We start from the raw sequence: 112,953 nt of genomic DNA, 5'->3' as shown, positions 1-112,953 counted from the left end.
GCGGCACCCTGAGCTACCGGGGCAAGGCGGTCACTGGCCTCCAGCCCAACCGCGTGGCTGCCCTGGGCCTGAGCCGCACCTTCCAGAACATCCGACTGTTCCGGGGTCTGAGCGCGCTGGAGAACGTGAAGATCGCGCAGCACCAGCGCACGCACACCGGGCTGTGGCGCGGCGTGTTCGGCGGCGCGCGGGCCGAGGAGGCGCAGGTGGAGCGCCGCGCGTGGGAACTGCTCGACCTGGTGGGCATGGGCGACCGGGCCGGGGAACTCGCCGCGAACTTCAGCTACGGCGACCAGCGCCGCCTGGAGATCGCCCGCGCCCTGGCGACCGGGCCGCGCGTGCTGCTGCTTGACGAGCCCGCCGCCGGCATGAACACCGCCGAGAAGGGGCAGCTGACCGGGTTCATAAGACAGGTGCGCGACCAGTTCGACCTGACGGTGCTGGTCATCGAGCACCACGTGCCGCTGGTCATGAACCTGTGCGACCGCGTGGCCGTGCTGAACTTCGGGCAGCTGATCGCGGTGGGCGACCCGGCCAGCGTGCAGCGCGATCCGAAGGTCATCGAAGCGTACCTGGGAGGTGAGTGACGTGCCGCTCCTCGAGATCGAGCACCTGAGCGTGAACTACGGCGCGATCCAGGCCGTGCGCGACCTGTCGCTGACTGTAGAGGAGGGCGAGGTGGTCACGCTGATCGGCGCGAACGGCGCGGGCAAGACCACCACCCTGCGCGCCGTGTCGCGGCTGCTGCGGCCCGTGTCGGGCAGCGTCCGCTTCGCCGGGCGCGACATCACCCGCGTGCCGGCCGACGAGGCGGTGAAGCTCGGCATCGCGCAGAGCCCGGAGGGCCGGCAGGTCCTCGCGCGCCAGAGCGTGCAGGACAACCTGGAACTCGGCGCGTACACCCGCTCCGGCCCCGAGGTGCGCTCGGACATCGCGCGCATGTACGAGCGCTTCCCGCGCCTGGGCGAACGCCGCGATCAGCTCGCCGGCACGCTGTCCGGCGGGGAGCAGCAGATGCTTGCCATCGCCCGCGCCCTGATGAGCCGTCCCCGGCTGCTGCTGCTGGACGAGCCGTCGCTGGGTCTCGCACCGATCATCGTCCGCGAGATCTTCGCGATCATCCGCGACCTGAACGCGCAGGGCGTGACCATCCTGCTGGTCGAGCAGAACGCCAAGCTCGCCATGAACGCCTCGCACCGGACCTACGTGCTCGAGGCCGGGCAGATGACCTTCCACGGCGACAGCGCGCAGCTCGTGAACGACGAGCGGGTGCTGCACGCCTACCTGGGCGGGTAGGGGCACAAGGGAGCGGCGCCGCCCTGCATCGGGTCGGCGCCGCGTTCAGCTCTCCCGAGACGTCAGCTCGCGCCGACGCGGTTCAGGCCGTCCTGCGCGGGCTTGTAGTTCGGGTTGAGTTTCAGCGCGCGCTGGTAGTTCTCGCGGGCCTTCACCCTGTCCGGCGCGATGGCGCCCGCGCCCCGCTCGTAGCTCAGGCCCAGGTAGTACGCGTACTCGGGCGTGCTGCTGCCCAGCGCGGCGGCGCGCGTCAGGTTCTCGCGGGCGGACTTCAGGTCGCCGCCGTCGAGGTTCAGGCGGCCCAGGTAGTAGTAGAACTCCGGGTAACGCAGCGGGTCGAGCTTCACGGCGGCGTTCAGCTGCGCGGTGGCAGTGCCGGTATCCTTGGCGAGATAGCTGACCACGCCGTACTGCCCGACCGCGTACGCGTTGGTCGGGGCGAGCTTCGCGGCCTGCGCCGCTTCCGGGCGCGCGGCCGTGAGGTTGCCGCTGAGGGCCAGCAGCTTGGCGTAGTACGCGCGGTTGTACGGATCGCGCGGGTCCGCGATCACGGCCTGCTGGAGGTAGTCGAGCGCGACCGGCAGGTTGCCCGTGGCGTAGTACATGTCGCCCAGGTTGTACAGGAAGATCGCGTTGTCGGGGTTCAGGGTGCTCGCCTGCTTGAACGCGTCGATTGCCTGCGGGCCGTCGCCCTGCAGGCGGTACACGTAGCCGCGCTCGTTCCACACCTTGCTCAGGCTCACGGCGCGGTCCGTGCCGGTCTGCGCCTGCGCGAGGGTCTCGGCGTCGGTCAGCACGCGCAGCGCCTCGGCGAGGTTCCCGGCCACGCTGGCGCGGTCGCCGGCCCCGATGTACTGCTGCTGGTACGCCTGCGACAGCGCGATGTACGCGCTCATGTTGCGGCTGTCCACGCCGATCAGCTTCTTCAGCGTCTCGATGGCGGCGCTGTACAGCCGCAGTTTCACCTGCGAGCGGCCCAGGCCCAGCAGGGCGTTGCTGTTGGTCGGCTCCAGTTCCGACGCGGCGCGGAACGACACGTACGCCTCGTCGTACTTGCCCTGCTCGTAGTAGAAGACGCCCAACGCCACGTAGTTCGCGGCGGGAATGGGCCGCGTCTGCGGAGCGGCCGGTACGGCCGGTGTGGTCTGGGTCTGGGCGGGCGGCGCGGCCGGTTGGGTCTGGGCGCGCGCGGCGCCCACAGACAGACCCAGCGCCAGCAGGCCGATGAGGGTGGGGCGTACTTTCACTCGGAAACCTCCGTGGGGCTCAGCCGTCCTGGGGGCGGTGAAACCCGGCCCCCGTGCTGTCCTGTTGGGACATGATCGCATGATATGGGAACCCGCTTCACGCACAGGTGAAGTGGCTGTGAGGAGAAGCGGGCGCGCAGCGGGCACCCAGCCAGTGTCCCCGCCCTCCTTGACGGCGATCTGATGTCGGTGCAACGCGGACGCCGCCCCCGAATGGCGGGGCGGCGCTTCCTGAAGCCGGGCGGCGTTACGCCAGCAGCGCACCGACCATTGCGGTGGCGCCCGTCATCTCCAGCATTTCCTCGGTGCCGACCAGCAGGACGCTCAGCACGCCCGGGGCATGGGGCCTGGTCAGCGGGACCGGCCGCCGATGAACGACAGATCGAGATGCAGATCCGGCAGTTGCCGGCGCAGGTAGTCCAGCAGCACGCCGATGAACAGCACGACGCTGCACATCTCGAGCGATTCTTCGATGGTGACGAGCGCGGCCATGGCCACGCTGAAAAAGTGGCCCTCGAAATCCAGCACGCCCTCAAAGACCTCCAGGCCCATCGCACCCAGCACGTACAGCGCGCCGGCCAGGATCATGCCGCCGGCCGTGCGCCGCGGCAGGTGGAGCAAGAAGGGCACAAAGGTCACGATGACGGCCAGCACCACGAGGGCATAGGGCGCCACCCAGGCGTAGTGGAGCACGGCCGAATCGGCCACGATCCGGCGGACGCCCGTGGCGACGCGCTCATGGATCTGCGCCACCTCGTCCACCGACAGGTACACGAACACGGCGCTGATGGCCAGCCAGGCGCGCTGGAACCGGTCGTTCACCTGCCGCTTGGTCCGGGCGATCACCCACGCGATGGCGGCCGCCATCGCCAGCAGGAAACTGGAATAGTACGTGGGCATATTGCCCTCACCGCTCAGCGCGAACATGTTCGCGAGCACATCACGGCCCACAAAGTCGGTTGTGGTGGTGGACGCGACGCGGCTGACGATCCCCATGACGATCATCACCCCCGTGAGGAGCGACAGCGCCCGCAGCACGCCACGCACATCGACCTGAACGGGAACCGGGGCAGCGTCTCCGGCTACCGGAGGAAGTGTCGGGCGCCGGGTGCGGAAGGACACTCCGGCCTCCGCGGCTAAGCCTGAACGACGGGTGGGGCGTATGGTCATCTCCGTTCAACCTCCCTCGATGCGGCCACGCGGCGTCCCTGAATCCCCAGGGCACCCGGACCCTCATGACATGGGCATGACGGAACGATGATAGGCGCTTCACCGCCAAAGACCTATCCGCCGGACGGCCCCACGGCAGGGGCACGGACGAATAACGTTCCTGACGCGCCCAGGAAGAGGCGCCTGCGCTCCGGCGGCGACGGGCTGCTACAGTCCGGCCATGACGACCCCCGCCGCGCCCCTCAGGCGCCTGGGCCTGACCGGCAGCATCGGCGCGGGCAAGAGCACCGTGGCGGCGCTGCTGCGCGCACGCGGCCTGACGGTGCTGGACGCTGACGAGCAGGCGCGGCACGTCACGCAGGAGCCGGAGACCCTGCGGGCCATCGGGAACGAGTTTCCCGGCACCGTGACGGGCGGCGTGCTGGACCGGGCCGCCCTGGCTGCCGCGGCCTTCCGTGATCCGCAGCGGACCGCGGCCCTGAACGCCATCGTGCATCCGCGCGTGCGGGCGCGCATGGCGGCGCTGGAGGCGCAGGCGGCGGCGCGCGGCGAGCCGTGGGTGGTGCAGGACGTGCCGCTGCTGTTCGAGGGCGGGCTGGACGAGCAGATGGACGCCGTGCTGGTCGTGGACGCGCCGCTGGAGGAGCGCGTGGCGCGCGTCATGGCGCGAAGCGGCCTGAGCCGCGAGGACGTGTTGGCCCGTGACGCCCGGCAACTCGGCGCCGCTGAGAAGCGCCAGCGGGCCACCGTGGTGATCGAGAACGCCGGCCCGCCGGACGAACTGGGAGCGCGGGTGGACGCCGCACTGCACGTGCTCGGCATCCACCCGCGCTCCCGGCAGGTCTGAGCGTTACACCTGTGCGGCGGTCTCCCCTGTCCGGGCGGGCACGTGTTCGCGCTGGGCCAGAGCGGCCTTCACGAAGCCGGCGAAGGGGGGGCTGGGCCGCATGGGACGGCTCTTGAACTCCGGGTGCGCCTGCAACGCCACGAAGAAGGGGTGCTCGGCGATCTCGATGCTCTCCACCAGGCCCGCGCCGCGGCCGTTCATGCCGGGCGTGACGCCGCTGATGGTCAGGCCGGCGTCCTGTAGCGCGCCGGTGTACGCGGGGTTCACCTCGAAGCGGTGGCGGTGGCGTTCGCGCACCGTGCCGCCCTGCGGGACCCCGTACAGCGCCGCGATGGTCGTCCCGCCGCGCAGTTCCATGGGCCAGTCGCCCAGGCGCATGGTGCCGCCCAGGCCCGCCACGTCGAGTTGCTCGGGCATCAGGTCGATTACGCGGTGCGGGGCGTACTCGTCGAATTCCGTGGAGTTCGCGCCGCCCAGCCCGGCGACGTTGCGGGCGTACTCGATCACCGCGATCTGCATGCCCAGGCAGATGCCCAGGTACGGGACGCCCCGCGTGCGGGCGTACTCGGCCGCACGGATCTTGCCCTCGATGCCGCGGATGCCGAAGCCCCCGGGCACCAGGATGCCGTCGGCGTCCCCGAGTTGCGCGGCGAGGTCGCCGGCCTCGGCGAGTTCCTCGGCGTTGACCCACTTGATCTTCACGCGGGCGTCGTTGGCGATCCCGGCGTGCGTGAGCGACTCCATCAGCGACAGGTACGCGTCGGGCATTGCCGTGTACTTCCCGGCGATGGCGATGGTGACGTCCTGCGTGGGCTGCTTGATGGTCCGCACGGCATTCGTCCACACGCCCAGGTTCGGCATGGTGCGCTCCAGGCCGAGCAGGTCCTCCACGGCCTTGCCGAGGCCCTGCTCCTCCAGCGCGAGCGGCACCTCGTACACGTGCGACACGTCGTAGCTGGAGAACACCCGGTTCTCGCGCACGGACGTGAACAGCGCGATCTTTCGGGTGATTTCCGGCGGCAGCTTGTCCTTGCTGCGGACCATCACGATGTCCGGGCTGATGCCCACCGAGCGCAGGGTCGCCACCGAGTGCTGCGTGGGCTTGGTCTTGAACTCGCTGCTGGTTCCCAGGTACGGCACCAGCGTCAGGTGCAGGAACAGCACGTTCTCGTCGCCCTCGTCAAAGCGGAACTGGCGGATCGCCTCCAGGAACGGCAGGGACTCGATGTCGCCCACCGTACCGCCCACCTCGATCAGCACGATCTCGGCCCCGGCGCTCTCGCCGGCCGCGCGGATGCGGCGCTTGATCTCGTCGGTGACGTGCGGGATGACCTGCACGGTCTGCGACAGGTAATCCCCGGCGCGCTCCTTGCGGATCACCTCCTGGTACACCTGCCCGGTGGTGATGTTGCTGCCCGGCGGGATGTCGAGGTCGAGGAAGCGCTCGTAGTTGCCGATGTCCAGGTCGGTCTCGGCGCCCGACGCGGTCACGAAGACCTCGCCGTGCTCGTAGGGCCGCATGGTGCCCGCGTCGATATTGATGTATGGGTCGATCTTCACGGCCGACACGCGGTAGCCGCGCGCCCGCAGCAGCGCGCCCAGACTGGCGCTGGCGACGCCCTTGCCGAGGCTGCTGACCACACCGCCGGTGACGAAAATGTACTTCATGTCCTTCCGAGCGCTCGGCCCCAAGGCGGGATGGGGGCCGCTGTATGTATACCCAAAGAAAAAACCGGGGCGCTCGGCCTCCGGGATTGCAGGATAGCACGCCCGCCGCGGGGCCTCCCCGCGTGGTCAGTTCGGCAGTTTGCCCAGGTTGCGCGGCACGGTGCCCACCGTGGTCACGGACCCGGCGGCGTCGGCGCCGCGGTTCGGCACGGTCACGTCCTGCCGCCCGATCCGGCGCGAGACCGCCAGGTTCACCGTCACGCTGATGTCGCCGGGCGTCTGCCGCCACGGGCCACCGTTCAGGTTGGTCACGGTGAACAGGGGCGGCGTGCCGGGCAGGGCCAGCGCCGGCGGCTGCACGTAGTCGAGCAGCAGCCGCGCCGCGCCGCCGGGCGGGGGCGTGTAGGCGCCGCCACTGCCGCCCGGCAGCAGCGACAGGGGCGGCGCGGCAGGGTAGGTGCTGCGGTACTCGACCAGCACCCAGCGTCCGCCGTTCGCGGCGTCCGGGCCGGGGTCGTCCGCGCCGCTCACGGCGCCCACCCAGGTGTCGCGCGGCAGCGGGTAGTACGCCAGGAACTGGTAGCACGCGTCGGGGTCGGTGACGCCGGACGGCAGCACGCACGGCGTGCCCACCCGCCGGGGCGGCCGCACGACCGCCACCACCGGCCACGTGTCGTCGCCCACGCGCCACGCGCTCTCGCCGGGCGGCGTGGTCGTGGCGCCGGCGCCCAGGGCCAGGGTGGTGCCCTCCGGGAAGACGTACGCGGCCTCGCGCAGCTGGGCGACCATGTAGTTCTGCGCGATCTGGCTTTCCTGCAGCAGATCGTTGCGGCCCTGCAGGTCGGACGCCGAGCGCGACGACGAGATCAGCAGGTCGCTCGCCACCAGCAGGATGACCAGCCCCAGCGCCAGAGCGACCAGCAGTTCGATCAGCGTGAAGCCCGCCGTCCGGGCGGTCATGGCCGGTCGACGAGCACGGTCAGCCGCGACAGCACGCGGCCGGTGTCGTCCGTGCGCGTCACCTGCACGCGCCGCAGCGGAGCGCGGTCGGCCGGGCTCAGGGGGTACGCGGGATCGCACGTGCCGCGCCACGGCACCTCGCCCAGACTCTGCAGGTCCGGGTCGAGGCTCGTGATGCGGACCTCCAGCGGCGGGAAGGTGGTGGGCAGGGGCGTCTTCACGCACAGCTGATCGTAGCGGGCCACGCTGAGCCACTCGCCCCGGATGGTCTCCAGGGCCCGCTGCGTGACCTGGGTGGCCGTCACCTGGTCGTTGCTGCGCCGGGTCAGGCCGAAAAAGCCCGTGAGCGGCGTGAGCACCACCAGCACGATCACGCTCAGCAGCGCGATGGTCACGATGATCTCGATGATCGTGAAGCCCGCCTGGGCCTCAGTCCTGCGCGGCACTGACCATCACCTTCCCCGTGATCCCCACGACCTTCACGTACAGCCGCAGGTCGTCCGCGGCGGGACTCTGCACTTCCCACACCGCCCCCTGCGCGCCGAGCGTGCCGAAGGGCGGATGGTACGTGACGCTCGCGCCGCCCTGGACCGGCGTGACGAGCACGCGGTGCGGCACTTCCACCACCCGCGGCGTGGCCGGGCCGGTGGTGACGCTGTACGTCGTCTTCGCGGCGGCGAGGGTCACGGTGCTGTCCTGGCCGGTGCGCTGGGCGTCCTCGCGGCTGCGGCGCAGGTCGCCGGCCAGCTGGGACGCGGCCTCGCGCAGTTCCTGCTGGCGCAGGCCGCGCAGCAGATTCCAGCCGAACAGGCCCATGATGATTCCCAGGATCGCCAGGACCACCAGCAGTTCGACCAGCGTGAACCCAGCCGTGCGCGTAGGCGCGCTCACGACCCGCCCTCGCCGACCGCGACCGTGTCGCCCTGCAGGCGGATGCCGCGCCCGTCGTCCGGGTCCGGGGCGGTGCCGGCGGGCTGTGCCCGGGACAGCGTGATCTGCCAGTCCTGCTGGGTGGGGAACGAGGGCGGAGCGATGCCGTCGGCAGTGCGCTGGTCGTACACGACGTTGCGGCTGTAGCCGTGGGTGGTGCCGGCGTTGTTGAACTGCCCGAAGGCCCCGTAGTAGTTCTCGATCACGCCGCCCAGCAGTTTCACGCGGCCCAGCGGCGGACCCTGGTTGTAGCCGCGCACCTGCACGGCGCCCTGGCTGGCCATCAGGACCGCGTCGATCTCGGGGTTGTCGGGCAGGCTGGGACAGCTGCCGGGATCGCCCTCGCAGCCGTGCGGGCTGATCAGGTCGACGTTGCCGGCGCTGGAATACACGCCCAGGATGTTCTTGGCGCCCAGGTTGTCGCACGGAGCCGGCGCGGTGGCGGTGTTCTCACCGCTGCACGGCGGAGTGGTGTACTTCAGGGACGACGTGACGTTCACGTCGCCGCTGGCCGCCACGGTCACGCCGGCGAAACTGGCGATGCTCGCCCCGGCCGGGACCGGCTGCTCGGCGTCCGGACCGCCGTTGAGGTTGCCGATGCCGCCGCCCTCGACCGAGATCACGCCGTTGAAGGACGCCTGCGGGCCGGTGGTCGTGAACTGACCGCTGGCGTCCCGGCTGGCCGCGACCCACGTGCCGCCGCTGAGCATCCACAGCTGGCCGTCCGCGCCGTACGACAGGTCGACGGTCTTGCCCGCCTGGACGTAGGTGATGCGCTGACGCTCCGCGCCGCCCTGCACCTCGCGGTACAGCCGCAGTTCCGCGACGTCGCCGGTCAGGTACAGGCCACCCTCGCGGGCCGCCTGGTTCTGGTTGTGGTTGTTCGACGGCAGCGGCACGAAATCCGAGTCCCACCGCACGGTGTTGCGGAACTGCGGGGCGGACGTCCCGGACACCGGCGCGTCCGGCGAGTCCGTCATGGTGGCGCTGCCGACGAACAGCTGCGCGGACGAGTCGAAATACGCGCCGGGCTGGGCCGCGGCCGTGCAGCCCTCGGCGGCAGTCCCGTCCGGCATGGCGACCTGGCCGATCGACCGGTCGGGGCAGCCGGCGCTGGTGACCGGGCCCCAGAACACCGGCTGACTGCTGCCGTTGCCGTTGAACAGGAAGTGCTGGTTGGTGTGCACGGGGCCGCTGAAGAGGGTCAGCGGCGTGAAGTTGATACGCTCGCCGTTGCCCTCCGCGTCGGCACTCTTGAAGTGGTGGTTGGTGAACAGCGCGTACTTCGCAAACGACGGCCGGCCGATCCACAGCGACCACGTCACGTCGCTGCCGTCGGTGGTGGCGCGCGCCCGGACGCGCTGCACGGCGAGCGGCGTGCTGCCCTGCGCGGTCAGGGACGGCACCGTGAAGGTCAGGCGGTAGGCCTCCGGATAGCGGCGAAGCTCGGTGGGTACTAGGCCGAAGGCCGTGCGGTAGGTGCTGCCGTCGTCGGTGCCGGTGTACTCCTGCTGGGCGGTGCCGGAGAACATGCTCATCCAGTAGCGCTCGCGGTCGGCAGCCGAGGTGTTCTGGAAGCCCTGCCGCGCGAAGTCCGCGCTGCCCACCGCCAGGTCGAACAGGCCCACCTGCGCGGCGCTGCCGGACAGCCCGGTCGCGGGGAAGGTGCACACGGGCGTGCCCGCAGGCGTGGCCGGCGGCAGCACCGGGACGCCGCACAGGTCGCGGATGCGCGCGTCCACCACAGAGTTGCCCACGCTGGCCGGAATGCTGGATTGGTCGAGCAGCGCCTTCATGCTGCGCAGCCGCGCCTGCACCTGCGCCACGCCGGACTCGGCGGCGTACCGGGCCGCGAGGATCCGCTGCTGGTCGGCGCTGGACCGGCGGGTCGAGAGCGTCACCTGGGCCGTGACGGCCATGATCACGGCCAGGATCAGCATGACGAACAGCAGCGAGACGATCAGCGTCGCGCCCTGCGTCCGGCGGGGGAACTCCATGCCCCGAGTATGGAGGATACGGAGCATGCTCCTCACCCCTACCTGGGGGTCGGGTCACCAGAAGCCCACATTAAGGTGCGTGCCCGTCAGGGTCCTGTGACGGCCGCCGTGCCAGCGCCCGGAGATTCAGCGGGCGCGGATGCGTTCGAGCAGCGCGGTGTTGCGGGCCTCGCGCGAGCGGCTCGCGGCGGTCTGCCACGCGCTGGCCGAACCCGCCGAGTAGAAGCGCTCGCGGGCGCGCGTCAGGGCGGTGTACGCCAGGTTGCGCGACAGCATGGGCATGTGCGCCTCGTGCAGCACGCCCAGCACCGTGCCCCACTCGCTGCCCTGCGCGCGGTGCACCGTCAGCGCGTAGCCGAGCTGCACGTTAAACAGTTCCGCGCCGGCGAGTTCCACGATGTTCCCGTCGAAATCCACCGTCAGGCGGCCGTTCTCGGCCTTGAGCACCGTGCCCAGCGTGCCGTTGAAAACCTCGTTGGTGTAGTCGTTCTTCGTCTGCACCACCGTGTCGCCGGCGCGCGCCTCGCCCTCACCGATGCGGACGCCGCCCTCACCGGGATTGAACAGGCCCTGCAGGTGGTAATTAAGGTGGTCCATGCCCAGCGGCCCCTTTCTCATCGGCGTGAGCACCTGCACCTGCGTGGGGCCGCCGAGTTCGCGCACCATCAGGGCCACGCGCCGCGCGCCGCCATCCGGGTCGGTTTCCGTGAGGTTCAGGCGGGCGTCGCCCCACTCGGGCGCGCGGCCCCGGAGCAGCCCGTGCGCGGCGCGGATGATGGGGTTCTCGGCCGCCTGCCGGTACACCTGCGTGAGGCGCACCGTGGGCGCGCTCTGGCTCAGGGCCAGCAGCGGCAGCCCGGCGTCCACCGGCGGGAGCTGGTCCGTGTCTCCGACGAGCAGCACCCGCGCGCCCGGCGGCACCGCCGCGAGCAGCGAGAGCATCAGGCCGTCGCCCATCATGGACACCTCGTCCACGATGAACAGGTCGTAGGGCGCGGGTTCCAGGTGGTTGTGCCGGAAGCCCGCCGGGCCGTAGCCGAGCAGGCGGTGCACGGTGCTGGCGCTGCGGCCCGTGACCTCGCCCAGGCGCCGCGCGGCCTTGCCGGTCGGGGCACACAGCGCGACTTCCAGGCCCAGCCGCTCCGCGAGGTCCGCCACGGCCCTGGTGGTCGTGCTCTTGCCAGTGCCGGGGCCGCCGGTGAGCACCACCAGCCGGTGGTCGGCCAGCTCCTCCAGCACGCCCGCCTGCTCGGCCGACAGCCCGGCCGCCGCGCCCGCCGGCACCGTCCACTCGTCGCCGGCGGGCGGTGTGGCGATCAGCGTGCGGATCAGCCCGGCGAGCTTCTTCTCGGCGCGCAGCACCTGCGGCAGGTAGATGCGGCCCTCGGCGCCCGTCTCTCCGTCGAAGAGGGGCAACTCGTCGGCGCTCAGGCGGCCGAGGTCCACCGCGGTCTCGACCGCCAGGCGCGCCTGCGGCAGCGACACGCGGGTGTAGTGCGCCGTGCCCCGCTCCGCTCGCTCGCGCGGCAGGAACGAGTGCCCGCCCTGCTGCCCGGCCTGCTGGAGGGCGTACACGGCGGCAGCCGTCAGGCGCCGGGGGTCGTCCATCGCGCCGCCCCGGACCTGCCACAGCTTGTCGGCGGTCAGGAAGCCGATGCCCTCGACCTCGGTCAGGGCGAACAGGTCGGCGGTCAGGCGTTCCAGCGCGGCCACGCCGAAGTGCTTCACGGCGCGCTGCGCCTGCGAGATGCTGAGCCCAAGGCCCTGGAGTCCCGCCAGCAGCCGCCGTTCCAGGCCCTGCTGCGACCAGCTGGACGTCATCTTGTGCAGCGTGGAGGCCGTCACGCCCGGCACCTGCAAGAGCTTGTCCGGTTCCTGCTCCAGGATGTCGAAGGTGCCCGGCCCGAAGGTCCTGGCGATGCGCCCGGCCAGCACCTTGCCCACGCCACCCACGCGGGCTTCGAGGTACGCGGCGATCCCGGCCTCCGTCAGGTCGACCGGCTGGGCTTCGAGCACCATGTTCAGCACGCGGTACTGGTAGCCGTACTCGCGGTGCTCCTCCATGATCACCTCGGCGCTGAAGGCGTCGCCGGCCTCCAGCGGCGGCATCACGCCGATCACGGTGGCGTCCGGGTCCTCGCCGTCGTTGTTGCGGATCTTGGCGGTCATGACCGTGAAGCCGGTGTCGGAGCGGAAACGCACGCGGTTCACGCCGCCCGACACGCGCAGGGGCTCGGTGGGCGGCGCGGCAGCGGGCATACGCTGTCAGGATAGCGGGCGGACGGCCAGCGGCGCAGGACCGCGGTTACACGCCGCGTCCGTCCCGGTCAGGACGTCACGACCGCGCCATCCCGCGCGACGTCCCGTGTTCACCCGTAGCCGTCCGGCAGCTGTTTCAGGCCCGCCCACTGCGCCGCGTCGTGCCCGAAGATGACCAGGGTGGCGGGCTCGCGCTCCACCAGATCAAGCAGCTTGGCCGTGCTGGCGCGCACCCCCTCGGCGTCCGGGGTCTGGCCGTCGTCCGGCACGTCACGGGTGAAGCCCTCGGCGAAGGGCACCGCGTCAATCGTCAACAGGACCGGCCCCGTGGTGGGCAGCCGCAGCAGCACGGACTGGTGCCCCGGCACGTGCCCGCTCGTCTCGATCAGCTCCAGCCCCGGCAGCAGTTCCGTGTCCCCGTCCACCAGCCGGATGCGCTCCGCCGGCTGATCCCACTCGGGCCGGGTGAGTGCGAAGCGCGGATTGCTCGCCGCGTCCAGATGGTGCGCGCGCTGGACGACATACTCCGCCTTCGTGAACGCCGCGTGCCGGCCGGCATGGTCGAAGTCGTAATGCGTCGAGATGACGGTATCGATGTCGTCCGGCGCGAGGCCGATGCTCGCCAGCTGCTGAATGACGTCCTGCCCGTTCTCGAACTCCGCTCCCTCTACCGGGATGACCTCCGGGAGGCCGGTGTCGATCAGGATGTTCCGGCCGTCCTCCGTCTGCACCAGGTAGCACACGAGGGGAATGCCGTACTCCGGCATGGATCCCACCTGCATCAGATAAAGGCGCTTCACGGCGTGCTGGTTCATACGCTCCTCCCCGGACTTCAGTGGACGTGTGAGGCCATGAGACCACGGCGCGCGGCGCCCGGCCAGTCCCGGTCGGCGGCGGGTCATGCTGTGCCCATGACAGACGCCGCCCGGCCCCCGGAGACCTTCACGGCGCGCACCCACCAGCAGGCGCGGCTGCTGATGGACGAGACCTGCCAGGAGGTGCTGGGGCCGCTGATGGGCTCGGCGCGGAGTGCGTCGGAGGTGGCCCACGCCACGCAGCGGCCGCTGAAGGCCGTGCATCACCGCCTCACGCGGCTGCTCGCGGCGGAGCTGATCGTCGTCACGGGGCAGCGGGCGCGGGGCGGGCGGCCCGTGAAGGTCTACCGCGCCGCCGCGCCGCGTTACCGGGTGCCCTTCGACGTGACCGACGCCGCCACGCTGGACGAACTGCTGGGCACCATCGCGCGGCCCTTCGTGTCGAGCTTCACGGCGCAGGTGGCCCAGCTGTTCACGCACGAGGACGGGCACGAGCTGATCTTGGTGGCCGACGCGCGGGGCCGGCCCAGCATGTCGCTGGCGCCCCGGTCCGTCCATGACCACCCGCGCGACAGCTACGGGGCGCTGGGCACCTTCGGCCGACCGCACCTGACCGCTGAAACGCGCGCGGAACTGGAACGCCGGCTTCAGGAGCTGAATGCCTGGGTCACGGCCCAGGACCGCGAGCAGCGCGGCCAGCCGGGCGCGGCGCCCTGCCTGGTGGGCCTGCTGTTCACGTCATTGCAACCGGAGGGCTGAAGGGCGCCGCCCGGCGCAGCAGCGCGTGCCACACGAAGGCCGCCAACACCGTCAGGGTGCCCGCCACGCCGAAAACCACCGTGACCGACACGCGGTCGGCCAGGGGTGCCAGGGCCAGCAGCGCCAGGGGCTGCCCGGCCATGCCCGTCATGCCGAGCAGGCTGCCCACCCGCCCGTAGTACTCCGGCGCGACCCGCTGCTGGAAGATCATGCTGATCGACAGGTTCAGCGCCGCGTTCGTCAGGCCCATCGCCACGGCCAGGACGTACATCTGCAGCGGCGTGCGCGACAGGCTCAGGCCGACCACGACCACGCCCATCGCCGCGAAGGCGGGCGCGCTGAGCCGCGGCGCGTCCACGCGGGGTCCCAGCCACGCCATCAGGAAACTGCCCCCCGCCAGCCCGGCGAGCAGCAGCCCGAAGAACAGCCCGAAGCCCGGCGCGCCCGCCCCCAGGGCCGTCATGCGGGCCGGCATCAGCATCTCCATGGGCGCGAACGCGGCGTTCAGGAAGAAGGCCAGCACCGGCAGGCCGAGGGTCAGCGGCGAGCGGCGCGCGTAGTCGATGCCCGCGCGGAAGGACGCCCAGAAGCGCTCCCCTGCCGGCGGGCCACTCCGCGCCGGCAGGGCCACCAGGGGGAGCAGCGCCGCGAACAGCAGGAAGCTCGCGCCGTCGATGAGCAGGGCGGGCGCGCTGCCCAGCGTGCCGACCAGCACGCCGCCGCCCACCGTGCCCACGAGCTGCATGGTCTGCGCGGCGCCCTGCATCAGCCCCGTGGCCCGCTGGAGCTGCGCGGCGGGCACCAGGCGCGGCGTCACGCCCATGCTGGCCGGCCCGTAGAACGCGCCCACCAGCCCCGTCAGGAATGACGCCACGTAGATGAGTTCCAGTGGCACCGGTCCGCGCAGGGCCATCAGTCCGATCCCGAGTTGCAGGGCGCCGCGCATCAAGTTGCCCAGCACCAGTGGCCGCCGCAGCGGCCAGCGGTCGACCAGCGTCCCGAACAGCGGCGAGAGCAGCGCGGGGAGCATCGCCAGCGCGAGGTTCACGCCCATCCTGCCCGCGCTGCCGGTCTGGTGCAGGATCAGGAAACTCGTGGCGATCCCCGCCAGCGCCGTGCCCAGCGCGCTCTGCGCGGAACCCAACCACCACAGCACAAAGGAGCGGGTCCACAGGCGGTCCGGAGTGGCGGTCATGCCCGCAGCGTGACGGGCAAGCTACTCCACGCGGCAGGGGTCAGCGTGGAGTAGGTCTCGGCCCCGGCGCATGGCGTGCGCCGTCCTTGGCGTACAGGCCTGGGACGATCGTGCCCATATGGTACGGAAAAGCGCAGACTGCGTGCTATTTTTTCTGTGATGCGCGTACTTCATACCGCCGATTTCCACGCGGGGCGGCTCCTGCGCGGGTACGACCGCACGCCCGAGATCCACGACGCCCTGACCGAGATCGCCGGGCTCGCGAAGACCGAACGGGCCGACGCGGTGCTCGTGTCCGGCGACCTGTTCGACACCGGCAACCCGTCGGCGGACGCCGAGCGCGCCGTGTTCGAGTTCTTCCTGCGGCTGCGCGACGCGGGCATCCCGGGCATCGTGATCGCCGGCAACCACGACTCCGCCGCGCGCCTCGCGTCGGTGGCGGGCCTGCTCGGGTGGGTGGGCATCCAGGCGGTGGCGCAGCCCAGCGCGAACCCGCACGACATGGTGCGTTCCGTGCCCACGCGCGGCGGCGAGACCCTGACGGTGGGCGCGCTGCCCTTCCTGTCCGAGCGGCGGCTGGTCAAGGCCGCGGACCTGCTGGGGGGCGACACCGGCGCGTGGCGGCAGAAGTACCGCGAGGGCATGGGCTTTTTCCTGCGCCGCCTGGGCGAGGGCTTCGTGCCGGGGCACGTGAATATGCTCATGGCCCATGCCACCATGGACGGCGCGGTGCCCAGCGGCTCGGAACGCACCATGCAGTTCGACCTGACCAACAGTTACACGCTCTCGGGCCTGCAACTGCCGCCCGGCGCGCAGTACGTGGCGCTGGGGCACGTGCACAAGCCGCAGCAGGTCTCGGACGCGCCGCCCGCGTACTATCCCGGCTCGGTCATCCAGCTCGACTTCGGTGAGGCGGGCGAGAAGAAACAGGTGAACCTCGTGGAGGTCGAGCCCGGCCGCCCGGCCCGCGTCCACCCGCTGCCCCTGGCGAGCGGGCGGGAACTGCGGACCCTGCGCGTGGATCTGGAGCACGTGGAGGCCCGGCTGGCCCGCGAGACCGGCTTCACGGGGCTGCTGAAGGTGATCGTGAAGGCCCCCGCCGGCACCGCCATGCCGGGCCTGAAAGACCGCGTGCTGAAGCTCATGCCGAACACCCTGGCGGTGGAACTCGACGCGCAGCAGGACGACCTCGTGGTGCCGGAACTCCGGCGCGAGGGCCTGTCGCTGATGGAACTGTACGAGCGCTACCACCGGGAACGCCGCGGCGAACTGCCGGACGACCTGCGCGCCGCCTTCAAGGAAGCCGACGACACGGCGCGCACGGAGGACGTGGCGTGAGGGGGAGGATGGAGGAGAGAGGATGGAAGATGGAAAAAGATGGGCTCGTTCCCATCCTCCAGCACCCATCACCCATCCGCGCTGCGGAGGAGCCCCAATGCGGCCGCTGAAGCTGGAGGTCCAGGGCTTCACGGCCTTCCGGCAGTTCACGACGCTGGATTTTGCCGATCTGGAGCTGTTCGCGCTGGTCGGACCGACCGGGAGCGGCAAGTCCAGCCTGCTGGACGCGATGACGTTCGCGCTGTACGGGCAGACGGCGCGGCTGGGCGGCGCGGGCCTGGACGCGCTGATCTCGCAGGGCGAGCGGGGACTGTCGGCCAGCCTGACCTTCGAGGTGAGCGGCGTGACGTACCGCGCGTCGCGCACCAAGGGCCGCAAGCAGGCCGAGAACGAGGTGCGTTTCGAGCATCTGGATGACCAGGGCCGCTGGACGAACCTCTCGGAGGGCAGCGGGGGCGTCAAGGGCATCTCGGAGCGCATCCGCAGGGCCGTGGGCCTGGATTTCGACACCTTCCGCCGCAGCGTGATGCTGCCGCAGGGCGAGTTCTCGCGGCTGCTGCTGGGCAAGCCCGCCGACCGGCAGGCGCTGCTGGGCGAACTGACCGGCCTGGAGCACGTCCAGGTGATGCAGCGCGTCGCGTCAGACCGGGCCAAGGAGCTGAAGTCTGAGTCGGCCAGCCTGAACGCCGTGCTGCTCAGCGAGTACGCGGATGTCACGGCGCAGGCGCTGGCCGAGCTGCGCGGGGAGCGCGAGGCGCTGAGCGGCGAGGCCGAGCGCCTGACCGACGAGCGTGAGCGCCTCCAGACGGCCCTGACACGCCTGCGCGACCTGGAGAAGATCTGGCGGCAGCGCGAGGACACGGCCCGCCGCCTGAACGCCCTGCACGCGCGGGCGCTCAGCGTGCAGGACGGCGCGCAGCGGGCCGTGCGCGCCCGGCGCGTGGCGGGGGTGCTGCCGCTGCTGGACGCCGCCGAGCGCGCCCGTATCGCGCAGGACCGCGAGGCCCGCGAGCTGGCCCGCGCGCAGGCGCAGGCGGACGCGGCCGCTCAGGCCGTCCGCCGCGCCGAGGGTGCCCTGAGCGCTGCCCACACGGCCGAGGCGCAGATCCCGGAGCTGGAGGCGCGCGCCGAGACCCTCAAGGACGCCGAGGCCGACGCGGCCCGCCTGCGGCGCGGGGGCGGCACCCCGCAGACCACGCACCCGCAACCCCTGCCGTGGGACGAGGACGCCTTCTTCGCGGCGCGCGAGGCGGCCCAAAAGCTGGAGAAGGTCAAGCAGGACCGCGTGAAGCTGACGGCCCGCCGCGTGGGCTTCACGGCCCTGAAGGAAACCCAGGCCGCTGAACTGGCCCGCCTGACCGAGCTGGAACACGCCCAGGCGCGGGTGCAGCAGGAGGGCCGATCGGCGCGCGCCGCCTACCAGCACGCCGAGGACGCGCAGCGCGCCGCCCGGACGCACGCGGGCATCGCCGCTTACCGCGCGCACCTGCACGCCGGGGAACCGTGCCCCCTGTGCGAGCAGATCGTGCGCGATGTCCCCCCGGGCGAGACCGTGAACATGGCCGCCCTGGAACGCGCCGCCGAGACCGCCAAGGCGGAACTCGAGGGCCGCCTGCTGCTGTACAAGGAGAACACCCTCCAGATCGACCACCTGAAGAAGGTCACGGCCGAACGCGCCCTGACCGTGGCCGACACCGAGGAGCAGCTGACGGCCGAGGAAGAGGACAACCGGGCCGCCGAGGCCCGCATCCAAGGCGACCCGTCCACGGACGCGCTGCGCCTGCTGGCGTCGCTGGCCGCCCGGGTACGTGCCGCGGGCAGCGACCCCGCCGGGCAGCGCCGCGAGGCCCTGGAGCGCATCCGGGCGGTCCGTCAGGGCGTGCAGGACGCGCAGGCCCAGCTGGCGCGCACGCAGGGCGACGTCGCCGCCGCGAACGCCACCCTGGCCGCCGCACAGACGAACGCCGCCGCCCGCCAGAGCGAGGCCATGCACGCGCAGGCCGCGCTCGACACGGCCCTGGCCGCGCTGACCCTGGACGCCGCGCAGGCCCGCGCCGCCGCCCTCCCGGAAAACGAGATCGCCGCACTGGAGGAAGCGGCCCGCACGTACAGCGCGCAGGTCGCGCAGCAGCAGGCCGCGCTCGCCGACCTCGACCGGCAGCTAGGCGCCGCGCCCTTCGACCCGGCGCAGCTCGACCAGGTCAGCCGCGACCTGATCGCCACGGACGCCGCCCTGAGCGCCACCCGCGAGCGTTCCGGCGTTCTGGCCGAACAGGAACGGCAGATGAAGGGGCGCCTGGAGCGCAAGGCCGACATCGAGGTGCGCGCCGCCGCCGCCTCGCGGCACTACGACACGTGGCAGACGCTGACCACCACCCTGAAGACCAACGAGTTCCAGCAGTTCCTCCTCGCCGAGGTCGAGGCGCAGCTCCTGACCCGCGCCGGCATCCTGCTGCACGAGATCAGCGACGGCCGCTACCGCCTCGCCCTGGCAGGCGGCGACTACGTGGTGCAGGACCTGTGGAACGCCGGCGAGGTGCGCGGCGTCAAGACCCTCTCCGGCGGCGAGACCTTCCTCGCGTCGCTGTCCCTGGCCATCGCCCTGAGCGACTACCTCGCCGGGAACCGCGTGCTGGGCGCCCTGTTCCTCGACGAGGGCTTCGGCACCCTCGACCCGCAGGCCCTGGAAGCCGTGGCCGGCGCGCTGGAAAACCTGCGCACGCAGGGCCGCATGGTCGGCGTCGTCACCCACGTCGAGAGCCTGTCCGAACGCCTGCCCAGCCGCCTGCTCGTCACCAAGAGCATCGCCGGCAGCAGCGTCCACCGGATCGACGGGTAAGGGAGCAAGGCGGGCCGGACGATCTGGCCCGGCAGAAAACCATCCACCCAGCACGGAAGGGTCGAAAGCCGGAGCGTCCCACGCTGCGCCTGACCGAAAGCCGTCGCCAGTGGTCCCATCCGCTCGGGGACGGCCCCTCGCTCCTTGTGCTCGGATGACGTCGGCCCACTCGCTCATGGGCGCGAAGCGCGCGGGCGCTGGCGGCGTGACTGCACGAGGCAGACACGCGGCCACACGCCAACGAGACCTCGTGTCAGGCCGGTCAGAACAAGATGGCGACCACGTACCAAGCGCAGCGCCCCCGGCCTCTTGATGGATAGGGAGCTAGGAGGTGGAGCCACCCGCGACGACCCCCCCTCCTAGACCGCCGCTTCCTCCCGGTCCACCCGCGCGAAGATCATCCGCCCCACGCTGGTCTGCACGTTGTTCACGACCTGCACCCGCACGGCCTTGCCGCGGTGCTTGAGGCCGTCCTCAACGACGACCATGGTGCCGTCGTCGAGGTAGCCGACGCCCTGTCCGGCCTGCTGGCCGCTCTTGCTGATGGTGATGGTGAGAGGGTCGCCGGCCTGCACCTGGGGGCGCAGGGCCACGGCGATCTCGTGGATGTTGATGGTCTGGACGTCGTGCAGGCGGGCGATCTTGCCGAGGTTGCCGTCGTTGGTGAGGATGCGGGCGCCGGTTTCACGCGCCAGGCGGATGAGTTTGTCGTCCGCGCCAGGCAGGCTGGGGTCGTCCCAGTCCTCGACGCGCAGGGGGCCGAGGTCGCGCATCTCCTCGAGGATGCTCAGGCCGCGTTTGCCGCGGGTGCGTTTCTGGGGGTCGGCGCTGTCGCTCAGCGCCTGGAGTTCGCGCAGGATAAACGCCGGGGCGACGAGTTCGCCTTCGAGCAGGCCGCTGCGGGCGAGGTCGAGGATGCGGCCGTCGATGATGACGCTGGAGTCCAGCAGTTTGCTGCCGGGTTTGCGGCGCAGCTGCGGGAAGGCGAGCAGGCCGAAGGCGTCGGCGTGGCTGGTAGCGTAGTTGACGAAAAATACGCTGAGCAGCGCGGTCACGGCCAGGCTCCACACCCAGGTGTAGAAGGGCAGGCTTTGCAGCAGGCTGCCGAGCAGCACGCTGAGGAGCAGGGCGACGACCATGCCGACGGTGGCGGCGGCGACCGTGCGGGGCGAGAGCGCGGCGTACCAGCGGCCCAGGCGGGTGGTGTAGTGCAGGCCGAAGCGTTCGGCGCGGGGCGCGAAGAGCAGCGCGGTGAGCAGGCCGGCGAGCATCAGGCTCAGGGTGTTGACATAGCCGAGTTCCTGGGGTTGGATGGCGGCCAGGGCGCGTCCAGCTCCGAGACCGACGAGCAGGCCGAGGAGCATGGTCAGGAGGCGGATGACGAGCACGTCCCTGAGTTTACGCGTGAAGCGCGAGCCATTCGTGATGGGCTGTGGACCGGCGGCGCCGGAGCGCTCACGTGGTCGCGGGGTCCGGCGGGATGGAGGGCGCGGGCGCGTCGAGGGACCGCAGGGCGGGGTTGAAGAGCTGCGCGGCGGCGAGGACGGTCACGCCCAGGCCGGCCCAGTGCAGCGCGGCGCCGCTGGAGAGGTGGGCAGCGACGAGGCCGGCGGCGGCGGTGCTCAGGGGGCTGGTGAACTGGGCCAGCAGACGGCGGACGCTGAACACGCGGCCCTGCACCTCCAGCGGCACGCGGGATTGCCAGATGCTCATGGAGTGGGCGGCGATGGCGGGCACCATCAGGCCGGAGAGGCCCAGGGCGGCGCAGGCGAGGAGCACGCTGCCGGCGGCGCCACTGAGCGCCTGGGCGAGGCCGGCGACGGCCATGGGCAGCAGGATGCCGAGCGTGCGGCGCTGTCTCAGGCCGCCCCATGTGCTGATGATCACGCCGCCGAGCACGCTGCCGAGACTGAGGGTGGTGAGCATGGCCGCCAGGGCGCTGCTGGGGGTCCAGTGGGCGCCCACGTCGCCGGCAAGGGTGGAGCCGAGCAGCAGGGGCCGCAGGACGCTGGCGCCGACGGTGAGGAAGTTGAACAGCGTGAAGGTGAGCAGCAGGTTCAGCAGGGCGGGCTGCGCGAGGATGAACGTCCAGCCGTAGGTCATGTCCCGCGCCAGGCTGGGGCGGCCAGGTCCGGCGTCGCGGCGCAGTGGCGTGGGAATGTGCAGATGCCGCAGCACCAGCGCGGCCACGGCGAAGGTCACGGCGTCGAGGTACAGCGCCAGCGGCACGCCGTCGGCCTGCGCCGCGAGCCACGCGGGGCCGCCCCCGTCACGCGCCAGGGCGGGCAGGCCGATGACCAGGGCGCCCAGACCGGGGCCGATCACGCCAGCGCCGCTGCTGAGGGTCTGCATCATGCCATTCGCGCGGGGCAGGTGTTCGCGGGGCACCAGGGTGGCGTAGCTGGTATCGAAGGCGGCCGAGTGCAGGGCGGCCAGGGCGCCCTCGGCGGCGGTGAACAGCACGAGCAGCCACACGGGCGGCGTGATCGCCGTGAGCATCAGGACGCCCAGCAGCATCAGGACGGCGTTCAGGGCGTTGGCGGTGAGCATCATGCGGCGCCGGTCCCAGCGGTCGGCGAGGGCGCCGGCCAGCGGCGCGCCGAGGATGGTGGTCAGGCCCCACGCGAGCAGGATCAGGGACAGCGCCGCGGCGAGTTCGGCGTGCTGGCCGGGCAGCGCGAAGCGCGTCTGCACGAGGTAGATGTTGATGGCGAAGCCGCTGAGGGCGCCGCCGAGCACACTCAGGGCCTGCGAGCCCCACAGCCACTGGAAGGTGCGCCAGCCGCCGTCGAGGCGCCCGGGTGCGGGAGACGGAACGGTCATTGCCGTCCAGGCTATGTCACAACCGGCGTGGTCGGGAGCCCACGTGCGTCCGTGAACGCCCGCTAGGACGTGGGAGCGGGCGCGTCGCCCAGTGGGCGCAGGCTGGGGTTGAGGAGTTGCAGGGCGGCCACCGCGGCGTACAGCGCGCCGGCCGCGACCAGCACGCCGCCGGGCGGGTACTGGGCGGCCAGCAGCCCGGCCAGGGCGGCGCTGGCGGGCGTGGTGAACTGCGCGATCAGGCGCCGGACGCTGAACACGCGGCCCTGCATGTGCGTGGGCACCTGCGACTGCCAGATGCTCTGCGAGTGCGCGTTCATGGCGGGCAGCATCACGCCGCTCACGAAGAGCGCGAGGCTGGCCGCGAGCACGGTGCCGCTCAGGCCCAGGGCGATCAGGGCGACGCCCGAGACCACCATCGGCACCAACACGCCCAGCACGCGCACGCGCCGCAGGCCGCCCCACGTGCTGATGATCACGCCGCCCAGGACGCCGCCCACGCTCTGAACGATGCCCAGCGTGGCCAGCGCCGCCTGGAAGGAACTGCCGCGCGCGGTCCAGTCGTCCGCGAGGCTGAACTTCACCAGCAGGGGTTCGAGCACCCCCAGGCCGCTGCCGCACAGGTTGGCGACCGCAAAGGTGAGCAGCAGGGCCAGCAGGGGCCGCCGCGCCCCGATGAAGCGCCAGCCGAAGGTCATGTCCTGCCGGAAGCTGCGGTCCCCGGTGTCCGCCGGCCGGGCGGGCGAGGGCACATGCAGCCGCGACAGCACCAGCGCGGCCAGCAGGAAACTCGCGCCGTCCACGGCGTACGCGAAGGGCACGCCGTCACGCAGCCCCGCGATCCACGGGGGGCCGCCGTGGTCCCGCAGCACGGCGGGCACCCCGATCAGCAGCGCGGCGGCGGCCGGGCCGACCAGCCCTGACGCGCTCCAGATGGTCTGCATCAGGCCGTTGGCGCGGGGCAGTCTCGCGCGCGGCACCAGGCTGGTGTAGCTCGCGTCGAAGGCCGAGCCGTGGAACGTGGACACCACGCCCATCAGCCCGGACGTGAGCACCAGCACCCACAGGGGCGTGTCGGCGCGCAGCAGCAGCGCCATCAGCAGCAGCGTGAGGCCCGCGCCCAGCACGTCGCACATGAGCATGATCCGCCGCCGGTCGTGCCGGTCGGTCCACGTGCCCGCCAGCGGCGCCGTGACGGTCGCGGCGAGCGTCCACGCCAGGGCGGTCAGCGACAGCGCGGCGGCCAGCTGGGGTTTCTGGGCGGCCAGCGGAAAGCGCGTCTGCGTGAGGTAGATGGTGAACGCAAAGCCCGCCACGGCGGACCCCAGCACGCTGATGGCCTGGGAACTCCACAGCCACAGGAACGTGCGCCAGCCGTCGGCCGGAGCGGAGTCGGAACGCGGCGTCGTCACGGGTCCCCAGCGTAGGAGAGCGGGGGGCCGCGCACGATACGCCGAATGGCGCAGCGCGGCGCGGCCGCACCAACCTCCCCTCAACCACACCGTCCGTAGACTGCCGGTGGTCCAGCGCCCTGCACTTCAGTCCGCCCGTGCCGGGGCCGCCTGGTCCGCCTGCCCCCCGCAGTCGCCCGCCGCTTCCGCCCCGTTCCCAGTCCGCAGACCCGCTGCCCGCGCCGCTCCTGCGCCCACCCGGCCAGAGCACGGCGCGGGCCTGGCGTGGAGGGGGCCGGCTGGGCATGGTCCGGCTGGCGACCTTCGCGGCCGCCAGAGCTACGGCCTGAGCGGCGCACAGATCTTCGACGTGGCCGCCGCCGCGAGCGCCTACCCTGAACGGCCCGGCCCGGCGGGGGTGATGCCGAACGCGGCCCACGCCGCCCGCAGGTCCGGGTGCGGGAGGAGCAGGTGCGCGGCTGGCGTCGCCATCCACGCCAGCATGGAACGGGCCCCGGCCTCCAGGCCGCCGTCCAGCGCCGCGCTCAGGGCCGCGTGGTACGGGGGCACGCCGCCCTGGTCCCACTCCAGCTTGTCCGCCAGGAACACGACCAGATCGAGCGGGGTCGGCCGCGCGTGCAGCGTCGTGTGATACCGGATGGCCTGGAGCGCCGCCGGATCGGTCACGCCGTAGCGCTCACGGGCCAGCACCACGCTCAGTTTGGCGTGCAGCAGCATGGGCACCTGCTCCTCCTCGGCCTCGACTGGCAGGGCCAGCGCACGGCACAGGGCCACCATGTCCGCACGGCGCACGATGCCGCCCACGTCGTGCAGCAGGGCGGCCGTCCGGGCCGCCCCGACATCGACCCCGAAGCGACGGGCCAGGCGCACGGCCTCGCGCGCCACCCGCGGCACGTGTTCCCGCGTAACGTCACGGCCGTGCGCGGCCAGCAGCGCGTCCACGTCGGCGGCCAGGTCGCCGGCGAAGGCAGGCCGGCGCGTCAGGGCGTCCGGCCAGCCCTCCGCATTCAGGCCAGACGTCATCCGCCGGCGCGGAGCTTCTTGCGTTCCTGCACCGCCAGGACGTCCACCCGCTCGTTCTCGCCGTGACCCGCGTGGCCCTTGACCCACAGGAACGTCAGGGCGTGCGTGTGCGCCAGCGCGATCAGATCCTCCCACAGGTCGCGGTTTTTCACGGGTTCACCCCCGGCGGTCTTCCAGCCGTTGCGCTGCCACTTCAGGATCCAGCCGTCCGTGAAGGCCTTGCGCAGGTACTGACTGTCCGTGACCACCCGCACCTGACACGGGCGCTTGAGGGTCCGCAGGCCCTCCAGCAGGCCGCGCAGCTCCATGCGGTTGTTGGTGGTGCCCTCCTCGTTGCCGCTCAGCACGAGTTCCTTGTCGCCGTAGCGCAGGATGGTGGCCCAGCCGCCGTGCCCCTGGGTGGTGTCGCACGCGCCGTCCGAATAGAGCGTCACGACCAGCCCGGTCACCGGCTGCTCGGGCTGGATACCGGCCCGGATCGGCAGGCGGTCGCGCGCGGCGTCCTGCGCCCGCTGCGCGGCGCTTCTGGAGCCGGAAGGCGGGCGGCCGGGACGGGTCATCCGGGAACTGTAGGCAGCAGGCGCCCGTAGTGTCAAGCATGGAGCCCGCCACCCACCTGCGCCCCCTGACCGCGCTTCCCGAGGCCGACCGCACGCCGGGCATCGTGCTGCACCTGTCGCCGCTGGCCGACCTGCTGCTGCCCACGCTGGGCGGCGTGCTGGGCCCGCTGGTCGCGTGGCTCGCGTACCGCGACCGCAGCCCCGCCCTGGACGCGCAGGGCAAGGCGGTCCTGAACTTCCGCCTGAGCGTGTGGCTGTACGGCGTGATCGTCGGCGTGCTCACCTTCTTGCTGTTCAGCGTGGGCATGATCGGCGGAGCGGTCGGCGCGGCGGCCGGCAGCGAGGAACTCGGCGCGCTGGCGTTCCTGGGGTCGCTCGCGCCGTTTGTCCTGGTGCTGCTGCCGGTCATGGTGGTGCTGGGCCTGGTGCCGTTCATCTTCATGATCGTGGGCGTGATCCGCGCCAGCAGCGGTCAGCCGTACACCTACCCGCTCACCATCCGCTTCCTGCGCTGAGGGCGCCCATGGACGAGAGCCGCCCCACACGTGTGGGCGGCTCTCTGAGATACTCCCTGCTTATTTGGGGAAGCGCTCGAACCGGTTCAGGGCGTCCGCCTCGTACGGCGCGAGGGCGCGGGTGTAGAAGCGCAGGTCGTCGAAGCCGCCGTAGTACAGGGCGTCACCGGAGTTGTTGTTGGAGCCGGCCGATCCGCCCGCGACGAACCACACGTTGTTGGTCGACAGGACGTAGGTCTGTGCCTTGCTGGCGGTATTCACGGCCACGCCGTTGCGGTAGAGCGTGACTGTGGTGCTGGCACTGGCATTGACCACAGCCACGTAGTGCGTCCACGCGGAGGTGGAGACCTCCTGCGGGTCCGTGACCCGGAGGTCTCCGCCGCTGCCACTGATCGCAAAGCTGACCTTGCGGGAGGCGCCGGTGTGGCCGTGCACGGAGCCCAGGTACGCGACTGCCGCGTCGCCCTGCTGCCCGACCAGCCAGCTGTCCTGCCCGGCGTGATCGGCGTCCGGCTTGACCCAGAAGCTCACCGAGAACGGCGTCCGCAGCGCGAGATTGGGGGTGGTCATGCCGCCGGAGGCGTCGCCGCCGCACCCGGCGGTGGTGTTGAGGTTGAACAGCGTGGCCTGCGCGCCCACACTCCAGCGGTCCATGGTGGTCGCCACGCACGCCGAGCCGGTCATGGCGGCGTTCAGGCCGGCGCCGCTCGCGTCGGTGCCGCGCGCCTCCATGGGGTAGAACGCCTTCAGGCCGGTCTTGAAGTTGGTCACGTTCACGGTCTGCGTCCTGGGGGCGCTGGTCAGGCCGGCCGAATCCCTGGCCGTGACGGTCACCGTGTAGCTGCCGCTGGCGGCGTAGTCGTGGGCGGCCGTGTAGGACGCGGGAGCGCTGGTGACCATGCTGACCGGTGAGCTGTCGCCCCAGTCGACGGTCACGCTGGACAGGTTGTTGTTCACGTCGCTGGCCATGCCGCTCAGCGTGACGCGTTCGGGCGTACCGACCGTCCCGATGGCGGCGGTGGCCGAGTTCACAACCGGCGCGGCGTTGGACGTCACGCCCAGATCGAGCGGCTTGGGATCGGTCGCGTCGCCGTCGCCGTCGCGGTCGGTGTCAGGGTTCAGGGGATCGGTGCCCTTCGCCTTCTCCTGCGCGTCATTCAGGCTGTCTCCATCGCTGTCCGCCGCGGCCGGGTTGGCGTACACGTGCCGCGGGTAGCCCTTGACCAGGGCGGCGGTGGTCACGTCCCAGCCGACGCGGGCCTCGTCGTAATCGCTCAGGCCGTCGCCATCGGTGTCGGCCTTGGTGTCGGAGCTGCCGTAGACGTACTCCTCGTTGGCGAGCAGCTTGTCCTGATCCTTGTCCTGCACGCGCAGCACACGGATCTCGCTGTTCTGCGTCAGCGTGATGTCGTCGAAGTTGGTGTTCGGCGCGACGTTCAGGTCGTTCGAGCCCACGACCGCCCACACCGAGTGGTCGGACACGCCGCTGGACACGTCGCCCTTGAAGTTGGCGCCGGTGTCCTGCAGCGACTTGAGCACCTGCACGCCGCCCGGCGTGGTCGAGGTGGCGTAGCGCAGCTTGAGGATGTCTTTCAGCACCTTGCTGAGCTTGACGCCGACGATGCGTCCGCCCTGGCGCTCGACATTGGTCGCCACCCGCTCGCGCACCACGTCGCCGTTGCCGTAGTCGATGACCACCAGGGCGGTCTGGGCGTTGGTGGTCTCCTTCAGGAACTGGAAGTCGCGGTCCTGGTCGTCCTTGAGGTTATAGGTGCTGAACTGGAACAGCAGGTCCTGCGGCCGCTCCATCAGGGCGACCGCCAGGTCGGAGTTCAGGTCCACGGTCGCGGGCAGGATGCCGGTCGACTGGGCGCTGGCGAGCACCGCCTGATTCGCGCTGGTGGTCAGACCGCCCACCACCAGGTACTTGCCGGGGTTGGCCGGGTCGCGCCGCAGGGCGGTGATCTGCAGGTTGTCGAGCTTGAACGAGATGTCGCCGGTGTTCTTCACCGTGAAGCCCACCTTCAGCTTGCCGCCCGACAGCGCGGTGCCGGCGGCGCTGCTCTCCGACAGGGCGTCCTCGGCAGTCTGCTGGGCGCTGCGCACCGAGTCGGTGGTGTAGCTGGCGGTCTTCTCGTACCCGTAGCCGGCGGTGGCCGTGACGGACGCGCTGACCTTGGCGTTGAAGCCGTCGGTGCCGCCGCTGACCTCGGCGCCCAGGGTGGCGCTCAGTTCCGCTGTGACCTGCTGCGACTGGGTATCGGTCACGCTGCGGCTGTCCTGCGTGCCCAGCGACAGCGTGGCGGTGTGGGACTTCACCAGCGAGTTGTCGGTGGTCCGCGTGACGTTCAAATCGATGCTGGGCGCCGTGGCGACCGACAGCTCCAGCCGGGGCGTGTTGGCGACCAGCGGGTTGTACACCCCGCCGCGCACGATGATCTCCTCGTAGTCGCTGTACTTGTCGCCGTCCGAGTCCCTGAGGGTGGGCGAGGTGCCGTAGGTGTTGACCTCCTGGCCGTCGAACAGCGCGGGGTTGCCCTGGGCGTCGCCGTCGGTGTCGCGGTCGTTGGGGTCGCTGGCCAAGGTGTTGATCTCCTGCGGGTCGCTCAGGCCGTCGTCGTCGGTGTCGGCCTTGCCCGGGTCGGTGAACAGGGCGCGCTCCTGTCCGTCGGTCAGGCCATCGCCGTCGGTGTCCTTCTTCGCCGGGTCGGAGGTCACGTGGTACGTCTTCTTCTCGACGCCGGCCTCCTTGACGGTGACGTCGTAGCCGGCCACCTCGTCCGCGTCGGAGATGCCGTCGCCGTCGGTGTCCACGCCGGCCGCGCTGGGCAACGCCGACAGGTCGGAGGTAAAGGCGCTCTCGCCGGCCGCGGTCTTCACCTTCAGGCGGTACACGTAGGTGGTGCCGGCGCTCAGGCCGCTATCCACGTAGGAGGTCGCGTCGGCGGCGGGAGCGGCGATCTGCTGGAAGGACCCGCTGCCAGCCTTGCGCTCCAGGACGTACCCGGTGGCGCCGGACACGGCCGACCACGACAGGGTGACGCTGGTCGCGCTGCTGGCGCTGACCTTGAAGCCGCCGGGCGCCGTGGGCGCGCCGGGCTGCGGGGTGGGCGTGGTGGTGCTGGGCGACGAGCCGCAGCCCACGAGCATGCCCGTCCCGAGGGCGACGCTCAGGGTGATGCCGGCGTGGAGGTGGGGACGGCGGGGACGGATCAGGTCGGCGGCAAGCAGGCAGGTGAGCACGTGTCGGTTCATGGCAGTCTCCGGGACTCGGGGTGCAGGGGGCGGCGTGGCATCAGAAGCGGGGGACCCGCCAGGACGGGACCGGCTGGTCGTGACCGGGGGGTGGGTACCACGCGCTGGGGCCTGCACGCGCCGCGCTGCGCCGTGCGGCCCGCGGCTCAGAACGGCCCGGGCAGGAAGGGAACGAAGACGTGTCGGTGTCCGGCGGTGTGGTCATCAGCAGCGCTCCTCACCCGGACCTGCTGCGGCAGCGGATCTCGAGGTGAGGAGAGCGTAGAAGGGGGCCGTTAGCTGCCGTTACGTGGCGGTGAGCGTCGTCCTGGACGGCGTTATGGCCTGCTGGATTGCCTCGGCCAGGGGCAGCAGCTGGCCCCGCAGGTACACGGCGTCCGCGTCGGCGCCGCAGCGCTGCCGCGCGTGCTCGAGCACCGTGCTGATGTTCACGCCCTGCACGGTCACGCCGGCCGCCCGCGCCAGGGCGTCCGCGGCGCCGGCCAGCAGCACGCACTGCCGGTCATCGCCCTCGGCGGCGGTGAGCTTGGCGAATTCCATCAGGGCGGCCACGGTGCCGCGGTGGCGGCCGATCTGCGCGAACAGCTGCAGCGCCTCGGTGAGCTGCGTGCGGGCCACCTCCAGTTCACCGGCGTTGACGTGCAGGTCCGCGAGGTTGAACAGCGAATTCGCCACGCCCTGGCGGTCGCCGAGGTCGCGCTTGATCTCCAGGCTCTGCTCGGTCAGGCGCTGGAAGTCGGCCAGGGTGTCGGAGACGTTCCCGAGGTTCGCCAGCGCGTACGCCACGCCCTGCCGGTCCCCGATGCGCTGCTTGAGGTCCAGGCTCTCCTGGAAGAGCGCGCCCGCCCGGGTCATCTCGCCCTGCAGGGCCCACGCGACCCCGAGGTCGTTGAGGGTGGTCGCCAGGCCCCACACGTCCTGGCCGGCGCGTTGCAGCGCCTCGGCCGCCGCGAGGTGCGCCCGCGCGTTGTTCAGCTGGCCGAGTTCCCGGTCCAGCAGCGCCAGGCCGTGGTGCGCGTGGGCCTCCAGCGTGCCCAGCCCCAGCGTCCGGGCGAGCGCGAGCGCGCCGTCCAGGTGGGCGCGGGCGTCCTCGTACTGGCCCAGATCGCGCGCCAGGCCGCCGGCCGCGCTGAGCGCCCGCACCCGCAGCGGCCCGGGACCGCCCGGCAGCGCGAGGGCCGCGGTGAGGTTCGCGTAGCCCTCGCGGTGGTGGCCGCGGACATACCAGAACCACTGCAGGTCGGCGGCCAGCCCCAGCGCCCCGGCCGCGTCGCCGGCGGTGAGCAGGTGCGCCATGGCCGCACGCAGGTTGTCGTGCTCGAGTTGCAGGCGCGACAGCCACGCCTGCTGCTCGGGACCGTGGAGTTGCGGCGCCGCGTCGCGCGCGAGGCCGGCGTAGTAGGCGGCGTGCGCGGCCGTGGCGGCCGCGAGCTCGGCCGGCAGGGCGCGCAGCCGCGCGGCCGCGAATTCCCGGATCGCCGCGTGCAGCGCGTAGCGGCCGCTGCGGTCGCGGGCGAGCAGCGAGTGGTCGCCCAGCACCAGCAGGGTCGGCAGGCCGCTGCCGCCCACGGCCCGGGCGGCGCCCAGGTCGAGGCCGCTCCGGCACACCGACAGCCGCGCCAGCACCACCTGCGCGCCGTGGGGCAGCAGCGCCCACGAGTGATCGAAGGCCGCCCGCAGGCTGCGGTGCCGCGCCGGGCGGTCCGGGGCCTCGCTCCCCACGTCGTCCAGGCCGCGGCGCAGTTCGTCCGCCACGTCGTCCAGCGTGAGCGCGCCCAGCCACCCGGCGGTGAGTTCCAGCGCCAGCGGCAGCCCCCCCGTGGCGTCCACCACCGTCAGCAGCGCCGGCAGGGTCTGCGGGGTGAGCGCCAGGGTCGGCTGGGCACGCCGGGCGCGTTCCAGGAACAGCCGCACCGCCCCGGACTGCGCGGCCGCGTCCAGGGTCGGCGCGGCCGGCAGGTCCAGGCCGCCCAGCAGCGTCACCCACTCGTCTTGCAGGCCCAGGCGGATGCGGGACGTGGCGATGAGCTGCGCACCCGGCGCCGCGGCCAGCATGCGCGTGAGCAGGGCCAGCACACCGGCCCGCGCCTCGCCGCCCAGCAGGTGTTCGAGGTTGTCCAGCGCCAGCAGCGACGCCCCGGCCTGGAGCGCCGCGATCACCTGCGCTTCCGGCGACTCGGCGCCCCCGGCCGCCAGCCCCAGCGCCGTGGCGAGGGCCGAGACCACCTCCGGCACTGTCGTGGCGGCCTCCAGCGGAACGAAGTGCACGCCGCCCGGCCGCGGCCCGCTGCGGTGCAGGAGTTCCAGCGCCACGCGCGTCTTGCCCGCTCCGCCGGGGCCGGTCACGGTCAGCAGTCGGCACGCCGGATCAGTCATGCGGGCCAGCAGAACGTCGAGTTCCTCCTGCCGGCCGATGATGGACGACCGGCCCGCGCCGGCCATGACCGCCTCCGCGGCGACCCCGTGACCGGCCCGGACCGCCTCGTACAGCGCAGTGGTCGCCTCGGCCGGCGCCAGGCCCAGTTCCCGGCGCAGCTGCGTGCGGAACCGGTCGTACACCGCCGCCGCGCCCGGCACGTCGTTCAGGCGGGCCGCGCAGCGCAGGCTGGCCTGCACCGCCTCCTCGTGGTACGGACTGACCGTCATGACCCGGTCCAGCCACGACCGGGCCGCGCCGGGCTGCCCGCGGCCCTCGAGTTCCTCCGCGTGGCACAGGGCCGCGTCAATCCACAGCTGGTGCAGGTCGTCCCGCTCCAGGTCGAGCCACGCCTCGAAGGCCGGCAACTCGGCGGGCCGCAGGGAGCCGAGCAGCGGCCCACGGTACACCTCGAGCGCCTCGGCCCAGCGCCCGGCCGCACACGCGTCGCGGAAGGTGCGGACGTCGCTGGACGCGCGCCACTGCACGTCGCCGGTGGTGGCGACCACGCCCGCGCCCCACGGGCGGGCGCGCACGCGGTGCAGCATCTGGCGCAGGCGGTTGCGGGCGGCGGCCTCCTCGGCGTCCGGGTACAGCAGCTCGAGGATCTCCTCGCGCGCCACCGGCTGGGCCGAGCTGGCCAGCAGCGCGAGCAGCCACAGCGCCGCGTCCGTCGCCGGCGGCGACACCTGGGCGCCCACGGTCACCTCCGGCGGGCCGAGCAGCGCCACGGAGATCAGGGATGGTTGCTGCGTCGTGTCCACAGTGTCTCGCCGCTGTTCGGGATGACTGCAGTCTACCCCGGCCCGGACCGCCACGGAGCTCAAGTGATGACATTCACAGCAGGCGGCGGGTCGAGACCTCGGACAGCCCCAGGCTGCCGAGCAGCAGCAGCGCGGCCAGCGCCCCAACGATGCCGGAGACCTCGCGCTGCTCGACCTTCCACGCCAGCGAGCGGCCCATCTCGCGGTACACCGTGCTGAGTTCCTCGGCCGAGCGCGCCTCGTAGTAGCGGCCCCCGGTCGTGGCGGCGATCTGGCGCAGGGTGGCCGCGTCGAACCCCCGGCCGGGCGTGCTCCAGCGGCTGCTGCGCAGGGACCCGTTGGCGGTGCCCAGCCCGACGGTGTACACCTTGATGCCGCTGGCCTTCACGCGGGTGGCCGCCTGGAGGGGGTCCGTGCCGCTGTTGTTGCGCCCGTCGGACAGCAGCACGATGGCGGCGGGCGGCCGGGCCGCCGGGGACGGCCCGGTCCCGCTGTCGCCGGTCCCGCCGCTCAGGGCGTTCAGGCCCTCGAGCAGACCGTCCCCAATGGCGGTGCTGAAGCCCAGCGTCAGGCCGTCGATGGCGCTCAGCACCTCGGTGTGGCGGCGGGTGGGCGGCGCGTTCAGCAGGGTCGACCCGGAAAAGGACGCCAGGCCCACCCGGGTGCCCGGCGGCAGGGACTTCACGAAGGTGCGCGCGGCCTCCTGGGCAGCCACGAACCGGCTGGGTTCGATGTCCTGCGCCTGCATCGACCGCGACACGTCCATCACCAGCATGATCGCCGTGCGGTCGTCCGGCAGCGGCCACGGGGCCTGCGGACGGCTCAGGGCCAGCAGCGCCAGCGCCACTGCGCCCAGATACAGCAGGGCGGGCAGGTGGCGGTGCAGCGGCCGTGGCCGGCCCTGGGCGCGCGCCAGCAGCGCCAGGTCCGGGTGGATGGCGACCGAACGCGCCGGGCGCGGCAGGCCCCGCAGGTACGCCCACACCAGCAACGGCAGCAGCAGCAGCGCGGCCAGCGCCCACGGCCACGTGAAGGTCACGGGACCCTCCGGTGCCAGCGCAGGCCCAGGCCGCCGCCCACGATCAGCAGCGCGGCGGCCAGCGCGGCCAGGGGAGCGCTGAGCGCCAGGTCGGTGGCCACCCAGCGGATGACGGTGCCCAGGCTGCGGAAGATGCCCTGGAGTTCACCGGGCTCGGGGGTCTCCAGAAACTCGCCGCCCGTGAGCTGCGCCAGGCGCTGCAGGCCCCCACTGTCGAAGGGCACGAACACGAGCTGTCCCCCGATCTGGCTGACGGCGCCGCCCTCGCGGCCGAGCGCCACGGCGTACACCTTCACGCCGTATGTCGAGGCGAAGCGCGCGGCGATCAGCGGACTGCCGCCCCGGTTGGAGATGCCGTCCGACAGCAGCAGCACCGCGCCCGGCGGAAACGGCCCCTGTGGCGCCGCGGCGGCGGTGCTGGGGCCGCCCTCCAGCTCCGGCGGGGGCTTGGCGTCCCCGCGGCCCGGCAGCGCCCGGACCGCGCCCACCAGCGCGCCGGCCAGCGAGGTCGCCTGCGCGGGCCGCACACGTTCCAGCGCGGCCACCACCGCCTGCCGGTCCGTGGTGGGCGCGACCAGCACCGCCGCGCGGTCCGAGAAGGTCAGGAACCCGATGCGGGTGGAGGCCGGGGCCACGCGCAGGAACTGCCGGATCACGTCCTCGGCGGCGGCCAGCCGGGTCGGACGGACGTCGTCGGCGAGCATGGAGCGCGAGGTGTCCAGCGCGACCATCACGGCCGCCTGGTTGCTGGGCAGGGGCAGCGGCGCGACCGGCTGGGCGGCGCCCAGCAGCAGCAGGCCCAGCGCGCCCACCTGCAGCGCCTGCGGCCAGCGGGTGTAGCGGGCCGGGGCGTCGTGCAGGGCGCCCTCCAGCAGCGCCGGGTCGGCGTACGCGCGCCGGCGCCGGGCGCGCTGGCGCGCCCACGCGCGCAACGCCACGAGGGTCAGCGGCAGCAGGACCAGCAGCCACAGCAACAGCGGCGCGTCGAAGGTCATGGCCGCTGCCCCCGGCGCACGGCCGTGAAGCGCAGCAGCGGCCCGACCGGATCGCGTTCGGTGCTCAGGTCCAGTAGGTCCACCCGCGCGGCCCGCAGGGCGCGGCGCAGGTCGCGGTCGCGCTGCGCCACCAGCCGCGCGTGCGCGGCGCGCACCTGCGGGTCCGAGGTGTCCAGCCACAACTCCTCGCCGGTCTCCGGGTCGCGCACGCGCAGGCCGCCCACATCCGGCAGGGCCCGCTCGGCTGGGTCCGAGATCCGCACGGCCACCACATCGTGCCGCTGCGCCAGCCGGCCCAGCGCGCCGGTCCAGCCGGAACCGCTGCCGGGCACGTCCTCCAGAAAGTCCGAGACCACGAAGACCAGCGAGCGCCGGCGCATCACGCGGCCGGCGCTGCTCAGGGCCGCTTCCAGGGTGGGGGCGTCGCCGGCGCGTGGGCTGGCCGGCGCCGGGCGGGACAGCAGCGCCAGCACGGCCAGCGCCTGCGCCCGCCCGCGACCCGGCGTGGCCACGCCGGCGCCCGGCCCGAAGGTGAGCGCGCCCAGCCGGTCACCGTGCCGCGTGACGATCAGGGCCGCTACACCAGCGAATTCGCGCGCCACATCGCGCTTGGAGCTGCGGCGGGTGCCGAAGGCCATGGACGCGGAGGTGTCGACGAGCAGCCACGTGGTCAGCTCGCGCTCTTCCTGATACTGCCGCACGTGCAGCCGGCCGCTGCGCGCCGTGACGTTCCAGTCGATGCGGCGCACCTCGTCGCCCGGCTGGTACTCGCGCACCTCGGCGAGGTCCAGGCTGGGACCGTAGAACAGCCCGCGGTAATCGCCGAACAGAACACCGTCCAGGCGGCGCACCACCTGGAATTCCAGGCGGCGCAGCAGCTGGGCCGGCAGTTCCGGCGGCGGCCGGCCCTCGGGGCGCGGCGGGGGCGGGGCCGGTCGGGCGGGCCGGCGCCTAAGAAAGGTCATCGCGCGGCCTGTCCGGCGGGCGGCTGCCGTGCGGATCGCCCATGTGCACGCGCGGCAGGGGCACGGCGGCGATCACGCGACTCACCAGGTCCTCGGTTCTGGTCTCCTCGGCCAGACCCTCGTACGACGGAATGACGCGGTGGCGCAGCACGTCCGGCGCGAGGTCGCGTACGTCCTCGGGCAGCACGTACTCGCGGCCACGCACAATGGCGAGCGCCTTGGCGCCCAGGATCAGGTTCACGCTGCCGCGCGGACTGGCGCCGTAGGCGATCATGCGCTGGAGGTCCGGCAGCCCGACGTCGGCCGGAGCGCGCGTGGCGCGGGCCAGCGTCACCGCGTACTCGGTCACGGCCGGGGGCACGTACACCTGATCGGCCATGCGCTGCAGCGCCCGCAGCTCGTCAGCCGAGAGCTGCTCGGTCACGGGCGCGAACGACTGCGAGACCCGCTCCACGATGGTGATCTCCTCGTGTACGCCGGGGTAGCCGACCAGCACCTTGAACATGAAGCGGTCCACCTGCGCTTCCGGCAGGAAGTACGTGCCCTCGGACTCGATGGGGTTCTGCGTGGCGAGCACCAGGAAGGGATCGGGGAGCGCAAAGGTCCGGGTACCGATGGTCACCTGCCGTTCCTGCATGGCCTCCAGCAGCGCCGACTGGATCTTCGCGGGCGCACGGTTGATCTCGTCCGCCAGGATCAGCTGCGCGAACACCGGCCCCAGCTCGACCTGGAACTCGCCCGTCTGCTGGTTGTAGATGCGCGTGCCGATCAGGTCCGCGGGCACCAGGTCCGGCGTGAACTGGATGCGCTTGAAGGTGGCCCCGATGGCCTGCGCGGTGGTCTGGATGGTGAGGGTCTTGGCCAGACCCGGCACGCCCTCGACCAGCACGTGCCCGCGGGCGAGCAGCGCCACCAGCAGCCGCTCGAGCAGCAAGTCCTGCCCGACGATCACCGTCTTGACCTCGAACAGCAGCGCGCGCAGCCGGGCGGCGGCCTGCGTGACCGCGTCCGGCCGCAGCGGCGTCAGGTCGGCGGCGTCGGGCGTCACGACCTCATCTCCGGTCCGGAGAACGGCGGCGCGGCCGGCGCGGGCAGCGGCTGCACGGGGAACAGCTCGGTGTCGCTGCCCGGCGACGCGCCGCCGGGACCGGGCGAGCCCGGCTGCATACGGTAGAACTGGCCGTCCCTGAACATCAGCACGGTGCACTCTCCTTGGTCGCGGCGGGGCTGGCCCTGCGGCGCCGCGCCCGGCTGCTGCCCGTCGCCGGGCGTAATGGGAATGACCTCGCGCGGATCGCCGCCCGCCCCGGCGCCGTCCGGGGCCGCGCTGTCCACGGGGTCGTCGTGCGCCTGATCCACGATGAACTGCCACAGCGGCGCTGCGGCGGGGCCTGGCGCGGCGCGGCCCAGCGTGAACCCCAGGCCCAGCGCGCCGAGAACGAGGGCCACCGTCCACCCCTTCATGGCGCGGCGCGGCGAAAGAGGAGGACGAACACCTGCGGCCGACAGTCAGAAGCGGTCATGCCAATCTCCCGGGTGGTGAGAACGTCCGCCCACTGTACGCCTTCGGTCCGGAAAGCGGCCTCCTCAGCACACAAAGTTGTGACGTCCGGGGACTGCGCCGCGCACGGCACGCCCGCGGGGCGCTCCCGGCGGGCGGAAGGCAGGCGCCCGGTCAAGGGCAGGACCGCCGCACCGCCTGATCCTGAAGAAAGCCTGACATTTCTCACCTAGTGTGCCGTGAGAAATGTCACGCGCTGCCCTGCCCCCCACCCGCCCGGAGGCGACATGAACCGCCTGGACCGGCTGGGCCTGGCGGTCATGCAGCCCGAACTGGACCGTCACGCCGAGTGGCTGATGCACGGCGCGCGCGACATCGAGCTGCAGGACCTGTGCGAGAGCGTGGAGCTGATGGACGGCGAGTGGTCGGCGCTGGCCCGGCGGCAGGTCGCGCTGCTCCAGCACCACCGGGGCCGCATCGGCGTGCACGCGCCGTTCTGGAACATGCACCTGGACGCCCTCGATCCGCAGATCCGGCGGGTCGTGCAGGGCCGCTACCTGCTGGGTCTGGACTTCACCGAGGCGGTGGGCGGGCAGTGGCTGGTCGTGCACTCGCCGTTCTACTTCTGGGGCCACCTGATGGTGCAGCACCGCCGCACGCTGAGTCAGGAGATCGGCCTGGCCCAGCTGACGCTGGAGCCGGTGCTGGCCCGCGCCGCCGAGCTGGGCGTGACCATCGTCATCGAGAACATCCTCGACCGGGACCCGGCGCCGCTGCTGGCGCTGGTGGCGTCGTTCGGCTCGCCGCATGTGCGCGTGAGCGTCGACACCGGTCACGCCCACGTGGGTGCCCAGCACGGCGGCCTGAGCGCGCAGGGCTGGCTGACCCAGACCGCGCCGCTGCTCGGGCACGTGCACGTGCAGGACAACGACGGCAGCGCCGACGAGCACCTCGCACCCGGCGAGGGCACGGTGCACTGGCCCGGCGTGCTGCGCGCCCTGCGGGCCACGACCACCGATCCGGCCCTGGTGCTGGAGGTCGTGCCGGAGCACGTGGACGCGGCCGTCCGCTGGATTCAGGCGCTGCCTGCCCCCACGGTCATTCCCGAACCCACCCTCTGACAAGGAGTCCGAAATGAAGAAACTGCCCGTCCTGTCCGCCCTGCTGGTCACCGGTGTCGCCGTCGCGGCCATCGCCCAGAACGCCATCCCCGCCATGATCGTCACGAACGCCAAGAAGGACGCGGGCCTGAACACCATCGCGCTGCCCGAGGACTGGGCGAACTACGGCGAGATCATGAGCACCTTCCAGAAGAAGTATGGCCTGAAGATCACCAACGCCTCGCCCCAGGCGAGCAGCGCCGAGGAACTCCAGGCGGTCAAGTCGCTCAAGGGCCAGAAGCGCGGCCCGGACGTGCTGGACGTCGGCCCGTCGTTCGCCATCCAGGGCGTGCAGGAAAAACTGCTGATGGCCTACAAGCCCTCGACGTGGGCCAGCATCCCGGACAGCGCCAAGGACAAAGACGGCAACTGGATGGGCAACTACTTCGGCGTGATCTCCTTCGGCGTGAACACGGACGTCGTGAAGAACGTGCCCAAGAGCTTCGCGGACCTGCTCAAGCCCGAGTACAAGGGCATGGTCGCCCTGAACGGCAACCCGACCACCGCCGCCGCCGCGTTCAGTGGCGTGTGGGCCGCCGCGCTCGCCAACGGTGGGTCGCTCGACAACATCCAGCCTGGCGTGGACTTCTTCGCCAAGCTCAAGGCCGCTGGGAACTTCACCCCGGTCGCAGCCTCCCCGGCCACCGTGCAGAGCGGCCAGACGCCCATCGTGATCGACTGGGACTACCTGAACCTCGCGCAGACCAAGGCCATGGCCGGCAAGATCAACTACAAGACCGTGGTGCCCACCGACGGCGTGTACGGCAGCCACTACGCCACCGCCATCAGCGCCTACGCGCCCAACCCGAACGCCGCGAAGCTGTGGATGGAATTCATCGCGTCCGACGAGGGCCAGATGCTGTTCCTCAAGGGCTACGCGCACCCCATCCGCTTCAACGACATGGTCAAGCGCGGCGTGATCCCGCAGGCCATGCTCAGCGAACTGCCCGACGCGGCCGTGTACAACAAGGTGAAGTTCGCCACGCCGACCCAGACCACCAAGGCCAAGGAAACCCTGTCGGCGAGCTGGCCCAAGCAGATGCAGTAAGCCGTCAGGGCGCTGACCTGCCGCGCCGCTGAACGCCGGGCTACTTCCCTCCCGTGGGGACGTAGCCCGACCGCTTCATGACAGGCGCATGCTGGAGGGGCAGGCCGGCCCGCCCCTTCCCCCATGTCAAGGAGACCGCCGATGACCCAGTCCGTTCATTTCCCGGAGTGCGCCCATGACTGAACTCGATCCCGCCGAGCAGCGGGCCTTCGCGCAGGCGGTCGGGCCGGTCGCCGTGGGGCGCCGCCTGGCGCTGCCCCGCATCGACGGCCTGACCTGGCTGTTCGTGGGGCCGCTGTTCCTGGTCCTGCTGGCCTTCATGGTGCTGCCCGCCTTCAGCGTGCTGGTCGGCGCGGTGCGCGGCGAGGGCGGCCACTTCACCACGAAGTACCTCGCCATGCTGGGCCAGGCGCAGTATGTGACCGCGCTGAAGAACACCGTGCTCGTGTCGTTCTGGTCGGCGCTGCTGGGCGCGGTGCTGGGCGCGGCGCTCGCGTGGGTGGCGCTGGGGCCACACAGCCCGCCGTGGATTCGCCGGCCCCTGATGTCGTTCTCCGGCGTGGCGTCGAACTTCGCGGGCATTCCGCTGGCGCTGGCGTTCCTGATGACCCTCAGCGGCACCGGCGTGATCACCAAACTGCTGCTCGCGGTGGGCATCAACCTCCAGGCGCTGGGCTTCAGCCTGTTCAGCCTCCCGGGCCTGGTGCTGGTGTACCTGTACTTCCAGATTCCGCTGATGGTGATCCTGTTCACGCCCGCGATCAACGGCCTGCGGCAGGAATGGCAGGAGGCCGCCGAGAACCTGGGTGCCGGCCCGTGGCTGTACTGGCGGCGGGTGGGCCTGCCGATCCTGATGCCGTCGCTGCTGGCGTGCGCGACCATGCTGTTCGGCAACGCGTTTGCCACGTATGCCACGCCCTACGCGCTGACCTCCGGGAACATTCCGCTGCTGCCGCTCCAGATCTCGGCGGTCATGAGCGGCAACGTGCTGAGCGACCCGCAGCTGGGGCAGGCGCTGGCCCTGCTGATCATCGTGATCATGCTCATCACGACCGCGCTGTACGTGTGGTTCGACAAGCAGAGCAGCCGGTGGCGCGTATGAAGAGAACTGATGGTGAGTCGAAGACGAACCCGACTGGCACAGCTCCGCAGGAGAGCGAAGCGAGTACGAGAAAGGAAGGCATTCCGGCGATGGAACCTCATGTCGGCGGTTGTTCCGACATGAGGTGGAATCAGAGGAGTGCCGTATGACCCGGCGGCCTGGACTGGGGATCGGCGGCGGCATCGTGATCGTGCTCTTTGCGCTGTACTTCTTCGCCCCGCTGGTGTCGCTGGCGGTGGCGAGCATGTGGCAGGGCGGCAATCGCTACGACCTGAGCGCGTACGGCGGCGTGGTGCGGGAGGAGAACTTCATCGCGTCGTTCAAGCTCTCGCTGATGCTGGCGGTCGAGACCATCGCCCTGACGCTCGCGGTCGTGTTCCCGGCGGTGTTCTGGGTAAACCTGCGCGCCCAGCACCTGCGCGCCTTCTTCAACGTGCTGTCGGTCATCGCCTTCATCGTGCCGCCCATCGTGCTGGTCAGCGGTATCAGCGGGCTGTACCGGGGGCCGGAATGGTTCGTGGGCACGCCGCACTTCCTGGTGGTCGGGTACACCGTGCTGGCCATTCCGTACACCTACCGCACGCTCGACAACGGCATGCGCGCCCTGAACCTCCAGACGCTCAGCGAGGCGGCCCAGAGCTGCGGCGCAGGCTGGGGCACCCTGATCCGCCGGATCATCCTGCCGAACGTGCGCGGCGCGGTGCTGGGCGCGGTCCTGCTGATCCTGACCCTGGCGCTGGGCGAGTTCACCTTCGCCAACGTCCTGCTGTACCAGACCCTGCCGGTGTACATGAGCTACATCGCGTCCACCCGCGCCAACGAGTCCTCCGCGCTGGCGATCATGGCGCTGCTGTTCACGTGGCTGGCCATGTACATCCTGCTGAACGTGGAATCGCGCGCCGCCCGCAAGGCCTGACGGTGGTGGACCACCGCCGGAAACGGGTTGACCCCCGGGCGGAGCGAGAACGAGACCTAGGAGCCCCATGAGCGAACTGCACCTCTCGAACATCACCAAGAGCTACGGCTCCAGCGTGGCCCTGCATCCCCTCGACCTGACCCTGGAACGCGGCGAACTCGTCACGCTGCTCGGGCCGTCCGGCTGCGGCAAGACCACGCTGCTGCGGATCGTCGCCGGCTTTCTCGCGCCGGACACGGGCAAGATCGTGCTGGGCGGCCGTGACCTGACGCGCGTCCCCGCCCGGCAGCGCGACATGGGCATGGTCTTTCAGGCCTACAGCCTGTTTCCGAACCTGACCGCGGGCGAGAATGTCGCCTTCGGGCTCGACGTGCGCCGCCTGGGCGGCGACGAGAAAAAACAGCGGGTGGACGAGCTGTTCGAGCTGATCGGTCTGCCCGGCATGCAGGGCCGCTACCCGGCCCAGCTGTCCGGCGGGCAGCAGCAGCGCATCGCGCTGGCCCGCGCGCTGGCCATCCGCCCGCAGGTGCTGCTGCTCGACGAACCCCTCTCCGCGCTCGATGCCCAGGTGCGCCTGAACCTGCGTGACGAGATCCGCCGCGTGCAGCAGGAAACCGGGATCACCACCCTGTTCGTCACGCACGATCAGGAAGAAGCGCTGGCCATCTCGGACCGCGTGGTGGTCATGCAGGGGGGACTGATCGCGCAGGTGGGCACGCCGGCCGAGATCTACCGCCAGCCGGCCACGCCCTTCGTCGCGGAGTTCATCGGGTCGTCGAGCGGCCTGAGCGGGCAGGTGAGCGATCCCGCCCGCGGCGCGGTGCATGTGCCGGGCCTGAACGAGCCCCTGAGCGTGGGCCGTCCCCTGACCGGCTTCGTGGCCGGCGATCCTGTGCGGATCTACCTGCGGCCCGAGGAGCTGCGCCTGTCCGGCGCCGAGGCCCGTCTGCCGGGCGATCTGGACGTGCTGGTGCGCCAGATGCGCTTCATGGGCGCCGTGACCCGTGTCAGCGTGGGGGCCGGGGAGCACGAGCTGGATATCGACCTCCAGGGCGCGCAGGCGGAGCGGCTGCACCTGGGCGCGGCGGCGGCGCTGTCCATTCCGCCGCAGGCCGTCCATGTCGTCCGCGACGTCCGCTGAGCCGCCCCGGCTGCTCGCCTTCGACCTGGACGGCACGGTCGTCGAGGACGGCGGGATGCGCGTGCCCGCACGCACCCGCGGGGCGCTGGCCCGGCTGCGCGCGCAGGGCGTCGCGGTCGCGGTGATCACCGGCCGGGACGACGTGCCCCCGGACGTGATGGACGCGCTGGCGCCCGACGCCGTGGCGCTGCACACCGGGTCGCTGATCCTGCGCGGCGAGGAGGTCGTGCATCAGGTCTCGCTGACAGCCGGGGAGATCGCGGCCGTGCAGGCGCGGCGGCCCCCCGGCGGGCACCTACTGGCGCTGACGCGCGGGTGCGTGTACGCCGACCTCTCGCCCCTGCCGGACGTGGACGCGTGGCGGACGCGCTGGGCGCTGGCCCACCGGCCCTTCATGCCCTTCGACCCGCTGCCGGCCGGCGGCGTGATGGGCCTGTGGTGCTTCCACGACGATATCGGCACGTGGCGGGCCGGCGTGGAGGCCACGTGCCCGCACCTGCCCATCGTGGGCGCGCAGCCGCCCTACATGGACAACATGAACGTGTCGCCCGCCGGCGTGCACAAGGGCATGGCCCTGGAGCGCGTCGCCGCCGCGCTGGACGTGCCGCTGGAGCGCGCCTGGGCCTTCGGGGACAGCGACAACGACCTGCCGATGTTCGCGGTGGCCGGCCGGGCGGTGCAGGTGGGCACGCTGCCGCTGCTGGCCGGCCACGCGCACCACCGCGTCGAGGACGTCAGCGCGCTGGGTGCGTGGCTCGACGCCCACGTGATGCCGGGCCTGGCCGCGCGCTAGGGCTCACGCGGGCGGAACGTCGGCCTGCGCCCACAGCGGTCCGGCACGGTCCGGCTGACCGGCCTGGACGTAGGCGTCGGCGGCGTCCCGGGCGTACTGCGCGGCCTCACCGAAGCGGTAGGCGTCGCGGGCATGTTCGGCCGCGCGGGCGTACTGCGGCGCGGCCTCGCGCACGTCTCCGCCCGCGTGCCAGTGCCGGGCGATGCGCGCCGGCGGCGCGTGGTGGGCGGCGAGCGCGCGGGCGGCCGAGCGGTGCAGCAGCCGCCGGACGGCGCCGGGCATCGCCGCGAGCACCGCGTCGGCCACTAGGTCGTGCTCGAAGCCCGCGCCGCGCATCACCTGCGCGCCCTCCAGCTCCTCCCACGCGGCCACGGTGTCCAGCAGCGGCGCGCCCAGCACCTCGGCCACCAAGTCCACGTCGAAGTCGCTGCCCAGCACGGCCGCCGCCCGCGCCGCGTGCAGGGCCGCGGGCGACAGCCGGGCCACACGCGCGGCCGTGACGCGGCCCGCCGATTCGGGCAGGGGCAGCGGCTCCCCGCGCCCCGGCGCCGCGCCCGCCGTGCCGTGCAGGCTGCGCGCCGCCTCCAGCAGCAGCAGGGGATTGCCGCCGGTGTAGCGGCCGAGTTCGCCGGCCAGGTCGCCCGCCGCCGGCAGGTCAAGGGCCGCGACGAGTTCGCTCACGGCGCCCTGGTCCAGCGGCCCCAGCTCGATCACGCGGATCAGGCCGCTGCCGAGCATCGCGTGGAGCACGCCCTGCTGCGCGGGGTTCAGGCCGCCCGGACGGGCGCAGTGGATGGTGCGGTACGGCGCGTCCGGCTGGCCCCAGCCCAGGTGCGCGAACACGTAGGCCCCCGCCTCGACGCTGGCGTCGTCCATGAACTGCACGTCGTCGAACACCATGCGGCGCAGGCCCTGCGCGACCGCCGCCCCCAGCGCCTCGGCCTTGGCCTGCCAGAACCGCCGCTTGTGCTCCTCGTCCGTGATCGGCGCGGGGGCCTGTCCCAGGGCCGGGACGATACGGGCGAGTTCCGCGTACACCCACGGGGCCACGTCCAGCGCCGGGAAGGCGTCCAGCACCTGCCGGTAGGTGCGGGCGTGCGTGGCGTACGGCAACCCCGCGTCGCCCACGCAGCCGCGGAAGCGCATGCCGCCGCCGTGCGCATCGAGAAAGTCCAGGGCCAGGCGCGTCTTGCCCACGCCCGGCTCGCCCAGCAGGACGATGCCCTGACCGGCGGCCCACGCGGCCTCCATCTGCACCCACTCGGCCTCGCGGCCCACCAGGGGCGGACGGCCCACGCGCTGCGCGAGCGGCGCCGGCGCCCGCCCCGGCGCGCTGCCGACCGTGCCGCGCCCGATGTCCCGCGCCAGGGCCTGCGTTTCCGGCAGGAGGTCGTGGCCCAGCGCGGCGCGCAGCTCCTCCCGGCCAGCCGCGTACACGCGCAGCGCGCGGGCCGGGTCGCCCAGCAGGTAGTGCAGGCGCATCTCGCGGCGCAGCGCGTCCTCCGACAGCGGGTCCACGGCGCGCAGGCGACCGACTGCGGCCAGCGCCCCGGCCCACTCGCCCGCGTCCTCGAGGCGCTGGGCGTCGGCACGCCAGCGGGCCGCGCGCTCAGCGTCCAGCCGCGCGCGCCGCGCCAGCAGCCAGTCGTGCAGTTCCGGCAGGTCCGGCCACGCCACGCCCGCCAGCAGCTCGCCCGTGCCGTCACCGTTACCCACATCCATCACCACGTCCGGGGCCAGCGACAGCACGTCGCCCGGCACCACCACGCCCGCCCCCAGCGCCGCGCGCAGGCGCCGCAGCTGGTGCACCAGGTTGTTGCGGGCGGTGGCCTCCACGGTGTCGGGCCACAGCAGCCCGGCCAGCTGGCTGCGGGGCACCGGGCCTTCCAGCGCCAGGTACGCCAGGAGGGCGAGCGCCTTGCCCGCCACACGCCGCTCCTGACCGTCGGGGCCGCGCAGCGCGGGTACCCCCAGCACCCTCAGCTCCCACGCGCCGTGACCGTGACCTTCAGGCATGCCCTCCATCCTAGCCAGCGGGTGGGCGCGGCGTCGGCCGCGGGCCACCATCGCCGCCCACCGCCGCGCCCGCGCGCCGCGCGGCGTCGGCGCCCGCGTCGTCCCCCTGCGCGGCGTAGGCGCCCACCGCCGCGGCATACGCGGCCGCAGCCTCCGACGGGCGCAGGTCGGCCTCGGCTGCCGCGCCGGCGCGCATCAGCCACGCGGCGGCCTGGGCGTGGTCGCCGGCGGCCTGCCAGTGCCGCGCCACCCGCCCCGGGTGCTCGCCGTGCCGCTCCAGCGTGCGCGCCGCCGCGCGGTGGAGCAGCGTCCGGACGGTGTCCGGCAGGCCCGCCAGCACCGCCTCGCGCACCACGTCGTGGCTGAAGCGCTCGCCCACCGTCACCTGCGCGGTCTCCAGTTCCTCCCACGCGCCCGCCAGGTTCAGGACGCCCAGGCCCAGCACCTCGGCCAGGAGTTCCAGCGTGAAATGGTCACCCAGCACCGCCGCGCCGCGCGCCACCTGCAGCGCCACGCCCGACAGGCCCGCCAGGCGCTCCTCGACCAGCGGCCGCACGCCCTCGGGGCGGTGCAGGCGCTCGTCCACCCGGAAGTCCCCGCTGCGGAACATGTGGCGCAGCGCCTCCAGCAGGAACTGCGGATTGCCGCCCGTCACGCGGTGCAGCGCCGCCGGTAGGTCCGGGTCATCCCCTGGCACGTCCAGCGTGTGGAGCAGGTCGCGCGTGCCCTGCACGTCCAGGCCGCCCAGTTCGACGCGCGCCGCCACCCCGGCCTCCACCAGCGCGTCGATGCGCGCCTGCGTGTGCGCGGGCAGGCTGCCGCGCCGGTACGTGATGACGTGGCGCGGCACCTCGCCCGGCTCGCCCGGCGCGGGGCTCTGGGTCAGGAAGAACGCGCCCAGCTCCACGGTCGCGGGGTCGTAGTACTGCACGTCGTCCGTGATCACCGCTGCGAAGCCCGGCGCGGTCAGCCGCACGAGTTCCAGATGCGCCAGGTAGTACTTCAGGCGCGCCGCTTCCGAGTCGATGGGCGGCGGTGGCTCACCGGTCGCGAGTTCCGGCAGCAGGCGCGACAGTTCCCGCCGCGCCCACTCCGGCAGCGTCACGTCGGGGGCCGCCGCGAGCCGGGCGCGGGCGTTGTGCGCCGCCGCCGCGAAGGGCACGTCCTGCGCGCCCGCCCGGCCCGGCAGGAACAGCGCCCGGCCGCGGCTCGCCACGAAATCCTGCGCCAGCCGCGTCTTGCCGGCGCCCGCGTCGCCCGTCACGTAGATCGTGTGGCCCGCCGCCCACGCGGCCTCCAGCTGCGCCCACGCGGCGGCCCGGCCCACCAGCACTGGCGGGCGCAGCACGCCCAGCGGCAGCGTCGCCGCGCGGCGCACGCCCGGCAGCGCGCCGTCCGCCTCGATACGGCGGGCGAGGTCGCGCGTCTGCGGTTCCGGGTCCGAGCCCAGCTCCCGCGCGAGCAGCTCCCGCCCACGGGCGTACGCCGCCAGGGCCGCCGGGCGGTCGCCCGCGTGGGCGTGCAGCCGCATCACGCGCCGCAGCGCGTCCTCTGATGCCGGGTCGAGGTCGAGGAGCTGCCCGGCGTGTCGCAGCGCGTGCGTCCACTCGCCCGCGTCCTCGGCCGCCTGCGCCGCGTGAACGAGCCGCTCACGCCGTCGGCCATCCAGATCCTCGCGCCACGCCGCCACCCACTCCTCGATCTCCGGGAGGTCGTCCACGTCCACTCCGGCCAGCAGCGTGCCCGCCGGGATGTCGGCTGGCGCGCCCGGCGGCTCCAGCAGCGCGCGGGCATCGACGCGGACGCCGCCGTCCAGCGTCAGCGCCGCGTGGCCGTGCACGAGGTCCGCGCCGCACAGCCGCGACAGCCGGCGCAGCAGGTGCACCAGGTTGTTGCGGGCGCCGTGCGGCGGCGTGTCCGGCCACAGCAGCTCCGCCAGCCGCGCGCGCGTCGCGCTGCCCTCCAGCGCCAGGTACGCCAGCAGGATCGCCGTCTTGCGCTCGGGCCGCCACTGCCGGCCGTCGGCGGCGTGCAGCGTCGGCGTGCCGAGCAGCGTCAACGCCCAGGGCCACTCCATGGATGCCGCGAGTGTAGCAGGGGCCGCGTGGCCCGGCTCCCGTCGGTCGGAAGGTCAGCGCGTCAGCGTCCGGCCCGCCAGCCGTGCCACAGCGGCGCCGCCCACGACGCCACGCCCAGCAGGCCGCACGCGCCGGACGCCCACGCGGGCCACCCGGCGCCCACCCCGTACAGGGCGGCGAGCGCGAACAGCAGCCCACGGGTCACGGGATGACCGAGCAGGAGCAGCGCGCTCCGCACGCACACGTCGATCAGGGCGTCCATGACCGCACCGTAGGGCCGCCAGGATGATCCGCGCGTGATGCGCCGGCCGGGGTGGTCGGAGCCGGATCACCCCGGCCCGGGGCCGTCTCCCGTCACCGGGCGGCTACCCGGCGACCTCCTACGGACACCGAAACGTGTTCCGGACGTCGTCCCCGGGCCGGCCAGACGGTTCCCCTGGGCACCCTGCGGCCCTGCCATCGGCCAGCCATGCCGGGCCGACTACGGTCTGGACACGCTCGCCCAGCGGCGACCAAGGAGATTCCCATGTACAGAACCACCCGCACGATGGCTGCCCTCGTCCTGACCGCCCTGCTCGGTGCCTGCGGCGGCACCCAGGCCGGGAGCGGCGGCACCCCGCCCAGCACGCCCGGCACGCCGCAGCCCGGCCACGCCACGCCCTACACCATGACCGGCACCGTGAAGAACGCGGCCGGGCAGCCCATCGCCGGGGCGGAGGTCTGGGCGGACAACACCCTGTACTACAACATGAACGCCCTGGGCACCACCGACGCGCAGGGCCGCTACACCATCGCCCTGCCGCGCGATCAGATCGGCACGTGGCGGGCCGGCGGGCGCGTCAAGACGAAGTACGCCGGTCAGTGGTACGACCTGTCGCTCGTCCCGGACAGCGGAGTCGCCTTCGCCACCGACGCGGGCGCCGTGCGCCACTTCACGCTGCGGATCTCCGGCGAGCGGCCCGACGGCGGCGAGTACGGCGGCAAGCTGTACCCGTACTTCGGCGGGGCCGGCGGGGACTTCGACATGGACCGGGTGGAGTTCACCCTGACGCCCGACGGCCCGCTGATCGACGGCAGCGCCGGCCAGGTGCTGAAGCGTCATCTGGACGACACCATGGTGCGCGACATCCCGATCGGGGAGTACGTCGTGACGGCGCGCTACGTCCCCGACGGCGGCCCGGCCCGCCCGATGGTGCTGATGGGCCGCGACGAGAGCGCGTATTCGCCCAGTACCACCATCACCTTCCATGACTCGCCGTCGTACGGCCTGTTCGCTGACCTGACCGTGAGCCTCGCGCCCTGAGGAGCGCCGCGTCACCCCGGCGCCGTCACCCCGTCCCTGCTCCGGCCCCGCCGGACTGATCCCCAGGAGCGTCCCATGCACCGACTCAGCCTCGTTTCCCTCCTGCTGACCGCCGCGCTGAGTGCCTGCGGCAGTGAGGCCGCCAGCGGCACGCCGCCCGTCACCCCGCCGGTTCCATCCCCCACGCCGGGACCGCGCGCCGGCTTCATCACCGGCACCGTCACGAATGAGCGCGGCCAGCCCATCCAGGGCGCCGAGGTCGTCGCGGACAACACGCTGTCGTACGACAGCAACCTGATCACGCACACCGACGCCAGGGGCCAGTACAGCATCGACGTGCACGCGCTGCCCACCACCTTCAACGTGCTGGCGAAGGTCACGCTGACGTACGACTCGCTGTCGCTGCCCATCGACCTGATCCCGGAGAACCCCGACGAGGTGGCCGGCATCCAGGGCGGCACGCGGAACTTCGTGCTGAGGCCCAAGGTCATCACGCCGCAGGACCCGTACGGGAACCTCGGCATGGTGTTCCTGGAGCACCGGCCGGGCGAGTACACCATCGACTTCAGGACCCTCGACGTGACCCTCACGCCCATCGGCCCGCTCGCAGACGGCACCACCGGGACCCCCGTCACCGCGCACCCCATCCAGAGCGGCAGCGGGTGGCTGGTCCCGAACGTGATGTGGGGCAGGTACACGGTGACGGTGTCCATGAACGGCCACCTCCTGAAGGTGCGCGCCCGCCGCGCCGTGAACTCGGACCCCTTCGCCGACGCCTACACCGGCGGCTTCTGGACGGACTACTTCATCTCGCGCCCCAGCATCTTCCTCGAACTGCACGACCCCGCCGCCGAGTGAGCGCGGAGGACCACGGCACAGAGCGGGCCACACCGCCGACACGCTGGCCTGGACGACCGCTCCCAACCCCCTGAACGCACACAGAACCCCCGACAACATCGGGGGTTTTTTCCGGCCTGGATGACACCCCACTCACTGTGCCGCGCGGTGCAGGTATCGCCCGCGCTCGAAATGAACGCAGGGTTGACTGGACTCGGTCCAGACACGGCGCTGGGCGCGGGCGGCAACGCGGTGGGTTCGGCCCAGCGCCGTTAGGTGAGGGGTGAGCAGCCTGGGGAGCAGCGAACCCGATGTGATGATTTCGCTTGCTGGCAGCGTGACCACTGCGCTCTAGTCCACTCACGGCAGGTCCCCAGAAAACATTCCCGGGCGCCAGTTCGGCTGCCCAGCACGGATGACTCCACAGTCATCGAGACTCGAGATGGTACCGATATCATTACCGCTGCGTCAGCGTCCCGACCGTCCAAAGTGCGTGGCCCTTCAACGCGCCGCGCTGGGGTGCGGCGCAACAGGATCGGTTGCCTTCCACCACAAGCTCTTCCACGGTCAGTGTGAGGTCACCCGAGAATGAGCGAACCCGTGCCAGGCGTGGACGCGGCCCTGCTCAGCCGCGTTCTGGAGGTCAGCGTCAATGGCGCTGTGCTCGCCGACGCCCGCCGAGACGACCACCCACTGATCTACGTCAACCCTGCCTTCGAGCGCCTCACCGGCTACACCTCGGCCGAGGTGCTCGGCCACAACTGCCGCTTCCTCCAGGGCGACGACCATGACCAGACGGCCCGCCATGACCTGCGCCGCGCCATCGACACCGGACAGTCCATCACCACCACCGTGCGGAATTACCGGAAGGACGGCTCGTTCTTCCTGTGTGAACTCACCCTGAGTCCACTGCACGACGATCACGGCCAGGTGACGCACATCGTCGGTTTCCAGCAGGACGTCACGGCGCGGGAAACCGCCCTGCACGCGGCGTCCCGGGCGGGCCGGCGGCTACAGGCCACCCTGAACAACCTGCCGGAATCGTTCACGGCCTACGACCGGAACTGGACGGTGACCTACGTGAATGCCGCCGCCTCGGCCATGTTCGGTTCCTCGCCCAGCGAGGTCATCGGCCAGTCACTCACCGCGCTCAGCCCCGGCGCCGACCGCTCTCCCATCATCCAGGCCGCGGCGCGGGCGATGGAGACTGGAATCACCGAGAACGTCAGCATGTACTCCGAGACCCTGCAGCGCGATCTGGATGCCACGGCGTATGCCATCGATGACGGCGTGGCCGTTCTGCTGCGCGACGTCACGGCCGCCCGCCGGGCACAGCACGAAGCGCAGGCGAGCCAGGAACGCTTCTCCAAGGTCTTCGAGGCCAGCCCGATGTCGATCATCATCACGCGCGTGCGCGACGGGACGTTCATCGATGCCAACTCCGCTTTTCTCACCGCCAGCGGGTACGCGCGCGAGGAAGTGATCGGGCGGACCTCGACGGAACTCAACCTCTGGCTGGAACCAGGTCAGCGCGTGTCCATCATGGAACACCTGCGTGACCGGGGGGCGCTGCTGATTGAGGACCAGCAGTTCCGCATGAAGTCCGGAGAGCTGCGCGAGGCCGTCATTTCAATCGTCTCGATCACGCTGGAGGGTGAGGCGTGCATCGTCAGCCTGATCCGTGACGTGAGTGAGGAGCGGCGCGCCCTGCGGCGCCTCGAGGCGAGCGAGCGGGCCGCCCGCCACGCGGCCGCAGAACTCCAGCGCACCCTGGACCAGTCCCCCGACATGATCGTGTCCGTGGACCTGCAGGGCCGCTTCGTGAATGTCAGCGCCGCCTCCACACGCCTGCTGGGCTACTCGCCTCGGGACATGATCGGTCAGCCGTTCTTCGACTTTCTCCACCCGGACGACCGCGCCCGGTCGGTCCAGGCGGCAGCCCACCCCGAGAGGTTCCAGGCGGGGGCCACCCTGGTCAACCGCCTGCTGCGCGAGGACGGTTCGGTGGTGTGGATGGAGTGGAGCTCCGTGCAGCGGCTCGACGGCGTGTTCTACGGGGTCGCGCGGGACATCACGGCCCGGCGCGCAGCCGATGAGGCGCAAGCCTTCCTGGCGGCCATCGTCCAGGGCAGCCCCGACGCCATCATCGGCCTGTCGCTCGACAGCACCGTCCAGTCGTGGAACGGGGGTGCCGAACGCATGTACGGTTATGCGGCCGCCGAGATGATCGGGCACCGCATCACCGAGATCGTGCCACCAGCACTCACGGAGGAGCAACGCGCCCTGCTCGCCCGCGCGGCACGGGGCGAGTACACGCCGGCCATCGAGACCACCCGGCTGTCGCGGGTGGGCCAGCGCATCCCGGTGCAGCTGAGCATCGCGCCGATCTTCGACAGCGAGGGGGCCGTGGTGGGCGTGTCAAAGATCGCGCACGACATCTCCGGGCGCCGGGAAGCGGAGCGGCAGATCCTGCGGCTCAACACCACCCTGCAGCGCAAGCTCGACCACCTCACCGGCCTGCGCGAGATCGACACGGCGATCACGTCCGGCCTCGACCTGACCAGCACCCTGGGCGTCGTGGTGGACCAGGTGCTGGCCCAGGTGGAGGTGGACGCGGCCACCGTGCAGCTGCTCGACAGCCATTTCATGACCCTGAATGACGCGGCCACGCGGGGCTTCATGGCGCCGCCGCAGAAACAGGCGATTCGGCTCGGCCAGGGCCTCTCCGGCCGGGTGGCGCTGACCCGCCAGCCCGTGGTCGTCAACGACCTGCTGAACTCGGGCATTTCCGCCGTCGGGCAGGTCTGGGCACAGCGTGAGGGCTTCGTCGCGTACGCGGCGGTGCCGCTGGTCGCCAAGGGCAAGGTCGTTGGCGTCCTCGGGGTGTACCGCCGGCAGGCCTTCGACGCGTCGTCGGACTGGCTGGAAACGCTGCACACCCTCGCCGGGCAGGCCGCCATCGCCATTGACAACGCCCAGCTGTTCCTCGAACTCGAACGCGGCAACCTCGAACTGGTCCTGGCGTACCAGGAGACCATCGAGGGCTGGGCACGCGCCCTGGACCTGCGCGACAAGGAAACCGAGGGCCACTCGCGCCGCGTCACGGAACTGACGGTGACGTTGTGCCGCGCCCTGGGCGTGTCGGGGGACGACCTGCTGCACGTGCAGCGGGGCGCGCTGCTGCACGACATCGGGAAGATGGGCGTGGCCGACGCGATCTTGCTCAAACCGGGGCGCCTCACGGACGAGGAGTGGGTGGAGATGCGCAAGCACCCCGGGTACGCCGTGGATCTGCTGTCGCCGATCCACTTCCTGCGCCCGGCCCTGGACATCCCGCAGTACCACCACGAGAAATGGGACGGCAGCGGGTACCCGCAGGGCGTGCGCGGCACGGCGATCCCACTGACCGCGCGGGCGTTCGCGGTCGTGGACGTCTACGACGCGCTCACCAGCGACCGCCCCTACCGCGCGGCGTGGTCCCGGGAGCGGGCCCTGGCGCACATCCAGCAGGAAGCCGGCACCCACTTCGATCCGGCCGTGGTACAGGCGTTCCTGAAGTTGCAGGGCGAAGACGCGACCTGAGGTCTCCCTGACCCAGTGGTGGCCGGGGCTAAACGTGCCGGGCGTCGGAGTGGAGCGGTGTCCTCAGGGCCGCCGGAACCTCCTCTGGCCCGCCCTCGGCCCGGCCAGCGTGGCGTCGTCCGGCGGTCCGGCATCGCCGGGGATGTGGTCTGAGCAGGAACCGCCAGGGAGCGGCGGCGCCACGGGGCGTTCCATCCGCCACACGGTCAGCCGGCCGCCGCGTTCCAGACGGTGGGCGCGCAGCACGTGCACGCCGGGCAGCCCGCCCTCCAGCAGAAAGTCCAGTTCCAGACGGTCGACGAAGGAGCCGAGGTTCAGCGTCCGGGACACCTGCGCGGCGCCGCCGGTCGCCGGTATCGAGAAAATGGTGACGACCCCGGCCGCCCAGCCCGTCAGGGCAGGCAGGTGGGCCGGGCTGACGTGCACGGTCGGCACCTCGTCCAGCAGCAGGGCCGCCGCCCACGCCGGTTCGGTGAAGGTCCAGCCGGGCCGCGGGGTGAGGGGATCGCCGGAGCACTCGCCGCGCGGAGTCCGCACGATGAGGTGCGCGCCGAGCAGGACCGCGCAGTCCTGCACCAGCGGGGCGGGGTCGGCGGGCCAGCGGGCGAACTGCTCGAAGCGCCGGTCGAGGCGCGCCATGCGCTCCAGCGTGTGCTCGACCGTGAATTCCGGCGGAACGGGCGTGTACAGGATCATGGGGCCTCCAGCGAGATGCCAGGCGTCCCGTGACGCCACGTCCACCATGACCGGCCCGGCGGGGTGCGGGCAGACGCTGACGATGCGGGTGAAGACAGTATGCGCGCCGCGCTGCGCCCTGACAGCCCACTTCGTGCACGGTGCCCCACTGCTGAACGGGCAGAGGAAGAACCGGTGGGCGGGCCGCTGCTCCATGGCCCGCGGAGCACGGCCGGCGACACGCGGACGGGCGACGGGCAGGACGCGTCGTCCACCAGCGTCACCCGCCCACCATGGATTCGACCGAGGGAAACGCCTGCTCGCCGGGCAACGCAAGGATCGACCCGGAAGACACACCCAGAGGCCCAACCGCCACGCCCTGGGCGGGTACCATCCAGGCGAGCGAGCGGGAAGGCAGAGTGACGGACGATCACCCGGTGCGGCTGTTAGCCGCCGATCATGCGGCTCCCGCCGTCTACGCGCGCCCCGGGACGCTGGCCACGGCCACGCCGACCGCCGAGCCCAGGACAAGGCTCTGCCCGGTATCGGCGCCGGTCAGGGCGCCCAGCAGCAGGCCGCCGAGCAGGCCGGCGACCATGCCGTACGTCATCCGGAGCGCGCTGCGGTCTGGAACCATGCTTCACCGTACGCCAAGATCATCAGGCGCGGGTCAACGCTGCGACCTGCAAGCGTTCCGGAGCGTATCCAGCCCTCACGGCAGCACCTCCACAGTCCCCGGTCCGGGGGCAGCGTCCAGCAGCACCTCGGCCCACCGCTGGCGCGGCCGGAGCCGCATCAGCCGGCGTCGCGTGCCCTGCCCTGCCCACTGGCCGGTTGATCAGGGGACTGTCCACGTCACCACCCGGCCGTGGAATTCCATGCGGCCTCGTGGGGCTCCTGGCCCGGAGAGCACGGCGGAGCGTGACGCAAGCTGCGCGCGGGCGACGACCACGGCTGCGCTGGCCCCCGGCGCCGCTGCTGGCCACTGTCGGCACCCCGACCGGCCAAGCCTGGGACCTCAAGGCCCGTGTGATCGCCCTGTTCTCCAGCCACTGGAGACCGGCGGAGACCCGGTCAGCGGCGCCGCGCTGCTCATCCGGGGCGAAGTGGAGGGACCATCTAGGGCACGTGCTGGCAAGCCGTCATCGGCGCGGTCATCCTTGATGTTAGTGGCGTGTGCGTACAGCGCGAGCCCCGCTGGGACCCGGAGGAACCATGCTGAAATTCGGAGCACACGCCTTTTGCTGGGAGGGGGACTGGACGCCGCAGATCGGGGGGCGCGTGATCGACCACGCCGCCCGCGCCGAACTCGACTTCATCGAGATCCCGCTGCTCGATCCCGAGACCTTCGACGCCAGACTCCATCGCCGTCAGCTGGAGGCCGCCGGACTCGATTGCGTCTGCTCGCTCGGCCTGCCACGCGACGCCCACATGCCCCATGAACCGGCGAAAGCCGTCGCGTTCCTGAAACGCGTGCTGGACGCCATGGAGGAACTCGGCTCACGCGACCTGACCGGCTGCACCGGGTACTCGCTGGGCGTCCTGACCGGCCACGGCCCCACCCCGGACGAGACCGGGCGCATGGTCGCCGGCCTGCGCGAGGTGGCCGAGGACGCCGAGCGGCGCGGCATCCGGCTGGGTCTGGAAGCCGTGAACCGCTACGAAACCTACATGGTGAACACCCTGCAAGACGCCCTGTCGGTGGTCAGCCAGGTCGGCTCGGACAACCTGCGCGTGCATGCCGACACCTACCACATGAACATCGAGGAGACGAACCTGCGTGAGGCGCTGCGTGGCGTTGCCGGGCGGCTGCACTTCATCCACATGAGCGAGAGCCACCGTGGCCTCGTCGGCACCGGCACCGTGCCGTGGGAGGACGTGTGGCAGGGCCTCGCGGACATCGGCTTCAGCGGTTACCTCACGCTGGAGTCCTTCGCCGCGCCGAACGCCGAACTCGCCGCCGCCACCTGCATCTGGAAGCCGCCCCGCCACAGCGGCCAGGAACTCGCGCAGGGCGGCCTCGCCTTCCTGAGAGAGGGCGCGACCCGCCACGGGCTGATGTGAAGGACACAGGCGGCGCGACCTTCGACTTCCGGCAGCGCCGCGCCCTGGTCACCGGGGCGGGCAAGGGCATCGGGCGGGAGATCGCCGCGTTCCTGGCCGGGTGCGGCGCGCAGGTCGTGGCCGTGAGCCGCAGCGCCGACGATCTCGCCGCCCTTGAACGCGACCACGGCTGCATGCCCGTGGTGGCCGATCTGGCAGACGTGCAGGGCGCGCGGGACGCCGTGCGCGCCGCCGGGCCGGTCGACCTGCTCGTGAACAACGCCGGCATCTCGGTTCTGCAACCCTTTCTGGACGTCACGCCGGACGCCTTCGACCGGACGGTGGCGGTCAACGTGCGGGCCGCGCTGATCGTCTCGCAGGAGGTGGCGCGTGGCCTGATCGCGCGCGGCGCGCCGGGGGCCATCGTGAACGTGTCGAGTCAGGCCTCGACCGTCGGCCTGCCGGAACACGCGGCGTACTGCGCGTCCAAGGGTGCGCTCGACCAGCTCACGCGGGTCATGGCCATCGAGCTCGGCCCGCACGGTATCCGCGTGAACGCCGTGAATCCCACCGTGACCATGACGCCGATGGGCCGCATGGCCTGGGGCGATCCCACCCGCAGCGCCCCGATGCTCGCGCGCATCCCGCTCGGGCGCTTCGCCGAGCCGCTCGACGTGGCGCACACCGTGGCCTACCTGCTCAGTGACAGCGCCGGGATGATCCACGGCGCGACCCTGCCCGTGGACGGCGGCTTCCTGGCCACCTGACGGGGCGGGAATGCCCTCAGGACGCTGGAGCCGCCGACCGCCACGCGTCCTGCGCCACCGCGACGCCGGCCCGCACGTCCTCCCAGACCTCGTCGTCGTCCTGCTCGAAGGCGTAGAAGACCTCCAGGACGGCGGGTCTGTCCCCCAGGCCGTGCCGGTCGAGTTCTGCCCGGATAGCGGCCAGATCGATGATGCCGGGTCTGGTGAAGTTCCAGTGGCGGTCGGCCTGCCCGTCGGTCTGCTGCAGGTGCAGGCCGTGGAGGCGCTCACCGCATGCGTCCAACCACGGCCCGAGGCCAGCAGCGTGGCCATACAGCGGCGGGTAGTACACATGCCCCAGGTCGAGCACGACCCGCAGCGGCACCGCCGTCCCCGACGTGCGGGCGAGCAGGTCGCCGAGCTGCTCCGGGGTGTGCGGCCACTCGCGCCTGAGCGGCGTCGGCTCGACGAGGATGGCCTCCAGCCCTGCCGACCGTGCATGATCCGCGACGCGGTGCAGACGCTCGGCGACCTCAGCCTTCAGCGCCTCCGTGATGACCTGCCCGACACCGACGCCGCCCAGCGGCCCGCCGGTCGCGCGGGCCCCCATGTCGGCCCCCAGTGTCGCGGCGAGCTTGAGCCAGTGCTCGGCGGCGTCCCGCACGCCCGGCTCGGGGTGCAGCAGGGCGTTGTAGCTGTACGCCGCCAGGCCGAGAAAGGCGCTGTCGAGCCGCAGACCCTCGGCCTCACAGGCCCGCAGGATGCGGCGGGTCTGCGGGCCGGTCACGGTGGCGGGCCAGCAGGGATCGAGCAGGTCGAAACTGAACTGCACGGTCTGAACCCCCAGGCTGCGGATCAGGGCCGCCCAGCGCTCCGGCTCCGGCCAGCGCTTGATGGCGAAGGAGGTGTTCAGGCCGAAGGTCTCCGGCGGGGCACTCATACGGCTTCCGCTCCATTCCTCAACACCCGGGACAGCGCCGGATGTTGCTCCATTCCGCAGAATCCGTCTCTTTTCCTGCTCGCTCCGCTCGAAATAATTTCGGAACACCGTACGAAATTTTTCGGAATCTGTGTCACTTGATGGCCCCCATCGTCAGGCCCTTGACCAGGTGGCGCGACACGAGCAGCGAGAACACCACGACGGGCAGCACGATCAGCGTCCCGGTGGCCATGATCTCGCCCCACGGCACGTCGTAGCCGCTCAGGAAGTTCGTGGCGCGCACGGGCGCGGTCACGCCGTCGCCGCGCGTGAGGAACAGCGCAAACAGCAGCTCGTTCCAGTTGAAGATGAAGCTCAGGATGCTCGACACCACCACGCCCGGCAGCGCCAGCGGCAGCGCGACCCGCGCGAAGATCGTCAGGGGGGTCGCGCCGTCCACCATGGCGGCCTCGTCCAGTTCACGCGGAATCGAGCGGAACTGATCCGTGCAGATCCACACGACGATGGGAATCGAGAACGTGAGGTACATGGCGACCAGCAGCGCCGGGTTGCCGATCAGCCGCAGCTTCGAGGCCATCAGGTACACCGGCAGCACGATCACCACCGGGGACATGAAGCGGTTCGAGATGAACCAGAACCACAGGTCGTCCTTACGCTTAAACGAGAAGCGGGCCAGCGCATAGGCGGCGGGCGTGCCGAGCAGCACGGCCAGCAGGGTGGCGCTCGTCGCCACGATGAGCGAGTTCACGAGGCTGCCGCCCACGTTGTACTGCTCGCCCAGGATGTTGCGGTAGTGCTCCAGCGTGCCCTGGAAGACGAGCAGCGGGGGCTTGGCGGTGATCTGGCTGGTCGTCTTCAGGGACGTGCTGACCATCCACAGGAAGGGGAACAGCGTGGCGACCAGGATCACCACGAGGCCCACGGCGTGCAGCGCCGAGCGGACGCCGCGGCCCCGCCGGGCACGCTCCCGCGCGGCCCGGTCGGCGTCCCGCAGGGCCGTTCCGGCTGTGGTGTCACTCGTGCGGGTGGTCAGGCTCATGCGTCGTCCCCCCGGTACAGGTAGCGGATGTACAGCCGCGAGAGCACGGTCGTGAGCACCAGCATCAGGATCGCCTGCGCGGACGCCACGCCCTGGTCGAAGGCCCCGCGCAGCCCAATGCGCGTGATGTACAGGTTGATCAGCTCCGTCGAGCTGCCGGGGCCGCCGCTCGTGAGGGTGTAGACCATGTCGAACTGCTTGAGGATGTCGGCGGTGCGCAGGATCAGGATGGCCGTCAGGGCGGGCATCAGGAAGGGCAACTGGATGCGGCGCAGCATGACCCAGAACGAGCGGGTCTCCAGCGTGGCCGCCTCCTCGACCTCGGCGGGCACGGCGGTCAGACCCGACAGGAAGATCAGCGCGGCGAACGGCGTCCACTGCCAGATCTCCATGAGCAGGATGGTCACGAAGGCCAGCGTGGGGTTGCCCAGCCACTCGGTTCCGACCGTGTTGCCGGTCACGCGGCTTTGCAGGAAGTTGGCCACGCCGAACTCCTGGTTGAAGATCAGCCGGCCGATCAGGCCCGTCACGACCGGCGTCATGGCGAGCGGGATGACCAGGGCGACGCGCGCCAGACCGCGCAGGCTCGCCCACGGGCCGCGGCGCAGCATGAAGGCGATGCCCAGGCCGAGCACCACCTGGATCGGCAGCGCGATCAGCAGGTAGGTGAGCGTGCGGCCGATCGCCCCCCAGAACGACGGGTCTTTCAGCACCGTCACGTAGTTGCCCAGCCACACGAGGTCGTGGGGGATGTTCGGCTGCGCGAGCAGGTAGGTGTGCAGCGACACCCACGCGGCGAAGATCAGCGGATAGATGCCGACCACGGCCAGGACGGTCACGGCCGGGGTCAGGAACGCGAATGGAGTCCAGCGACTCTGGGTGTGCATGCGTGGCCTCCAGGGGCGGGCGGGGTGGGCGCTATTCGAGGTTGGTGTGCCGGGCGCTCAGTTCCTCCGGGCGCCGTCCGGTGCGGGCGACCAGCGCCTCGATCAGCAGGTCGCCGAGCAGCCACACGCTCAACTCGTACACGCTGCCCATCGGAAGACTGCCGGGTGTGGGCGGCGCGCCGTCGTGGTCGTCGGCCATGGTGCGCGCCGGGACGACCACGACCGTGTCGGCCAGGGCGGCGGCGGGGCCGCCCGGCTGGGCGGTGAACAGCAGGGTCCGTGCGCCCGCCGCGCGGGCCACGCCCAGCAGGGCGTTCACGGTCGAGAAGCCGCCGGGACCGGCGCTGGCGATCAGCAGGTCGCCCGCGCCCAGCGGCGGGGCCGACATGTCGCCCACGACGCTCGCGTGCACGCCGGCGTGGTACAGCCGCATCGCCAGCGCGCGCATGGTCAGGCCCTCCCGGCCCACGCCGTAGACGGCCACGCGCCCGGCGCGCGTGACCTCCTCCACGAAGCGGTCAGGCGCGCTGGGGTCGAGGGCGGCCAGCACCTGACCCACCTCGCTCAGCGCGTGGTGGGCCAGAACGTTCAGGTCAGAGGACTGGGGCACGTGGGGTCTCCTGGGCGGCGGGCCGGAGCCGGATGGGTGGCGTCTGCCCCTGTGCCGCCCATCCGGCCCCGCGTGGGTGTCCTGCGGACTGCGGGGTGGCGGACTGCGCTCCCTTCCTGAGCGTCCGGGAGCGCGCCGCGCCTACTGCAGCTTGGCCTTCTTGCCGTTGTAGTAGCCGGCCTTGGTCAGGATGTCCTTGACCTGGTCGTCGATGGCCTTCGCGCCGGCCACCGTGCTGAGCTGCCCCAGCATGATCTTGGTGCCGTTCTCCGCGACGATCTGCGAGATCTGCGGCCACTCCGCGAAGCGCGGGCGGAAGTTCGGGACGGCCGTGCCGGCGCTCCAGGACTTCACCATGGGATCGACGTAGAGGTACTTGGCGCGGATGGCCGGGTCTTTGTAGACGGCCTGGCGTCCACTGACACCGCCGGCCTGCACGTAGGCCTTGGCCATCTTCTCGGAGGTGATCCACTGGATGAACAGGTACGCGGCCGCCTGCTTTTTGGCGTCGCTGTTGCTGTTCACGCCGAGCGAGAAGCCTCCCAGGGCCGGCTTGAGGCCCGCCGTGCCCAGCGGTTCGGTGGTCACGCCCAGGCAGCTCGCGGGCACCTTCGACTGCTTGGGGTCGGTGATGGTGGGGTAGAACGCCGACCACTCGGTGATCATCGGGACGGTGCCGTTGTTGAAGGCGGCCACGACCTCGGCGTGATCCTGGTCGACCACGCCGGGGGGCATAAACTTCATGAGATCCTGGCGGAACTTCAGGCCCTTCTGCGAGGCCGCGCTCTGCAGGTTCGGCTCGAAGGTCTTGGCATCGATCAGGCTGCCGCCCGCCAGCCACAGCGTGCGCATGAACGAGTCGGCGCTCTGGGTCTCGCCCCGGCGCGACTGCAGCGCGAAGCCGTACTTGCCGTTCCCGGTGAGCTTGGGCGCGTACTTCGTCAGCAGCTCATCCCAGGTCTTGGGCGGCGCGTTGAAGCCGGCGGCCTTCAGGGTGCACTTGTTGTAGTACATCAAGCCCGAGTAGTTGTCGAAGGGCAGGCCGTACACCTTGTTGTTCCAGGTGCCGAAGGAGTTCAGCAGCACCGGGAAAAAGCCCTTCAGGTTCAGCGCCGGGTCGGCCAGCTTGGGATCCTTGGTGAACTTGTCGAGCGGCACCATCCACCCGGCGTCCGCGAACTGCCCGATCCACACGACGTCCGACAGCACCAGGTCGGCCCCGCCGCCCGAGGTGAAGTCCAGCACGTAGCGCTGGTTGGTACTCTCGTAGGGCACCGTCTCGTAGCTGATCTTGATGCCGGTCTCCTTCTCGAACTGCGGGATCAGGGCGGCAGCGGCCTTGTAACCGGGCCGGTCGAGGAAGATCGCCTTGACGGTCGTGCCCTTGTAGGGCGCGGCGGCGGTGGCCAGGCTCCAGGACTGCGCTTGGGCGCTGGCAGCGAGCAGGGTGGTGAGACTGGCGAGCAGGGTGATGCGGTTCATGGTGACCTCCAGGGCGGCGCAGGGCGGATGGCGGTGGGGGCAGAGTGGGCGGTGCTGGTCAGTTGGTGTCGGTTCAGGGGATGCCACTCAAGCGGGCGTGGGCGGGCCGGTGCCGAGCGGGCCGGACATCACGCCTCCGGCACGGCGCCGCCCGGATAGATCACGGCCTTGAGAAAACCGGGCGCTGCGGCGTGGGCGTCCTCAAAGGCGCGGGCCGCGTCGGCCATGGCGTAGTGGTGCGTGCCGATGCCGGCGATGTCCACGCGGCCGGTGCGCACGAGCTCGATGGCGCGCGGGTAGACGTGGCCCATGCGGCGCGAGAGCTTGATGATCAGCCCCTTGCGCCGGGCGTTCGCGGCGCTCATCTCGAAGCGGTCGCCGTCGGGGATGCCGACCAGCGTGACGCGGCCCCCGATGCGGGCGAGCTGCGCGGCCTGCTCGGGCGCGTCCGGCGAGGTCGTCGCCTCCAGCACGTAATCCTCGCCCCGGCCCCCCGTCAGTTCCAGCACCTCGCGGTAGTCCGCGTGGACGCTGTCGGCACCGAGGGCGAGCGCCTGCTCCCGCCGGGCGGCGCGGGGCTCCACCATCCGCACGTGCCCGGCCCCGCACACCCGCGCGACCTGCGCCAGCATCAGCCCGATCGGGCCGGCCCCGAGCACCGTCACGCCGGCCAGGGGCCTGAGCCGGGTGATGTCCAGGGCGTGCACGGCGACGCCCAGGGGTTCGAGCAGGGCCGTCAGGGCAGGCGTGAAATCCGCCGGCACCGGGTGCAGCGACGCGGGCGGCACGCTGATGTACTCGGCCAGGCCGCCGTCCACGCCGGGCGAACCCAGGAAGCGGACGTTCGGGCAGAGATTGGGGTAGCCGGCGAGGCACTGCTCGCAGTGGCCGCAGTGCTGCGCGGGATCAACGGCGACCAGGGTGCCGTCGGCCAGGCCGTAGGGCTCGCCAGTGCCGCCGGTGACCGTGGCGGCGAACTCGTGGCCGGGGGTCATGGGCGTGCGGATCATGGCCGGGCCGATGCCGCCCTCGGTGTAGTAGTGCATGTCCGAGCCGCACACGCTGACCGCCTCGACGCGCAGCATCACCTCGCCGGGCCGGGGCATGGGGCGCGGCTCGTCGTGCAGGCGCAGGTCGTGGGCTCCGTGGAGCCTGACGGTGCGCATGGTGGCGGGCGGGGCTTGATCCGGGGCGGCGGTGTGGGTCTGGGTCATGTCAGTTCCTCTGGTCGGCGGCGCTGGCGGCGGCAGGAGACATCACGGGCGGCTCGCCCGCCACGAGCATGACCTCGACGTCGTGCTGTTCGCAGCGCCGCCGGTAGGCCTCGGGCATGGTGTCGCTCACGACCACGTGCATGTCCTCCAGGTGCCCGACCTGCGGGCCGACCACCTGGCCGAACTTGCTGGCGTCGGTCAGCAGGACGGTCTTGCGGGCCGCGCGGATCACGGCGCGGATCACGCGGGCCTCCTCCTCGGTGTAGATGGTCAGGCCGCCCTCCAGGCTCACGCCCGTCACCGCGATGAAGGCGTACGAGAGCTTCAGGTCGGCCAGCGCCGCCTCCGTGGCCGGACCGACCAGCGCCTCGACAAAGCCGACGAGATCACCGCCCAGGAGCGTCACCCGCAGGCCCTGCGGCGTCGAGCGGGCCAGCGCCGTCGCGGTCGGCAGGCTGTTGGTGTACACGTGCAGGTCTTCTTGCGCGAGCGCGAGGGCGAACTCGTGGGCGGTGCTGCCGGGCGACAGGTACAGGCTGGTGCCGGGCCTGACCAGACTCTGGGCGCGCTGGGCCACCGCCACCTTCGCCTCGTGGTTCTGCACGGCGCGGTCCGCGAACGTCAGCTCGATGTAGTTGCGCAGCACCGCGCCGCCGTGGACCTTGCGCAGCAGGTTCTGGCGGGCCAGATGGGCGAGGTCCCGGTGGATGGTCATCTCCGAGACGTTCAGGGCGCGGGCGAGTTCGGCGACTTTGCAACTGCCGCGCTCCTGCAACTCTTTCAGGATGTACCGGTGGCGTTCGTCAGCAATACGCGGCGTCGTCGACATACGGGCTCCGGGCGTGGTGAGGCGTCAGCAGAGGGCAGGGCGCCGGACTCGCTCCAGCGCAACGTGAGATTTTGTTATATCTGGAGTATGTCAGTCGATCCCGCCACTGTCAATCCTCCGCGCGCCGAGCACCTGGGATGTCCTCCAGCTCAGGGCTCAGCGGATAATTCGATCCTCTGATACAGAAAAATTCTGTTCGGCCCCGAGCACTGCCCGCCGGAGAGCCGGGCGCCGGCGCGTGGCAGCACCAAGCCACGACTCAAAAAATCACATAAAATCACATCGATACGCCGCAGTGTTATGCTCGGCTCTGCACGTGCAGCGCTTTCTTCCCCGAGGCCCGTGGCGCTCGCCCGCCACCCTCTCACCCCTGTCCTGGAGGTCGTCCGGTTGGTTGCTCACTCCCACTCCGCTCCCTACCTGATCGGCCTGGATTACGGCACCGAGTCGGCGCGCGCGGTGCTCATGTCGGCTGGATCGCCGGACATCCTGGCCACCGCCGTCGCTCCGTACCGCCACGGAGTGATCGAACGCCACCTGCGCGGCCGCGCGCTGCCGCCGGCCTACGCCCTGCAGGACGCCGACGACTACCTGGAGACTGCAGAGCGCGTGCTCACCCAGGTCGCCGCCCGGCTTCCTCCGGGCGCGGTGGTCGCGGGCATCGCCGTCGCGTTCACGTCCAGCTCTCCCCTGCCCGTGCACGAGGGCGGTCAGCCGCTGTCCCGCCGGTATCCCGACGAGCCGCATGCGTACGTCAAGCTCTGGAAGCACCTCACGGCCACCGCCGACACGGAGCCGTTCCAGACGACGCCGGGGATCGGGTACTACGGGGGCAGTTCCTCGCCGTCGTGGCTGCCGGCCAAGGCCGTGGAGTTTGCCCGCGAGGCCCCGGATCTGTGGGCCCAGACCGCGCGGTTCGTCGAGGCCGGCGACTGGCTCAGCGCCCAGCTGTGCGGCGAGGAGCGCAGCGAGGTCCGCAGCGTGGCCCACGCCGGCTACAAGTCGCACTTCCGCGGCGCGTACCCCGCCGAGGTGCGCTCGGCGCTCGGCCACCGCCTGGGCGGAGCACCCCAGCCCGCCGGTCAGCCGGCCGGCGTGATGAGCGAGGCGTGGCGGCAGCGCTGCGGCCTCCCGAATTGCCCGGTCGTCGCGGTGTCCACCATCGACGCGCACGCTGCTGCGCTGGGCCTGGGTCTCACGGGCAGCGGTGAACTCACCGCCATTCTCGGCACGTCGGCGTGCTACCTGATCTCCAGCACCGAGGAACTGGCCGTGCCCGGCATCAGCGGCGTGGTTGATGGGGGCATCATTCCCGGACTCTACGGCTACGAGGCGGGCCAGGCGGGCTTCGGCGACGTTCTCACGTGGTTTGTCCGCGCCTTCCCGGTCGCGCCCGGCGGCACAGACGCGGCGAGCTTCGAGGCCTACAACGCCCAGGCGGCGGCGCTGCGTCCCGGTGAGCACGGCCTGCTGGCGCTGGACTGGTTCAACGGCTGCCGCACGCCCCTGGAGCGCAGCGACCTGAGCGGCCTGCTGCTGGGCCTCACCACCGCCACCACCCGTGCCGAGATCTACCGCGCCCTGATCGAGGGGCTGTGCTACGGCGCGCGCCGCGTGCTGGACACCTTCCGGAGGGCCGGCGTGCATCCGGGCCGGGTGGTGCTGGCCGGCGGCCTGGGCGAACGCCACCCCCTGCTGGCCGGCGTCCTGTGCGACGTCCTGGGGCAGCCCGTCGAGGTGGCGAGCGCGCAGTCGGCCACAGCGCGCGGGGCCGTCATGCACGCGGCGGTCGCCAGCGGCACGGCCCGCGACTTCGCGGACGCAGCGGCACAGCACGCCGACAGCAGCGCCCGCCAACTCCTCCCCGATGCCGGCCGACACGCGGTCTACACGGACCTGTACCGGGCGTACCTGACGCTGAGCGACGTGCTGGCCAGCAGCCCGGTCATGGCGCAGGTCCAGCAGCTCGCCCAGCGCGTCCGCGCCGCGACGGACTCCGAACCCGCCTCCGACGTCCCGGCCTGAGATCGTCCCGCTCCGGCCCAGCGGCTGTCAGACCACCTGCACCCGCTGGCATCGCTCTACCCCTCAGACCAAGACGGAGCGGTGACCCGGGGCGGACCGCGGCCACGTCCAGCCGATCATGCCGAGCACGGCGACTGCGGCGATCCCCGATGCCCAGGCCACGGCCGGGGTGCCGGCCTGCCCGACGGTGATGCCGACGAACGCCCACACGAACACGGCGCGGTAGACGTTGTCGTGGCCAGCCAGCCGGCCCACCACCCACGCCACGGCCGTTGCGGCAGCGATCATCACCAGCGTCCACGTGACCGGCGACACGCCCCAGCCGGACCACCGCAGGGCGTTCAGGGCGGCGGCCGAGTTCGCGATGGTCGCCACGGAGAGCCAGCCCAGGTAGATCCGCAGCGGAACACGCAGCCAGCGTTCGGTGCGGGTGGGTGCGGGACGGGGCACCATCAGCCGCAGGTACGCCACCCACGCGGCGACCTCCATCACGATCAGCGCCGGCACCGTCCAGGGCGTGAGCGCCACGCTGCCCGCGAGGACGATCCACACGACGTTGGCCGCCGCCGTCACGGCGAGCCACGGCGCGGCGGCGCGGGCGCGGGGGTTGGCCGCCTGCGCGCGTTGAAGCAGCCACACACCGAGGGCGAACAGCCCCACGTAATTCACGCTCCAGATCGTGAAGGCGTAGTCGGCCGGCAGGAACAGTTCGCGCGAGGGCACCGGGCCGTTGCCGTTCTGGAAGGCCCCCAGCGCTCCGAGCACGGGAGTCAGCACGACGGACACCATGGTGATCAGGCCGGACGCGATCAGGGGCAGGCGGTTCATGCTGGACCTCCACCGGACAGGGAGAGCGGCGCGGCGGACGGCAGGCGCAGGGCGGCGACAATGTAGTCCCACAGGTCCGCGGCCTCGCAGGCGTCCACGGTGTCGGCAGAGGGGGTGTCCTCGCCGGACTCGGCCGGCCGGTGGGCGCCGGGAACGAAGCGGCTGACCACGGGTAGGGTAGGTTTTCGTATGACGGTTTCCGCGGGTTCGCCTACAGTGCGGCAGCCGGCGGGGCGTCCGCGCCGTCCAGCCACGGCGCCAGCCACGCCTGCGTCATGGTCCACAGCCGCTCCTGCGCGGCCTCGTCGCGGGCGGCCGGGGTGGTGGGCGCCGGCTGGCAGCGTGCGAAATAGATGCCGTTCAGGCCCTGCACCTCGGGTGCGGTCGCCAGGTACACCGGTGTCCTGGCGCCCTCCTCCGAGCTGATCGTGCCGAAGCGCTTGATCAGGGCGAATACCGGGCGCACCACCCCACTTCCGTGGTCCCAGAAGCCCGACCGGACCACGCCGGGATGCAGGGCGGTGCTGGTGACGCCGCTGCCCGCCACGCGCCGCGCCAGGGCGAACGCGAACATGATGTTCATCAGCTTGCTCTGGCTGTAGACGCGAAAGCCCATGTATCCGCGGGCGTGGCCGGGATCGTTCCAGTTCACGCGGCCGCTGCGGTGCGCGTCGGACGCGACCGACACGATCCGGGCGGCGCCCGCGGCGCGCAGGGGTCAAGCAGCAGTTCCGTCATCAGGGCGTAGGCCAGGTGGTTCAGGGCCAGGGTGCGCTCGAAGCCGTCGGACGTGACCTCGCGCGTCACGAACACGCCGCCCGCGTTGTTCACCAGCACGTCCAGCCGGGGATGGGCCGCCCGTACCGCCAGCGCGATGCGCCGGACATCCCCCATGACCGACAGGTCGCCCACGTGCACCTCGTGCGGCGCGGCCGGATTCAGGGCGCGCAGCGCGCCGAGCGTGGCCTCGCCCTTGCGCGCGTCACGGGCGGTGATCAGGACGGTGTGACCGCGCCGGGCCAGTTCCTTCGCGGTGATCTCGCCGATGCCGCTGGTGGCCCCGGTGACCAGGGCGGTGGGGGCGTGGGTTGTCATGGCATCTCCTGTCCGGCGAGGGGGCGGGGGGCATGGCCGGCGCGGTCGGTACGCCCATACGGGCTCCATCCTTATGTCAGGATTTACATATGTACAGATGATCATAGGGAGGCGCAGGAGCACGTGTCAAGATGGGCGGGCATGTCCGCGTCCTCTGCCCCTCGCCCCAGCGTGCTCGGGTACGCCCTGCTGGGACTGCTGGCCCGCGGCGACCGGTCTGGCTACGACCTGACGCAGGGCCTGAAAGACCCCGTCGGGTACTTCTGGCATGCCCAGCACAGCCAGGTTTATCCGGAACTCGCGCGTCTGGAGGGTGCCGGACTGGTCACGCACTCGGTCGTCGAGCAGGCGGAGCGCCCCGACAAGAAGGTCTACCGCCAGACCGACGCCGGACGCGCGGCGCTGCGCGCGTGGCTGACCGCCGACACCGAGGTCCCGCGCAAACGCGACGAACTGGTGCTCAAGGCCTACTCCATGTGGCAGACCGAGCCGGCGCGTGCGGCCGACATGCTGCGCGCCCACGCCAGGGCACACGCTGCCCACCTGGCCGAGTTCGAGCGCCGGCTGGCCGAGGTCACGCTCAGGGCCGGAACCGAGTTGCACGACCCGCGCTCGCCCTGGTTCGGGATTCAGGCGGTTCTACGCCGGGGCATCGGCTACGAACGCGAGTACCGCGACTGGTGCGAGTGGCTGGCGGGTGCCCTGGATGGTGCCGGGCAGGCCTTGAGCCCGACGACGCCGTAACGCGCCGGCGTGCCCCTCTCCCTCCGAGGTCTGGAGAGCGCCCTCCACAGCAGTCCGCGAGGGCGGCCATGAGAGCGAATCGACTCAATCTCGAAGCAGAGTCCAGAGCAGCGCTCCTTACCAACGTCAACATGGACACGGGGAGGGAGGAACCCGACACCACATCTCATGAAATAACACTGTTATGAATCAGTTCCAGCGTTACGGTCTGGTGTATGAGGATTCGCACCCATGACCAGCGCTCACGCGGCGGTGCAGATGGCACGGCCGCCCGCACGCGAGGCAGCACGCTGGGTCCCCCGGACGTGCGGTCTTTCCCGCGTGTGGCACCGGTCAGCGTGCATGTCGCGTCCCACGTGCGGCTCCACGGCGTGCAGACCGGCTGGGTCGCCATCAAACGCGCCCACGTGCGGCTGCCCCGGCCAGCGGCCCTGCGGCTGCCGGCCATCATGGCCGATCCACGGTGGGCCGCGCCCAAGCCCATCCTGTCGTGGGTCATCGAGCATCCAGACGGCCTGATCCTCGTGGATGCCGGAGAGCGGGCACAGGCCAACGACCTGCACGCGTACACCCGCGGCGCCGATCCGGGCACCCGCGCGTTCATCACGCACAACTTTCGCATCTATGTGCACCCGGACGACGAACTCGGGGCGACCCTCCGCCGCCTGGGCTACACCGTGCGCGACATTCGCGCCGTGGTCCAGACCCACCTGCACTTCGACCATGCCGGTGGCCTCGTCCACGTGCCACACGCTCCCGTGCTGGTCGGCCCCGCGGAACTCGCCGGGCGCCGCGCTGCACCGGTGGGCGCCCTGAGGGCACGGTGGCCGCGGAACTTCGCGCCCCAGCCGGTCACGTACACCGGGCGGGCGCTGCCCGGCTTCCCGCACAGTGCCGCGCTGACGCCCGCGGGCGATGTCGCCGTCGTGCCGACGCCCGGGCACAGTGACGGGCACCAGTCGGTGATCGTCTTCGGCAGCGACCGCGCGTACCTTCTCGGCGGCAACGTGACCTTCGATGAACGGCAGGTGCGACGGCGGGAACTCGCGGGCATCGTGCAAAACGTGGCGGTCAGCCGGCAGAGCGTGGACGCGGTTCGCCGCTTCGTGAGCGCTCAGCCCACGGTCTACCTGCCCAGCCACGATCCGGAGGCCCTCGCCCGCCTCGCGGCGCAGCAGGTCACCACGCTGGAGCTGTCGGCATGACGCGCGACCGCGCTGCCACAGGGGGCTTCGAGCACACGGTCACGGTCCGGGCCACACCCGCCGAGCTGTGGACCGTGTGGACCGATGTCGCCGCGTGGCCCACCTGGGACACGCCGCTCGTGGAGGCCCTGCTGGGCGGCCCCTTCCGCGCCGGAACGACCGGCCGCCTCACGGACCGCAGCGGCCGGACCAGCCGCTTTACCATCACCGAGGTCGACGGGCCGCGGGCCTACACCTTCGAGACGGCCCTGCCGCTGGCCCGGCTCGTCGTCCGGCGCGCCATCACCGCCGAACGCCCGGGGTCGCTGGACATGACGCACCACGTCCACTTCACCGGAGCGCTCGCTGCGCTCTGGGCACGCCTGCTCGGTCCGGCCTTCCGGTCACAGTTGCCCGGCGTGATGGAATCGCTGCGCCGGCGCGTGGAAGGTGTTTCATAGCAGGGTGACCGATTCCCAGCCTCCCCTGCGTGCCGCCGCCCGGGACGCGATGCGCGCCGCGCTTCTCTCTGTCGCCCGCGACGTCCTGGACACCAGTGGCCCGCACGCCCTCTCGACCCGGCGCATCGCCGCGCGCGCGCAGACCTCCACCACCGCGATCTACGCCCTGTTCGGCGGCAAGCATGGCCTGACGGACGCCCTGTACGCCGCAGGCTTCGGCGAGCTGACGCAGGTGCTCGGCCACGTGCCGACCTCCGCGGACGCCCGGGAACGAATCCTGGCCCTCAACCGCGCCTACCACGCCTTTGCCGTGGCCCGGCCGGCCCTCTACGTGCTCATGTTCGAGCGCGTCGTTCCTGGCTTCAGCCCGTCGGCCGCGTCGCTTGGCGCAGCGAGGGCCAGCCTCCAGCCGCTGGAACGCGCCCTGGAGGCAGCCGTGAGCAGCGGGCAGCTCATGGTCTCCTCCCCGGAGGACGCGGCGCTGCGTCTGTGGGCGGCCACCCACGGTCTGGTCAGCGTCGAGCTGTCGGGCCACGTCGGGGCGGCGGACGCGCCGGGCATGCTCGACCGCACGGTGCTGAACCTGCTGGCCGCGTGGAGCACCGGCGGCCATGGAGAGTTCCAGCACGCCGGTGCATGAGCACGGGCGGATGAGTGTGCCTGTCAGTCCGTCAGGTGCACGGCGACAAGGGTCGTCACGCCGGGCGAGGGATCGACTTCTAGGTGGTCGACGCGCCACACGCCGTAGGGCCTCAGGTCCAGTTCGTCGCCGGGCTGGAGGTGCTCGGAGCAGGTCACGCTGATCCGCACCCACCGGCCGGGCAGGGCGTGCATGTCCAGGATTTGAAAGCCCTCGTACCGGTAGCGCGGCATTCGCTCTACGTTTAACAGATCACTTTCCACTTCGTGTCATGGGCCGGGCACGTCCAGCCTATTCCCTCACGCCCACATGCACCACGGCCTGCCCCTGCGCGCAGTCCGGACACTCCGGCGCCCCCACCGTGCGGTACGGGGGCGGCGTCATGGCCACGACGTCCAGTTCGGCCAGCTCTGCGCGGCACACCCACGCGCTGGCGCCCAGGACGACGTGCCCCTGGGTACGCAGAAACGCGGCGGCGCGCCGCACGCCGCGGCCGGTGCTGATCACGTCGTCCACGATCACCACCTGCTGCGGCGCGGCCGGCACGTGCATGCGGTGCCACGTCACCTCCTCGTCATCCAGCAGGTACGCCACCGGCCAGCGCAGATGCCGGCCGACGAAGGACGCCAGCACCGCTCCGCACGCGGGCAACCCCACCAACAGCGTCGCGTCTGGCCACGCGCGCCGCAGCTGCCCTGCCTGCAGCAGTGCCACCTCGTCCAGCGTGCCGGGATCGCGCATGACCGCGCCCTTGTCAATCCAGCCATCGGTGTGGGCGCCGCCCTGCAGCGCCGTGTGGCCCGGGCGCAGCGCGCCGGCCTGCCGCAGCAGGTCCAGCACTCCCAGCGTCACCGGGAACCCGCCGATCGTCACGCCCAGACCCACCAGCAGCGCCACCTTCTCGACCGTATCGTCGTGAGCGGCCAGGATCTGGGTGTGTCGTCCGCGTTGTCGCGCCCGATTTCCAGGCGAAGGCTGAGTTGCCCAGTAGGGTGGTCCTCCCAGTACGCACAACCGCCCTGGCCTTCGAATAGAACCCAGATTCACGCCGCCCTACACCCATCTCTGCACACATGCAGCTCCGAGGGGCCAGGGGTGATCCCATCTGGCACACCTGACTTCGGCTGCATGGCGCGGCACACACGGCGCCCCAGCTTCTGTCGATCAGAGGAAGTCGGTTCGCCCCGAACAGCTGTCAGCCGTCTCGGCGGGGCCTCACGGTGAGCCGCTCCTCCCCCTGAACGGAGGTCCACACCGCCTGGTCCTCGGCACCGGCCGCGCTGAAGAAGCCGAGCCGCTCGGAAATCTCGTGGCCGATGCCCAGCACGATCTGGGGGAGCGCCGCCCGCTGTTCGGCATGGCGCGCCACGGGCACGCTGACACAGACAGCAGCGATGACCTCGCCGTTGTGGTTCCGGACGCCCGCGGCGGCCGACCAGGACGGACCAGCGTCATACACGCTGTAGCCGTCCTGAAGCACCTGTTCCAGGGCCTGCAACGTCTCCTCGGCGCGGCCTTCTTTCAAGTCCGCTTCCATGAGCACGCGCTTGACGACATTCCACGGCCGGTGCGCCAGCAGCAGCCGCCCGCTGGCACTCTCCAGCGCCGGGAGGACAGCGCCCACGTCCGGCAGGATCACGCTGTCCGCGTACGGACCGGCACCGCGGGCGACGACCACCACCTGACCGCCATCGAACGCCGCCACATGCAGGGCCTCGGCGTGCCGCTGGGCCGCAGCGGACAGCACCTCCCTGGACACGTCACGCCACGGGGTGTTCGACAGGAGGATCTGGCTCAGGGCGAGCAGCTTGAAGCCCAGCCGGTACCGGCCCGCGACCGTCCGGTGCAGGAGGCCCATGTGCGTCAGGGACGTCATCAGCAGATGGGCGCTCGAGGCTGGAATCTCCAGGCGCCGGGCAACCTCCGTGACCCCCCACTCCGGGTAGCGGGTGGAGTACAGGTCCAGCACCCGGCGGGCCTTCTCGAACGTTCCCAGCATGGAGTTCCAGCATAGAGCCGAAGCTCCCAGCGCACGGTTCAGCTGGGTAAGGCCTCGACAAACGGCGCCCCAGTCGTCGCCCGGACGTCCTCCAGCGTGGTTCCGGGCATGAGTTCCGTCAATGTCAGCACGCCGTTCCGGAACGCGAACACCGCTCGGTCCGTGATCACCAGATCGACCGCCCCCCGGGTCGTCAGCGGCAACGTGCACTCCGACACGACCTTGGGCGTGCCATCCGGATCGGTGTGGGTCATCAGCACGATCAGCCGTCTGGCACCCGACGCCAGATCCATCGCGCCCCCCACGCCCAGCAGCGGTTTGCCCGGCACCGCCCAGTTGGCGAGATTCGCGTGGGCATCCACCTGCAGGCCGCCCATGACGGCCACGTCCACGTGGCCGCCGCGGATCATGCCGAAACTGTCCGCACTGTCGAAATAACTGGCGCCAGGGACAGCGGTCACGGGCACCTTGCCGGCGTTGACGGGGTAGTCCAGCGCGCCGCCGTCGTGTGGCGCGGGGCCGACCCCCAGCATGCCGTTCTCGGTGTGCAGGTTCAGCTGCATCGCCGGGGTGATCAGGTCGGCGATCAGCGTGGGAATGCCGATGCCCAGGTTCACCACGTCGCCAGGGTGCAGTTCAGCCAGGGCACGCTGGGCCATGTGCAGGCGGGCCTCATCCACCTTCCGAGCCCCACCCTTGACGTCGCCACTGCTGCCGAGGTCACCGACGGTCAGGGTGGCCTGCACCAGGTAATCGACGTACAGGCCCGGCGTGTGGACGTGCTCGGGCGGGATCGTTCCGACCGGGACCATCTCCTCGACCTCCGCGATCACGAGGTCGGCGGCGGTCGCCATGGCGCGGTTGAAGTTCTGCTCGGTCAGTCGGTACTGCAGGTTCCCGGCGGTGTCGGCCCGCCACGCGCGGATGAAGGCCACGTCCCCTCGGATCGCGGGGACGAACACCATCTCCCGCCCGTTGAGCACCCGCACGTCGGCGTCCCCGGCGATCACGGTGCCGGCCGCGGTCGGGGTGTAGAAGCCGCCGATGCCCGCTCCACCCGCCCGCAGCGCCTCGGCCAGGGTGCCCTGGGGGATCAGCTGCACCGCCAGCCGGCCGTCCTGCGCCGCCTGCACCGCCTCCCGGTTGGACGTGAAGAACGACCCGATGGCGGACTTCAATTGCCCATTTCGGAGCAGCCGACCTCCACTCAGACCGGGTTCCCCGACGTTGTTCCCCACGAAGGTCAGCTCTCCCGTACCGGTCTGTGCCAGCGCGTGCACGAGATGCACCGGGTTGCCGGTCATCCCGAAGCCCCCCACCAGGAGCGTCTGGCCGGAGGTCACGAGCGCCGCGGCCTGTTCTGCCGTGATCACGGGAACGGTCTTCATCCGTCGATCCTCTCGATGACGGCCGCTTCGCCCTGGCCGACCCCGACGCACAACGTCGCCAGGCCGTAGCGCCCACCGGTGCGGGCCAGCTCGTGCGTCAGGGCCACGACCAGCCGGGCGCCGCTCATGCCCAGGGGATGCCCCAGCGCGATGGCGCCCCCGTTGACGTTCACGCGCTCCTCCGGCAGCTCCAGTTCCCGGAGACACGCGATCGCCTGGGCGGCGAAGGCCTCGTTCAGTTCGATCAGGTCGAGGTCGGCCACGGTCAGCCCGGTGCGGGCCAGCACCTTGCGGGTGGCGGGGATGGGTCCCAGGCCCATCACCCGCGCCTCCACCCCGGCCGCCGCGCCGCCCACCCAGCGTGCCAGCGGCGTGATCCCGAGGTCACGGGCCTTTGCCGCGCTCATCAGCACCAGCGCCGCCGCTCCGTCGTTCAGACCCGACGCGTTCCCGGCCGTCACCGTCCCCCCTTTGCGGAACGCTGGCTTCAGCCCTGCCAGCGTCGCCTCGTCCGTGGCGAGGGTGTAGGTGGTGCCGTCTGTCTTGGCCCTGGGGTGCTCGTCCGTGTCGAACATGGACGGGCCGGCGCGTCCCCGCAGCTCCACCGGCATGATCTGGGACGCGAAATGACCCGCGTTGATCGCGTTCACGGCCTTGCGTTGGCTGTCCAGCGCGAAGGCGTCCTGATCGGCGCGGGTGATCTCCCCGCCGGCGTACGCGCCCTGTCGGCTGCGCTCCACGATGTTCTCGGCGGTCTCCCCCATCGCTTCGAGCGGGAACAGCGCTTCCATCGCCGGGTTCGGGTAGCGCCAGCCCAGCGTGGTGTCGTACGCGGTCACGTTCCCGGTCGCGAAGGCCGTGCCGCCCTTGGGCATGCTCAGCGGCGCGCGGGTCATGCTCTCCACCCCACCGGCGACATACACGTCGCCGTCGCCGTTCCGGATCGCGCGGGCCGCCGAGTTGACCGCGGACAGCCCGGACGCACACAGCCGGTTGACCGTCAGGCCCGCGACGCTGTCCGGCAGGCCAGCCAGCAGGCCGGCCATGCGGGCGACGTTGCGGTTATCCTCCCCCGCCTGGTTCGCGCACCCCAGGATGACTTCCTCGATCATCTCGGCCGGCACCCCGCTGCGCGCGACGGCCTCACGGATCACCAGCGCGGCAAGGTCGTCTGGGCGCACGGTCGACAACCGGCCGCGGATCGTGCCGATCGGTGTCCGGACGGCGGACACGATCACCACGTCCCGGTCGGTCGGGTGGGCGGCGCGCGGGGGCTGGGCAGTGGTCATGGGATCTCCTGATGGGATGGGGGCTGAGGGAACGCCGACGCCCGGACGTGGGCGTGGTGGTCGAGCGCCCGCTGGATGAGGTCAGCGCTGACGCCCAGCGTGTGGGCTTCGGTCACAGTAGACCAGTCGATGTCCGCCCCGCGGGCACCGAGCCGGTCGCGCACGAGGGCGACCAGATGCCCCTCGCCGCCGGCAGCATGCCGGGCCGCCGACCGCACGAGCTGCTGGGCTTCGGCCCGGGGCATCACCTGGGCCAGCGCGAAGCTGAGCGCCTCGGCGAGCATCAGCCCGTTCGAGGCGGCCACATTCTGCGCCATGCGCCCGGCCCTGACGTCCAGACCGGAAAGGAGGCGCACCGTGTGGCCCAGGGCCGCGCCCGTCAGGCCGAGCAGTTGCGGCACGACCAGCCACTCGACCTGCCAGCCGTGCGTGCCGCGTTCGTGCTCCTGAACGCCGCTGCGCGCGGCGGCGGCGAGCAGTCCCGCCGCCGTACCGGCCGCCGCCACGATCAGCTCGGCCGTGATGGGGTTCTGTTTCTGGGGCATGGTGCTGCTGCCGCCGCCCCCGCCGCCCTCGAAGACCTCGCCCACCTCGCTCTGCGACAGCAGGATGACGTCCTGGGCCAGCTTGCCCAGGCTCGTGCACACGCCGGTGAGCCACGCGCTCAGCTCCAGCACCGTGTCGCGCTGGGTGTGCCAGGGGGTCGGGGGCACGCTCAGGGACAGCCCGTCCGCCAGCGCCTGCGCCACGTCCAGGCCGCGCTGCCCCAGCGCCGCGAGCGTCCCGGCCGCGCCGCCGAAGCTGACCGCGTACAGCCGCCCTTCCAGCTCCGAGAGCCGTTCCAGATGCCGCGTCAGCGGGGACAGCCATCCTGCGGCCTTCAGGCCGAAGGTCGTGGGCAGGGCGTGCTGGGCATGGGTGCGCCCCGGCATCAGCGTGGTCGCGTGGCTCCGGCCGAGTCCGGCGAGCTGGTCTCCGACGTCCAGCAGCACACGCCGCAGCACCGCCAGGGCCCGGCGCGCGCCGAGCACGAAGGCAGTGTCCACGATGTCCTGGCTGGTCGCCCCGTAGTGCAGGTGCTCGCGCGCCGCCGGCGGCAGGGCGGGCCGGAGCTGAGCGAGCAGCGCAGGGATGGGGACACCATCCTGGAGAAGCCCGGCGCTCAGCCGCGCCATGTCCGGCTCGAAGTCGCTGACCAGGGCGCTGATCGCCTCAGCGGAAGCCTGGGGGATCACGCCCAGCCGCGCCTGCGCGCGGGCCAGGGCCACCTCCACCTCCAGCAGCCTGTGCAGGTGGGCGTGGTCGGTGTAGAGGGCCGCCACCTCCGGGTGGGCAAACATGGCGCCGAAGAGTTCGGAGTCCATCGGGGTCAGCGGCATGGGTGCCCCTTCATGGCGTGAAGAACACCGTCTCGCCCTCGCCCTGCATGCGGAGGTCGAAGACGTACGTGGCGCCGCCGGGCCGGTCCTGGCGCCGGGCAATCAGGGTCGAGCGGCGCGCTTCGGGCACCGTGGCCAGCAGCGGGTCGGTGCTGTTGTCCTCGTCGCTGAAATACACGGCGGTATACAGGTGCGTCAGGAGGCCGCGCATGCCCACCCACAGCCACAGTCTGGGAGCCTCGCCGGGCGCGGCGCCGGGCTTGATGGTCTGCACCTCGTACCGGGCGTCCGGCGTGCGGGTGTGCGTGCGCGCGAAACCCGTGAACGCCGCGCCTGGCTGCTGGACGTAGCGCCCGGCCGCGTCGGCATGCCACACCTCGAGCATGGCGTCGGGAATCGCCACGCCGTCACCGTCGAACACCTGGCCGGTCACGCGGATGCGCTCGCCCGGGACAGTGCCGGCCTCGGCGCTGACAGGGTCCACGGTGACGTGCCCCGCCGCACTGTGGTGGCCCTGGAAGCCGTGGATCAGGCCCTGGTGGAAGTACGGCCCCACGGTCTGGCTGGGCGACGGGCCGAAGGCGCCCTCGGGAATGTTGGAGGTCTCGGGCGTCAGCGCTGGCCGCTCAGTCGTCATGGTCGGGGTCCTCGAAGGGAGTCGCGGCGCTGCCGCCCAGCACGATGTCGAAACGGTAGCCCAGCGCCCAGCCCGGCTGCGTGAGGGTCAGGTCGAAGGCGCTGATCAGGCGGGCGCGGCCCTTCTCGTCCGGGATGCCCTGATAGATGGGGTCATGGGCCAGCAGCGGGTCGCCGGGAAAGTACATCTGGCTCACCACGCGCTGGGTGAAGTCGGTGCCGAACACGCTGAAGTGGATGTGCGCCGGGCGCCATGCGTTGGGGTGGTTGCCCCACGGGTACGCGCCGGGGCGGATGGACACCAGTTCGTACTCGCCGCGGTCGTCGGTGAGCAGGCGGGCCGTGCCGGTGAAGTTCGGGTCCAGCGGCGCGTCGTGCCGGTCGTGCTGGTGGACGTAGCGTCCCGCGGCATTGGCCTGCCACGTCTCGATCAGCGCGCCGCGGATGGGCCGCCCGGCCGAGTCCAGCAGCCGTCCGCGCACGGTGATGCGCTCGCCCAGCGGCTCGCCGTTCACCCGGGCGTTGCGGGTGGTATCAAAGTCGTCCGGCCGCAGGACGCTGGGGCCGAAGACGGGACCGCCGTGATCGCGCAGGGCGTCCGGGACCGGCAGCAGGAGTTCGTGCGGCGCGCGCTTCACGCTGCTGGTGTACGGCGGGTACAGGTGCGGCGGGTGCGGCGAAGACAGCACGGGCTGGGCGGCAGGCTCGGCGGGGCGGGTCATGGCTCCTCCCTGAGGACGGATTTGGCGATGGCAAAGGCGCGGTTGGCGACGGGCACGCCCGCGTACACCGCGACGTGCATGAAGACCTCGCGCAGGTCGTCCGGCGTGACGCCGGTGTTGAGGGTGGCCCGCACGTGCAGCTCCAGTTCGTGCTCGCGCGGCAGGGCGGTCAGGATCGCCAGCGTCAGCAGGTGGCGGGTGCGGGTGTCGAGGTGGCCCCGCGACCACGGGCCGCCCCACGCGTACTCGGTGATGAACTGCTGGAAGTCCCGGTCGAGGTCGGTGGCCTGCGCACTGGCCCGGTCGACGTGCGCGGCGCCCAGCACCTGCCGGCGCACGGCCAGGCCCTGGTCGAGGCGGGACGACTCAGGCCGCAGGAAGGCGGCCAGCCGCCGGGACACGGCCTGCGGCTGCTCGACCATCGGCAGGTGGGCGGCGTCCGCGACCAGCGCGAACTCGGCGCCGATCCGGGCCGCGAACGCCCGGCACGCGTCCGGCGGGGTGGACACGTCCGACTCGCCGCACAGCACCACGGTGGGCGGCCGCAGGCCATCCATGTGGGCCGTGAGGTCGGCGTCCCGCAGGGCCGCGCAGCTGCCCAGGTAGCCGGCCTGCGGGCTGCGCGCCAGCAGGGTGGTGTAGCCGTGTGCGTCGTCCGGGTGGGCGGCGAAGTACGCGGGGGCGAACCAGCGGCGGATCAGGTCGGGGGCCAGCACCTCCAGGCCGCGTTCCCGCACCTGCGCCATGCGCGCGGTCCAGCCCTCCTCCGTGCCGATGCGCGGCAGGGTGTCGAGCAGCGCCAGCCGCCGGACGCGTTCCGGGGACGCCAGCGCGAAGCCCTGGGCGATCAGCCCGCCCAGGGAGCACCCGGCCAGCGAGACCGTGTCGTGCCCCAGCACGTCCAGCAGGTTCGCCAGATCCGCGACGTGATCGTCCAGGGTGGTGTCGCCGTCCGGCGCGTCGCTGAGGCCCTGGCCGCGCAGGTCGTAACGGATGAGCTGGAACCCGGCCGCCAGGTCGGCGGCCACGGCGTCCCACACGCGCAGGTCGCTGCCGACCGGGTTGAGGAACACCAGCGGCGGCGCGGTGCTCACGCCGGAATGCTGGACGTGCAGGGTCAGGGTGGAGGTTCGGACGAAGGGCACTGGACTCCTTGGGAGTGGCAGGGGGATGCAAGGCGGGCTGTGCTTCAGTGTCCGGTCTGGCCCGGATGGTGGCAAGCTGGCCATTCAGCATTCCTGAATACGTGGCTTGTCCGGGTCGGACGCGCGGCGCACAGTGAGGGCGTCCCAACGTCATCCGGCGGCCGCGTGCTGGCCGCCGCTCCATCCACCACCCTTGCCACAGGAGTTCCATGACCCACCCCACCCGCACCCAGGTCGTGATCGTCGGGGCCGGCCCCGCCGGGCTGTTCCTGGCCCACCTCCTCCACCGCCAGGGCATCGAGAGCGTCATCCTGGACACCCGCAGCCGCGAGGACATCGAGCAGACCATCCGGGCCGGGGTGCTCGAGCAGTGGACGGCCGACCTCATGCGCGACCTGGGCCTGGGGGGGCGCATGGACCGCGAGGCCCACTTTCACAGCGGGATCAGCCTCCAGCACGGCCGCGAGCGCTGCCACCTCGACCTGGAGGAACTGACCGGTGGCAAGCGCGTCACGGTCTACCCGCAACACGAGGTGCTGCGCGACCTGATCGCCGGCCATCTCGACCACGGTGGCCGCATCCTCTTCGGCGTGCAGGACGTGGACCTGAGCCGGGTGACCGCCGACCGTCCACAGGTGTCTTTCCGGCAGAGCGCGGACGCCGCCCCGGAAACGCTCGTGGGCGACTTCGTGGCCGGCTGTGACGGCTCGCAGGGCCACAGCCGACAGCACATCGAGGGCCGGACCGAGTACCACAAGCTCTACCCCTTCGGCTGGCTGGGCATCCTGGTGGAGGCGCCGCGGTCGTACCACGAACTGGTCTACGCCCGCCACGAGCGCGGCTTCGCGCTGCTCAGCACCCGCTCTGACACGGTGCAGCGCATGTACATCCAGTGCGGCGTGGGCGAGGACCTCGCCGCGTACCCCGACGAGCGCATCTGGCAGGAACTGCGGGAGCGCCTCGCCACGGACAGCTGGCAGCTCAGGGAGGGACGCATCTTCCAGAAGGGGGTGGTGGGCCTGCGGAGCTTCGTGTCCGACCGCATGCAGCGCGGCCCGCTGTTCATCGCCGGCGACGCCGCGCACATCGTGCCGCCGACCGGCGCGAAGGGATTGAACCTCGCGGTGGCCGACGCCGTGTACCTGTTCCGCGGCCTGGAGCAGCACTACGCGGGCCAGGGGCGCGCGCGGCTGGACGCCTACACCGACACCTGCCTGCGCCGCGTGTGGCGGGCCGAGCGCTTCAGCTGGTACATGACGACCCTGCTGCACGTGAACCCCGAGGAGAACGCCTTCGAGCAGCGCATCCACATGGCCGACCTGGAGTACGTGACGTCCTCACGCGCGGCGGCGACCGCCCTGGCCGAGAACTACGTGGGGCTGCCGCTGGACGGCTGAGGCCAGCCGGCGGGAATGCGCCGCCGACCCAGGATCTGATCAAATATCGGTGATACCCTGAGCCATGTTTCCAAGAACCGTGAAAACCGCGCTGGTGACGCGGTTGCGTGACGAGATCGTGCGCGGCACCTTCGCGCCGGGGGAGCGGCTGCGCCTCGAAGAACTGGCCGACCGTTTCGAGGTGAGCACCATGCCCATCCGTGAGGCGCTGAGCGCCCTGGAATCCGAGGGCCTGGTCGTCATCCGGCCCCACCGCGGCGCGCACGTCACCAGCTTCACCGCCGCCGAACTGCGCGAGCTGTACGAGATCCGCGCGGTGCTCGAACAGCTCGCCACGGTCAGGGCCGTGCCGCACCTGACGCCCGCCGACCTCACCCGGCTCCAAGACCTCGTCGACCAGATGGAGGTGCCGGACGACGCCTTCGACGTCGCGCCGTTCTCGCAGCTGAACATGGCCTTCCACCAGCTGATCTACGACCGCGCGGGCATGCCGCAGCTGGCGGCGCAGATCCGCGACCTGCGCGTGCGCGTGCAGCACTACCTGCACAAGCACCTGGAGAGCACCAACTACACCATGACCGGCAATGTCGAGCACCAGCGCCTGATCGACCTGATCCGTGCCGGGGACGCCACCGCCGCCGGCCACGAGATGCACACCCACATCCTCGGCACGGGCCTGAAGATCGCGGAGATCATGGAGCGGGAAGAGGCGCTGGCCGGGACGTGAGGGACGGCAGCGGGGCCGCCGGACGACCGTATGTCCGGCGGCCCCGTTCCGCGCCCGTCAATGCGGCGGCGTGACCGTTCCCTCCCACACCGCGTCGCCCAGGAAGCGGCCCACCTGCACGCGGCGTGGACCGGGCTGCGTGATCCAGCGTCCGTCCGCCTGCGACCACTGCCGGTACGCGTCGTGGGCGACGGCCAGCGTCACGTCACGCACCTCCCCGGCCGCGAGGGTCACGGCCTGGAAGGCCGCCAGCGTGGGGTAGGCCGGCACGCCGTCCAGGGCGGGCATCTCGAGGTAGACCTGCACGACGGTCTTACCGGCGCGGCCGGACGTGTTGCGCACATTCAGCGTCACGGTCTGCGCGTCGGCGGCCACGCTGCAGTAGTCGAACTGCGCGTACCCCACGCCGGCGCCGAGGGGATATGCGGGCACGGTGCCACGCGCCGCGAAGGCGCGGGCGCCGATCAGGACGCCCTCGCCGTACGGCAGGTCACCGTGGGCGTCCGGCGTCAGGTCGAAGGCCGGGTAGTCGGCCTCGGCGCGGGCCACGGTGACGGGCAGGCGCCCGCCCGGCTCGCGCGCGCCGCTCAGGACGTCCGCCAGCGCCGGCGCGAATCCCTGACCGGGGAACCACACCTGCATCACCGCGGCGGCGTGGTCGGCCCAGCTCAGGTCCACGGCGTGAGCGGCGTTCACGATCACCACGGTCCGGGGATTTGCCGCGCACACCCGGCGGATGAGGTCGAGCTGGTCGTCCGGCAGGCGCGTGGTCGTGCGGTCGCGGCTCTCCACCCCGGAGTCCGCGGTCTCCCCCACCACCAGCGCCACCTGGGCAGCGTGGCCGGCGGCGGCCACGGCGCGTTCCAGCAGATCCGCCGCCTCCGGGGGCCGGGCGCCGAACCACAGGCCCTGAGCGCGGGCGCCCCCGAAGGTCATGCGGTAATCCAGCTCGACCGGAACACCCGCGCGCAACTCGAGGTCCACGTGACCGGACTCGGCGCGCAGCAGGTGGCCCATCACGTCCCCCCCGACGACCGGGGAGGGCCGCTCGCCCTGCACGGCGCCGTCAATCAGGAACGTCACGTCACCGGTGCCGCCGTAGGACAGGCGCCACGGGCCGCTCACGGCGGGGATCAGGCGGGTGCGCGCCCGCACCCGGCCGGGCTGGGCGGTGTGCAGACCGCCGGGCATGTCGGAGAACCACACCAGGGTCGAGGTCCGGCGCACCTCGTGGAACACCTCCTCTCCGGCCGCGGTGGCGTAGGTCACGTCCAGGCCTGGTTCTCCGCTCGGCGCCGTGATGTCCTGCGCCGTCAGGGGGGGCAGGCGGTAGGTGGGCGCGACGCCGGGTTCGTGGCGCACGTCCGCGAAGGCGCCCTGGAGGGCCGCCACGGGCGTGGGCACGTCGTCCGCCAGCGCGATGCGCGCGAAGGTCGCCCCCTGGTAGCACGGCGCGCTGGCGTTCGGCCCGATGACCGCCAGCGACTGCGCGGGGTCCAGCGGCAGCAGCCCGTCGTTGCTCAGCAGCACGAAGCCGGCGGCGGCGGCGCGCACCAGCACGTCCTGCGCGTCGGCCGCCGGGCCCGGGGCCGTGTCCGTCCAGCGCCGGGCCCACGTCTGGAGCCGGTCGGCGGCCTCGGCCACACGCCTGGCCGGCACCTCGCCGGCGCCCACCAGCGCAGCGGCGCGCTCGCCCATGTGACGGGCCGGGCCGGGCATCTCCAGGTCCAGGCCCGCGTTCAGGCTGCGCGCGCCGTCGTGCGTGCCGAACCAGTCGGACATCAGCACGCCCGGCCACCGCCACTCGTTGCGGACGATGCCCATCAGGTCCGCGTGTTCCACGCAGGGCAGGCCGTTCATGCGGTTGTACGCGAGCAGCAGGCCGCCCACCCCGGCGCGGGCCGCGTACTCGAAGGGCCGCAGGTAGACCTCGCGCAGCGCGCGCTGGTCCACCACCGAATTCATGGAGTGGCGCTGCGTTTCCGAGTCGTTCGCGACGAGATGTTTGGCGACGGCACTGACGCCGCCCCCCTGCACGCCGGCGATCCACGCGGCGCCGATCAGGGCGCTCAGGAGCGGCTCCTCGCTGTAGGTCTCGAAGGCCCGGCCGGCCAGCGGGCTGCGCGGCAGGTTCAGGTTCGGCCCCAGGATCGCCTGGACGTGGCGGCGCCGGCATTCGGCGGCCACGACCGTGCCGACCTCGCGCGCCAGGGCCGTGTCCCAGGACGCTGCCAGAGCCGTGCCGCAGGGCATCAGCAGGGACACGTCGCGCTCGTCGATCGACTGGCTGGCGACGCCCATGGGGCCGTCCGCGAGGCTCAGTCCGGGCACGCCGGCCTCGGGAATGGCCGGCGTGCTCCAGATGCCCGCTCCGGCCGTCAGGCGCGCCTGCTCCTCCAAAGTCGGAGGCCGCGTCATGCGCCGGTGACCGCGGGTGTGCGGGCCATGCGCGCGAAGGCCAGCACCTGATCCGTCAGGGTGTGCAGCTGCGACCGGGTGGTGTCGTCGGCGCACTCGCCGTCCGGGGTGAAGGGGCGGGACGCGGCGGTGTTCAGCGTCACGCCCAGAGGCGTGGGCCAGCCACGCAGGGCGTGCACGATGTCCCGCAGGGCGCTGAGGGTCACGCCCGCGCCCTGCCAGCCGCCGGCCAGCACGATCACGCCGACCGCGCGGCCGTCGAGGTAGGGCCGCGCGTCGCCGCGCAGGTCCTCGAGGAGGTCCAGGGCGTTCTTGACGAGCCCGGACATACCGCCGTGGTACGAGGGCGTGGCGATCAGCACGCCGTCGGCCGCCCGCACGGCCTCGACCAGCTCGGTCTGCACGGCATGGCGTTCGGGGTGCTCCGGCGCGTAGTGCGGCAGCGCCGCGAGGTCCGCGCCCCCGAAGAGCCGGGTGCGCGCTCCGGCCCGCTCGGCATGCGCGAGCGCGACCCGCAGGGCCGTCTCCCCGCTGGACCCGGGCCGGGTCGTGCCGCCGATGCCGACGATCAGGGGAGCGTTCACGGCGCCGCGCCGACCAGGGCGCGCTCCGTGAAGTGCGGCATCACCCGCTCGGCGAACAGCCGCATGGCCTGATCGCCCAGGCGACGGCGCTCCGGGGTCAGCGGTCCGGTCGTGAAGCCCAGCAGGACGTTGCCGATGCCGAGGTCCTGGTACTCCCTGAGGTGGGCGGTGACGGTCTCGGGGCTGCCGTACAGGCACCACGTGCCGATCCAGTCGTCGCTCAGCGCGTCGGGCGTGGAGTGGATGGTCACGTCGCTGATCTCCTCGGCGCGCTTGTTGAAGACCATCTCGCGGTCGATGGCGCTCTGGTAGCCACGCAGGATGACCTCCAGCTCCTCGCGGGCCTGCTCGTCGGTCTCGGCCACGTGCACGCACTGGTAGGTGTGGGTCGTCCACGACAGCGCGTGGTCCACGACGTCCTGGGGGTGCCCGGCGGCCAGCAGGGCGTCCCTGTAGACCCGGAAGTACTTCGTGACGTGGCTCAGGGGCTCGGTGCCGCCGATCTTCGGGGGCGTGAACGCCGGGATGAAGGCCGGGTAGCCGCTCTGGGCGGCGCGCAGGGCGCTCGACTCGCGCAGCGCGACGCTCATCAGCGGCGCGTGGCGCTCGCGGTACGGACGCGGCACGATGCGCTGGACGAGCGCACCCTTGTAGTGGCCCGTGTCGAACGTGATGGGATCGTCGCCAATGGCCTTCTGCCACAGCTGCTCGGCGATGTCGAGGTTTTCCTGCGCGATGCGGCCCGTTTCCTTGTAGTTCACGCCGAAGCCGATCATCTCCTCGGGCGTGGTGCCGCTGCCGATGCCGACGAGCAGGCGGCCGTCGGTGAGCTGGTCGAGGAGGTTGATGCGCTCGGCGAAGCGCACCGGGTGGTGCAGCGGCACGGTGGTGACGGACATGCCGAAGGTGACGCGCGTGAGCTGCCCGGCGAGGTACGCCGCGTACACGAAGGGATCGCTGGACATCGGAGCGTAGCCGGTGAAGTGGTGGTCCGGCATGAACACGGCGTCGAAGCCCAGCTGTTCGGCCTCGCGGGCGTGCTCGGTCAATGCCTGGATGACCTCGCGGTCGTGCTCGGGAGCGGTGGAACGTCCGACGAGAAACACGGAAAAACGCATGGCTGACCCTCCTGGGTGGGTGGCGCGGGGCCAGCATGGGCCGGCCAGACTGAAATCAGAATGCTTGTTCTGATTTAGTATGGTACCGATTTGATCAAAAATCAAGCAGAGCGGGGGCCGCCATCTCCCCGCCCTGCCTGCCGCTGTGGTGCCGCCCGCGTGTTCGTCGTGGGGGCCAGGCTCGCCCCCAGGCCGCTACCCCTCGCTGCTCTCGCCCGCTGGCGTCTTCAGGAAGGCCAGGCACATCACGCCCAGGTTCCGCTTCAGGGCGGCCCAGTCGCCCTCACCGGCCGACTCCATCGACGATCCCAGGCCCAGGTAGCGCGCGAAGGCGGCGTACGCGATCCGGAAGCACCCCAGCACCGCCGCGTCTGCGGGCCGCTGCGCGATGTCGTCCCGGCGGCTGAGGATCACCGCGATCCAGCCGTCCCGCAACTTGCCGTACGACGCCTTGCCCCGGCCCGCCACCGCAATGTCGGCCATGGCCTGCGCCATCAGTGGCCGGAGCAGCCCCGCGTACTCCTGCATGAAGTCCCCCAGGGCGTCCACCGCGCGCGGCACCAGCGTGTCCAGCGGCAGCTCGCCCGCCTGGAGCCGCGCGAGCATGGCGTCCTGCCCGGCCTCCGTGCGCTCCAGAATGCGGGCCTGCACGGCCGTGAGCAGGTCGTCCTTGCCGCGGATGCGCCCGTAGATCGATCCCGTCGAGACGCCGGCCCGCGCGCTCACCCCGGCCAGGGTCAGGCCGTCGTAGCCCACCTCCATCAGCAGCTCGGTGGCGGCGTCGAGCACCCGCTCGAACGACTGCCGGCTGCGCTCCTGGCGCGGCGTGCGGATCCCCTGTGCCGCGCGGGTTCGGACGCCTCTGGTCATCACGCCAGTGTAGGGGCGTCCAGCGCGCGGCGCAGCGAATCGCGGCGTGGACTGATGTGGCCTCTTCGCCGGAGGCCGGCGGGCGGGTCGGTCAGATCGGCCGGGCGGTGTAGTGCAGCATCTCGCCGATCACCTGCGGGTGGTTCAGCGTGTGGTCGTTCTCCATCTCGGCGCGGCACACCATCAGGGACGTGTCCTGGATGTATTTCGTGCGCTCGTAGCGGCGGGCGAAGAAGGCCGGCAGGACGTCTTTCACGGGCTGGCCCCCGCCCAGCAGCTCGCTCAGCACGACCACGTCCTCGATGGCCATGCCCGCGCCCTGGCCCAGGTGCGGGGTGGTCGTGTGCGCCGCGTCCCCGACCAGCACGACCCGGCCGGCGTACCACGGCTCGTCCACGAACACGACCTCGATCGGACGGTACACGACCTCGCTGGCGTCCGTGATCTGCTCACGCAACTCGGCCACGGCGCCGCGGAAATCCTTCAGGCGCTCACGCATCAGGGCGGGGAGCTGCCCCGGCGCGAAGCGGGGGTTGCCGGGTTCCCTGGTCGTGAGGTACAGGTACATCAGGTCGGCCGAGAGCGGCACCAGGCCGGCCGAGTTGCCACTGACGTCCCGGAAGGTCTGGAGGGCCTCCATGCCCTGCGGGCGCGGGAAGTTGGTGCGCCACACCGACTGCCCGGTGAAGGTCGGGACATAGCGCTCGCCGAAGAGCAGGCTCCGCACCCGCGAGTGCGCGCCGTCCGCGCCGATCACCAGGTCGTAGCGGCCCGCGCTGCCGTCCGTGAAGGTCACGTCCACGGCTCCGTCCGCCTGGACCAGCCCCTGCACCGTCAGGCCCAGGCGCACCCGCGTGCCCTTCTCCAGCACGGCCGCCTTGAGGGTCTCGTGCAGCGCGGAGCGGCGCACGCCCACGTTCGCGGGGTAGTCCGGCCCGGCCAGCCGCTCGCCGGGAATGCGGGCGCGCCGGACGCCGTCGGGACTGTGGAATTCCACGTCCTCGAACGGAAAGCCGCTGGCGAGGTAGCGCTCCAGCAGGCCGGCCTGGTGCATGGCGCGCACCACGTTGCTCTGCTGGATGATGCCCACCCCGTAGGCGTTCCACGCGGGGTTCTTCTCGACCAGATCGACCGTGAAGCCCCGGTCACGCAGCATGCACGCGGCGACCAGGCCGGCGATGCCGCCGCCCACGATCAGGATGTCCTGCACGTCCCCCATGCCCTCCTCCTCCACGGCCGCGGCCGTCACTGCACGTGGCCGCCCAGGCGCTCGGCCACCCAGTCGCTGATGTAGTCCAGGCCATACGCGCTGTTGTCCACCGAGCTGTGCTGCACGCCGCCCTCGAAGTCCCCGAAGATCTTGAGTTCCCGGTCCGGACTGTTCACCAGCCCCTCGTAGGTCTGGTGGGCGTACTTCAGGGGAATCTGCCGGTCCTGCTCGCCGTGGGTGACCAGGAAGGGAACGCGGACGCGCTCCAGCACGCCGTCCAGCGTGATCTTCGGAATCAGCTCCATGAACTCGTCCATGTCGCGCGCACCCCACACCCAGCGCACGTGCTCCCAGTAGTGCGGCACGGGACGCTCGCCCTCGCGGTTCAGGCGCGCGAGCTGCACCTCGCCCCAGTTGTGGTTCGCGCCCCACACGGCACCCAGCGCGAAACGCGGCTCGAAGGCGACCGCGCGCGGCGCGTAGTACCCGCCGAGCGACACGCCCTGCAATCCGATGCGGGCCGGATCGACGTCGTCCCAGGTCTCCAGCTCGTCCACCACGCGGCTCGCCCAGTGCTCGCTGTCCACGCGGGCCTTCAGGCCGTGCAGGCGCAGGGCCTCGCCGGTGCCGGGCTGGTCCACGCACAGGCTGGACACGCCCCGCCGCGCGAGGTGCGCCGGCAGGCCCACGCGGTAGAGCATCTCCTTGGTGCTGTCCAGGCCGTTGACCTGCACGAGCAGCGGCGCGCGGCCGCTGACGCCCTCGGCGCGGGTGTACAGCCCGGCGATCACGTCGCCCTCATAGGGAATCTCGACGCGCTCGCAGTTCTCGCGGGCCAGCCGCACGCCCCGCTGGAAGGTGTCCTGGAATTTGGCGTACAGGGCCTGCCTCGGCGCGTAGTCGAAGGCCTGCATGCGCTCGGCGGTCAGCAGGTAGGTCGCGGCGCGGCCGAGCTTGGTGCCGGCGCTCAGGAGCCGGCCCCGCTCCTCGTCCTGGCAGGCCTGGGCGATCAGCTTGTCGGCCATCACCTCCCACGACGCCAGGAAGGCCTGCGTGCCCGCGTCGTCGCCCTGACGGGCCGCGTCCAGCAGCGGACGGCACATCTCGTCGAGTTCGCCGATCTTGGCGCCCATCTCCATGGCGAGGTTCAGGGCGAGGTTCCAGACGTAGTTCTTCGGGAAGTATTCGAACATGGCGCTCCTACCGGGCGGGACTGAGGCGGGGCGTGCGGCGCGTGGGGGCCCAGCCCTGGCCGTCGGGGTCGCCGACGCGGTTTTGCAGCACGCCGATGCCCCCGATCTCGAGCTCAACGCTGTCGCCGGGGCGCAGTTCCCGCCCGAGTTCCATGCCGCAGCCGCGGCCGACCGTCCCGGTGCCCAGCAGCGTGCCGGCGGCCAGAGGCTCGCTGGCGCTGGCCCACGCGACGAGTTCCGGTACGCGCCACAGCAGGGTGCTGCTGTGCCCGCGCGACCACTCCTCGCCGTTCACGCGGGCGGTCATGGTCAGGGCGTGCGGGTCGAGCTCGTCCGGCGTCACGATCACAGGCCCGCACGCCGATGCGAAGTGCTTGCCCTTGCTGGGGCCGAGGCGTCCGCGCATCTCGCGCACCTGGATGTCGCGCGCGGAGAAGTCGTTGAGCACCGTGTACCCGAGGATGTGCCCGGCCGCGTCGTCCGGAGTGAGGTTGCGGCCCGCGCGCGCCACGACGATCCCGAGTTCGAGTTCGTAGTCCATGCGCGCGTGCGCGTAGGTGGGCCACGGCATCACGTCGTCCGGGCCGATGAACGCCTGGGCGCTGCCCATGTACGAGATCGGCACCTCGTACACGACGGGGTCGACCGTGCCGCCGGTGGCCGCCGCCGCGTTCACGATGTGTTCCTCGAAGGCGAGGAAGTCGCGGTACGCGACGGGATCGAGCGGGGCGAGCAGCCGGCCGGGCGCGGCCACCGCGTCGCCACTGGTGTCGTGCGCCGCGGCGTGCAGGGCGTCGAGAAACGGTTCGCCGTTCTCCAGCGCCGCCGAGAGGCTCCCCGGAACGAGCGCGGTGGCCAGGGCGAGGGAGGCGCGTTCGCCCGCACCGCGCCGCTGCAGGGCGAGCTGGTGGGCGCGGCGCACATCGGTGAAGGGCAGGTCCGGGCCGGCCTGCACCACGACGCGCGGGTGCGCGCCGTCAGGGCCCGGGGTCAGGAGTCTGGCGATCCGCATGGGAACCTCGAACAGGGCATCACAGGAGGGCGACCACGCGGGCCGGGGCGGCGCTGCCGCGCACGAGCCGCAGCGGCAGGGCGCTGACGGTGAAGCCGCTGGGCGGCAGGGCACCGAGGTTGCACAGCCGCTCGATCTGCGAGTACGGCAGATCGACCTGGTGCGCGGCCCAGAACACGCCCGGCTGCTCTGTGGCCTGCGCGGCCTGCGCCTGCAGGTGCAGCGGCGCGTCCCAGCCCCACGCATCGATGCCCATGACGCGCACGCCCTGGCCGTAGAGCCACACGGTCGCCTCGGCGCTGACGCCGGGGCCGCGCAGCCAGTAGTCGGCCTGCCCGGCGAAGTCGTCGCGTCCGGTGTGCATCAGGACGATGTCCCGCGCCTGCAGGGTGTGACCGATCCGGGCGAGTTCGGCCTGCACCTCGGCCAGCGTGATGACGTCACCGTCGGCCTTGTGCCGGAAGTCGAGTTTCATGCCGGGCGCGATGAACCACTCCAGCGGCAGCTCGTCGATGCTCTGGGCGGGCTCGCCCTGGATCACGGAGTTGTAGTGCAGCGGCGCGTCCACGTGCGTGCTGGAGTGGGTGCCGAAGGTGGTGAAGGTCTCGACGGCCCAGCCCTCGCCCCGGCGCAGGCGCTCCCGGGGCACGCCGAAGTTCTTCTCGATGTCCTCGCCGCCCTGCGCGTTCGTGGTGCGCTCGATGGTCACGCGCTGGAAGGCGGGCACACCCTCCGGCGTGTCCTGGATGGGCAGCGAGAGGTCGATGATGGTGGCGGGCACGCTCAGCCCCGGCCGTGGCTGCCGTAGGCCGCTGCGAGCAGGTTGTCCTCGGTGCCGGGCAGCGCGCCCTCCTCGGTGGCCGACGGCGCGGCGGCCGGCGGGAAACTCTCGGTCATGGAGTGCGGCATGGCGGCGTTGCGGTACAGGCTGGCCGAGCCCTGCGACGGCTTCCAGTCGTAGGCCTCCCAGTCCGGGACGTAGTTGCGGTAGCCGCCGGTGTTCAGCTCGACGCGCAGCCCGCTGGGATCGCGGAAGTACAGGTACGTCTGCTCCCCGATGCCGTGGATGCTGGGGCCGTACTCGATGGGCGTGCCGCCCTCCATCAGGACGTCGGCGGCCACCAGGTGTTCCTCGCGGGTGTCGACCCAGAAGGCGATGTGGTTCACGCGCCCCGGAATGGGCGAGCCGTCCATGACGACGCCCAGGTCATGCGACTTCTCGTTGGTGGTGAGCACGCCGAACACCGTCACCGGCGCCTCGTCCAGCGAGGTGTAGGCCATGATCCGGAAGCCCAGGGTCTCGCTGTACCACTTCGCGAAGCCCCGCACGTCGCTCGCAGCGACGGTCACGTGATCCAGGAAACGCGGGGCGACGCCGTGGTTGGTGCGCCGGGCCGGGCGGTCCGGGTACACGGACGCGTGCTGGCCCTCGCCCTTGTGCTTGGTGACGTCCCAGAACAGTTCCATCACGTGGCCGTAGGGGCCGGTGAAGCGGTACGCGCGGCCGTGGTCGTGCTGGGCGCCGCGCCACTCGCCCTGGATGCCGGCGGCCTCGATGCGGCGCGCGGCCTCGTCGAGCGCTTCCGGGCTGGTGGTGCGCCACGCCATGTGACCCATCCCAGACTGCCCGGCCTTCGTGACCACCAGCGAGTAGGTGTAGTAGTCGCCCCAGCAGCGCAGGAACACCGAGTCGCCGTCCCGCCTCACCTCGCGCATCCCCATGGCCTGCTCGTAGAAGCGCACGGAGGCGTCGAGGTCGGTCGCGTGGATTTCCAGGTGGGCGAGGTGGGAGAGCAGCTTGATCATGGAACTCCTTGGGCCGGTCGACCCGGCAGTCAGATTTGATGTTTGATCAAATATAGCAGAAAGCAGGCGTGGGACGTCCTCAGACCACGGCCGAGACATCCCGCCCCGGGGCGAGGCGCTGGACGATCTGACCGCACGCCAGCACCGCCAGCGCCACCGCAGTCAGGGTGGGATTGCACGCCGTGGCCGTCGGGATCACGCCGTTGCCGCCGACGTACAGGTTCCCGACGCCCCACACCCGCGACGCCGGATCGCACACGGACTCCCCGTCGTCCACGTTCCCCATGCGCACCGTGCCCTGGTAGTGCAGGGAACTGCCGGCCGGCAGCAGGAATGGAGGATCGGCCGTCAGCGGGCGGCCCAGCGCCGCGGCGGCGCGCGCGACCTCGACCTTCGCGGCCGCGACCGCCGCCTCGTCCTCGGGCGTCAGCGCGTGGTGCACCGTGATCTTCGGCAGGCCGGAGGCGTCCACCTCGCGGCCGGAGAACGCCAGGTGATCCTCGAAGCGGGGCGTCTTGGCGCAGAACCAGCCCAGGCCCACCACCGGCGTGCCGCTGTCCTGCGCCTCGGGGATCGGGACGGGCGACGCGTCCAGTTCCATCACCTGTCCGTGGAAGGGGTGGCCCGGCGCGTACGGCACCCAGCTCACGCCGCCCACCGCCGCGCCGGGCTGGGCCGGCAGCAGCGCCGGGTCGAGCTGCGCCGCGCCCAGCACCTGCGGCTGGTCGTTCAGGTAGTGCCCGAGCGCCCGGGGCCGGATGCCCGACGCCCACAGCAGCTGGGGCGTGCGCAGCGCGTCGGCCGCCACGAAGACGGTCCGGGCCTGCACCGGGTACGGCTCGCCGCCGGACACCGGGCGCAGCGTCGCGCCGGTCACCCGGCCCTGATCCACATGCAGCGCCGTGCACAGCGTTTCCGGGCGCAGCTCGAAGCCGGGAGCGCCGCCGTGCGCGAGCGGCCCGAGCACCACGTCCGTGCCGGACCAGTGACGGACGCCGTCCTCGACCCGGGCGGCCAGCGGCATGGGCTGCACCGGCCGCTCCAGCACGTCCGCGAACACGCGCTGGAGGGCGCCACGGATCGCCCGCGCGCTGTCCGTCTCGGGATACGCCGCCCGGGTCACGCCCAGCAGCGACTCCGCCTCGGCCAGCGCCGCGTCCCACTCGCCCTCGGGAATGAAGGGAACGCGCTCGGCCGCGGCCGGCGCCGGGCACGCACACGTCCAGTGCGCCCCCATGCCGCCCACGTTGGTGGAGAGGGCCGCCGCCGGCATGTCGGCGCTGTCGCCGCCGTCGTCGCGCAGCAGGAACGTGCCGGGCCGCGCCAGCAGCGCCGGCCGTTCCCCGGCCCCGGCGTGGGCACGGGCACCGAGGGGCACCGGCGCGTACGGCTGCGGGGTCGGCCCCTGCGAGCGTTCCTGCGCCCGGGCGCGCTCCTGCGGATCGGCGATGTTCTTGACGTGGACGCCCGGCACCGGGGTCAGCTGCGGGCCGGCGTCAATCAGCAGCACGGCCACGTCCGGAGCGCGCTCTTTGATGACCCGCGCGGCGGCCGATCCGACCGGGCCGCTGCCGACGATCAGGACGTCCACGTCCTGTGGCCCGCGCGTCATCCGGCCGCCAGCTCCAGCGTCTTGCTGTCCTGGCCGACGAGTTTCATGGGCAGGTAGGACACCCGCAGCTGCAGCCGGACGCGCACATCGTGCGGCCCCGGCGCGAGGTGCAGCCCGGCGACCGTCACGGTGCCGATCTCGCCGAAGTTCCACACGGCGTCGTACTCCTCGTCCATGGTGCTCAGCGGGTAGGTGTGATCCCCCAGGGTCACGCTCACGGCGGCCGGATCGGCGCTCACGCCGTCCACGGTCACGTCCACCGCCTCCACCATGGACAGGCCCAGACCGCGGTAGTACGGCAGCCGCACGCCCACCTGGGTCCCCTGCGGCACGTCCTTCAGGGTGTCCTCGACAACGATGTAACGGTCAAACATGGGCCACCTCCGGCTCGCCGATCAGCCGGGCGAGCATGCGCTGGTGCCGGCGCACCTGCTCCACACTGCCTACCTCGAAGGCGTCCTGGATGTGGCGGTTGCCCTCGTACTCGCTGCAGATGTAACCGTCGTAGCCGTGCTCGCGCAGGACGGGAATCACCTGCTCGTAGCCCAGGCTGGTCTCGCGGTCCTGCTCGTCCATCTCGTAGAACTTGCCGTGCACGTGCACGATGCGCGGCAGCTGCTCGATCAGGTGGCGGGGGTCCGACCACAGGTTGTGGCGGGTGACCTCGGCCATGGCGATGTCGAGCGGGGTGCCGCCCATCTCGCGCACGTCGTTGATGACGTACTCGGACAGCGTGCGGCGGTCGTACTCGGCGCGCACGTGGTCGATGATCGCCGGCGTGGCGCCCTGCCGGCGGAAACGCTCGAGCATCACGGGCGGGTAGTGGTCGGTGAAGATGCCCATGTCGAGCACGTAGCCCAGGTACGGCGACGCCTCTTTGTCCATGACCTCGCTGTAGCGCAGGATCCACGGGTGGCTCAGGTGCAGCGGCGCGTGGATCTCCACCCCCATCTTCACGCCGCACTCCTCGGCGTAGGGCAGCGCCTTCACGAGCACCTCGGGCCGCACGAACATCAGCACGCGCATCACCGAACAGCCCAGGCGCCGCGCGTGCGTCAGGTCGCGCTTGACAGACTCGACCTGCTCGTCGTCGGTCATGGCGCGGCCCTTGAACCTCTTGGTGTCCAGGAACATGTCGTGGCACACGCTGACCGTGCCGTATTTCGCCATCAGGGCGTGCCAGTCCTCGTAGAAGGCATCACTCAGGTGCGGGAAGCCAGGCATCATCTGCTCGGCGAGCGTCTCGATGCCGTACGCGCCCATGTCGGCGCACGCGGCCACGCAGTCCTCCAGGGTCATACGGCGCAGGAAGAACTCCTCCTGGAAGGAATACAGGCTCACGCCCCGTTTGATGCTCGGCTCACGGTGGGATGCAGTCATAACGCTCCTTTGGTCTCAGCCCTTCACGCCGCCGGAGAAGCCCTGGATCAGCTGCTTCTGCGCGAAGGCGAAGAACAGCAGCGCGGGCAGCAGGGCGATGGCGACGGCGGCGAAGACGTAGTTCCAGCGGGTGGCGAAGTTGCCGACGAAGGAGTACACCGCGACGGGCAGCGGCGTGTGCCCGCTGCCGCTGAGGAAGATCAGCGGGTTGAAGAAGTCGTTCCAGATCAGCAGGCCGCTCAGGATCGCCACGGTGCCCGTGACGGGCCGCAGCAGCGGGAACACCACGCGCGTGAAGGTCGCGTAGGGGCCCGCGCCGTCGATCTGCGCGGCCTCCTCGTACTCGTGCGAGAGCTGGCGCAGGAAGCCGGTGTACAGGAAGACCGCGAGCGGCAGCCACGTGGCGATGTTCAGCAGGATCAGGCCCGTGTACGTGCCGGTCAGGTGCAGCGACTTGAACAGCGAGTAGATGGGAATCAGGCCCAGTTGCGAGGGCAGCGCGATGCCGATCAGGAACAGCAGACTGAGCACCACGCTCAGGCGGCCCACCCGGCGGGCCAGCGTGTACGCGGCCACCGAGCTGAGGGCCACGGTGCCCAGCACGCTGCCGCCCGTGATGATCACGCTGCTCAGCAGCGACTGACCCAGGTGGCCGCTGTGCCACGCGCCGGCGTACGCCGAGAAATCGACGCGGCTGGGGAGCTTCAGCGCCGAGGTGAACAGCTCCGCGCTGGGCTTCACCGAGATCACGATCAGGAACAGGAAGGGAATGCTCCACACCAGCGCCAGCGCCCACAGCCCGATCTCGCGGGCCAGCAGGACGTTCCGGCGCCCCTTCACGCGCTCTCCCGCTCAAGCCGGCGGGTCACGAGCTGCTGGATCAGGGCGGCGCCCGCGATCAGCACGGTCAGCAGCAGCGCCAGCGCCGTGCCGTAGCCGTAGCGCCCGAACACGAAGGTCTGCTTGTACACCTGCGTGGCGAGCGTTTCCGTCGCGCCGAGCGGCCCGCCGCCGGTCAGCGCCATCACCTGATCGAAGACCGCCAGACCCGAGATCACCGAGAGCTGGATGCTGATCGCCAGGGCCGGCGCGAGCAGCGGCAGCGTGATGCGGATCAGGCGCTGCCACGACGTCGCGCCGTCGATCTGCGCGGCCTCCTCGACCTCCTGCGCGATGCCCTGCAGGCCCGCGAGCAGCACGACCATCGCCAGGCCCGAGAACTGCCACACCAGCACGATCACGACCGCCCAGAACGACCACGTGGGGTTCGCCAGCCACGTCTTTTTCAGCGCGCCCAGGCCGATCCCGTCGAGGGCGCCGTTGATCGGCCCCGAGTAGTCGAACAGGAAGCGCCAGATGAACGCCGTGGCGAGCTGGCTCATCACGACCGGCGCGAAGAACACGGTGCGCAGCAGGAAGCGCGTGCGCAGGTGCTGGTTGAGGGCCACCGCGAGACACAGGCCGATGATGTTGGTGAGCACCACGAAACACGCGGCGAACTTCACGGTGTTCAGCAGGGCGCCGCGCGCCGCGGGGTCGCTGAAGATCTGCCGGAAGTTCTCGGCGCCGGTGAAGGTAGCGTGGGGGCTCAGACCGTTCCAGTCGGTGAAGGCGTACCAGCCGCCGGCCGCGGCGGCCATGTAGCGCGCCAGCAGCACCAGCAGCGCGGCCGGCACTGCCCACGCCCATGGGGGCAGGTGCCGGGGAGGGGCGGGCTGGGTCGTCCTGGGCGCGCGGCTCACCCCCGGGACGGGGCGGGTGTCTTGGCTGGTCACGTGGGTCCTCCGGGCAGGCGTCATCAGAACATCGTGTTGGCGTTGGCGGCGCGCTCGGGCACGGGCTGCATGACGTCCCAGTGCTCGACGATCAGCCCGCCCTCGAGGCGGTAGAGGTCGCACACGGCCCCGCCCCGCTCATCCGGGGCGGAGCGCGCGTGCAGGTGGATCACGGCGTGGTCGCCGTCGGCCAGGATGCGCCTCACCTCGAAGGAGGTCTCCGGCCGCGCGAACATCGGACCCAGCGCCGCGATCGCCGCGTCCCGACCATCGGGAATGCCGGGGTTGTGCTGGACATAGTCCGGCGCGACGTAGCGCGAGAAGGCGGCGCGGACATCCTTCTGGCCGTAGAACAGGGCCGCGAACGCGGTGATGGTTACCCGGGTGGCGGCCGTGTCCATACGCTTACTTGCGGTTCCAGGCCGCGTCCATGCGGGCGAGCAGGGCGTCCACGCTGATCTGACCGGTGAGCAGGCCCTGGATGCCCTCGCCGAGCGCGGTGTAGACCTCGCCGTTCTTCCATTCCACCTGGATCAGCGGGAACACCCGCGAGGTCTTGGTCAGGGCGGCCGAGATGCCACTGAGTTCCGGGGGCAGGTTCTTGCCGGTCGTCGCCTGTTGCACCGAGAGATCGCCCGTGACCTTGGTGTACAGCTCCGAGCCGCCGCCGCTGGCCACGAAGTCCGCGAACGCCAGCGCGGCCGGCAGGTTCTTGGAATTCTTGGAGATGGCCAGCGCGTCGGTGGGCGACACGGCGATGGCGGTGGCGCTCGCCGTAGGCCCGGGCAGCACGAAGGCCCCGAGGTTAAGTTTCGGGTTGATACCTTTCAGGGCCGAGATGGCGCCGGTGGGCACCACGAAGGCCAGGGCGTCGCCGTTGGCCATCGCGGGCGCGGCCTGCGGGATGTCCGCACCCTCGACACCCGGGATGAAGCAGCCGGCCTTGTTCATGTCCAGCAGCGCGTTCAGGGTGCGCTTCCACGCCGGGCTGCCGGCGAAGGTCACCGTGCCGGCCGTCCGCTTGGCGTTCCACTGGGGATCGCTGCTCAGGACGTAACTCTCGGCCAGGGTCGCGGCGAGCAGTCCGGCGTTCTGCGGGTTGGCGCCGGCCAGCGTGAACATGCTCTTGCCCTTGCCCTTGATGACGGTGCAGGTCTTGAGGAGCTCCGGCATGGTGGTCGGCACGCTGATGCCCAGGGTCTTGAGCAGATCGACGTTGTAGACCGCCGCGATGGGCGTCATGCCGAGCGGCACGGCGGCGAGCTGCGTCCCCTTCCAGTACAGCGCGCGGGACCGGGTGGGGATGGCGGTCTTCGCCCACGGGCGCGGGCTCAGGTCAGCCACGTACCCGGAGTCCAGGAAGGGCATGACCGAGACCTGCCCACCCGAGCCGGCCGTGACGTAGAACAGATCCGGCGCGTTGCCGCCCTGCAGCTGCGTGCGGAGCACCTGCGGGTAGGTCGTGCCGATCGGGTAGAACTCGGTCGTGACCTTGACGTTCGGGTACTTCTTCATGAACGCGTCCACTAGGGCCTGCATGGTGGGATTGCCCTGTTCTCCGGCCTGGGCGATCAGGCGGATGCTGCCGCTCTGGGCGAGGGCCGGCGTGCTGAGCAGGGCGGTCAGGGCGAGCAGTGCGGTCAGACGTTTCATGGACGACCTCCGGGTGGAGTGGGCGCAAGGACGGCACCTGCGTGCGGGAGACAGCAGGGAGGCCGGTGAGTCCAGCCCTGCTGATCGGGCTTTTTTGATGTTTGATCAAATATAATACGCGTTCTGATTTTTGGCAAGTCCAGCCGGCGCCGGACATGGACCGATCGCGGCGGTATGTACCGTGATCCGCGTCCAGGACACAGGAGAGCAGCGGCTCAGCGGGTCGCCCACTTCCGCAAGCCGCTGCCTGGCTCAGGATGGTGTCAGCTCCTTTGCGGTCCACAGGTCCTCTGCTGTCTTTTAGCGTGCCGACCGGGCACCCCTCGCCTTACGACAACAATGAAAAACCCCCGTCTATGACGGGGGGTTCTGACGGTGTGCCCGAAAGGATTCAAACCCCTAGCCCTCTGATCCGTAGTTGGCAGCTTGGAACTGTGCATCTACCAAAACAGTCGTGCCAGACGAACTATTTATCAGTGCGGAAACTGTGTTCTCCATCTGGTGTCATGACCTGGCCTACGGTGTCATGGCAGGTCTAAGGCACACCTAAGGCACGTTCGTTGCGTTTCCACCATCTGATCAGGCTCAACGAAGCCGGCACTTGCCACATCCCGTCAGAGTTTGTGCGCCGGTTTGACTGCTCCACAATCACGGCAGCCTGTAGCGACCGCCGGAGACTGCGCGGCCCCTGGGCCGTCACGAACGGTTCTGGCGCTCTGCGTTCGAGATCGTCGAGCCAGTCGCTGAGAGGCTAGGAACCGGCACAATAAACGCCATGCTCAACTTGACGGGAAAAGTCGTTCTGGTGACCGGCGGTTCGCGTGGGATCGGCGAAGCGACGTCCCGGACGCTCACCGCTGCGGGAGCCAAAGTCATCGTGCACTATGGGCACAGCGCCGATGAGGCGCACCGCATTGTCCAAGACATAGGCAGGGAGCAGGCGACCGCTCTGGGCGCGGATCTCACCCAGGCCGGGGCGGGAGCAGCACTGTTCCGGGAAGCCGTAGCGTGGCAGGGACGGGTGGACGTGCTGGTCAACAACGCCGGCATTGCGCCCAGTGTGAGTGTGGACGACCCTCTCGACGAATGGAGCATTACCTGGGCCCGCACGCTGCAAGTCAACCTGATGGCCGTGGCTGACCTTTGCCGTGAGGCGATCCTGCACTTCCGGACAAGGCAGGGCGGGATTCTGATCAATATCGCCAGCCGCGCGGCCTTCCGAGGGGACAACCCCGACGCCATGCACTACGCAGCCTCTAAGGGCGCTGTGGTTGCGCTCACCCGATCTATCGCCCGTGGGTACGCCCATGAGAACATCCTGTCTTACGCCGTCGCTCCAGGATGGGTGCGAACAGATATGGCTGCAGCCTACCTTCGTGAGCACGCGGCAGAAATCGCGCGAGACATTCCCATGGGGGACGTCGTGCCCCCGGAGGAGGTCGCGAACACCGTGGCCTTCCTGGCCTCCGGGCTGGCCCGGCACATGACCGGCGCCACCCTGGATCTCAATGGCGCCTCATACACGCGCTAGCGCGCAGAACTGAACTGCTGGAGCGAGTAAGAGAACCACCCAATGGCCATTGCCCTACAGCATGTCGGAAATGACTCCTGGTGGCGAATAGTGCGACCTTTTGGATGGTCATCTAGGCCGTGGTGGCACGGCGTGGTACCAGCCGCAGGTGACAGGACACGAGGTCAGGACGGGTAACAGTGACCTTCCGAGGGACATTCCATGTCATCCGGCAGAACTGGGCGATCATGGGCTGATCATGAGTCCACTGACATGCTAAGGGCACGTGGCGCGTGCCCCGCCGCCTCATAAGGTGTTGTTTTGGCACTCAGCGATCCCTACCGCTCTTCAATTCAGTCCGGCCAGGACAGGGCGGTGTGTGGACGGAAATGTGGAATGCCTGCGAAGAGGATCAAAAGCGTCACCTGGGCGGACGCGCGCCCACAGATCGGAGGTTCACATGAAGCTTGCGGCCTTCCGGCTCTGCCTGCCCCTCGCTCTCGCAGCGCTGCACGGCACGGGAGCCGCCCAGGATCCAGGGATGATGCTGGTGAACTTCAGTGTTCCGGTGTCCGTGCCCGGCGGGGCCGTCGCCCGCAGCCGCGTCGCGGCGTCCGTGGCGCGCTGGCAGGGCCTGGGCACCCAGCCAGCCACGAGCCTCCAGACAGCCAACGTGGCCACCTATCTGGCCCGCAGCGGGGTCTTCACCGCAGCCACGGCTATGACTGTCGCTGCCGCTCCCATCGACGTAAAGGAGGTACTGGCGGCGGGTACCGTGTCCTACCTGGGGAACAAGGTCTCGCTGTTGAGTGGGAAGGGCTCGATCGCGCTGACGAACCAAGCGGTGACGCAAAACGGCTTTGACAGCTCGCCCAAGCTGACGGTCGTGATGCCGCTGCTTGAGCGGCAGAGCCACTTCACCATCGAGGTGAACAGCGACCTGCTGACCCCAGACACTGGAGCGCCCGCCGAGGACGATTACCGCGTGGTGTTCGACCAGATTCCGGCTGACTTGCAGGTCAGCAAGACCGTGACCGAGGGCGGCAAAATCCTGCTGAACTTTTCGACCGGAAACGCGGCCATCAAGGACGAGGCACTGTCCTTCGAGCTGTACCGTACGTTTCCTGCCCTGAATCCCACCGTGTACGGCGACGAGTACCTCGAGCAGTCGTATGGCGCGGCGGTGCCGCCCGGCGGTCCTCTGGCGAAGCAGGTCACGGTGCAGAACTCCAGCCTGCGCTGGACGCAGATCGACTCGCCGTTCTATCCCGACCGCCCCGCGCGGATCGTGCTGAACCGCCCCCCCCTGAAGGACATCCTGGCCGGGTTCAGGCTCGCGCAGGACGTGTTCAAGGATCCGGCGCAGGCCATCAGCGACGGCAACCTGGGCCGCAAGAACGGCTACACCCCGTCGAACGACACGCCGCTGTTCCGGGCGATCCAGACCACCGGGTCGTGCCAGGCGAACATCGTGAGCGTCGACGGAACCGACGCCTCGCACGGTGCCCACGGCTGGGTATTCGGTGCCCGCGCCCCGTGTTACAACATTCCCGGCTGGCAGCACGAGGGCACGGATTTTCACGCCCTGCCGGGCCAGCCCATCTATGCCATGCTGCCCGGCGTCGTGAATTCGGCGCACCGCCTGCCGGGCAGCAGCGTCCGGCCAGGCGGAGCGGTGGAAATCACCCTGGGCCGCTTCACGGATGCCAGCGGCTATGCCAACGATGTGGTCATGCGCTACCTGCACCTGAATTCCTGCCGCCTGCAGGTCAGGGCGGGCGACACCGTGAAGGCGGGGCAACTGCTGGGCTACGTGTCCAGTCAGGGTGGCGGCGCGTGCAACATCTCCTTCGGGCCGCACTTCCACCTGGACGTCAAGGTGATCCGCTCGCGGCCCGCCACGAACACCAACGTGGCCGACTATTACTTCGTGGATTCCATGCTGTTCGTGAATCAGGTGTACCACTACCTGAAGAACGCTTCGACGGGCGGTTCCACGCCCCCCACGAATCAGGCCCCGACCTTCACTGGCTGGACGCTGGATCGCTGCGTACACGCCGGTCAACCGGGCGACGTGCTGCTGGCCGGCGCGGGCCCGCACCGCTGCGACCTCACCATCGACACGGTGCCCAACGGCGCGCGGGCGGTCCGGGCCGAGTTCTCGTATGAGCTGTACTACACCGGCCCAGACGGGCACCCGGTCCGCGTGGCGGTGCCCGACATGGACGTCTGGGATGCCCGGATCGCCAGCTCCCCCATCACCTTCACGACTCAGGGGCCACACCTGCACATTCAGTTGCCGCTCTCGGTCCGCAGACGGCCGGACCGGGTGTACACCGAACTGCGCGTGATCGGTCGGGTGTACTTCGACAACAGGTCCAGCAAATCCATCGTGCAGGCCATTCAGGTCAAGTAGCCGCGCCGCGTACGATGACGCATGGACACCCTGCGCAGACCCTTCTTTCTCGGCGCGGCGCTGTGCTCGCTGCTGGTCGTGCTGATCGAACTGGGGCAGTCGTTCCTGCTCGCGGGCGGTCAGGCGCGACCGGGCTTCGGCGTGCGCTCGCTGGCGCTGATCGACGGCGTGCTGCTGTACAACGTCGTGCTGATGGGTCTGGCACTGGTGCTCCCGGAGCGGGTGCAGGGCCGGGTGCAGGGCCTCGTGACGCTGCTGCTGTCGCTGCTCTTGCTGCTCGGCGTGATCGTGCTGGGCCTCACGGCCTTCGTGACGCTGACCGTCATGCTGGGCCTGCTGCTGTCCTTCTTCGGCTTTCCCGTGTACCTGGGACTGTTCGGGCACTTCGACCGTTCCGGGGCCGCCACCACCCTGGCCCTGCTGATGACCCTGAAACTGGCCTTCGTGATCCTGCTGGTGCTGGCCCAGCAGCGCTTCCTGCAAAACCGCAGCCTGATCCTGCTGATTCTGACATCGGTCGTCAGCGGCCTGCTGCTGGGGTGGCTGCACGCCTTGGTGCCGGGCCTGCTGGTCAGCGTGACCGACGCCATCGGCGCGATCGTGGTCGCCATCCTCGCGTTCGTCTGGGGGGTGCTGCTGCTGATCGGCGGGGCGGTGGCCACCGTGAAGAGCATCCGCCTGCGGGTGTAGCCCCTACGGCCCGCCCTGCTGGACGCTGCACGCCGTCTGCAGACAGGTCACGATCACCTGCGCGCCGTCGCGGGAGACGTCCACGATCACGTCGTAGCGCCCGTCCTTGACCTTGGCCGCGTCCGGCTTGCCGTGCAGGTCGCCGTAGACCAGCTGCACCTGGAAGGGCTGCGGGCTTTGCAGGTGGAGGTCACGGGTCACAGCGCTGGTTCGTGGCAGGACGCGTAGCAGGTACGAGCAGCTCTGCCCAGCTCCCAGCGACAGCACTTTCGGATCGGGGCAGGAGCCCAGCACCGCCTGGATGTCGGCGTCCTGCACGGGTCTGTGGCGCACCAGCCGCCCACCCAGGCCCTGTGTCCACGCGGGCATCTCTGGCCGGGTATCCGCGTCCGTGGCCGGATCGTGCCGGGTCAGGCCCAGACCGGCGGCCACGTAGGCGGCCATGACCAGCACGGCCAGCAGCACGAAGAACACACGCGGATTCACGGTGAGGGCGGTCGGAGCATTTCAGGCGTCACCCTGATGTTCGGATCGATGAGCACCGGGGGGAACTTGATGTGGCACTGCAAGGGCGGGCAGGGGCCGACGGACACGGCCACGCTGACCTCGCTCGCCTTCGTGACCGGTTGACCGGCATCCGGGTTCGTGCTGATGACCTGCTCTGCGGGCACCGTGTTCGAGTAGAGGCGGTTGAGGCTGAACTTCACGATCCCGGCCTGTTGCAGCGCGATCACGGCTGCTGACGCCGCGCTGCCCACGACATTCGGCATGGGGAAACTGGCCGGGCCGTTCGACGCGACCAGGGTAACGGCCGTGCCCTTCGCCTGCTTCGTCCCCTGCTCCGGCTCGGTGCGGATCACCAGTCCCTGCGCGACGGTGTCGCTGCTTTCCTGCTTGGGCGTATCCGCGACCTTCAGCCCGGCCGCCGCAATCAGCTCCTGCGCCTTCACGAGGCTCTGGCCGGCCACGGCCGGCACCGCCACCTGCCGGTTGCCGAGCAGCAGGTACGCACCCAGGCCGCCCAGAAGGATCACGGCGGCCACGATCACCACCCACCACGGAAATGGCTTGGGGGGGGGCGGCGGCGCCACCTGAAGGGTCACGCTCTGGCCCTGCACCACGTCGTCCGGGGAGGCCACGTCCTGCATGTCCAGCCGCAGGATGTGCTGCCCGACCGGCGCGCTGGGCGGCAGGGTGAACTTCACCGTGTACTGCTGGGTGCCCGCGATCGGGAAGACCCGCTCGCCGTCACCCTGCACGGCCGCCCAGGCGGCCCGATCCGTGGCCCTGGGCTGCCATTCCAGCAGGGCGCGGCCCTGCATGGGACGGCCACTGACGTTGGTGACCACGAAGGTCGCCTCGCCCTGCCGATCCGGGCCGAGGGTCACGGTGTTGGTCGCGGTGGTGATGGTGAACGCTCCGGGCATGGGTCCTCCAGGGGAAGGGCGTCAGGACAGCGTGAGCTTCACGATACGGGCAGGCGTGGCCGCACACCACACCTCTGGCGGCCGGGCAGGCTCATGAACGGATCGTCACCGGACATCGTGTTCTCCCCGGGCAGGGGCTGGAGGTGGGCGCATGACGGGCAGTCTTCCCACCGGACCTTCACTGCCAGCCCCAGGGAATGACCTTCCAGCTCAGCCACACGAACACGCCGACGAGCGCCACGCCCAGCACGACTGTCCACACCGGCCCCAGCGAGATCTTCGGGGAGTGGCTGCCGCCGCTGGCGTAGGCCACGGCCTCCCAGGGGTTGCTGTCGTAGGTGTAACCCTCGATGCCGTCGGCCAGACCGCCCCTCTTGCTGAGCAGCCCGGCGATCATCCCCGGCACGAACAGCAGCACCATCCACGCCACGTATGACAGCACGTAGTACGGCCCGGCCACCAGGTTCTGGACGACGTGCACGAATTCGTGGCCGGACAGGCTCTTCGAGGTGTTGCTCATGACGCAGCCCTGCGTGAAGCCGTAGGTGCCCTTCAGGCGGAAGCCCGAGGCGTAGCGGTGCGCTTCCGTGCGGGTCTCGCCGCTGTGCTGCCCCCACGCGACATTGACGAGGTGCAGCAGCAGGCCGGTCGTGTTGCCGGCCAGGCCCCACGTGACGTTCAGCGGGAAGGTAAGGATGCCCGCCCAGCCGTGGATGCCCCACAGGCCGTTCATGAAGCCCACGCCGCCGCCCACCAGCGTGGCCAGAGTCAGGAGGTGCTCCGGCGTGGTCAGCCAGCGGTGGCCCAGCAGCGCGGGAATGGTGTCGATGATGCCGGGCCACAGCAGGAACGCCCAGCCGAGCACGAAAGCCGCCCGCTCCGGGTGCGGCGCGCGGCTCAGCAGAAAGGCGATGACCAGCCGCGTCAGGAAGGTTCCGACGAGCAGCAGCGCGCCCGCCTCCAGGCCGCGCAGCAGCGCCCAGCCGGACTGTCCCTTGAACAGCCCGACGGCCACGCCCACCACGAACGCCACGGCCGCCGCGAGCAGCGCCGCCGTCAGCGGCTGCCACAGCAGGGTGCTGGTCAGCGTCATGTCGCTCCTCCGGGCGTGGGCGCAGGCCACACGACCTCGTGCGTGAGGGCCACGGGTTTTTCCAGCTCGACGAGCTGCTGCACCAGATCGGCGTACCGCGCCGAGTCCGCCGGGGCCTGCACCAGCAGGTGGAACGCTCGGGGCTCGCCGGCGGCCGTGACGTTCTCCTGCACGCGGAAGCCGCCCACGCCAGTCGCAGCCTCCAGCACGCCGATCAGGCCGCGCGCGGTGCCGCGCATGAAGTTCAGCGGCATGGTCCGCGCGATCAGCAGGCGGAGCTGCGGCAGGCCCGGCGCGTACTGCGTGTCCAGCGGACCGGGCCGCAGCAGACGGTCAAGATCCAGCCAGCCCGCCAGGAAGGGCAGGAAGGCGTCAGGCGCACGGTACGGGCTCAGCGCGGCGTCCACGCCCGCCAGTGCGTCCTCGACCGGCGTGATCAGCTCCGCCATGACGTCCAGGGCGGCGGAAAGCGGCTGGCCCGGCTGGGCGGCGCGCTGCATCACCTCGGGCAGCAGACGGTCAAGGTCCGGTCGCCTCATCCTCGCTGATCACCTCGATGTCGTGCGCGCCCGAGCAGAACAGCCACGTGGGCGGCAGCGTCACGGCGTCCGCGCCGCTTTCCGGCACCACCGGGTGGTAGGTCTGCCCGGCGTCGTGGCTCAGGCGCAGCCCCCACGGCCCGCCTGCCAGGACGAGCTGCGGCGCGGCGGCCACCGCCCGGACGCGGTCGAAGCGCCTCTGGTCGTTCAGCGGCAGGCCGCTGTCCACCGCCGGCGTCACCCAAGACGGCGTGCCCGCGGCCAGAGGCAGGCTCGCCACGCCCATGTGATGTGACGCGGCGTACGCGGCGTCCGGCGTGAAGGCCAGCGCGAGGCAGCTGCCGCCCTGCCACCCGGCGTTCAGGGTCACCCAACCTTCCGGCGGGTCTTCCTGGCCGCGCAGTTCCCAGCGGCGGCAGCCAGGGCCGTCCTCATCGCCCACGGCGGCCAGGCCCGCCCACAGGAAGGCACGGGCGCCATCCCGCTGCACGGCCAGCACGCGCACGTCCAGCGACTGCAGCCCGATGGCCCGGAAGGACTTGCTGCTCCCGCCGGTGGACACATACACCCCGCCCAGCGACTGCGCCGCGACCGCGATCGTCACGGTGCCCTGCGGGTCGTGGTGCGCGGCCACGGCGTACAGCGGCAGGTTCGGGGTACCGGGCGTGACAGCCAGCGGCGTCACGCGCATCTGCCCGGGCATGGCAAGCACGTCCAGCAGGCCGGTGTCGGTGGCGAGCAGCAGGGACGCCTGTCCGGCCCGCGTGACCCACGTGGCGTCCTGCACCTTCACGTCCAGCGTCTGCGGCAGCTGCCAGCTCTCGCCGCAGTCGAAGGACACCCGGACCGTCACGCCCTGCGCGGCCGTCTCGCCGATCACGGCCAGGAAGCCGGGCTGCGCCGGGTGGGCGCGCACCAGCCGCAGCGTCTCGTCCGGCACGGTAAGGACGGCCTCCCAGCCCTCGCCATCGTTCAGGGAGCGGAACAGCCGGCCCTCACACGCGGCATACCACGTGCCCGGCTGGAAGGCGTCGGTGGCGAGCGAGCGCACCTCGCCCTGCGGCTGCTCGTCCACGAACAGGCCCACCCGGTCGACCCACGCCACGCCCGGCTCGGCGAGCGCCACGCCGTACACGTCGGAGGAGCGCAGCGTCTGCCCGAAGCGCCAGCCGTGCTCGCTGCGCGCGGTGGGCAGCGCATTGATGGTGAGCTGCAGACGTTCGGTGACGCTGGCTCGGATCTGGTCGCGGTTCTGATAGCGCCGCGCCACGACGCGCGCACTGACCCGCACGGTCTTGAAGCGCGCCCACTGCACGTCGCAGGCGGTGCCCAGGATGCGCCTCGCCTCGATGGCGCGCCCGATGGCCCCCAGCACTTCGGGCTGCTGCGCGCCCAGCAGCCGCTCCGGCGTGAGGTGCGCGCGCTCGGCGGGCGGCACCTCCGGCACCAGCACCAGCCCCACCGTGCCCGGCGTGCCGTGCGCCCACAGCTCGCGCTGCGTGAAGGCCCGCGCCCGCGCGACCGAACGGGCGTGCGCCAGCGCGATGAACTCGTAGTCCGAGGCGGTCACGGCGCGGTGCTGGTGCCGGACATGCATGGGGCCGCGCACCAGGGCGCGATCCAGTGTCTCGGCCGCCTGCCCGCCGGACGCGGCGGCCGGGTTGGTCACACTCACACCCGGCAGCGTGCCCTGCAGCGACGTCAGGGTGCCGGGGGCCACGTTGCCGTCCTCGCCGCCGCCGCGCCAGTACCACGCCCGAACTTCCCGGCCCGCCTCGACCGGGGGCGCCGTGCCCACCGCGCCGGGCGGAAAGGTCACGGTGCCGGCCAGCCGGTCGGCGAGGTACGTCTGCGGGTCGGGCACGCCAGCACTGAAGAACGGCACCTCGCGGTAAATGCGGTAGACCCTGTCACCCCAGGTCATGATCGGCGTGCTGGGCTGCACCTCGGTGGGCCGGGCCTCGATAGCCACGACCAGGTCGGCGCCCTGCGCGTCGGTGACGGGCGCGACGATGGGAGGCCGGGCGACCGTCCAGGTACCGCCGGATGCCGCTCCCGTGAGCCCCAGCAGCTCCCCGCTGACGAACTCGGCCTGGATGGCGGGCACGTCCACGCCCGCGCTGCCGGCGGGCAAGTCGGCGTCGCGCAGGGTAGAGAACACCAGCGCGCTTCCGGCCGCGCCCGCGCCGGCCGTGACGCGCGTACCCGCCGGCAGTCGCAGCGTGCCGTCCGCCCCGCCCGCCCGGTTGAAGTGCAGCGTGACCCGCGCCGCCGAGGGCGGGAGCATCACCACGCCCAGCAGGCGCAGGAACTCCACGTACGCCTTGTGCGGCAGGCGGTTGAGGCGGTAGATCATGGTGTCGGTCAGGAACGCGAACAGTTCCAGCAGCACCGTGCCCGGCTCGCCCGCCGAGAAGTCCGTCCAGTCCGGGGCACTCTGACGCGCGCGGGCGATGGCGGCCTCGCGCAGCTGCTCGAAGGTGCGGTCGTCGAGGTTCGGCAGGGGCAGCGCCATCAGTCTTCCCCCCCTGAACCCGCCAGGTTCAGCCTCACCTGCAGGTGATCCTCGTGCAGGATGGCGCGCACCCGGTAGCGCAGCGTCAGGCGCAGCAGTTCCGGTACGTCCGGGTCGCGGCCGGCGTCCAGGTGCAGGATCTGCACGCGCGGCTCCCAGCGTTCGATGGCCTGACGCACGTAGTGGATGGCCAGCCCGGCGGTCGTGTCGTCGTTCGGCGCGAACATCAGTCTTGACAGGTGGCAGCCGTACGTGGGCCGCATAACCCGCTCGCCCGGCCGGGTGGAGATCAGCAGCAGCAGCGACTGCCGCACCAGCGCCGCGCCGGACGCGAGTTGCACGCCGCCGCCCGGCGTGAGGCGCAGGCCCGGGCCGTCCGCAGCGGCCTCTGTGGCGTCCAGATCCGGGTGCACGAAGCGCCAGCCCTGATCCGGCGCGGTCACAGGTGCTCCTCCAGCAGATCCTGGCCAGGCTGCCGCACCATGTACTCGACCACGCCGGGCGGGGTGCCATCGGTCAGCCCGCGCACGCTGTCGAGCGCCACTCGCTGGCCGCCGATGCGTAGCAGCGTGGAGTAGCCCTGCGTCACCTTCAGCGTGTGCTGGCACGGCTTGATGCCCACGCCGTAGTTCGGGCAGAAGCGGATGGGTCGCCCCTCGGGGTCGTCGTCAACCAGCAGCGGCTGCCCCTCCACGAAGACCAGGGTCTGCGAGGGCTGCAACCCCACCCGGCCGATCTCATGCGCGCAGACGAGCTGCGCCCTGTCCGTCAGCAGTTTCATCACGCCCTCTCGAAGTTGATGCGCTGGCCGCGGATCAGGACTTCCTGCCCCGGCGCTTCCAGCACCAGCCGTGTTGCCGCGTGCACCCGCAGGCCGTCCGGGGTGAGTTCCACGACGCTGCCCCGGCCGTCCTCCAGGCGCAGCAGTCCGGCCGCCGCGTCCAGCACGACCTGCTGCCCGGCGGCGGTACGCAGTGTGTAGCGCCGGGTCGCGCCGCTTTCCACGCCGCTGTCGGGCATTCCGGACGGGCCGTACAGGCCGCCCAGCACCACGCCGGAACTGCCGTCCCCGGCGGGCAGCAGAACCAGCACCGTGTCGCCCACGTCCGGCAGCGCCATCAGGCCCCGGTCCGGCCCGGCGGCGAGGCTCAGCACGTGCAGCCACCCACTCTCTAGGTCGCCCTGGGCGGGCAGGGTCACGCGCACCCGCCCCAGCGCCTGCGGGTCGTCGACCTGCGCGACCGTGCCGAAGGTCGCCACCGGCACCGGGGACGGGGGCGGCACGACGGGCGCGCTGCTGAACTCGGTCACGAAGCCGGTTTCGGTCTCGACGCGGTGCGTGACCTCCGTGAGGACGAAGTCGCCCTCCAGGCCGTCACCCAGGCCCTCCAGGCGGACGCCGCCACCCGGCCGGAGGCGCGAGTCGCCTGTGCTCACGCCCCAGCAGGTGTGCGCGGCGGCGGCCCGCCAGTCCAGTTCGGCCTGCGCCAGCCAGCGGGCTTCCTCGTCGTTCTCGGCCTGCACGCCCACCACCTGCCGGGCGACACCGCTGCCCGCGCCGACGGCGCGGCCCTGCACGGCCTGGACGGTCAGGGGATTCCAGCCGCGCACCTCCACTGCATCGCAGGCAGGATCGACGCTCCGTTCCACGCGCGCTTCCAGCAGCGCCTGCCCGAGCCGCAGGGTGACCACCGACCCATCCCCGGCCGGCCCCACGAAGTCGAGCTGCCCGCCCTGTACTCGGAAGGCCCGCCCACTGCGCTCGCTCACGCGCCGGAGTGCGTCGAAGTCCGACTGTCGCACCTGCGCGCCCCACGACCGCCGCAGGATCGGCACGTCCACCTGCACGCCCAGGCCCAACCCGGCCGCCAGCTCCTGAGCGAGGCCGTGCAGGTCCACGTCTGCGCGCACCCGGGCGGTCTGGCTGCGGCGCAGGCGTTGCAGCGGGTCATAGGCCCGCACGCGCACCTCCCGCGTGCCGCCCGGCAGGAACTCGACCGCCACAGCCGAGACCTCGCCGCCGAACACGGTCTGGCCGTCCGCGTCATCCACGGTGAGTGGATCGCCGGGCTGCGCGGGGAGCGGGCCGGGGCCACGCAGAACCAGTTCGCAGGCGGCGGGAAGCGAGAGCCGCTGCATGATCCGCAGCGCGTGCACCACGCCCTCCCAGCCGTCCAGGGATTGCCCGGCCAGACGCACGCGCAGAGCCGCCGTCTGCCGGAACGCAGGGACGCGCATGGTCATGGTGTTCCCCCCGCAGACGCAAAGCCCGTACCGTCCAGCCTGCCGGAACCCGCCACGGACAGCGCGGCCGGCAGTTGCAGGAGCTGCCCGGCCACCAGTTCGAACGGACTGGCGAGGTCGTTGACGGCCGCAATGGCGCGCCACGCCGCCGGATCGCCGTACACCTGGGCGGCCAGCGTGTCCAGGCGGCTGCCCGACTGCAATCCGTCGCCCTGCACGGCGTACACGTCGGCCGGAACGGCGGGAGCGCCCCCCGCAGCGGGCAGGGTCGGCCCGTCTCCCCAGTCGGGCGGGGTCGCCGGGCCGGACATCGTGTCATCCGCCACCTGCTCCGGCACGCGGCGCAGACGCAGGTGCAGCCACGACCGCTGCGGCGCTCCGCTCGCGGCGAACTGCTCGAAGCGCTCGCTGACCGCCAGAACCACGCCCAGCACATTCCACGATTTGCCCCACAGGAAGCGCACGCGCGCCAGGGCTGGCCCGCGACCCGGAGCGCCCAGCCCCTCGGCCAGCTGCCACAGCGGCCGGGTCAGGTCGCGCACGTCCGCCGCGCGCTGCGGCGGTTCCTGCACGGACGTGTCGAACAGCAGACGCAGATCGAGTTCGGTCACGCCGCCGCCCAGCGCGAGCAGCGGATCGTCCCCCAGGGCGCGGGCCCCCAGCAGCCCCCCCACGGACCGGACCGGCCCCACGCCCGCGTGCCGCGTGACCGTGAAGTGCTCGGGGTTCAGCAGGCAGCTGATCCGCTCGTTCGTGGCCTCGATCAGGAAACCCACCCGTTCCACCGTTCACCCGCCTGTTCGCGCTCCAGTTCCCGCCAGCGTTCCTGTTCGCGCCGCGCGGCGTGCCAGACGTCCAGCGGGTTCGCCTGACGTGAGGGCAGGGCCGGCCAGCGCTCCAGCGGTGGCTCCTGCGCTGCGGCGCTCTGGGCGACCTCACGTCCGGCGGACACCAACGGCGGCAAGGTCGGTGCATGGGCCTGCACCGGCATGGAGGGCACCTGCGGCCAGGCCCTGGCGGGCTCCGCCCGCAGGGTCGTGGAGGTGGTCGGCGCCGAGGGCACGGACGAGTCCGTCACCTTCGCGGGTTCCGGCCACGGGGAAGGGATCGGAGTGGGGTCGGCGACCGGCCAGTGCGGCGGCGCGGGCGGGCCGCTCTGTACGGACGGGCCCCAGGTCAATGGAACCGGCACCGGGCGGCTGAACGCCCGCGCCTCGGTGAGCTCCCGCACCTCGGTCCGGACGGCCGACGGCGGGGCCGGACGCTCCGGGAAGACCGGACGGGCGTCCGTGGCGGGAGGCTGGGAGGAAAACGCCAGGGCAGGCGGTGGGGCGGGCAGGCGGGGCCGCGCGGCCCTCCCGGCCAGCGCAGGCGTGGACAAGGGCGCAGCGCTGAAGGTAACGGACTCGCCTGTCCCAATTGCGCCCGTGCCAGATATGCGCGGCCCCACCTGACCCGCCTGCAGCCAGTGAGCCCCTGGTGCCGCGCGCACACGGGCCAGCCACGCCTCCGGCACTCCCGGCTGACCGGGGGCGTCTTCCCAGGCGTCCGTGGCGCGCACGGCCTCTAGCGCCCAGCGGCGCAGCCACCGCCGCAGCACCCGTGGGGGGCGGGGCCACCTCATGCGCGCTCGAGGGTGTCGTACACCAGCGTGAGGTACTCCAGCGCGGCTTCCTGGCTCATGGCGTCCAGCACCGCGCCGCGCCACTGCGACGGCCACGCGTTCACGAGGTTCCAGCGCATGACTTCCTGCGTGCCCTGCGGATCGAGCATCAGGATGGAGACGTTCCTGCGCACCACCTCGCCCTGCACGACGGTCATCAGCCAGTCCCACAGTTCGCGGGACTGCGTGAGGCCGTACTTCAGCTCCACGTCCGCGTACTCCACCCGTCCCGGCAGGGCGCGGGCGACCTGGCCGTTGCCGCCCTCGCGGTAGCGGATGACGCCCACGCGCACGCCCAGGCCGCTGCACTGCGTGAAGTGCCCCTCCACCACGCCCTGGATGACGATCTTGAAGTTGTAGCTGCGGTACGGATCCTGGATGTCCGGCACGCTCACTCACCCCGCCCGTCGGTGTCGCTGCGCTGCTCCATCTGGCTGAGGCGGAAGACGATGAATTCCGCCGGCTTCACGGGCGCCACCCCGATGAGGGTCACGACCTGTCCGGCGTTGATCACCTCGGGCGGGTTGGTTTCCCGGTCGCACTTCACGAAGAACGCCTCCTGCGGCGTGCGGCCCATCAGCGCGCCGTCCCGCCACAGCCGCAGCAGGAAGGCGCTGACGTCCCGCCGGATGGATTTCCAGAGCGTCTCGTCGTTCGGTTCGAACACGATCCAGCGCGTGCTCTGCGCGATCGACTCCTTGATCATGTTGAAGAGCCGCCGGACGTTCAGGTACCGGAACTCGCTGGCGCTGTCCGCGACCGTTCGCGCACCCCACACGCGCACGCCCTCGGTGGAGAAGAAGCGCACGCAGTTCACGCCGTGGCTGTTCAGCTGCTCCTGCTCGGCCCGCGTGAGGTGGTACGTGAGGTCCAGCGCGCCGCGCACCGCCTCGTTTGCCGGGGCCTTGTGAACGCCGCGGGTGGCGTCGGTGCGCGCCCAGATGCCCGCCATGTGGCCGCTGGGCGGCACGTCCACCAGCGACGAGGGATTCGCCGGATCACGCACCCTGAGCCACGGAAAGTACACCGCGCCGTAGCCGTCGTCGGACTGCCGGGGTCTCAGCCCGTGCAGGTCGCCGGGGGACGCCCGATCTGGTGCGTCCGCTCCCGCCCGGGCCGCCGGGGCTGGGCGGGCCACCTGGGTCAGCGCCATCACGTCCGGCACGTCGTGCGCGGCGTCCAGGATGGCCACCCGATCGCCCAGAGCCTCGCAGTGGCTCAGCAGGGCGTCGTAGTCGGCCGCATCCGTGAAGCCCGGCGCAGCCACGATCGCCACGTCATCGCGCTGTGCGACCATGGTCAGGGCAGCGGGCAGATCGCGCGCCGCGCCGGTGTTGACCACGTAACAGCGTTGCCCGCCATTCTGGAAAAAGCCGTACACCGCCTGCGACAGGTCGGTACCGGCCTGCCCCTGCGCGGCATACATGCGCTGAAACTCCGACCAGTTCGTGACCGCGCGGATGCTCTGCGCCAGCGCGTTTCCGTCTGGCGCGGCGCCGATGAACGCGGCCGTGCTGGTTCCGACCGCCTCGATGGGTCG

Annotated in this window: 103 protein-coding genes (2 of these 103 running past the window's edge); 28 read left to right on the top strand and 75 right to left on the bottom strand. The window is 71.5% G+C overall.

The window, feature by feature from the left end; translation table 11 throughout:
- Together HNQ07_RS11475 and HNQ07_RS11470 are read left to right on the top strand one after the other, a co-directional pair.
- Positions 1-587, top strand: the 3' portion of a protein-coding gene (locus tag HNQ07_RS11475; protein ID WP_184112173.1) for an ABC transporter ATP-binding protein. It extends 145 nt beyond the left edge of the window; 587 of the gene's 732 nt are visible here — the last part of the coding sequence; its start codon lies off the left edge, out of view; it ends in the stop codon at positions 585-587.
- 1 nt (position 588) lies between these two features.
- Positions 589-1,296 (top strand): ABC transporter ATP-binding protein, encoded by a 708-nt coding sequence (locus HNQ07_RS11470; protein ID WP_184111882.1) that lies wholly within the window; start codon positions 589-591, stop codon positions 1,294-1,296.
- A gap of 62 nt (positions 1,297-1,358) precedes the next feature.
- On the opposite strand, the gene HNQ07_RS11465 is transcribed toward HNQ07_RS11470, so the two are convergent.
- Positions 1,359-2,543: a tetratricopeptide repeat protein gene (locus HNQ07_RS11465; protein WP_229831953.1), complete on the bottom strand. Its 1,185-nt coding sequence runs from the start codon at positions 2,541-2,543 to the stop codon at positions 1,359-1,361.
- A 351-nt stretch (positions 2,544-2,894) separates the two neighbouring features.
- Positions 2,895-3,665 carry a DUF8692 domain-containing protein gene (locus HNQ07_RS11460; RefSeq protein WP_184111878.1) on the bottom strand — a complete coding sequence of 257 codons (771 nt, stop codon included), beginning with the start codon at positions 3,663-3,665 and terminating at the stop codon, positions 2,895-2,897.
- A gap of 268 nt (positions 3,666-3,933) precedes the next feature.
- Between HNQ07_RS11460 and coaE the strand changes: the two genes are divergently transcribed.
- Positions 3,934-4,560 (top strand): dephospho-CoA kinase, encoded by a 627-nt coding sequence (gene coaE / locus HNQ07_RS11455; protein WP_184111876.1) that lies wholly within the window; start codon positions 3,934-3,936, stop codon positions 4,558-4,560.
- A gap of 3 nt (positions 4,561-4,563) precedes the next feature.
- On the opposite strand, the gene pyrG is transcribed toward coaE, so the two are convergent.
- The 7 genes from pyrG to HNQ07_RS11420 all read right to left on the bottom strand — a co-directional run bounded on the left by pyrG (position 4,564) and on the right by HNQ07_RS11420 (position 13,189).
- The gene (gene pyrG / locus HNQ07_RS11450; RefSeq protein WP_184111873.1) at positions 4,564-6,228 is read right to left on the bottom strand and encodes a CTP synthase; all 1,665 of its coding nucleotides are present in this window, start codon (positions 6,226-6,228) and stop codon (positions 4,564-4,566) included.
- 126 nt (positions 6,229-6,354) lie between these two features.
- Positions 6,355-7,188: a prepilin-type N-terminal cleavage/methylation domain-containing protein gene (locus HNQ07_RS11445; RefSeq protein ID WP_184111871.1), complete on the bottom strand. Its 834-nt coding sequence runs from the start codon at positions 7,186-7,188 to the stop codon at positions 6,355-6,357.
- On the bottom strand, positions 7,185-7,634 hold the full coding sequence (locus tag HNQ07_RS11440) for a pilus assembly FimT family protein (protein ID WP_184111869.1): 450 nt from the start codon (positions 7,632-7,634) through the stop codon (positions 7,185-7,187). Before HNQ07_RS11440 ends, HNQ07_RS11445 begins: the two co-directional genes overlap by 4 nt.
- A complete protein-coding gene (locus HNQ07_RS11435; RefSeq protein WP_184111867.1) occupies positions 7,618-8,079 on the bottom strand; it encodes a pilus assembly FimT family protein in 462 nt (153 codons plus the stop codon). Before HNQ07_RS11435 ends, HNQ07_RS11440 begins: the two co-directional genes overlap by 17 nt.
- Entirely contained in the window at positions 8,076-10,115 is a 2,040-nt protein-coding gene (locus HNQ07_RS11430) for a DUF4900 domain-containing protein (RefSeq protein WP_184111865.1), read from the bottom strand. Before HNQ07_RS11430 ends, HNQ07_RS11435 begins: the two co-directional genes overlap by 4 nt.
- Positions 10,116-10,241: 126 nt before the next feature.
- Positions 10,242-12,374, bottom strand: a complete 2,133-nt coding sequence (gene recD2 / locus HNQ07_RS11425; RefSeq protein ID WP_184111863.1) for an SF1B family DNA helicase RecD2 — start codon at positions 12,372-12,374, stop codon at positions 10,242-10,244.
- A gap of 110 nt (positions 12,375-12,484) precedes the next feature.
- Positions 12,485-13,189: an N-acyl homoserine lactonase family protein gene (locus HNQ07_RS11420; protein ID WP_184111861.1), complete on the bottom strand. Its 705-nt coding sequence runs from the start codon at positions 13,187-13,189 to the stop codon at positions 12,485-12,487.
- A gap of 96 nt (positions 13,190-13,285) precedes the next feature.
- Between HNQ07_RS11420 and HNQ07_RS11415 the strand changes: the two genes are divergently transcribed.
- A complete protein-coding gene (locus HNQ07_RS11415; protein WP_184111859.1) occupies positions 13,286-13,948 on the top strand; it encodes a helix-turn-helix domain-containing protein in 663 nt (220 codons plus the stop codon).
- Here the strand turns inward: HNQ07_RS11415 and HNQ07_RS11410 are convergent.
- Entirely contained in the window at positions 13,923-15,143 is a 1,221-nt protein-coding gene (locus HNQ07_RS11410; RefSeq protein WP_184111856.1) for an MFS transporter, read from the bottom strand. The genes HNQ07_RS11415 and HNQ07_RS11410 overlap by 26 nt on opposite strands.
- A 159-nt stretch (positions 15,144-15,302) precedes the next feature.
- Between HNQ07_RS11410 and HNQ07_RS11405 the strand changes: the two genes are divergently transcribed.
- On the top strand, positions 15,303-16,481 hold the full coding sequence (locus HNQ07_RS11405; RefSeq protein ID WP_184111854.1) for an exonuclease SbcCD subunit D: 1,179 nt from the start codon (positions 15,303-15,305) through the stop codon (positions 16,479-16,481).
- Between the two features lie 97 nt (positions 16,482-16,578).
- Positions 16,579-19,320: an AAA family ATPase gene (locus HNQ07_RS11400; RefSeq protein ID WP_184111852.1), complete on the top strand. Its 2,742-nt coding sequence runs from the start codon at positions 16,579-16,581 to the stop codon at positions 19,318-19,320.
- A 359-nt stretch (positions 19,321-19,679) separates the two neighbouring features.
- Here the strand turns inward: HNQ07_RS11400 and HNQ07_RS11395 are convergent, their stop codons facing one another.
- From HNQ07_RS11395 to rnhA, 5 genes are all read right to left on the bottom strand, one after another.
- On the bottom strand, positions 19,680-20,708 hold the full coding sequence (locus HNQ07_RS11395) for a PIN/TRAM domain-containing protein (RefSeq protein ID WP_184111850.1): 1,029 nt from the start codon (positions 20,706-20,708) through the stop codon (positions 19,680-19,682).
- Between the two features lie 67 nt (positions 20,709-20,775).
- Complete coding sequence (locus HNQ07_RS11390; protein WP_184111848.1) at positions 20,776-22,143, bottom strand: MFS transporter; 1,368 nt, start codon at positions 22,141-22,143, stop codon at positions 20,776-20,778.
- A 62-nt stretch (positions 22,144-22,205) separates the two neighbouring features.
- The gene (locus tag HNQ07_RS11385; RefSeq protein ID WP_184111846.1) at positions 22,206-23,552 is read right to left on the bottom strand and encodes an MFS transporter; all 1,347 of its coding nucleotides are present in this window, start codon (positions 23,550-23,552) and stop codon (positions 22,206-22,208) included.
- A 369-nt stretch (positions 23,553-23,921) separates the two neighbouring features.
- Positions 23,922-24,575: a bis(5'-nucleosyl)-tetraphosphatase (symmetrical) YqeK gene (gene yqeK, locus HNQ07_RS11380; RefSeq protein ID WP_184111844.1), complete on the bottom strand. Its 654-nt coding sequence runs from the start codon at positions 24,573-24,575 to the stop codon at positions 23,922-23,924.
- Positions 24,572-25,135: a ribonuclease HI gene (gene rnhA / locus HNQ07_RS11375; RefSeq protein ID WP_184111842.1), complete on the bottom strand. Its 564-nt coding sequence runs from the start codon at positions 25,133-25,135 to the stop codon at positions 24,572-24,574. Before rnhA ends, yqeK begins: the two co-directional genes overlap by 4 nt.
- A gap of 38 nt (positions 25,136-25,173) precedes the next feature.
- Between rnhA and HNQ07_RS11370 the strand changes: the two genes are divergently transcribed.
- Positions 25,174-25,650, top strand: coding sequence for a DUF4870 domain-containing protein (locus HNQ07_RS11370; protein WP_184111840.1), 477 nt, complete (start codon positions 25,174-25,176; stop codon positions 25,648-25,650).
- A gap of 60 nt (positions 25,651-25,710) precedes the next feature.
- Here the strand turns inward: HNQ07_RS11370 and HNQ07_RS11365 are convergent, their stop codons facing one another.
- The 7 genes from HNQ07_RS11365 to HNQ07_RS11335 all read right to left on the bottom strand — a co-directional run bounded on the left by HNQ07_RS11365 (position 25,711) and on the right by HNQ07_RS11335 (position 36,533).
- The gene (locus tag HNQ07_RS11365) at positions 25,711-28,905 is read right to left on the bottom strand and encodes a LamG-like jellyroll fold domain-containing protein (RefSeq protein ID WP_184111838.1); all 3,195 of its coding nucleotides are present in this window, start codon (positions 28,903-28,905) and stop codon (positions 25,711-25,713) included.
- A 285-nt stretch (positions 28,906-29,190) separates the two neighbouring features.
- Entirely contained in the window at positions 29,191-32,085 is a 2,895-nt protein-coding gene (locus HNQ07_RS11360) for an ATP-binding protein (RefSeq protein ID WP_184111836.1), read from the bottom strand.
- Between the two features lie 73 nt (positions 32,086-32,158).
- Entirely contained in the window at positions 32,159-33,124 is a 966-nt protein-coding gene (locus tag HNQ07_RS11355) for a vWA domain-containing protein (RefSeq protein WP_184111834.1), read from the bottom strand.
- Positions 33,121-34,119: a VWA domain-containing protein gene (locus HNQ07_RS11350; protein ID WP_184111831.1), complete on the bottom strand. Its 999-nt coding sequence runs from the start codon at positions 34,117-34,119 to the stop codon at positions 33,121-33,123. Before HNQ07_RS11350 ends, HNQ07_RS11355 begins: the two co-directional genes overlap by 4 nt.
- Positions 34,116-35,084, bottom strand: a complete 969-nt coding sequence (locus HNQ07_RS11345; RefSeq protein ID WP_184111829.1) for a DUF58 domain-containing protein — start codon at positions 35,082-35,084, stop codon at positions 34,116-34,118. Before HNQ07_RS11345 ends, HNQ07_RS11350 begins: the two co-directional genes overlap by 4 nt.
- A complete protein-coding gene (locus HNQ07_RS11340) occupies positions 35,071-36,132 on the bottom strand; it encodes an AAA family ATPase (protein WP_184111827.1) in 1,062 nt (353 codons plus the stop codon). Before HNQ07_RS11340 ends, HNQ07_RS11345 begins: the two co-directional genes overlap by 14 nt.
- Positions 36,129-36,533, bottom strand: coding sequence for a hypothetical protein (locus tag HNQ07_RS11335; RefSeq protein WP_184111826.1), 405 nt, complete (start codon positions 36,531-36,533; stop codon positions 36,129-36,131). The genes HNQ07_RS11340 and HNQ07_RS11335 overlap by 4 nt, the downstream gene beginning before the upstream one ends.
- A gap of 339 nt (positions 36,534-36,872) precedes the next feature.
- Between HNQ07_RS11335 and HNQ07_RS11330 the strand changes: the two genes are divergently transcribed.
- From HNQ07_RS11330 to HNQ07_RS11305, 6 genes are all read left to right on the top strand, one after another.
- A complete protein-coding gene (locus HNQ07_RS11330; protein ID WP_184111825.1) occupies positions 36,873-37,706 on the top strand; it encodes a sugar phosphate isomerase/epimerase family protein in 834 nt (277 codons plus the stop codon).
- A 13-nt stretch (positions 37,707-37,719) separates the two neighbouring features.
- A complete protein-coding gene (locus tag HNQ07_RS11325; RefSeq protein ID WP_221274952.1) occupies positions 37,720-38,793 on the top strand; it encodes an ABC transporter substrate-binding protein in 1,074 nt (357 codons plus the stop codon).
- Between the two features lie 175 nt (positions 38,794-38,968).
- The gene (locus HNQ07_RS11320) at positions 38,969-39,895 is read left to right on the top strand and encodes an ABC transporter permease (RefSeq protein ID WP_184111824.1); all 927 of its coding nucleotides are present in this window, start codon (positions 38,969-38,971) and stop codon (positions 39,893-39,895) included.
- A 145-nt stretch (positions 39,896-40,040) separates the two neighbouring features.
- Positions 40,041-40,811, top strand: a complete 771-nt coding sequence (locus tag HNQ07_RS11315; RefSeq protein WP_184111823.1) for an ABC transporter permease — start codon at positions 40,041-40,043, stop codon at positions 40,809-40,811.
- Between the two features lie 67 nt (positions 40,812-40,878).
- Entirely contained in the window at positions 40,879-41,952 is a 1,074-nt protein-coding gene (locus HNQ07_RS11310) for an ABC transporter ATP-binding protein (RefSeq protein WP_184111822.1), read from the top strand.
- Positions 41,930-42,745, top strand: a complete 816-nt coding sequence (locus tag HNQ07_RS11305) for an HAD family hydrolase (protein ID WP_184111821.1) — start codon at positions 41,930-41,932, stop codon at positions 42,743-42,745. The genes HNQ07_RS11310 and HNQ07_RS11305 overlap by 23 nt, the downstream gene beginning before the upstream one ends.
- A 3-nt stretch (positions 42,746-42,748) precedes the next feature.
- On the opposite strand, the gene HNQ07_RS11300 is transcribed toward HNQ07_RS11305, so the two are convergent.
- From HNQ07_RS11300 to HNQ07_RS11290, 3 genes are all read right to left on the bottom strand, one after another.
- Positions 42,749-44,761 carry an AAA family ATPase gene (locus tag HNQ07_RS11300; protein ID WP_184111819.1) on the bottom strand — a complete coding sequence of 671 codons (2,013 nt, stop codon included), beginning with the start codon at positions 44,759-44,761 and terminating at the stop codon, positions 42,749-42,751.
- 10 nt (positions 44,762-44,771) lie between these two features.
- Positions 44,772-46,838, bottom strand: a complete 2,067-nt coding sequence (locus HNQ07_RS11295; RefSeq protein WP_184111817.1) for an ATP-binding protein — start codon at positions 46,836-46,838, stop codon at positions 44,772-44,774.
- Between the two features lie 62 nt (positions 46,839-46,900).
- Positions 46,901-47,101, bottom strand: a complete 201-nt coding sequence (locus HNQ07_RS11290) for a hypothetical protein (protein WP_184111815.1) — start codon at positions 47,099-47,101, stop codon at positions 46,901-46,903.
- A gap of 264 nt (positions 47,102-47,365) precedes the next feature.
- Here HNQ07_RS11290 and HNQ07_RS11285 point away from each other — a divergent pair, with 264 nt between their 5' ends.
- The 3 genes from HNQ07_RS11285 (at position 47,366) to HNQ07_RS11275 (ending at position 52,561) form a co-directional block, all read left to right on the top strand.
- Entirely contained in the window at positions 47,366-48,142 is a 777-nt protein-coding gene (locus HNQ07_RS11285; RefSeq protein ID WP_184111813.1) for a peptidase associated/transthyretin-like domain-containing protein, read from the top strand.
- Between the two features lie 75 nt (positions 48,143-48,217).
- Positions 48,218-49,000: a carboxypeptidase-like regulatory domain-containing protein gene (locus HNQ07_RS11280; protein WP_184111811.1), complete on the top strand. Its 783-nt coding sequence runs from the start codon at positions 48,218-48,220 to the stop codon at positions 48,998-49,000.
- A gap of 567 nt (positions 49,001-49,567) precedes the next feature.
- Positions 49,568-52,561: a PAS domain S-box protein gene (locus HNQ07_RS11275; RefSeq protein ID WP_184111809.1), complete on the top strand. Its 2,994-nt coding sequence runs from the start codon at positions 49,568-49,570 to the stop codon at positions 52,559-52,561.
- A 63-nt stretch (positions 52,562-52,624) separates the two neighbouring features.
- On the opposite strand, the gene HNQ07_RS11270 is transcribed toward HNQ07_RS11275, so the two are convergent.
- Positions 52,625-53,257, bottom strand: coding sequence for a hypothetical protein (locus HNQ07_RS11270; RefSeq protein WP_184111807.1), 633 nt, complete (start codon positions 53,255-53,257; stop codon positions 52,625-52,627).
- A gap of 454 nt (positions 53,258-53,711) precedes the next feature.
- Positions 53,712-53,873, bottom strand: a complete 162-nt coding sequence (locus tag HNQ07_RS11265) for a hypothetical protein (protein ID WP_184111805.1) — start codon at positions 53,871-53,873, stop codon at positions 53,712-53,714.
- A 578-nt stretch (positions 53,874-54,451) separates the two neighbouring features.
- Here HNQ07_RS11265 and HNQ07_RS11260 point away from each other — a divergent pair.
- Together HNQ07_RS11260 and HNQ07_RS11255 are read left to right on the top strand one after the other, a co-directional pair.
- Positions 54,452-55,300 (top strand): sugar phosphate isomerase/epimerase family protein, encoded by an 849-nt coding sequence (locus HNQ07_RS11260; protein ID WP_184111803.1) that lies wholly within the window; start codon positions 54,452-54,454, stop codon positions 55,298-55,300.
- Complete coding sequence (locus tag HNQ07_RS11255) at positions 55,297-56,046, top strand: glucose 1-dehydrogenase (protein ID WP_184111801.1); 750 nt, start codon at positions 55,297-55,299, stop codon at positions 56,044-56,046. Before HNQ07_RS11260 ends, HNQ07_RS11255 begins: the two co-directional genes overlap by 4 nt.
- Positions 56,047-56,062: 16 nt before the next feature.
- On the opposite strand, the gene HNQ07_RS11250 is transcribed toward HNQ07_RS11255, so the two are convergent.
- The 7 genes from HNQ07_RS11250 to HNQ07_RS11220 form a co-directional block, all read right to left on the bottom strand.
- Positions 56,063-56,965 (bottom strand): sugar phosphate isomerase/epimerase family protein, encoded by a 903-nt coding sequence (locus tag HNQ07_RS11250; protein WP_184111799.1) that lies wholly within the window; start codon positions 56,963-56,965, stop codon positions 56,063-56,065.
- Positions 56,966-57,098: 133 nt separating this feature from the next.
- The gene (locus HNQ07_RS11245; protein ID WP_184111797.1) at positions 57,099-58,004 is read right to left on the bottom strand and encodes a carbohydrate ABC transporter permease; all 906 of its coding nucleotides are present in this window, start codon (positions 58,002-58,004) and stop codon (positions 57,099-57,101) included.
- Entirely contained in the window at positions 58,001-58,891 is an 891-nt protein-coding gene (locus HNQ07_RS11240) for a carbohydrate ABC transporter permease (protein WP_184111795.1), read from the bottom strand. Before HNQ07_RS11240 ends, HNQ07_RS11245 begins: the two co-directional genes overlap by 4 nt.
- A 31-nt stretch (positions 58,892-58,922) precedes the next feature.
- Complete coding sequence (locus HNQ07_RS11235) at positions 58,923-59,501, bottom strand: SIS domain-containing protein (RefSeq protein WP_221274951.1); 579 nt, start codon at positions 59,499-59,501, stop codon at positions 58,923-58,925.
- A gap of 141 nt (positions 59,502-59,642) precedes the next feature.
- Positions 59,643-60,983, bottom strand: a complete 1,341-nt coding sequence (locus HNQ07_RS11230) for an ABC transporter substrate-binding protein (RefSeq protein WP_184111793.1) — start codon at positions 60,981-60,983, stop codon at positions 59,643-59,645.
- A 128-nt stretch (positions 60,984-61,111) separates the two neighbouring features.
- A complete protein-coding gene (locus HNQ07_RS11225) occupies positions 61,112-62,197 on the bottom strand; it encodes a zinc-dependent alcohol dehydrogenase (protein ID WP_221274950.1) in 1,086 nt (361 codons plus the stop codon).
- A 1-nt stretch (position 62,198) separates the two neighbouring features.
- Complete coding sequence (locus tag HNQ07_RS11220) at positions 62,199-63,026, bottom strand: DeoR/GlpR family DNA-binding transcription regulator (protein ID WP_184111791.1); 828 nt, start codon at positions 63,024-63,026, stop codon at positions 62,199-62,201.
- A gap of 390 nt (positions 63,027-63,416) precedes the next feature.
- Here HNQ07_RS11220 and HNQ07_RS11215 point away from each other — a divergent pair, with 390 nt between their 5' ends.
- Positions 63,417-65,051: a ribulokinase gene (locus HNQ07_RS11215; RefSeq protein WP_184111789.1), complete on the top strand. Its 1,635-nt coding sequence runs from the start codon at positions 63,417-63,419 to the stop codon at positions 65,049-65,051.
- Positions 65,052-65,114: 63 nt separating this feature from the next.
- Here the strand turns inward: HNQ07_RS11215 and HNQ07_RS11210 are convergent, their stop codons facing one another.
- From HNQ07_RS11210 to HNQ07_RS23840, 4 genes are read right to left on the bottom strand one after another with little or no spacing between them, the layout of a single operon-like run.
- On the bottom strand, positions 65,115-65,879 hold the full coding sequence (locus HNQ07_RS11210) for a TspO-related membrane protein (RefSeq protein WP_184111787.1): 765 nt from the start codon (positions 65,877-65,879) through the stop codon (positions 65,115-65,117).
- Complete coding sequence (locus HNQ07_RS11205) at positions 65,876-66,049, bottom strand: hypothetical protein (RefSeq protein ID WP_184111785.1); 174 nt, start codon at positions 66,047-66,049, stop codon at positions 65,876-65,878. The genes HNQ07_RS11210 and HNQ07_RS11205 overlap by 4 nt, the downstream gene beginning before the upstream one ends.
- Positions 66,050-66,090: 41 nt before the next feature.
- On the bottom strand, positions 66,091-66,567 hold the full coding sequence (locus HNQ07_RS23845) for a Rossmann-fold NAD(P)-binding domain-containing protein (RefSeq protein WP_221274949.1): 477 nt from the start codon (positions 66,565-66,567) through the stop codon (positions 66,091-66,093).
- The gene (locus HNQ07_RS23840) at positions 66,528-66,974 is read right to left on the bottom strand and encodes an SDR family NAD(P)-dependent oxidoreductase (protein WP_221274948.1); all 447 of its coding nucleotides are present in this window, start codon (positions 66,972-66,974) and stop codon (positions 66,528-66,530) included. Before HNQ07_RS23840 ends, HNQ07_RS23845 begins: the two co-directional genes overlap by 40 nt.
- Before the next feature lie 141 nt (positions 66,975-67,115).
- Between HNQ07_RS23840 and HNQ07_RS11195 the strand changes: the two genes are divergently transcribed.
- The 4 genes from HNQ07_RS11195 (at position 67,116) to HNQ07_RS11180 (ending at position 70,003) form a co-directional block, all read left to right on the top strand.
- The gene (locus HNQ07_RS11195; RefSeq protein WP_184111783.1) at positions 67,116-67,718 is read left to right on the top strand and encodes a PadR family transcriptional regulator; all 603 of its coding nucleotides are present in this window, start codon (positions 67,116-67,118) and stop codon (positions 67,716-67,718) included.
- 215 nt (positions 67,719-67,933) lie between these two features.
- Positions 67,934-68,923 carry an N-acyl homoserine lactonase family protein gene (locus HNQ07_RS11190; RefSeq protein WP_184111781.1) on the top strand — a complete coding sequence of 330 codons (990 nt, stop codon included), beginning with the start codon at positions 67,934-67,936 and terminating at the stop codon, positions 68,921-68,923.
- Entirely contained in the window at positions 68,920-69,363 is a 444-nt protein-coding gene (locus tag HNQ07_RS11185) for an SRPBCC family protein (protein ID WP_184111780.1), read from the top strand. Before HNQ07_RS11190 ends, HNQ07_RS11185 begins: the two co-directional genes overlap by 4 nt.
- A gap of 4 nt (positions 69,364-69,367) precedes the next feature.
- Positions 69,368-70,003 (top strand): TetR/AcrR family transcriptional regulator, encoded by a 636-nt coding sequence (locus HNQ07_RS11180; RefSeq protein WP_184111779.1) that lies wholly within the window; start codon positions 69,368-69,370, stop codon positions 70,001-70,003.
- Positions 70,004-70,026: 23 nt separating this feature from the next.
- On the opposite strand, the gene HNQ07_RS11175 is transcribed toward HNQ07_RS11180, so the two are convergent.
- The 9 genes from HNQ07_RS11175 to pcaDC all read right to left on the bottom strand — a co-directional run bounded on the left by HNQ07_RS11175 (position 70,027) and on the right by pcaDC (position 78,561).
- Positions 70,027-70,236, bottom strand: a complete 210-nt coding sequence (locus HNQ07_RS11175) for a hypothetical protein (protein WP_184111778.1) — start codon at positions 70,234-70,236, stop codon at positions 70,027-70,029.
- Positions 70,237-70,294: 58 nt separating this feature from the next.
- Positions 70,295-70,900: an orotate phosphoribosyltransferase gene (locus HNQ07_RS11170; RefSeq protein ID WP_229831952.1), complete on the bottom strand. Its 606-nt coding sequence runs from the start codon at positions 70,898-70,900 to the stop codon at positions 70,295-70,297.
- A 298-nt stretch (positions 70,901-71,198) separates the two neighbouring features.
- Positions 71,199-72,002 (bottom strand): IclR family transcriptional regulator, encoded by an 804-nt coding sequence (locus HNQ07_RS11165; RefSeq protein WP_184111777.1) that lies wholly within the window; start codon positions 72,000-72,002, stop codon positions 71,199-71,201.
- A 38-nt stretch (positions 72,003-72,040) separates the two neighbouring features.
- Positions 72,041-73,390: a 3-oxoacid CoA-transferase gene (locus HNQ07_RS11160; RefSeq protein WP_184111776.1), complete on the bottom strand. Its 1,350-nt coding sequence runs from the start codon at positions 73,388-73,390 to the stop codon at positions 72,041-72,043.
- Entirely contained in the window at positions 73,387-74,679 is a 1,293-nt protein-coding gene (locus HNQ07_RS11155) for a thiolase family protein (protein ID WP_184111775.1), read from the bottom strand. The genes HNQ07_RS11160 and HNQ07_RS11155 overlap by 4 nt, the downstream gene beginning before the upstream one ends.
- Positions 74,676-76,058 carry a 3-carboxy-cis,cis-muconate cycloisomerase gene (gene pcaB / locus HNQ07_RS11150; protein ID WP_184111773.1) on the bottom strand — a complete coding sequence of 461 codons (1,383 nt, stop codon included), beginning with the start codon at positions 76,056-76,058 and terminating at the stop codon, positions 74,676-74,678. The genes HNQ07_RS11155 and pcaB overlap by 4 nt, the downstream gene beginning before the upstream one ends.
- Positions 76,059-76,068: 10 nt before the next feature.
- Positions 76,069-76,695: a protocatechuate 3,4-dioxygenase subunit alpha gene (gene pcaG / locus HNQ07_RS11145; protein WP_184111771.1), complete on the bottom strand. Its 627-nt coding sequence runs from the start codon at positions 76,693-76,695 to the stop codon at positions 76,069-76,071.
- Positions 76,685-77,416 (bottom strand): protocatechuate 3,4-dioxygenase subunit beta, encoded by a 732-nt coding sequence (gene pcaH / locus HNQ07_RS11140; RefSeq protein ID WP_184111769.1) that lies wholly within the window; start codon positions 77,414-77,416, stop codon positions 76,685-76,687. Before pcaH ends, pcaG begins: the two co-directional genes overlap by 11 nt.
- Positions 77,413-78,561: a bifunctional 3-oxoadipate enol-lactonase/4-carboxymuconolactone decarboxylase PcaDC gene (gene pcaDC, locus HNQ07_RS11135; RefSeq protein ID WP_184111767.1), complete on the bottom strand. Its 1,149-nt coding sequence runs from the start codon at positions 78,559-78,561 to the stop codon at positions 77,413-77,415. Before pcaDC ends, pcaH begins: the two co-directional genes overlap by 4 nt.
- Positions 78,562-78,770: 209 nt before the next feature.
- On the opposite strand from pcaDC, the gene HNQ07_RS11130 reads away from it, so the two are divergent.
- Both HNQ07_RS11130 and HNQ07_RS11125 read left to right on the top strand, forming a co-directional pair.
- Positions 78,771-79,958 (top strand): 4-hydroxybenzoate 3-monooxygenase, encoded by a 1,188-nt coding sequence (locus HNQ07_RS11130; protein WP_184111765.1) that lies wholly within the window; start codon positions 78,771-78,773, stop codon positions 79,956-79,958.
- A gap of 64 nt (positions 79,959-80,022) precedes the next feature.
- Positions 80,023-80,685 (top strand): GntR family transcriptional regulator, encoded by a 663-nt coding sequence (locus HNQ07_RS11125; protein WP_184111763.1) that lies wholly within the window; start codon positions 80,023-80,025, stop codon positions 80,683-80,685.
- Positions 80,686-80,742: 57 nt separating this feature from the next.
- On the opposite strand, the gene HNQ07_RS11120 is transcribed toward HNQ07_RS11125, so the two are convergent.
- From HNQ07_RS11120 to HNQ07_RS11045, 16 genes are all read right to left on the bottom strand, one after another.
- Entirely contained in the window at positions 80,743-83,103 is a 2,361-nt protein-coding gene (locus HNQ07_RS11120; protein WP_184111761.1) for a beta-glucosidase family protein, read from the bottom strand.
- The gene (locus HNQ07_RS11115) at positions 83,100-83,687 is read right to left on the bottom strand and encodes an NADPH-dependent FMN reductase (RefSeq protein ID WP_184111759.1); all 588 of its coding nucleotides are present in this window, start codon (positions 83,685-83,687) and stop codon (positions 83,100-83,102) included. The genes HNQ07_RS11120 and HNQ07_RS11115 overlap by 4 nt, the downstream gene beginning before the upstream one ends.
- On the bottom strand, positions 83,684-84,805 hold the full coding sequence (locus tag HNQ07_RS11110; RefSeq protein ID WP_184111757.1) for an LLM class flavin-dependent oxidoreductase: 1,122 nt from the start codon (positions 84,803-84,805) through the stop codon (positions 83,684-83,686). The genes HNQ07_RS11115 and HNQ07_RS11110 overlap by 4 nt, the downstream gene beginning before the upstream one ends.
- Positions 84,806-85,000: 195 nt before the next feature.
- Complete coding sequence (locus tag HNQ07_RS11105; protein ID WP_184111754.1) at positions 85,001-85,675, bottom strand: TetR/AcrR family transcriptional regulator; 675 nt, start codon at positions 85,673-85,675, stop codon at positions 85,001-85,003.
- A gap of 91 nt (positions 85,676-85,766) precedes the next feature.
- Positions 85,767-86,894, bottom strand: coding sequence for an FAD-dependent oxidoreductase (locus tag HNQ07_RS11100; RefSeq protein WP_184111752.1), 1,128 nt, complete (start codon positions 86,892-86,894; stop codon positions 85,767-85,769).
- A gap of 26 nt (positions 86,895-86,920) precedes the next feature.
- On the bottom strand, positions 86,921-88,078 hold the full coding sequence (locus HNQ07_RS11095) for an alpha/beta hydrolase family protein (RefSeq protein WP_184111750.1): 1,158 nt from the start codon (positions 88,076-88,078) through the stop codon (positions 86,921-86,923).
- 7 nt (positions 88,079-88,085) lie between these two features.
- The gene (locus HNQ07_RS11090; RefSeq protein WP_184111748.1) at positions 88,086-89,090 is read right to left on the bottom strand and encodes a fumarylacetoacetate hydrolase family protein; all 1,005 of its coding nucleotides are present in this window, start codon (positions 89,088-89,090) and stop codon (positions 88,086-88,088) included.
- A gap of 19 nt (positions 89,091-89,109) precedes the next feature.
- The gene (locus HNQ07_RS11085; RefSeq protein ID WP_184111746.1) at positions 89,110-89,871 is read right to left on the bottom strand and encodes a cyclase family protein; all 762 of its coding nucleotides are present in this window, start codon (positions 89,869-89,871) and stop codon (positions 89,110-89,112) included.
- A gap of 2 nt (positions 89,872-89,873) precedes the next feature.
- Positions 89,874-90,896, bottom strand: a complete 1,023-nt coding sequence (locus tag HNQ07_RS11080; RefSeq protein ID WP_184111743.1) for a VOC family protein — start codon at positions 90,894-90,896, stop codon at positions 89,874-89,876.
- A 79-nt stretch (positions 90,897-90,975) separates the two neighbouring features.
- Entirely contained in the window at positions 90,976-92,508 is a 1,533-nt protein-coding gene (locus tag HNQ07_RS11075; protein ID WP_184111741.1) for a GMC oxidoreductase, read from the bottom strand.
- Positions 92,505-92,882: a C-glycoside deglycosidase beta subunit domain-containing protein gene (locus HNQ07_RS11070; RefSeq protein WP_184111739.1), complete on the bottom strand. Its 378-nt coding sequence runs from the start codon at positions 92,880-92,882 to the stop codon at positions 92,505-92,507. The genes HNQ07_RS11075 and HNQ07_RS11070 overlap by 4 nt, the downstream gene beginning before the upstream one ends.
- Complete coding sequence (locus HNQ07_RS11065) at positions 92,875-93,888, bottom strand: sugar phosphate isomerase/epimerase family protein (RefSeq protein ID WP_184111737.1); 1,014 nt, start codon at positions 93,886-93,888, stop codon at positions 92,875-92,877. Before HNQ07_RS11065 ends, HNQ07_RS11070 begins: the two co-directional genes overlap by 8 nt.
- A gap of 15 nt (positions 93,889-93,903) precedes the next feature.
- Positions 93,904-94,728, bottom strand: coding sequence for a carbohydrate ABC transporter permease (locus HNQ07_RS11060; RefSeq protein ID WP_184111735.1), 825 nt, complete (start codon positions 94,726-94,728; stop codon positions 93,904-93,906).
- The gene (locus tag HNQ07_RS11055; protein ID WP_221274946.1) at positions 94,725-95,663 is read right to left on the bottom strand and encodes a carbohydrate ABC transporter permease; all 939 of its coding nucleotides are present in this window, start codon (positions 95,661-95,663) and stop codon (positions 94,725-94,727) included. The genes HNQ07_RS11060 and HNQ07_RS11055 overlap by 4 nt, the downstream gene beginning before the upstream one ends.
- Before the next feature lie 23 nt (positions 95,664-95,686).
- Complete coding sequence (locus HNQ07_RS11050) at positions 95,687-96,064, bottom strand: nuclear transport factor 2 family protein (protein ID WP_184111733.1); 378 nt, start codon at positions 96,062-96,064, stop codon at positions 95,687-95,689.
- 4 nt (positions 96,065-96,068) lie between these two features.
- Entirely contained in the window at positions 96,069-97,316 is a 1,248-nt protein-coding gene (locus tag HNQ07_RS11045) for an ABC transporter substrate-binding protein (RefSeq protein ID WP_184111731.1), read from the bottom strand.
- A 775-nt stretch (positions 97,317-98,091) separates the two neighbouring features.
- Here HNQ07_RS11045 and HNQ07_RS11040 point away from each other — a divergent pair.
- From HNQ07_RS11040 to HNQ07_RS11030, 3 genes are all read left to right on the top strand, one after another.
- Positions 98,092-98,847: an SDR family NAD(P)-dependent oxidoreductase gene (locus tag HNQ07_RS11040; protein WP_184111723.1), complete on the top strand. Its 756-nt coding sequence runs from the start codon at positions 98,092-98,094 to the stop codon at positions 98,845-98,847.
- A 439-nt stretch (positions 98,848-99,286) separates the two neighbouring features.
- The gene (locus tag HNQ07_RS11035; protein ID WP_184111721.1) at positions 99,287-101,242 is read left to right on the top strand and encodes a M23 family metallopeptidase; all 1,956 of its coding nucleotides are present in this window, start codon (positions 99,287-99,289) and stop codon (positions 101,240-101,242) included.
- Between the two features lie 21 nt (positions 101,243-101,263).
- Complete coding sequence (locus tag HNQ07_RS11030) at positions 101,264-101,932, top strand: hypothetical protein (RefSeq protein ID WP_184111719.1); 669 nt, start codon at positions 101,264-101,266, stop codon at positions 101,930-101,932.
- Between the two features lie 3 nt (positions 101,933-101,935).
- On the opposite strand, the gene HNQ07_RS11025 is transcribed toward HNQ07_RS11030, so the two are convergent.
- The 12 genes from HNQ07_RS11025 to HNQ07_RS10970 all read right to left on the bottom strand — a co-directional run.
- Positions 101,936-102,406, bottom strand: coding sequence for a hypothetical protein (locus HNQ07_RS11025; protein WP_184111717.1), 471 nt, complete (start codon positions 102,404-102,406; stop codon positions 101,936-101,938).
- 8 nt (positions 102,407-102,414) lie between these two features.
- Positions 102,415-103,359, bottom strand: a complete 945-nt coding sequence (locus tag HNQ07_RS11020; protein WP_184111715.1) for a PASTA domain-containing protein — start codon at positions 103,357-103,359, stop codon at positions 102,415-102,417.
- A 178-nt stretch (positions 103,360-103,537) separates the two neighbouring features.
- Positions 103,538-104,452, bottom strand: coding sequence for a hypothetical protein (locus HNQ07_RS11015; RefSeq protein WP_184111713.1), 915 nt, complete (start codon positions 104,450-104,452; stop codon positions 103,538-103,540).
- Positions 104,449-104,991, bottom strand: coding sequence for a phage tail protein (locus tag HNQ07_RS11010; RefSeq protein ID WP_184111711.1), 543 nt, complete (start codon positions 104,989-104,991; stop codon positions 104,449-104,451). Before HNQ07_RS11010 ends, HNQ07_RS11015 begins: the two co-directional genes overlap by 4 nt.
- On the bottom strand, positions 104,972-107,506 hold the full coding sequence (locus tag HNQ07_RS11005; RefSeq protein WP_184111709.1) for a baseplate J/gp47 family protein: 2,535 nt from the start codon (positions 107,504-107,506) through the stop codon (positions 104,972-104,974). Before HNQ07_RS11005 ends, HNQ07_RS11010 begins: the two co-directional genes overlap by 20 nt.
- Positions 107,506-107,949: a GPW/gp25 family protein gene (locus tag HNQ07_RS11000; protein ID WP_184111707.1), complete on the bottom strand. Its 444-nt coding sequence runs from the start codon at positions 107,947-107,949 to the stop codon at positions 107,506-107,508. Before HNQ07_RS11000 ends, HNQ07_RS11005 begins: the two co-directional genes overlap by 1 nt.
- Positions 107,946-108,290: a hypothetical protein gene (locus HNQ07_RS10995; RefSeq protein ID WP_221274945.1), complete on the bottom strand. Its 345-nt coding sequence runs from the start codon at positions 108,288-108,290 to the stop codon at positions 107,946-107,948. The genes HNQ07_RS11000 and HNQ07_RS10995 overlap by 4 nt, the downstream gene beginning before the upstream one ends.
- Complete coding sequence (locus HNQ07_RS10990; protein ID WP_184111705.1) at positions 108,287-109,750, bottom strand: phage baseplate assembly protein V; 1,464 nt, start codon at positions 109,748-109,750, stop codon at positions 108,287-108,289. Before HNQ07_RS10990 ends, HNQ07_RS10995 begins: the two co-directional genes overlap by 4 nt.
- Positions 109,747-110,535 carry a CIS tube protein gene (locus HNQ07_RS10985; RefSeq protein WP_184111703.1) on the bottom strand — a complete coding sequence of 263 codons (789 nt, stop codon included), beginning with the start codon at positions 110,533-110,535 and terminating at the stop codon, positions 109,747-109,749. Before HNQ07_RS10985 ends, HNQ07_RS10990 begins: the two co-directional genes overlap by 4 nt.
- Positions 110,514-110,741 (bottom strand): hypothetical protein, encoded by a 228-nt coding sequence (locus HNQ07_RS10980; protein WP_184111702.1) that lies wholly within the window; start codon positions 110,739-110,741, stop codon positions 110,514-110,516. Before HNQ07_RS10980 ends, HNQ07_RS10985 begins: the two co-directional genes overlap by 22 nt.
- A gap of 629 nt (positions 110,742-111,370) precedes the next feature.
- On the bottom strand, positions 111,371-111,802 hold the full coding sequence (locus tag HNQ07_RS10975) for a phage tail protein (RefSeq protein WP_184111701.1): 432 nt from the start codon (positions 111,800-111,802) through the stop codon (positions 111,371-111,373).
- 2 nt (positions 111,803-111,804) lie between these two features.
- Positions 111,805-112,953 carry the 3' portion of a phage tail sheath family protein gene (locus tag HNQ07_RS10970; RefSeq protein ID WP_184111699.1) on the bottom strand. The gene runs 54 nt beyond the window's last position, so only the last 1,149 of its 1,203 coding nucleotides appear in the window; its start codon lies beyond the right edge, outside the window; the stop codon is at positions 111,805-111,807.

This window comes from Deinococcus metalli, assembly GCF_014201805.1.
GTDB lineage: Bacteria > Deinococcota > Deinococci > Deinococcales > Deinococcaceae > Deinococcus > Deinococcus metalli.
The sequence above is the reverse complement of the archived record's forward strand: the minus strand, read 5'-3'. Positions and strand labels throughout refer to the sequence as shown.

Coding starts and splice junctions, on each gene's coding strand:
- HNQ07_RS11110 (WP_184111757.1), bottom strand. CDS start 84,805: ATGCGTTTTTCCGTGTTTCTCGTCGGACGTTCCACCGCTCCCGAGCAC.
- HNQ07_RS11075 (WP_184111741.1), bottom strand. CDS start 92,508: ATGACGCGCGGGCCACAGGACGTGGACGTCCTGATCGTCGGCAGCGGC.
- HNQ07_RS11400 (WP_184111852.1), top strand. CDS start 16,579: ATGCGGCCGCTGAAGCTGGAGGTCCAGGGCTTCACGGCCTTCCGGCAG.
- HNQ07_RS11285 (WP_184111813.1), top strand. CDS start 47,366: ATGTACAGAACCACCCGCACGATGGCTGCCCTCGTCCTGACCGCCCTG.
- HNQ07_RS11225 (WP_221274950.1), bottom strand. CDS start 62,197: ATGACCCAGACCCACACCGCCGCCCCGGATCAAGCCCCGCCCGCCACC.
- HNQ07_RS11370 (WP_184111840.1), top strand. CDS start 25,174: ATGGAGCCCGCCACCCACCTGCGCCCCCTGACCGCGCTTCCCGAGGCC.
- HNQ07_RS11190 (WP_184111781.1), top strand. CDS start 67,934: ATGAGGATTCGCACCCATGACCAGCGCTCACGCGGCGGTGCAGATGGC.
- HNQ07_RS11250 (WP_184111799.1), bottom strand. CDS start 56,965: ATGAGTGCCCCGCCGGAGACCTTCGGCCTGAACACCTCCTTCGCCATC.
- rnhA (WP_184111842.1), bottom strand. CDS start 25,135: ATGACCCGTCCCGGCCGCCCGCCTTCCGGCTCCAGAAGCGCCGCGCAG.
- HNQ07_RS11310 (WP_184111822.1), top strand. CDS start 40,879: ATGAGCGAACTGCACCTCTCGAACATCACCAAGAGCTACGGCTCCAGC.
- coaE (WP_184111876.1), top strand. CDS start 3,934: ATGACGACCCCCGCCGCGCCCCTCAGGCGCCTGGGCCTGACCGGCAGC.
- HNQ07_RS11390 (WP_184111848.1), bottom strand. CDS start 22,143: ATGACCGTTCCGTCTCCCGCACCCGGGCGCCTCGACGGCGGCTGGCGC.
- HNQ07_RS11300 (WP_184111819.1), bottom strand. CDS start 44,761: ATGCCTGAAGGTCACGGTCACGGCGCGTGGGAGCTGAGGGTGCTGGGG.
- HNQ07_RS11175 (WP_184111778.1), bottom strand. CDS start 70,236: ATGCCGCGCTACCGGTACGAGGGCTTTCAAATCCTGGACATGCACGCC.
- HNQ07_RS11100 (WP_184111752.1), bottom strand. CDS start 86,894: ATGGGGGACGTGCAGGACATCCTGATCGTGGGCGGCGGCATCGCCGGC.
- HNQ07_RS11045 (WP_184111731.1), bottom strand. CDS start 97,316: ATGAAACGTCTGACCGCACTGCTCGCCCTGACCGCCCTGCTCAGCACG.
- HNQ07_RS10980 (WP_184111702.1), bottom strand. CDS start 110,741: ATGCCGGTGCAGGCCCATGCACCGACCTTGCCGCCGTTGGTGTCCGCC.
- HNQ07_RS11095 (WP_184111750.1), bottom strand. CDS start 88,078: ATGTTCGAATACTTCCCGAAGAACTACGTCTGGAACCTCGCCCTGAAC.
- HNQ07_RS11040 (WP_184111723.1), top strand. CDS start 98,092: ATGCTCAACTTGACGGGAAAAGTCGTTCTGGTGACCGGCGGTTCGCGT.
- HNQ07_RS11070 (WP_184111739.1), bottom strand. CDS start 92,882: ATGTTTGACCGTTACATCGTTGTCGAGGACACCCTGAAGGACGTGCCG.
- HNQ07_RS11220 (WP_184111791.1), bottom strand. CDS start 63,026: ATGTCGACGACGCCGCGTATTGCTGACGAACGCCACCGGTACATCCTG.
- HNQ07_RS11130 (WP_184111765.1), top strand. CDS start 78,771: ATGACCCACCCCACCCGCACCCAGGTCGTGATCGTCGGGGCCGGCCCC.
- HNQ07_RS11185 (WP_184111780.1), top strand. CDS start 68,920: ATGACGCGCGACCGCGCTGCCACAGGGGGCTTCGAGCACACGGTCACG.
- pcaH (WP_184111769.1), bottom strand. CDS start 77,416: ATGACCCGCCCCGCCGAGCCTGCCGCCCAGCCCGTGCTGTCTTCGCCG.
- HNQ07_RS11345 (WP_184111829.1), bottom strand. CDS start 35,084: ATGACCTTTCTTAGGCGCCGGCCCGCCCGACCGGCCCCGCCCCCGCCG.
- HNQ07_RS11330 (WP_184111825.1), top strand. CDS start 36,873: ATGAACCGCCTGGACCGGCTGGGCCTGGCGGTCATGCAGCCCGAACTG.
- HNQ07_RS11230 (WP_184111793.1), bottom strand. CDS start 60,983: ATGAACCGCATCACCCTGCTCGCCAGTCTCACCACCCTGCTCGCTGCC.
- pyrG (WP_184111873.1), bottom strand. CDS start 6,228: ATGAAGTACATTTTCGTCACCGGCGGTGTGGTCAGCAGCCTCGGCAAG.
- pcaB (WP_184111773.1), bottom strand. CDS start 76,058: ATGCCGCTGACCCCGATGGACTCCGAACTCTTCGGCGCCATGTTTGCC.
- HNQ07_RS11105 (WP_184111754.1), bottom strand. CDS start 85,675: ATGACCAGAGGCGTCCGAACCCGCGCGGCACAGGGGATCCGCACGCCG.
- HNQ07_RS11420 (WP_184111861.1), bottom strand. CDS start 13,189: ATGAACCAGCACGCCGTGAAGCGCCTTTATCTGATGCAGGTGGGATCC.
- HNQ07_RS11315 (WP_184111823.1), top strand. CDS start 40,041: ATGACCCGGCGGCCTGGACTGGGGATCGGCGGCGGCATCGTGATCGTG.
- HNQ07_RS11265 (WP_184111805.1), bottom strand. CDS start 53,873: ATGGTTCCAGACCGCAGCGCGCTCCGGATGACGTACGGCATGGTCGCC.
- HNQ07_RS11430 (WP_184111865.1), bottom strand. CDS start 10,115: ATGGAGTTCCCCCGCCGGACGCAGGGCGCGACGCTGATCGTCTCGCTG.
- HNQ07_RS11120 (WP_184111761.1), bottom strand. CDS start 83,103: ATGACGCGGCCTCCGACTTTGGAGGAGCAGGCGCGCCTGACGGCCGGA.
- HNQ07_RS11405 (WP_184111854.1), top strand. CDS start 15,303: ATGCGCGTACTTCATACCGCCGATTTCCACGCGGGGCGGCTCCTGCGC.
- HNQ07_RS11080 (WP_184111743.1), bottom strand. CDS start 90,896: ATGATCAAGCTGCTCTCCCACCTCGCCCACCTGGAAATCCACGCGACC.
- HNQ07_RS11165 (WP_184111777.1), bottom strand. CDS start 72,002: ATGCTGGGAACGTTCGAGAAGGCCCGCCGGGTGCTGGACCTGTACTCC.
- HNQ07_RS11020 (WP_184111715.1), bottom strand. CDS start 103,359: ATGCCCGGAGCGTTCACCATCACCACCGCGACCAACACCGTGACCCTC.
- HNQ07_RS11210 (WP_184111787.1), bottom strand. CDS start 65,879: ATGAACCGCCTGCCCCTGATCGCGTCCGGCCTGATCACCATGGTGTCC.
- HNQ07_RS11160 (WP_184111776.1), bottom strand. CDS start 73,390: ATGAAGACCGTTCCCGTGATCACGGCAGAACAGGCCGCGGCGCTCGTG.
- HNQ07_RS11090 (WP_184111748.1), bottom strand. CDS start 89,090: ATGCGGATCGCCAGACTCCTGACCCCGGGCCCTGACGGCGCGCACCCG.
- HNQ07_RS11155 (WP_184111775.1), bottom strand. CDS start 74,679: ATGACCACTGCCCAGCCCCCGCGCGCCGCCCACCCGACCGACCGGGAC.
- HNQ07_RS11445 (WP_184111871.1), bottom strand. CDS start 7,188: ATGACCGCCCGGACGGCGGGCTTCACGCTGATCGAACTGCTGGTCGCT.
- HNQ07_RS11125 (WP_184111763.1), top strand. CDS start 80,023: ATGTTTCCAAGAACCGTGAAAACCGCGCTGGTGACGCGGTTGCGTGAC.
- HNQ07_RS11295 (WP_184111817.1), bottom strand. CDS start 46,838: ATGGAGTGGCCCTGGGCGTTGACGCTGCTCGGCACGCCGACGCTGCAC.
- HNQ07_RS11050 (WP_184111733.1), bottom strand. CDS start 96,064: ATGGACACGGCCGCCACCCGGGTAACCATCACCGCGTTCGCGGCCCTG.
- HNQ07_RS11195 (WP_184111783.1), top strand. CDS start 67,116: ATGTCCGCGTCCTCTGCCCCTCGCCCCAGCGTGCTCGGGTACGCCCTG.
- HNQ07_RS11350 (WP_184111831.1), bottom strand. CDS start 34,119: ATGACCTTCGACGCGCCGCTGTTGCTGTGGCTGCTGGTCCTGCTGCCG.
- yqeK (WP_184111844.1), bottom strand. CDS start 24,575: ATGACGTCTGGCCTGAATGCGGAGGGCTGGCCGGACGCCCTGACGCGC.
- HNQ07_RS11010 (WP_184111711.1), bottom strand. CDS start 104,991: ATGAGGCGACCGGACCTTGACCGTCTGCTGCCCGAGGTGATGCAGCGC.
- HNQ07_RS11280 (WP_184111811.1), top strand. CDS start 48,218: ATGCACCGACTCAGCCTCGTTTCCCTCCTGCTGACCGCCGCGCTGAGT.
- HNQ07_RS11015 (WP_184111713.1), bottom strand. CDS start 104,452: ATGACGCTGACCAGCACCCTGCTGTGGCAGCCGCTGACGGCGGCGCTG.
- HNQ07_RS23840 (WP_221274948.1), bottom strand. CDS start 66,974: ATGACAACCCACGCCCCCACCGCCCTGGTCACCGGGGCCACCAGCGGC.
- HNQ07_RS11305 (WP_184111821.1), top strand. CDS start 41,930: ATGTCGTCCGCGACGTCCGCTGAGCCGCCCCGGCTGCTCGCCTTCGAC.
- HNQ07_RS11030 (WP_184111719.1), top strand. CDS start 101,264: ATGGACACCCTGCGCAGACCCTTCTTTCTCGGCGCGGCGCTGTGCTCG.
- HNQ07_RS11320 (WP_184111824.1), top strand. CDS start 38,969: ATGACTGAACTCGATCCCGCCGAGCAGCGGGCCTTCGCGCAGGCGGTC.
- HNQ07_RS11365 (WP_184111838.1), bottom strand. CDS start 28,905: ATGAACCGACACGTGCTCACCTGCCTGCTTGCCGCCGACCTGATCCGT.
- HNQ07_RS11065 (WP_184111737.1), bottom strand. CDS start 93,888: ATGACTGCATCCCACCGTGAGCCGAGCATCAAACGGGGCGTGAGCCTG.
- HNQ07_RS11260 (WP_184111803.1), top strand. CDS start 54,452: ATGCTGAAATTCGGAGCACACGCCTTTTGCTGGGAGGGGGACTGGACG.
- HNQ07_RS11270 (WP_184111807.1), bottom strand. CDS start 53,257: ATGATCCTGTACACGCCCGTTCCGCCGGAATTCACGGTCGAGCACACG.
- HNQ07_RS11005 (WP_184111709.1), bottom strand. CDS start 107,506: ATGGCGCTGCCCCTGCCGAACCTCGACGACCGCACCTTCGAGCAGCTG.
- HNQ07_RS10990 (WP_184111705.1), bottom strand. CDS start 109,750: ATGACCATGCGCGTCCCTGCGTTCCGGCAGACGGCGGCTCTGCGCGTG.
- recD2 (WP_184111863.1), bottom strand. CDS start 12,374: ATGCCCGCTGCCGCGCCGCCCACCGAGCCCCTGCGCGTGTCGGGCGGC.
- HNQ07_RS11035 (WP_184111721.1), top strand. CDS start 99,287: ATGAAGCTTGCGGCCTTCCGGCTCTGCCTGCCCCTCGCTCTCGCAGCG.
- HNQ07_RS11325 (WP_221274952.1), top strand. CDS start 37,720: ATGAAGAAACTGCCCGTCCTGTCCGCCCTGCTGGTCACCGGTGTCGCC.
- HNQ07_RS11290 (WP_184111815.1), bottom strand. CDS start 47,101: ATGGACGCCCTGATCGACGTGTGCGTGCGGAGCGCGCTGCTCCTGCTC.
- HNQ07_RS11275 (WP_184111809.1), top strand. CDS start 49,568: ATGAGCGAACCCGTGCCAGGCGTGGACGCGGCCCTGCTCAGCCGCGTT.
- HNQ07_RS11240 (WP_184111795.1), bottom strand. CDS start 58,891: ATGCACACCCAGAGTCGCTGGACTCCATTCGCGTTCCTGACCCCGGCC.
- pcaG (WP_184111771.1), bottom strand. CDS start 76,695: ATGACGACTGAGCGGCCAGCGCTGACGCCCGAGACCTCCAACATTCCC.
- HNQ07_RS11410 (WP_184111856.1), bottom strand. CDS start 15,143: ATGACCGCCACTCCGGACCGCCTGTGGACCCGCTCCTTTGTGCTGTGG.
- HNQ07_RS11245 (WP_184111797.1), bottom strand. CDS start 58,004: ATGAGCCTGACCACCCGCACGAGTGACACCACAGCCGGAACGGCCCTG.
- HNQ07_RS11415 (WP_184111859.1), top strand. CDS start 13,286: ATGACAGACGCCGCCCGGCCCCCGGAGACCTTCACGGCGCGCACCCAC.